The organism is Psychrobacillus insolitus (assembly GCF_003254155.1).
GTDB classification, from domain to species: domain Bacteria; phylum Bacillota; class Bacilli; order Bacillales_A; family Planococcaceae; genus Psychrobacillus; species Psychrobacillus insolitus.
This window is the reverse complement of record NZ_QKZI01000002.1, coordinates 1-115,343: the sequence shown is the minus strand read 5'-3', so window position 1 is coordinate 115,343 and position 115,343 is coordinate 1. Positions and strand designations below refer to the sequence as shown.

At 36.4% G+C, this 115,343-nt stretch carries 113 protein-coding genes, 9 tRNA genes and 2 riboswitches (1 of these 124 running past the window's edge); of the genes, 43 read left to right on the top strand and 79 right to left on the bottom strand.

Annotated elements, in window-relative coordinates:
* From C7437_RS07810 to C7437_RS07780, 7 genes are all read right to left on the bottom strand, one after another.
* Positions 1–1,106, bottom strand: the 5' portion of a protein-coding gene (locus tag C7437_RS07810) for an MBL fold metallo-hydrolase (RefSeq protein ID WP_111439122.1). The gene continues 22 nt to the left of window position 1, outside the view; only the first 1,106 of its 1,128 coding nucleotides appear in the window; the start codon lies at positions 1,104–1,106; the stop codon falls past the left edge of the window.
* 74 nt (positions 1,107–1,180) lie between these two features.
* On the bottom strand, positions 1,181–1,576 hold the full coding sequence (locus tag C7437_RS07805; RefSeq protein WP_111439121.1) for a DsrE/DsrF/DrsH-like family protein: 396 nt from the start codon (positions 1,574–1,576) through the stop codon (positions 1,181–1,183).
* Between the two features lie 42 nt (positions 1,577–1,618).
* A complete protein-coding gene (locus tag C7437_RS07800) occupies positions 1,619–2,161 on the bottom strand; it encodes a sulfurtransferase TusA family protein (protein ID WP_111439400.1) in 543 nt (180 codons plus the stop codon).
* A 70-nt stretch (positions 2,162–2,231) separates the two neighbouring features.
* The gene (locus C7437_RS07795) at positions 2,232–2,528 is read right to left on the bottom strand and encodes a rhodanese-like domain-containing protein (protein ID WP_111439120.1); all 297 of its coding nucleotides are present in this window, start codon (positions 2,526–2,528) and stop codon (positions 2,232–2,234) included.
* A gap of 16 nt (positions 2,529–2,544) precedes the next feature.
* A complete protein-coding gene (locus C7437_RS07790) occupies positions 2,545–2,886 on the bottom strand; it encodes a rhodanese-like domain-containing protein (protein ID WP_111439119.1) in 342 nt (113 codons plus the stop codon).
* A 65-nt stretch (positions 2,887–2,951) separates the two neighbouring features.
* Complete coding sequence (locus C7437_RS07785) at positions 2,952–3,212, bottom strand: metal-sensitive transcriptional regulator (protein WP_111439118.1); 261 nt, start codon at positions 3,210–3,212, stop codon at positions 2,952–2,954.
* Positions 3,213–3,431: 219 nt separating this feature from the next.
* On the bottom strand, positions 3,432–3,665 hold the full coding sequence (locus C7437_RS07780) for a hypothetical protein (RefSeq protein WP_111439117.1): 234 nt from the start codon (positions 3,663–3,665) through the stop codon (positions 3,432–3,434).
* Positions 3,666–3,810: 145 nt separating this feature from the next.
* Here C7437_RS07780 and C7437_RS07775 point away from each other — a divergent pair, with 145 nt between their 5' ends.
* Entirely contained in the window at positions 3,811–4,440 is a 630-nt protein-coding gene (locus C7437_RS07775; RefSeq protein ID WP_111439116.1) for an alpha/beta hydrolase, read from the top strand.
* 79 nt (positions 4,441–4,519) lie between these two features.
* Here C7437_RS07775 and C7437_RS07770 read toward each other — a convergent pair whose 3' ends face one another.
* Complete coding sequence (locus tag C7437_RS07770) at positions 4,520–5,002, bottom strand: MFS transporter (protein WP_425450561.1); 483 nt, start codon at positions 5,000–5,002, stop codon at positions 4,520–4,522.
* A gap of 276 nt (positions 5,003–5,278) precedes the next feature.
* Between C7437_RS07770 and C7437_RS07765 the strand changes: the two genes are divergently transcribed.
* Positions 5,279–6,346 (top strand): YeeE/YedE thiosulfate transporter family protein, encoded by a 1,068-nt coding sequence (locus C7437_RS07765; protein ID WP_111439399.1) that lies wholly within the window; start codon positions 5,279–5,281, stop codon positions 6,344–6,346.
* A gap of 64 nt (positions 6,347–6,410) precedes the next feature.
* Positions 6,411–6,635 carry a sulfurtransferase TusA family protein gene (locus C7437_RS07760; RefSeq protein WP_111439114.1) on the top strand — a complete coding sequence of 75 codons (225 nt, stop codon included), beginning with the start codon at positions 6,411–6,413 and terminating at the stop codon, positions 6,633–6,635.
* A 48-nt stretch (positions 6,636–6,683) separates the two neighbouring features.
* Here the strand turns inward: C7437_RS07760 and C7437_RS07755 are convergent, their stop codons facing one another.
* The 9 genes from C7437_RS07755 to C7437_RS07715 all read right to left on the bottom strand — a co-directional run bounded on the left by C7437_RS07755 (position 6,684) and on the right by C7437_RS07715 (position 16,040).
* Positions 6,684–7,613, bottom strand: a complete 930-nt coding sequence (locus C7437_RS07755) for an AEC family transporter (RefSeq protein ID WP_111439113.1) — start codon at positions 7,611–7,613, stop codon at positions 6,684–6,686.
* A 135-nt stretch (positions 7,614–7,748) separates the two neighbouring features.
* A complete protein-coding gene (locus C7437_RS07750; protein ID WP_111439112.1) occupies positions 7,749–8,090 on the bottom strand; it encodes a zinc ribbon domain-containing protein YjdM in 342 nt (113 codons plus the stop codon).
* A 120-nt stretch (positions 8,091–8,210) separates the two neighbouring features.
* Positions 8,211–9,002: an ABC transporter ATP-binding protein gene (locus tag C7437_RS07745; RefSeq protein ID WP_111439111.1), complete on the bottom strand. Its 792-nt coding sequence runs from the start codon at positions 9,000–9,002 to the stop codon at positions 8,211–8,213.
* A gap of 81 nt (positions 9,003–9,083) precedes the next feature.
* Positions 9,084–10,310 carry an ABC transporter substrate-binding protein gene (locus tag C7437_RS07740; protein WP_425450560.1) on the bottom strand — a complete coding sequence of 409 codons (1,227 nt, stop codon included), beginning with the start codon at positions 10,308–10,310 and terminating at the stop codon, positions 9,084–9,086.
* Positions 10,311–10,364: 54 nt separating this feature from the next.
* Positions 10,365–11,426, bottom strand: coding sequence for a branched-chain amino acid ABC transporter permease (locus C7437_RS07735; protein WP_111439110.1), 1,062 nt, complete (start codon positions 11,424–11,426; stop codon positions 10,365–10,367).
* Between the two features lie 4 nt (positions 11,427–11,430).
* The gene (locus tag C7437_RS07730; RefSeq protein WP_111439109.1) at positions 11,431–12,315 is read right to left on the bottom strand and encodes a branched-chain amino acid ABC transporter permease; all 885 of its coding nucleotides are present in this window, start codon (positions 12,313–12,315) and stop codon (positions 11,431–11,433) included.
* Positions 12,316–12,318: 3 nt separating this feature from the next.
* On the bottom strand, positions 12,319–14,214 hold the full coding sequence (locus C7437_RS07725; RefSeq protein ID WP_111439108.1) for an AMP-dependent synthetase/ligase: 1,896 nt from the start codon (positions 14,212–14,214) through the stop codon (positions 12,319–12,321).
* Between the two features lie 15 nt (positions 14,215–14,229).
* Positions 14,230–14,976: an ABC transporter ATP-binding protein gene (locus C7437_RS07720; RefSeq protein WP_111439397.1), complete on the bottom strand. Its 747-nt coding sequence runs from the start codon at positions 14,974–14,976 to the stop codon at positions 14,230–14,232.
* Between the two features lie 413 nt (positions 14,977–15,389).
* Positions 15,390–16,040 carry an SIMPL domain-containing protein gene (locus tag C7437_RS07715; protein ID WP_111439107.1) on the bottom strand — a complete coding sequence of 217 codons (651 nt, stop codon included), beginning with the start codon at positions 16,038–16,040 and terminating at the stop codon, positions 15,390–15,392.
* Positions 16,041–16,557: 517 nt separating this feature from the next.
* Between C7437_RS07715 and C7437_RS07710 the strand changes: the two genes are divergently transcribed.
* The 9 genes from C7437_RS07710 to C7437_RS07670 all read left to right on the top strand — a co-directional run bounded on the left by C7437_RS07710 (position 16,558) and on the right by C7437_RS07670 (position 25,637).
* Complete coding sequence (locus C7437_RS07710; protein ID WP_111439106.1) at positions 16,558–17,184, top strand: TerD family protein; 627 nt, start codon at positions 16,558–16,560, stop codon at positions 17,182–17,184.
* A 14-nt stretch (positions 17,185–17,198) separates the two neighbouring features.
* On the top strand, positions 17,199–17,774 hold the full coding sequence (locus tag C7437_RS07705) for a TerD family protein (protein ID WP_111439105.1): 576 nt from the start codon (positions 17,199–17,201) through the stop codon (positions 17,772–17,774).
* Positions 17,775–17,940: 166 nt separating this feature from the next.
* A complete protein-coding gene (locus C7437_RS07700) occupies positions 17,941–19,071 on the top strand; it encodes an HpcH/HpaI aldolase/citrate lyase family protein (protein WP_111439104.1) in 1,131 nt (376 codons plus the stop codon).
* Entirely contained in the window at positions 19,028–20,392 is a 1,365-nt protein-coding gene (locus tag C7437_RS07695) for a phosphoribosyltransferase family protein (protein ID WP_111439103.1), read from the top strand. The genes C7437_RS07700 and C7437_RS07695 overlap by 44 nt, the downstream gene beginning before the upstream one ends.
* A complete protein-coding gene (locus C7437_RS07690; protein WP_111439102.1) occupies positions 20,379–21,497 on the top strand; it encodes a cysteine protease StiP family protein in 1,119 nt (372 codons plus the stop codon). Before C7437_RS07695 ends, C7437_RS07690 begins: the two co-directional genes overlap by 14 nt.
* Entirely contained in the window at positions 21,494–22,300 is an 807-nt protein-coding gene (locus C7437_RS07685; protein ID WP_111439101.1) for an HAD family hydrolase, read from the top strand. Before C7437_RS07690 ends, C7437_RS07685 begins: the two co-directional genes overlap by 4 nt.
* 25 nt (positions 22,301–22,325) lie before the next feature.
* Positions 22,326–23,924, top strand: a complete 1,599-nt coding sequence (locus C7437_RS07680) for a YceG family protein (protein WP_111439100.1) — start codon at positions 22,326–22,328, stop codon at positions 23,922–23,924.
* Between the two features lie 17 nt (positions 23,925–23,941).
* On the top strand, positions 23,942–25,015 hold the full coding sequence (locus tag C7437_RS07675; RefSeq protein WP_111439099.1) for a toxic anion resistance protein: 1,074 nt from the start codon (positions 23,942–23,944) through the stop codon (positions 25,013–25,015).
* Between the two features lie 43 nt (positions 25,016–25,058).
* Positions 25,059–25,637 (top strand): TerD family protein, encoded by a 579-nt coding sequence (locus C7437_RS07670; protein ID WP_111439098.1) that lies wholly within the window; start codon positions 25,059–25,061, stop codon positions 25,635–25,637.
* 89 nt (positions 25,638–25,726) lie between these two features.
* Here the strand turns inward: C7437_RS07670 and C7437_RS07665 are convergent, their stop codons facing one another.
* The 8 genes from C7437_RS07665 to cobA form a co-directional block, all read right to left on the bottom strand.
* Positions 25,727–26,611: a hypothetical protein gene (locus tag C7437_RS07665; protein ID WP_111439097.1), complete on the bottom strand. Its 885-nt coding sequence runs from the start codon at positions 26,609–26,611 to the stop codon at positions 25,727–25,729.
* 348 nt (positions 26,612–26,959) lie between these two features.
* On the bottom strand, positions 26,960–28,171 hold the full coding sequence (locus tag C7437_RS07660; RefSeq protein WP_111439096.1) for a NupC/NupG family nucleoside CNT transporter: 1,212 nt from the start codon (positions 28,169–28,171) through the stop codon (positions 26,960–26,962).
* 255 nt (positions 28,172–28,426) lie between these two features.
* Complete coding sequence (locus C7437_RS07655) at positions 28,427–29,038, bottom strand: NAD(P)-binding protein (RefSeq protein WP_111439095.1); 612 nt, start codon at positions 29,036–29,038, stop codon at positions 28,427–28,429.
* A 3-nt stretch (positions 29,039–29,041) separates the two neighbouring features.
* Positions 29,042–30,760, bottom strand: a complete 1,719-nt coding sequence (gene cysI, locus C7437_RS07650) for an assimilatory sulfite reductase (NADPH) hemoprotein subunit (RefSeq protein ID WP_111439094.1) — start codon at positions 30,758–30,760, stop codon at positions 29,042–29,044.
* A 25-nt stretch (positions 30,761–30,785) separates the two neighbouring features.
* A complete protein-coding gene (locus tag C7437_RS07645; RefSeq protein WP_111439093.1) occupies positions 30,786–32,615 on the bottom strand; it encodes an assimilatory sulfite reductase (NADPH) flavoprotein subunit in 1,830 nt (609 codons plus the stop codon).
* Positions 32,616–32,661: 46 nt separating this feature from the next.
* Positions 32,662–32,817: a YezD family protein gene (locus C7437_RS07640; protein ID WP_111439092.1), complete on the bottom strand. Its 156-nt coding sequence runs from the start codon at positions 32,815–32,817 to the stop codon at positions 32,662–32,664.
* Between the two features lie 63 nt (positions 32,818–32,880).
* The gene (locus tag C7437_RS07635; protein ID WP_111439091.1) at positions 32,881–33,612 is read right to left on the bottom strand and encodes a sirohydrochlorin chelatase; all 732 of its coding nucleotides are present in this window, start codon (positions 33,610–33,612) and stop codon (positions 32,881–32,883) included.
* Positions 33,613–33,629: 17 nt separating this feature from the next.
* Entirely contained in the window at positions 33,630–34,418 is a 789-nt protein-coding gene (gene cobA, locus C7437_RS07630) for a uroporphyrinogen-III C-methyltransferase (RefSeq protein ID WP_211309995.1), read from the bottom strand.
* Positions 34,419–34,913: 495 nt separating this feature from the next.
* Here cobA and C7437_RS07625 point away from each other — a divergent pair, with 495 nt between their 5' ends.
* On the top strand, positions 34,914–35,291 hold the full coding sequence (locus tag C7437_RS07625; protein WP_111439089.1) for an SLAP domain-containing protein: 378 nt from the start codon (positions 34,914–34,916) through the stop codon (positions 35,289–35,291).
* Positions 35,292–35,369: 78 nt separating this feature from the next.
* Positions 35,370–35,549, top strand: coding sequence for a hypothetical protein (locus tag C7437_RS07620; protein ID WP_111439088.1), 180 nt, complete (start codon positions 35,370–35,372; stop codon positions 35,547–35,549).
* A gap of 56 nt (positions 35,550–35,605) precedes the next feature.
* Here C7437_RS07620 and C7437_RS07615 read toward each other — a convergent pair whose 3' ends face one another.
* The 3 genes from C7437_RS07615 to C7437_RS07605 form a co-directional block, all read right to left on the bottom strand.
* Positions 35,606–36,352, bottom strand: coding sequence for a LysM peptidoglycan-binding and 3D domain-containing protein (locus C7437_RS07615; protein WP_111439087.1), 747 nt, complete (start codon positions 36,350–36,352; stop codon positions 35,606–35,608).
* Positions 36,353–36,518: 166 nt separating this feature from the next.
* Positions 36,519–37,772: an MFS transporter gene (locus C7437_RS07610; protein ID WP_111439086.1), complete on the bottom strand. Its 1,254-nt coding sequence runs from the start codon at positions 37,770–37,772 to the stop codon at positions 36,519–36,521.
* A gap of 202 nt (positions 37,773–37,974) precedes the next feature.
* Positions 37,975–39,318, bottom strand: a complete 1,344-nt coding sequence (locus C7437_RS07605) for a S1C family serine protease (RefSeq protein ID WP_245909243.1) — start codon at positions 39,316–39,318, stop codon at positions 37,975–37,977.
* A 378-nt stretch (positions 39,319–39,696) separates the two neighbouring features.
* Here C7437_RS07605 and C7437_RS07600 point away from each other — a divergent pair, with 378 nt between their 5' ends.
* The gene (locus C7437_RS07600) at positions 39,697–41,145 is read left to right on the top strand and encodes a tryptophanase (protein ID WP_111439084.1); all 1,449 of its coding nucleotides are present in this window, start codon (positions 39,697–39,699) and stop codon (positions 41,143–41,145) included.
* Positions 41,146–41,469: 324 nt separating this feature from the next.
* The gene (locus C7437_RS07595; RefSeq protein WP_111439083.1) at positions 41,470–42,891 is read left to right on the top strand and encodes an aldehyde dehydrogenase family protein; all 1,422 of its coding nucleotides are present in this window, start codon (positions 41,470–41,472) and stop codon (positions 42,889–42,891) included.
* A gap of 92 nt (positions 42,892–42,983) precedes the next feature.
* Here C7437_RS07595 and C7437_RS07590 read toward each other — a convergent pair whose 3' ends face one another.
* The 4 genes from C7437_RS07590 to C7437_RS07575 all read right to left on the bottom strand — a co-directional run bounded on the left by C7437_RS07590 (position 42,984) and on the right by C7437_RS07575 (position 46,436).
* Entirely contained in the window at positions 42,984–43,607 is a 624-nt protein-coding gene (locus tag C7437_RS07590; RefSeq protein WP_111439082.1) for a DUF2238 domain-containing protein, read from the bottom strand.
* 183 nt (positions 43,608–43,790) lie between these two features.
* Positions 43,791–44,573: a YqhG family protein gene (locus tag C7437_RS07585; RefSeq protein ID WP_111439081.1), complete on the bottom strand. Its 783-nt coding sequence runs from the start codon at positions 44,571–44,573 to the stop codon at positions 43,791–43,793.
* 13 nt (positions 44,574–44,586) lie between these two features.
* On the bottom strand, positions 44,587–46,119 hold the full coding sequence (locus tag C7437_RS07580; protein WP_211309989.1) for a DEAD/DEAH box helicase: 1,533 nt from the start codon (positions 46,117–46,119) through the stop codon (positions 44,587–44,589).
* 98 nt (positions 46,120–46,217) lie between these two features.
* Entirely contained in the window at positions 46,218–46,436 is a 219-nt protein-coding gene (locus C7437_RS07575) for a small, acid-soluble spore protein tlp (RefSeq protein ID WP_111439079.1), read from the bottom strand.
* 132 nt (positions 46,437–46,568) lie between these two features.
* On the opposite strand from C7437_RS07575, the gene C7437_RS07570 reads away from it, so the two are divergent.
* Positions 46,569–46,835: a hypothetical protein gene (locus C7437_RS07570; protein ID WP_111439078.1), complete on the top strand. Its 267-nt coding sequence runs from the start codon at positions 46,569–46,571 to the stop codon at positions 46,833–46,835.
* A 46-nt stretch (positions 46,836–46,881) separates the two neighbouring features.
* Here the strand turns inward: C7437_RS07570 and tlp are convergent, their stop codons facing one another.
* The gene (tlp, locus tag C7437_RS07565; protein ID WP_111439077.1) at positions 46,882–47,124 is read right to left on the bottom strand and encodes a small acid-soluble spore protein Tlp; all 243 of its coding nucleotides are present in this window, start codon (positions 47,122–47,124) and stop codon (positions 46,882–46,884) included.
* Positions 47,125–47,310: 186 nt separating this feature from the next.
* Here tlp and C7437_RS07560 point away from each other — a divergent pair, with 186 nt between their 5' ends.
* From C7437_RS07560 to C7437_RS07535, 6 genes are all read left to right on the top strand, one after another.
* The gene (locus tag C7437_RS07560; RefSeq protein ID WP_111439396.1) at positions 47,311–47,955 is read left to right on the top strand and encodes a hypothetical protein; all 645 of its coding nucleotides are present in this window, start codon (positions 47,311–47,313) and stop codon (positions 47,953–47,955) included.
* A gap of 179 nt (positions 47,956–48,134) precedes the next feature.
* Positions 48,135–49,067 (top strand): cysteine synthase A, encoded by a 933-nt coding sequence (gene cysK, locus C7437_RS07555; RefSeq protein ID WP_111439076.1) that lies wholly within the window; start codon positions 48,135–48,137, stop codon positions 49,065–49,067.
* A gap of 387 nt (positions 49,068–49,454) precedes the next feature.
* A tRNA-Ser gene (locus C7437_RS07550) sits at positions 49,455–49,547 on the top strand.
* A 38-nt stretch (positions 49,548–49,585) separates the two neighbouring features.
* A tRNA-Met gene (locus C7437_RS07545) sits at positions 49,586–49,660 on the top strand.
* Positions 49,661–49,664: 4 nt separating this feature from the next.
* Positions 49,665–49,740, top strand: a tRNA-Asp gene (locus tag C7437_RS07540).
* A gap of 24 nt (positions 49,741–49,764) precedes the next feature.
* Positions 49,765–49,838, top strand: a tRNA-Gly gene (locus tag C7437_RS07535).
* Between the two features lie 1,099 nt (positions 49,839–50,937).
* Here C7437_RS07535 and C7437_RS07530 read toward each other — a convergent pair.
* The 3 genes from C7437_RS07530 to C7437_RS07520 form a co-directional block, all read right to left on the bottom strand.
* The gene (locus tag C7437_RS07530) at positions 50,938–51,138 is read right to left on the bottom strand and encodes a cold-shock protein (RefSeq protein ID WP_111439075.1); all 201 of its coding nucleotides are present in this window, start codon (positions 51,136–51,138) and stop codon (positions 50,938–50,940) included.
* A gap of 705 nt (positions 51,139–51,843) precedes the next feature.
* The gene (locus C7437_RS07525) at positions 51,844–53,031 is read right to left on the bottom strand and encodes an alanine/ornithine racemase family PLP-dependent enzyme (protein ID WP_111439074.1); all 1,188 of its coding nucleotides are present in this window, start codon (positions 53,029–53,031) and stop codon (positions 51,844–51,846) included.
* Entirely contained in the window at positions 53,032–54,117 is a 1,086-nt protein-coding gene (locus C7437_RS07520) for an N-acetyltransferase DgcN family protein (protein ID WP_111439073.1), read from the bottom strand.
* Positions 54,118–54,764: 647 nt separating this feature from the next.
* Here C7437_RS07520 and qoxA point away from each other — a divergent pair.
* The 4 genes from qoxA (at position 54,765) to qoxD (ending at position 58,577) form a co-directional block, all read left to right on the top strand.
* The gene (gene qoxA, locus C7437_RS07515; protein WP_111439072.1) at positions 54,765–55,688 is read left to right on the top strand and encodes a cytochrome aa3 quinol oxidase subunit II; all 924 of its coding nucleotides are present in this window, start codon (positions 54,765–54,767) and stop codon (positions 55,686–55,688) included.
* A gap of 62 nt (positions 55,689–55,750) precedes the next feature.
* Positions 55,751–57,700: a cytochrome aa3 quinol oxidase subunit I gene (gene qoxB, locus C7437_RS07510; protein WP_111439071.1), complete on the top strand. Its 1,950-nt coding sequence runs from the start codon at positions 55,751–55,753 to the stop codon at positions 57,698–57,700.
* Entirely contained in the window at positions 57,697–58,293 is a 597-nt protein-coding gene (gene qoxC / locus C7437_RS07505) for a cytochrome aa3 quinol oxidase subunit III (protein ID WP_111439070.1), read from the top strand. Before qoxB ends, qoxC begins: the two co-directional genes overlap by 4 nt.
* A 2-nt stretch (positions 58,294–58,295) precedes the next feature.
* The gene (gene qoxD / locus C7437_RS07500; protein WP_111439069.1) at positions 58,296–58,577 is read left to right on the top strand and encodes a cytochrome aa3 quinol oxidase subunit IV; all 282 of its coding nucleotides are present in this window, start codon (positions 58,296–58,298) and stop codon (positions 58,575–58,577) included.
* A gap of 26 nt (positions 58,578–58,603) precedes the next feature.
* On the opposite strand, the gene C7437_RS07495 is transcribed toward qoxD, so the two are convergent.
* From C7437_RS07495 to C7437_RS07485, 3 genes are all read right to left on the bottom strand, one after another.
* Positions 58,604–58,840: a hypothetical protein gene (locus C7437_RS07495; RefSeq protein WP_111439068.1), complete on the bottom strand. Its 237-nt coding sequence runs from the start codon at positions 58,838–58,840 to the stop codon at positions 58,604–58,606.
* Between the two features lie 220 nt (positions 58,841–59,060).
* A complete protein-coding gene (locus C7437_RS07490) occupies positions 59,061–59,591 on the bottom strand; it encodes a chromate transporter (protein WP_111439067.1) in 531 nt (176 codons plus the stop codon).
* Positions 59,588–60,187, bottom strand: coding sequence for a chromate transporter (locus C7437_RS07485; protein WP_425450559.1), 600 nt, complete (start codon positions 60,185–60,187; stop codon positions 59,588–59,590). The genes C7437_RS07490 and C7437_RS07485 overlap by 4 nt, the downstream gene beginning before the upstream one ends.
* Before the next feature lie 355 nt (positions 60,188–60,542).
* On the opposite strand from C7437_RS07485, the gene C7437_RS07480 reads away from it, so the two are divergent.
* Entirely contained in the window at positions 60,543–61,973 is a 1,431-nt protein-coding gene (locus C7437_RS07480; protein ID WP_111439066.1) for a carbon starvation CstA family protein, read from the top strand.
* Between the two features lie 385 nt (positions 61,974–62,358).
* Here C7437_RS07480 and C7437_RS17165 read toward each other — a convergent pair whose 3' ends face one another.
* Positions 62,359–62,568, bottom strand: coding sequence for a hypothetical protein (locus tag C7437_RS17165; RefSeq protein WP_111439065.1), 210 nt, complete (start codon positions 62,566–62,568; stop codon positions 62,359–62,361).
* 341 nt (positions 62,569–62,909) lie between these two features.
* Between C7437_RS17165 and C7437_RS17395 the strand changes: the two genes are divergently transcribed.
* Positions 62,910–64,163 carry a sensor histidine kinase gene (locus tag C7437_RS17395; protein ID WP_111439064.1) on the top strand — a complete coding sequence of 418 codons (1,254 nt, stop codon included), beginning with the start codon at positions 62,910–62,912 and terminating at the stop codon, positions 64,161–64,163.
* Between the two features lie 99 nt (positions 64,164–64,262).
* On the opposite strand, the gene C7437_RS07465 is transcribed toward C7437_RS17395, so the two are convergent.
* Both C7437_RS07465 and C7437_RS07460 read right to left on the bottom strand, forming a co-directional pair.
* Positions 64,263–64,928: a vWA domain-containing protein gene (locus C7437_RS07465; protein WP_111439063.1), complete on the bottom strand. Its 666-nt coding sequence runs from the start codon at positions 64,926–64,928 to the stop codon at positions 64,263–64,265.
* Between the two features lie 105 nt (positions 64,929–65,033).
* Entirely contained in the window at positions 65,034–66,059 is a 1,026-nt protein-coding gene (locus tag C7437_RS07460; protein WP_111439062.1) for a macro domain-containing protein, read from the bottom strand.
* A 256-nt stretch (positions 66,060–66,315) separates the two neighbouring features.
* Between C7437_RS07460 and C7437_RS07455 the strand changes: the two genes are divergently transcribed.
* A complete protein-coding gene (locus C7437_RS07455; RefSeq protein ID WP_111439061.1) occupies positions 66,316–67,143 on the top strand; it encodes a purine-nucleoside phosphorylase in 828 nt (275 codons plus the stop codon).
* 27 nt (positions 67,144–67,170) lie between these two features.
* Positions 67,171–67,764: a YdeI/OmpD-associated family protein gene (locus tag C7437_RS07450; protein WP_111439060.1), complete on the top strand. Its 594-nt coding sequence runs from the start codon at positions 67,171–67,173 to the stop codon at positions 67,762–67,764.
* Between the two features lie 290 nt (positions 67,765–68,054).
* Here the strand turns inward: C7437_RS07450 and C7437_RS07445 are convergent, their stop codons facing one another.
* The 10 genes from C7437_RS07445 to C7437_RS07400 form a co-directional block, all read right to left on the bottom strand.
* Positions 68,055–69,179, bottom strand: coding sequence for an NADH-dependent flavin oxidoreductase (locus tag C7437_RS07445; protein WP_111439059.1), 1,125 nt, complete (start codon positions 69,177–69,179; stop codon positions 68,055–68,057).
* Positions 69,180–69,324: 145 nt separating this feature from the next.
* Positions 69,325–69,864 (bottom strand): VUT family protein, encoded by a 540-nt coding sequence (locus C7437_RS07440; RefSeq protein ID WP_111439058.1) that lies wholly within the window; start codon positions 69,862–69,864, stop codon positions 69,325–69,327.
* A 46-nt stretch (positions 69,865–69,910) separates the two neighbouring features.
* Positions 69,911–70,639 carry a 7-carboxy-7-deazaguanine synthase QueE gene (gene queE / locus C7437_RS07435; RefSeq protein ID WP_111439057.1) on the bottom strand — a complete coding sequence of 243 codons (729 nt, stop codon included), beginning with the start codon at positions 70,637–70,639 and terminating at the stop codon, positions 69,911–69,913.
* Positions 70,632–71,105, bottom strand: a complete 474-nt coding sequence (gene queD / locus C7437_RS07430; RefSeq protein ID WP_111439056.1) for a 6-carboxytetrahydropterin synthase QueD — start codon at positions 71,103–71,105, stop codon at positions 70,632–70,634. The genes queE and queD overlap by 8 nt, the downstream gene beginning before the upstream one ends.
* A gap of 3 nt (positions 71,106–71,108) precedes the next feature.
* Positions 71,109–71,768: a 7-cyano-7-deazaguanine synthase QueC gene (gene queC, locus C7437_RS07425; RefSeq protein ID WP_111439055.1), complete on the bottom strand. Its 660-nt coding sequence runs from the start codon at positions 71,766–71,768 to the stop codon at positions 71,109–71,111.
* 215 nt (positions 71,769–71,983) lie between these two features.
* Positions 71,984–72,484, bottom strand: coding sequence for a preQ(1) synthase (gene queF, locus C7437_RS07420; RefSeq protein ID WP_111439054.1), 501 nt, complete (start codon positions 72,482–72,484; stop codon positions 71,984–71,986).
* 129 nt (positions 72,485–72,613) lie between these two features.
* A riboswitch (PreQ1 riboswitch) is annotated at positions 72,614–72,660 on the bottom strand.
* A 609-nt stretch (positions 72,661–73,269) separates the two neighbouring features.
* Positions 73,270–73,893 (bottom strand): hypothetical protein, encoded by a 624-nt coding sequence (locus tag C7437_RS07415; protein WP_111439053.1) that lies wholly within the window; start codon positions 73,891–73,893, stop codon positions 73,270–73,272.
* Positions 73,894–74,099: 206 nt separating this feature from the next.
* Complete coding sequence (locus C7437_RS07410) at positions 74,100–75,128, bottom strand: threonine aldolase family protein (RefSeq protein WP_111439052.1); 1,029 nt, start codon at positions 75,126–75,128, stop codon at positions 74,100–74,102.
* Between the two features lie 619 nt (positions 75,129–75,747).
* The gene (locus C7437_RS07405; protein ID WP_111439051.1) at positions 75,748–76,161 is read right to left on the bottom strand and encodes a universal stress protein; all 414 of its coding nucleotides are present in this window, start codon (positions 76,159–76,161) and stop codon (positions 75,748–75,750) included.
* A 13-nt stretch (positions 76,162–76,174) separates the two neighbouring features.
* Complete coding sequence (locus C7437_RS07400) at positions 76,175–77,584, bottom strand: SulP family inorganic anion transporter (protein WP_111439050.1); 1,410 nt, start codon at positions 77,582–77,584, stop codon at positions 76,175–76,177.
* Positions 77,585–77,704: 120 nt separating this feature from the next.
* Here C7437_RS07400 and C7437_RS07395 point away from each other — a divergent pair, with 120 nt between their 5' ends.
* Complete coding sequence (locus tag C7437_RS07395) at positions 77,705–78,268, top strand: helix-turn-helix domain-containing protein (protein ID WP_111439049.1); 564 nt, start codon at positions 77,705–77,707, stop codon at positions 78,266–78,268.
* A gap of 401 nt (positions 78,269–78,669) precedes the next feature.
* Here the strand turns inward: C7437_RS07395 and C7437_RS07390 are convergent, their stop codons facing one another.
* Genes C7437_RS07390 through C7437_RS07380 form a run of 3 tightly spaced genes read right to left on the bottom strand, consistent with a single transcriptional unit; the run spans position 78,670 to position 81,656 of the window.
* Positions 78,670–79,446 (bottom strand): DUF1295 domain-containing protein, encoded by a 777-nt coding sequence (locus tag C7437_RS07390; RefSeq protein WP_111439048.1) that lies wholly within the window; start codon positions 79,444–79,446, stop codon positions 78,670–78,672.
* Between the two features lie 15 nt (positions 79,447–79,461).
* Positions 79,462–81,249, bottom strand: a complete 1,788-nt coding sequence (locus C7437_RS07385) for a DAK2 domain-containing protein (protein ID WP_170122339.1) — start codon at positions 81,247–81,249, stop codon at positions 79,462–79,464.
* On the bottom strand, positions 81,246–81,656 hold the full coding sequence (locus C7437_RS07380; RefSeq protein ID WP_111439046.1) for a DUF2177 family protein: 411 nt from the start codon (positions 81,654–81,656) through the stop codon (positions 81,246–81,248). Before C7437_RS07380 ends, C7437_RS07385 begins: the two co-directional genes overlap by 4 nt.
* Positions 81,657–82,495: 839 nt before the next feature.
* Between C7437_RS07380 and C7437_RS07375 the strand changes: the two genes are divergently transcribed.
* The gene (locus C7437_RS07375; RefSeq protein ID WP_111439045.1) at positions 82,496–82,732 is read left to right on the top strand and encodes a hypothetical protein; all 237 of its coding nucleotides are present in this window, start codon (positions 82,496–82,498) and stop codon (positions 82,730–82,732) included.
* Positions 82,733–83,175: 443 nt separating this feature from the next.
* On the opposite strand, the gene C7437_RS07370 is transcribed toward C7437_RS07375, so the two are convergent.
* The 3 genes from C7437_RS07370 to C7437_RS07360 form a co-directional block, all read right to left on the bottom strand.
* Complete coding sequence (locus tag C7437_RS07370) at positions 83,176–84,330, bottom strand: M20 metallopeptidase family protein (RefSeq protein WP_111439044.1); 1,155 nt, start codon at positions 84,328–84,330, stop codon at positions 83,176–83,178.
* A 546-nt stretch (positions 84,331–84,876) separates the two neighbouring features.
* A complete protein-coding gene (locus tag C7437_RS07365) occupies positions 84,877–85,551 on the bottom strand; it encodes a hypothetical protein (protein ID WP_111439043.1) in 675 nt (224 codons plus the stop codon).
* A gap of 818 nt (positions 85,552–86,369) precedes the next feature.
* Positions 86,370–86,693, bottom strand: coding sequence for a hypothetical protein (locus C7437_RS07360; RefSeq protein WP_111439042.1), 324 nt, complete (start codon positions 86,691–86,693; stop codon positions 86,370–86,372).
* A 118-nt stretch (positions 86,694–86,811) separates the two neighbouring features.
* On the opposite strand from C7437_RS07360, the gene C7437_RS07355 reads away from it, so the two are divergent.
* Positions 86,812–87,207 (top strand): (deoxy)nucleoside triphosphate pyrophosphohydrolase, encoded by a 396-nt coding sequence (locus tag C7437_RS07355; protein ID WP_111439041.1) that lies wholly within the window; start codon positions 86,812–86,814, stop codon positions 87,205–87,207.
* A 36-nt stretch (positions 87,208–87,243) separates the two neighbouring features.
* Positions 87,244–90,129 carry a DEAD/DEAH box helicase gene (locus tag C7437_RS07350; protein ID WP_111439040.1) on the top strand — a complete coding sequence of 962 codons (2,886 nt, stop codon included), beginning with the start codon at positions 87,244–87,246 and terminating at the stop codon, positions 90,127–90,129.
* Positions 90,130–90,200: 71 nt separating this feature from the next.
* On the opposite strand, the gene C7437_RS07345 is transcribed toward C7437_RS07350, so the two are convergent.
* Entirely contained in the window at positions 90,201–90,464 is a 264-nt protein-coding gene (locus C7437_RS07345; protein WP_111439039.1) for a hypothetical protein, read from the bottom strand.
* A gap of 519 nt (positions 90,465–90,983) precedes the next feature.
* Positions 90,984–91,880 carry an HNH endonuclease gene (locus tag C7437_RS07340; protein ID WP_111439038.1) on the bottom strand — a complete coding sequence of 299 codons (897 nt, stop codon included), beginning with the start codon at positions 91,878–91,880 and terminating at the stop codon, positions 90,984–90,986.
* Between the two features lie 624 nt (positions 91,881–92,504).
* Here C7437_RS07340 and C7437_RS07335 point away from each other — a divergent pair.
* Complete coding sequence (locus tag C7437_RS07335; RefSeq protein ID WP_111439037.1) at positions 92,505–93,740, top strand: mechanosensitive ion channel family protein; 1,236 nt, start codon at positions 92,505–92,507, stop codon at positions 93,738–93,740.
* A 217-nt stretch (positions 93,741–93,957) separates the two neighbouring features.
* Here C7437_RS07335 and C7437_RS07330 read toward each other — a convergent pair whose 3' ends face one another.
* From C7437_RS07330 to tenI, 7 genes are all read right to left on the bottom strand, one after another.
* Positions 93,958–94,164 (bottom strand): helix-turn-helix transcriptional regulator, encoded by a 207-nt coding sequence (locus C7437_RS07330; protein WP_111439036.1) that lies wholly within the window; start codon positions 94,162–94,164, stop codon positions 93,958–93,960.
* A gap of 18 nt (positions 94,165–94,182) precedes the next feature.
* Positions 94,183–94,692: a DUF6773 family protein gene (locus tag C7437_RS07325; protein ID WP_111439035.1), complete on the bottom strand. Its 510-nt coding sequence runs from the start codon at positions 94,690–94,692 to the stop codon at positions 94,183–94,185.
* Between the two features lie 240 nt (positions 94,693–94,932).
* Positions 94,933–95,952, bottom strand: coding sequence for a thiazole biosynthesis adenylyltransferase ThiF (locus C7437_RS07320; protein ID WP_111439034.1), 1,020 nt, complete (start codon positions 95,950–95,952; stop codon positions 94,933–94,935).
* Entirely contained in the window at positions 95,949–96,716 is a 768-nt protein-coding gene (locus C7437_RS07315) for a thiazole synthase (RefSeq protein ID WP_111439033.1), read from the bottom strand. The genes C7437_RS07320 and C7437_RS07315 overlap by 4 nt, the downstream gene beginning before the upstream one ends.
* 2 nt (positions 96,717–96,718) lie before the next feature.
* On the bottom strand, positions 96,719–96,922 hold the full coding sequence (gene thiS / locus C7437_RS07310) for a sulfur carrier protein ThiS (RefSeq protein ID WP_111439032.1): 204 nt from the start codon (positions 96,920–96,922) through the stop codon (positions 96,719–96,721).
* Positions 96,923–96,938: 16 nt separating this feature from the next.
* Positions 96,939–98,063 carry a glycine oxidase ThiO gene (gene thiO / locus C7437_RS07305; protein WP_111439031.1) on the bottom strand — a complete coding sequence of 375 codons (1,125 nt, stop codon included), beginning with the start codon at positions 98,061–98,063 and terminating at the stop codon, positions 96,939–96,941.
* Between the two features lie 31 nt (positions 98,064–98,094).
* Entirely contained in the window at positions 98,095–98,700 is a 606-nt protein-coding gene (gene tenI, locus C7437_RS07300) for a thiazole tautomerase TenI (protein WP_111439030.1), read from the bottom strand.
* A gap of 242 nt (positions 98,701–98,942) precedes the next feature.
* Positions 98,943–99,080, bottom strand: a riboswitch (TPP riboswitch).
* 161 nt (positions 99,081–99,241) lie between these two features.
* Between tenI and C7437_RS07295 the strand changes: the two genes are divergently transcribed.
* Both C7437_RS07295 and C7437_RS07290 read left to right on the top strand, forming a co-directional pair.
* Positions 99,242–99,829, top strand: coding sequence for a biotin transporter BioY (locus C7437_RS07295; protein ID WP_111439029.1), 588 nt, complete (start codon positions 99,242–99,244; stop codon positions 99,827–99,829).
* Between the two features lie 37 nt (positions 99,830–99,866).
* Positions 99,867–100,196: a CHY zinc finger protein gene (locus C7437_RS07290; protein WP_111439028.1), complete on the top strand. Its 330-nt coding sequence runs from the start codon at positions 99,867–99,869 to the stop codon at positions 100,194–100,196.
* 152 nt (positions 100,197–100,348) lie between these two features.
* Here C7437_RS07290 and C7437_RS07285 read toward each other — a convergent pair whose 3' ends face one another.
* The 12 genes from C7437_RS07285 to C7437_RS17150 all read right to left on the bottom strand — a co-directional run bounded on the left by C7437_RS07285 (position 100,349) and on the right by C7437_RS17150 (position 113,294).
* Positions 100,349–101,353, bottom strand: coding sequence for an aliphatic sulfonate ABC transporter substrate-binding protein (locus tag C7437_RS07285; RefSeq protein ID WP_111439027.1), 1,005 nt, complete (start codon positions 101,351–101,353; stop codon positions 100,349–100,351).
* Between the two features lie 39 nt (positions 101,354–101,392).
* Positions 101,393–102,145 carry an ABC transporter permease gene (locus C7437_RS07280; RefSeq protein WP_111439026.1) on the bottom strand — a complete coding sequence of 251 codons (753 nt, stop codon included), beginning with the start codon at positions 102,143–102,145 and terminating at the stop codon, positions 101,393–101,395.
* Complete coding sequence (locus C7437_RS07275) at positions 102,078–102,920, bottom strand: ABC transporter ATP-binding protein (protein ID WP_111439025.1); 843 nt, start codon at positions 102,918–102,920, stop codon at positions 102,078–102,080. The genes C7437_RS07280 and C7437_RS07275 overlap by 68 nt, the downstream gene beginning before the upstream one ends.
* 595 nt (positions 102,921–103,515) lie before the next feature.
* Positions 103,516–103,752, bottom strand: a complete 237-nt coding sequence (locus tag C7437_RS07270) for a DUF2798 domain-containing protein (protein ID WP_111439024.1) — start codon at positions 103,750–103,752, stop codon at positions 103,516–103,518.
* A 104-nt stretch (positions 103,753–103,856) separates the two neighbouring features.
* Positions 103,857–104,477 carry a hypothetical protein gene (locus C7437_RS07265; RefSeq protein ID WP_111439023.1) on the bottom strand — a complete coding sequence of 207 codons (621 nt, stop codon included), beginning with the start codon at positions 104,475–104,477 and terminating at the stop codon, positions 103,857–103,859.
* A gap of 9 nt (positions 104,478–104,486) precedes the next feature.
* Complete coding sequence (locus tag C7437_RS07260; RefSeq protein WP_111439022.1) at positions 104,487–105,707, bottom strand: ParM/StbA family protein; 1,221 nt, start codon at positions 105,705–105,707, stop codon at positions 104,487–104,489.
* Between the two features lie 108 nt (positions 105,708–105,815).
* On the bottom strand, positions 105,816–106,007 hold the full coding sequence (locus C7437_RS07255; protein WP_111439021.1) for a hypothetical protein: 192 nt from the start codon (positions 106,005–106,007) through the stop codon (positions 105,816–105,818).
* Positions 106,000–109,161: a DEAD/DEAH box helicase gene (locus tag C7437_RS07250; RefSeq protein ID WP_111439020.1), complete on the bottom strand. Its 3,162-nt coding sequence runs from the start codon at positions 109,159–109,161 to the stop codon at positions 106,000–106,002. The genes C7437_RS07255 and C7437_RS07250 overlap by 8 nt, the downstream gene beginning before the upstream one ends.
* Before the next feature lie 256 nt (positions 109,162–109,417).
* A complete protein-coding gene (locus tag C7437_RS07245) occupies positions 109,418–111,472 on the bottom strand; it encodes an ATP-binding protein (protein ID WP_111439019.1) in 2,055 nt (684 codons plus the stop codon).
* A gap of 377 nt (positions 111,473–111,849) precedes the next feature.
* A complete protein-coding gene (locus C7437_RS07240; RefSeq protein WP_245909257.1) occupies positions 111,850–112,851 on the bottom strand; it encodes an HD-GYP domain-containing protein in 1,002 nt (333 codons plus the stop codon).
* Between the two features lie 39 nt (positions 112,852–112,890).
* Positions 112,891–113,106 carry a hypothetical protein gene (locus tag C7437_RS17155; RefSeq protein WP_245909240.1) on the bottom strand — a complete coding sequence of 72 codons (216 nt, stop codon included), beginning with the start codon at positions 113,104–113,106 and terminating at the stop codon, positions 112,891–112,893.
* Complete coding sequence (locus tag C7437_RS17150; RefSeq protein ID WP_245909239.1) at positions 113,088–113,294, bottom strand: hypothetical protein; 207 nt, start codon at positions 113,292–113,294, stop codon at positions 113,088–113,090. The genes C7437_RS17155 and C7437_RS17150 overlap by 19 nt, the downstream gene beginning before the upstream one ends.
* Before the next feature lie 1,474 nt (positions 113,295–114,768).
* On the opposite strand from C7437_RS17150, the gene C7437_RS07235 reads away from it, so the two are divergent.
* The 5 genes from C7437_RS07235 (at position 114,769) to C7437_RS07215 (ending at position 115,275) form a co-directional block, all read left to right on the top strand.
* Positions 114,769–114,857: transfer RNA gene (locus C7437_RS07235), tRNA-Leu, on the top strand.
* Between the two features lie 16 nt (positions 114,858–114,873).
* Positions 114,874–114,950, top strand: a tRNA-Arg gene (locus C7437_RS07230).
* 7 nt (positions 114,951–114,957) lie between these two features.
* Positions 114,958–115,034: transfer RNA gene (locus tag C7437_RS07225), tRNA-Pro, on the top strand.
* Between the two features lie 45 nt (positions 115,035–115,079).
* A tRNA-Ser gene (locus tag C7437_RS07220) sits at positions 115,080–115,172 on the top strand.
* A gap of 28 nt (positions 115,173–115,200) precedes the next feature.
* Positions 115,201–115,275, top strand: a tRNA-Met gene (locus C7437_RS07215).
* Positions 115,276–115,343 lie beyond the last annotated feature (68 nt).

Sequence of the window (115,343 nt, the reverse complement as noted above, 5' to 3'; positions counted from 1 at the left end):
GGTCCGATTTCCATTTCCGTTTGTTCCTCACCAGTAGGCGTAATTTTACCCATGTTCACTTGACGAATCTCTTGATACGCATTTGGTTGTGGTGGTAAATTATCTGTGACCATACTACGGAATGTCTCTTCATCTTCAATATTTAAGCCGTGGTTTTCTGCAAATAAATCTCCTAAAGGTTTTGACACAGTCCCATTTGCGTTTAATTCATCAATAATCATAAAATGTGCAGGTAAAACGATTAATTCATTTGAAAGCTCACGGTAACGGTTATATAATGTTTCACGAAGATCTCTCACCCAGTCTTGAGCTAGGCCAGCTAAATCAGGACGACCGATAGAATCGATAAACAAAATATCCCCAGTTAGTAAGTAGTGATTATCTACAATAAAAGATGTCGATCCAATTGTATGACCTGGTGAATAGATCGCTTGAATCGCAATTGTTGTATTGCCGATCTTCACTTCTGTTCCAACCACTAATGGTGCATAGTCAAATACAACTTCTTCTGCGTCTTTTGGTGGTAAATAGTAAGTTGCACCAGTTTGTGCTGCAATTTGACGACCACCTGAAATATGGTCAGCATGTAAATGTGTATCAAATATATGTGTAATTTTTGCTTGTTTACTTGCTGCAAAGTTAATAAATACATCTGTCATACGTGTTGCATCCACAATAGCAGCTTCTCCATTTGAGATAACCATGTAAGAAAGGCACCCTTTACCTAACCGAACGAATTGATAAAGTTCTCCACCATTCGTAAGATTACTTACTTTAATTGGCTCTAAATGTTCACTCCAAGACTTCATGCCGCCTTCCAGGTATCCAGCATCACGTCCAGCTTCTGTAAGCATTTCAGCTATCATGACCGATGAACCCTCTTTTGCACAAACGACTAGCAATGGTTGATCCGTTGGAATGTCTGAAAGAATTTCTTCTACGCCGTCTAATAGTTCAAAATAAGGAATATTTAAATACTCAAATTGATGTCCCTCAATTTTCCAGTCTGCAAAAGCATCTGCATTTCGAACATCTAAAATGAATAATTCTTCGTTATTAATTACTTTCTTCGCCACTTCTGCAGCTGTCCATTTAGTTAAAGTCATCCCAGATTACCCCCATAGGTATTATTTTTTAGAAAATTTTTTGAGGGGAAATATCCCCTCCTAGTTTAATCACATTAGAATGTTAATGTTGGTGCTGCATCTTTAGCGAATTCCAAGAATGTTACCGCTCCACCAACTTCAATTCCATCGACAAAATCTTCCACGGTTAATCCCATTACATCCATCGTCATTTGGCAAGCAATGAATTTTACACCAAGTTCTTGGGACATTGCTGCTAATTCTGGAATGCTCGGTACATTAGCTTTAGCAAATCCTTCTGCAATCGCTTCGCGTCCTTCAGGCATAGGTAGTGCTTGCATTCCTTGTTTGTGAATTAAATTTAATCCTTCAAACGTGAAAAAGATTGTTACCTCTTTATCTGTTGCCGCTGCTGCTGTTGCGATATTGTATACTTTATATGCGTCGAATAATCCACCGTTACTTGCGATAATTGCTACTTTGTTTGTCATTGTTTTTTCCCCCAAATTTTAATTTTTTATAGTTTTTTATTTTTATAATGAAGTTTTAACTTCGCCATTCCACTCTGTCATACCTGGTATGACATTAAACACGCTACCAAATCCACTACTTGCTAACTTTTGAGCAACTAGATCACTACGTCTACCCGTTTGGCAAACCACATAGATTACTTGATCTTTTGGTATTTCTTCCATGCGAGTTTCTAATTCTCCCATTGGAATTGATTTAGCGCCTTCGATATGCCCAAAAGCATACTCAGCTTCTTCGCGAACATCTAAAATAATGCCACCTTCTAAAGCTTTAACTGCAAGCTCATCGAGTTGGACGATTTGGTCATATTGTTTTTCCACAACTGCGTCATTAGAACATTTGCGAATATAATGTTTCATCACATCGCCGTCTTCTGTTGTTCCTATATATTGATGCCCTACAGATTTAGACCATGCAGCAAGATCAGCTTTTGACCCTTTATCAGTTGCTAATACTTCTAAAATTTGTCCCTCCGTCAAGCCATTCATTGCTTTTTTTGTTTTCACAATCGGCATTGGACAAGCTAAACCTTTTGCATCTAACATAACATCCGCTTTTAAACTCAATGTATACACTCCTCTATACCTGTACGGGTATTATTTGTTTTAAATTTTTTTAGCGAGTTTCGCCTTCCCAAGCAAGCATACCACCCATCACATTCGTTACATCATATCCTTGGCTCTCTAAAAATTGTGTAGCTCTTCCGCTTCTTCCACCTGAACGACATACAACATAGTATGGTTCCGACTTCGATAATTCATTCATGCGAAACTCTACTAAGCCAAGCGGAATATGCATAATACCTGGAATTTTTACTTCTGCAACTTCATCCACTTCACGCACATCTAGTATATTAAGTGTTTCACCATTTGTTAATTTTTGCTCTAATTCTTTTGCTGTAATTTCTTTCATCAATTATATCCTCCTTTTAGCTCCACGCACTCATGCCACCACGGACATTTGTTACGCGTTCAAAACCTATTTTTTTTAATTGTTTACAAGCATTACTGCTACGCATTCCACTTTGACAAATAACGACGATTTCTTTATCCTTTGGTAATTTATCAAAAGATGATCCTAGTGGTATATTTTTAAATTGTTTAATATTTCTACCTCTATACTCAGCAGGTGTTCTTACATCGACAAATACTTTATCTTGATCATTTAAGACATTCTTCAATTCCGCAGTCGAAATTGATTTAACACCTTTAGATGGCATCATCTTCCAGACGAAGAAAGCAACTATAACTACAATAAAAATCCATTCCATTTAATACTCACTCCTTCATCGAAATACCAATTGGGGTATTATTTATTTTAAATAGAAAAGCCGTATCATCGGCTCTTTACTACTAAATTCACTGCTTCTTGAATTGCTGAATTCATTTTATCTGCATTACCATCCGCATTTTGTACGCATTCTAGAAGGTTATCACTTACAATCACACCTATTGTACGGTCAACTGCCGATCGAACTGCCAAAAGTTGTGTAATTACTTCTTTACAGTCCTTTTCTTCTTCCATCATTCTTAAAATACCACGCAATTGTCCTTCTATACGTTTTATACGGTTTAATGCTTTTGTATCATACGACATGTAAAGCACCTCCATTTGTACTTCGTTAATAACTAACTTCTTACTTACACCCTTATATTATACCCTACCAGGTATATTGTCAACACATAAACTTGCATTATTTTATCATATTCCCATCCTTTTATGTTGCAGATACACCACTCGGACTTTTCATGTATAAATGTGAATTTGCATTTTAATAGAAGAAAGTCTGTTGTGAAAATGGTAACAAGCCCCGCATTAAGGTCTTTTGGCTTTTTTACTTTTATCTATCCTTTGATATTCAGAAACTTGAATCACTCGAACATCTCGTGTATTCAGCTCGTGATAGATTCCTCTACTATCTGTAAATGATATATACTGATCACGTTCACTTTGAATTAGCTCCTCTGCCGCTTCTTGAGAATCTAAAAGGATAAACCTTCTTATATAATAGTTCTCATCGAAAAAGTAAGTTACTTTGAATTCTTTCATAGCTTTATTCTCCTTATTGGAAATAGTCGTTATTAGGATATCCAATATAGAAGCTTTTAAGCTTATTCATCTTCAATTACAAATAGGTAACACCAATCACTTATGTTAAAATAGATGTACTTAAGTTTGAAGGGAAGAATGTCTAATGAAATCACCTTTTACATATACATATTCTGCACCACAATCGTCGGACATAAAAAAGCCTACGATCTTCCTATTACATGGCATGGGGAGTAATGAATTAGATTTACCACAACTTGTAAAAGAGTTTGAAAACAGTCACCACATTTTCAGTTTGCGCGGGCCAATTGTTTTCAAACCTGGTTATGCTTTTTACACAACAGAAGAAGAAGTTAAGCCTGATCGTCAAATATTCGATCAAGTGCTTACGCATGTCCAATCATTTATATATGAAGCAATCGAGGAATATGAGTTGGACATCGAGCAAGTATACATACTCGGTTTTAGCCAAGGAGCCGTACTAGCACAATCATTAGCATTTAGTATGGGTAAAGCAATTAAAGGCATCGTTGCATTAAGTGGATATTTACCAGATTTCGTGAAAGAGGAGTATAGCAAGCGTCCAGTCGATCATTTGAATATCTTCATTTCACATGGTAATTACGATTATGTAATTCCTTCTCAACTTGGGATAGAAAGCAAAGAATTTTTCGAAGAACAGGGCGCACAAGTAACTTTTAAGACATATGAAGATGGGCACGGAGTAACACCAGAAAACCACCAAGATTTAGTAGCATTTCTTAAAAATAATTAAGAAATTGTATCTGACTAATAAGAAGCCTTGAAATAAGATGAATCTTATTTCAAGGCTTCTCTCTATATTAATAATAAAATTATTCATGACGTTTTATCAAATACTGAAGCAAAAAAGATAGTAGGATTGCAAAGATAAGCAAAGCAGTTATTAAACCTACAACTCCTCCCCACCCAAATACAGACCAGAAAACACCTCCAGCCGTACCCCCTATACTCGATCCAAAATAATAGAAAAATAAATAGAGTGATGAAGCTTGCGCCTTGTCATGCTTCGCTCGCTGGCTTACCCAGCCACTTGCAATCGAATTAGAGCCAAAAAAACCAAACGTAAATACAGTAATACCAATCAGTTGAATAATTAAACTTACATTAAGCGTGATAAGAGCTCCAACAAGCATCAAAACTATTCCAACTAGTAAAATCCTTTGTCGACCATATCGATCAGACAAACTACCAAACCAAGTTGAACTAAACGTCCCTACTAAGTAGACGATGAAAATCCAACCGACAATCGTTCGAAAATTCAGGAAGAATTGGCTGTGTAATATATAAATTAGCAAAGGTGATAAATCCAGCTGCAAACAAAGCCCAATTTGTTTTACGAAAATCCTTCGTTCCTTTTTTAATGTATTCCATCTAATCTCGCCTCTTAACCACTGAAATGTATCCGATTACTGAATATTAATGTTTTCTTTATTATATACGGCTCCATCTTTTCCTGAAACAAAATAAAATATATGGACTTGTAAATATCACTTGAATTGTATAAAAAATCGATGTATACTATTCCTTCAAGTTTAATATGAATTAATAAGGTGGGAATTAAATTGACTCAGATGATTATTACTGGATTGTTATGCGGTGCTCTACTCGGATTTGTTATGCAACGAGGAAGATTCTGTTTAACAGGCGGTTTTCGAGATATGTATTTAAGTAAAGATAATCGTATGTTTTACGCATTATTAGTAGCTATAGCAGTACAAAGTGTTGGTGTATATACATTAATAGAACTTGGCATTATTGAATATAATGCAGGAACATTACCATTATTTGCAATTATTATTGGCTCTTTTATATTTGGTATTGGTATTGTATTTGCTGGTGGTTGTGCGACTGGAACTTGGTATCGTGCAGGTGAAGGTTTAATCGGTAGTTGGATTGCTTTGGCCGGTTATATATTAATGAGCACCATGATGAAAAGTGGAGTATTTGCTCCAATTAATGCGAAATTTCAACAACCTCAGTTGCAAACAAATTCAATGGCAGATACACTAGGGATTAATGTTTGGATTCTAATTGCTATATTAGTAGCAATAGTTGGTTTTATAGTATATAAGGAAGTTACAAAACCAAAAGTTTTTATCCCTACTTTAAAAGCGAAACGAACAGGATTGGCACATATTTTATTCGAAAAACGTTGGCATCCATTTGTAACAGCTCTATTAGTTGGTCTTATTGCGATGATTGCATGGCCTTTAAGTGCAGCAACTGGCCGCGTGTTCGGATTAGGAATTACAACTCCTTCAGCAAATATTCTTCAATATTTAACAACAGGAGACTCAAGCCTTCTTAACTGGGGCGTATTCTTAGTTCTTGGTATTCTAGTAGGATCATTTATCGCCGCAAAAGCAAGTCATGAATTTCGTTTCAGAATGCCAGATGTAAAAACTGGATTAAACAGTTTTGCTGGTGGTAACTTAATGGGATTTGGTGCTAGTTTAGCTGGTGGATGTTCTATTGGGAACGGTTTAGTAATGACTGCAATGATGACTTGGCAAGGCTGGATTGGTCTAGCCTTTATGATTCTCGGTACATGGACAGCTGTATACTTTGTTTTCATAAGAGGTCGTCAAAAAAAGAAAAATACGGTAATAAGCACGAAAACAAGCCCAACTACAGCATAGAGAAAGCGCATTTGCCTGTCGGGGCAAGGCGGCTTACGCTAGACAACAAAGGAGATAGATATTGATGAAAAAAACATTAGAAGTGATGGGAATGGTTTGTCCATTTCCTTTAGTAGAAGCAAAAGAAGCAATCACTGAACTTAGTTCAGGTGATGAACTGGTAATTGAATTTGACTGTACACAAGCTACTGAATCAATTCCACGTTGGGCTGCTGAAGCAGGACATAGCATTACAAATTATGAACAAGTAAGTGATGCCGCTTGGACAATTACTGTTCAAAAGAAATAATCACCTTAAGAACCCATCCTTGAGTTATACTCTCGGATGGGTTTTTCATTATGTAAAAAGTAGCATGGAAATATAAATAACTACCGTCACCGTTAAACAACTAACAATTGTTGAAAACAATACTGTTTGTGCGGCAGTATTAGATTCCACATCATATTCTAAAGCCAAACTTGAACTATTTCGAGACGTCGGAAACGAACTTGCTATAAATAATGATTGGGCAACCACCCCATCTAGGCCGAGCACAAAAATAATGAGTAACGCAACTGCTGGTCCCACCACAAGACGAGTAATACAACTAAGTATAATTATTTTATTGACCAGCGTGCGTACTTCAATTTGCGAAAGTTGCGCACCTAAAGTAATTAAAGCTACAGCTATAAACCCTTCCGTTATATGATCGAGTGGTATACGGAACACCTGCGGAATTTCAACATTCCATACATTCAAAAGGACTCCAGCAATAAGCGCATAAATAATTGGCATCTTCAAGAAATCCTTTAAAATGGATAGCCCTGACTTAGTGGAAGAGATTAAATTATACAAACCATATGTATATGTCGTCATATTTTGGAAGATTACAAGTATGACTTGAATCGCAACACCAATTGGTTGTGTAGCGAACATCATCTGCGCAACTGGAATTCCGTAGTTACCAGAGTTTATTAAGACTACACTATTTTTGAAAACAGCCGCTTCCTGCCTCTCCAATCTAAGCATTTTCGCTATAAAATGACTCAAGATTATCTGGCTTCCAATAAACAGAACAATAAAAATCGTTACTTGACCTAAAACCTCTAAATCCACCTGCGTTTCATATAAATTCACAAATACAGCTGCAGGCATAAAACAATATGTAATCAGTTGAGATAAAGCTTTCAAATTGAATGAGAACTTCTTTTGTAAAATGGCCCCAACAAATAAAAGCACCAAAATGGGAGCGACAATTTGTAAGAAAATCATGGATAAATAAGTCATGAAATAGTCCCTTTCTGGAAAAAACAATATGTATTTATGATAGTGCTATATTTTGGAATCAGCAATGGGTAAAAAAAGCCCCAAAATCGACTTGTCGATTAAGAGACTTATACTATTAACTATATCTAATAAAACTTAGATCTTTTTAACAAACTCAGATTTTAATTTCATTGCGCCAAAACCATCAATTTTACAATCAATATTGTGATCTCCATCTACTAATCGAATGCTTTTTACTTTAGTACCAATCTTTAGTGTAGAAGAACTTCCTTTTACTTTAAGATCTTTAATAATCGATACTGCATCCCCCTCAGTTAAAACAGTTCCATTTGCATCTTTGACAATTTGTTGTTCTTCTGTCTTTTCATTTTCTGTATCTAACGTCCATTCATTAGCACACTCTGGACAGACGAAAAGGTTTCCATCTTCGTACGTATATTCTGAATTACATTTAGGGCAATTTGGTAGAGTTTCCATAATTCTATTCCTCCATTTATTCTTGGTGATTCTATTATACAAGATAAGTGATTAATTATCTTTATACATTTCACTAGTAAGAAAAGCGGAATAGCTATTAGACTACTGACAACTTTTTGATTACCACACCACTCTTTGACGGCGTCTATATCCTTTACTCTCTTTGTAATTCTTTTCGCCTTCTTTTCCGATACCCAAATAATGTTCTCGAACTTCTTCATTTGATAATAAATAATCTGCTTTACCTTGCATGACCACTCGACCATTTTCCATAATATAGCCATAGTCAGCTATAGATAGCGCGACATTTGTATTTTGTTCTACTACTAATATGGAAGTGCCTTCTTCTTTATTTATTTGTTTAATGATTTGAAAAATCTCTTTTACGAGCAACGGCGCAATTCCAAGAGATGGCTCATCGAGTAACAATAGCTTCGGTTTCGCCATGATCCCACGGCCAATCGCAAGCATTTGTTGCTCTCCACCTGACAGAAATCCTGCTTTTCGACCTTGAAGTGCTTTCAGTTTTGGAAAATAAACATATATTTTCTCCATATCTTCTTTGATATTTCTACGATCCTTGCGCGTATACGCCCCTGCCATTAAATTTTCTTCGACCGTTAAATCTTTAAATATGCGTCTACCTTCCATACAAAGAAATATTCCGTTCCGAACAATAATATCAGTAGTAACTTCATTTATTGTTTTTCCTTCAAATTGGATTGTTCCATCGGTGATTTGGCCTTCTTCACCAGAAAGTAATCCTGAAATTGCTTTTAAAGTTGTGGACTTCCCTGCTCCATTACTGCCTAAAAGTGTAACAATTTTTCCCTCTGGTACATGAAGTGATACCCCTTTCAAAGCAAGTATAATTTTCGAATAAACTACTTCAATATTATTAATATGGAGCATATTTTTCTCCTTTCTACTATAAAGAACAAACGAAAGAAGCACTCTATAAGCTTCTTCCGCTGCATAAGTTTCTAATTTTGATTAATCTTTATGGCTAAAGTATTCAGTTAACTGCTCCCATTTCCCGTCTTTTACAATACCAAGACGTGTCTGTTCAGTGCCTGTATGATTTTCTGCACTAAAACTAACTGGAGCACCTAATCCACCAAGGTCTAAATCTTTTAATGACTCAATTCCAATACGTATTTCTTCTCCAGTTAAATCACCTTCCGGATGTTGCTTACCAGCTTCTTCAATTCCAGCGACAAGTATTTTCGCAGTCGTCCATCCTTGAATGAACTTTTGGTCAATATCATTAATTGACTTACCTTCTGAATCTAAATATTCTATTACTTCTACCATACCTGGTAAGTCTTCGTAAGGCATTGCGTGTGAAAGAATTCCCATATATCCTTCCGCAATTTCATCACCCACAATTGAAATGACACCTTCACCAGATGCCCAGTTCAACCCGATAAATTGCGTTTCAATACCAAGTGTTTTCGAATCTCTTAAAATCGTTGCTGTTGCTCCCCACGTTTCTTGAATAATGGCATAGTCAGGATTTTTCTTTTTCATATTTAATAATTGAGATTGTGCTTCTGTAGCTTGAACATCAATAACCTGCTCATCCACTACTTTTATCCCTAATTCAGCGGCATATGCTTTAATATCTTCAATAGGTGAACGTCCGAATGCAGTGTCATTATACAATAATGCTACTGTTGGATTATCTCCTTCATGATTATCTTGAATCCATTTTAATACGGAACGACCTTGATCAGAGTAAGATGCCGCTACTAAAAAGTTATATGGACTTTCTTCAATATTTTTTAAGTTCTCCGAATAAGAAGCTGAGAAGTATGGAAGTTTATCGTTCGCTACTTGTTGACGCAATGCTTCCGTATCACCAGTCCCCCAACCAAGTACAGCAGAAACTTTTTCTTTATCTCGAAGTTCCTGATAAATTTTCTGGGCTTCTGGAATTTCATAGGCATAATCTTTTCCTGTAAGCTCTATATTTAACCCTTCCACTCCACCTTTACTCGTTAGATATTTGAAATATGCTTGCTCACCTTCCGTGTAAGGAGTTCCCACATCACCAGTAGCACCGGTAATATCATAAAGCCCTCCGACTACAACTGTTCGTGCACCCTCTACCACTTCACCATTAACTTCAGCTACATTCTCTTCTGCACACGCACCAAGCATGAATACAGACATACCACCAATCAACATACCTAATAACTTACTATTATTGATTTTCAAAATTTTTCCCCCTCTATTTTTCAATGCAAATGTAACCTTGTCCAACCACGTTAGTTAATAAGAAAACGGCCACAACTTGAAGTACTTCTTAATATTGAGCCAGATATGAGCCAGTCCCCCTGGTTCAAATATTAAAAACAAGATGATAACTGCTCCAAAAACAAAATCCTTTAAAGCAGAAAACAATTGGTACAACTCAGGCATGAAACCAGCCATTACGTCAATAAGTGAACCTAGACTTACAGGCAATAGCGTGATAAATGCTGCCCCTAAAATTGATCCGAATACGCTACCTAATCCTCCGATTAAGATCATTGCTAAATATTCAATAGATACGTGAAAGCTATACAATTCTGGACTTACAATCATTGTGTAATGAGCTAGCAAAGCACCAGCAATGCCAACAAAAAACGAACTAATCGCAAATGCCATCACTTTATATTTAAATAAATTAATCCCCATAATTTGCGCCGCAATATCACGATCGCGGACCGCTAAGAAAGCTCGTCCAGTTCGTGTTCTGATTAAATTAGTTGCATACATGACAGTTAACAACAGAATAATCGTACATAAATAGTAATAACCGGTGTTACTCGATAAAGAATACTCTCCGATAGTAGGACGGCCCAAGACCATACCTGCTGTCCCACCCGTCAGACTGTCCCATCTGCTTATAACAAAAAGAATAATGACTTGAGCGGCTAAGGTTGCAATCGCTAAGTATAATCCTTTCAAACGTAAAGCCGGGATTCCAAATACCCCTCCTATAAGCGCAGTCACAATTCCAGCTATTGGTAATGAAATCCAAAAACTTAACCCATACGTGGATGTTAATATTGCTGAAGTGTATCCACCAACACCTAAAAAAGCTCCTACACCAATCGATATTTGACCTGTGAGACCCGTCAATATATTAAGCCCTATTGCTCCCACAGCTGAAATTGCACATAACGTTAACAAGCCTATCCAATAATTAGTTACATAAAGTGGCACTGAAAGTACGACAATAACAATGAGGAGTGCCTTTATTTTAGCTCCAGTAGTTCCAAACATTTTCATATCATTACTATAAGTAGTTTTATAGTTTCCGGTTTCCCTCACGAATAGGTTTCGCACTTTATCACACCCTTTCAATTGTTCGACTACCAAACAAACCATATGGCTTTAACATCAATATGATCAAGACAACAATAAATGGAATAACATCTTTTAGTCCTCCACCTATAAGTGGGTCCAAATAACCTCCTGCAAGATTTTGTAAAATACCAATGATAAACCCTCCTACAATTGCTCCAAGAACACTATCAAGTCCCCCAAGAATAACAACCGGTAAAACAGTTAGACCTATAGCAGCCATTGTTGGGCTTAGTCCATTAATATTCCCTAGGAGAACTCCACCTATAGCAGCAACTACTGCAGCAATTGTCCAAGTTGCTGCATAAACATATTTCACACTGATTCCCATGGACAAGGCAGCATGTCGATCATCAGCAACCGCCCGCATGGCAATCCCCATCTTTGAAAATTTAAAGAAAATGGAAAACAAAATAAGAATCACTATCACCACAACGAATGACCAAAGATATACGGGAGTAATAATAATTCCCGAAATATTAATGGGCGTCGGCGGAAAAACTTGTGGAAATGTTCTTGTTTGGTGCCCCCAAATCATATGAACCGCGCCACCAAGTAAACTCGACAAACCTATCGTAGCCATGATGACGGATACGACTGGTGCATTTTGTAGAGGTCTAATAACTAGTCTCTCGACAGTAAGACCAAGAATTGCGCTAAAAATAAGTGTAATAAATAAGGCAAAGATAAATGGTATTTTATAAGCTGTCATTAAGATTAAACAAATATATGGCCCAATAATAACGAATTCTCCGTTCGCCAAGTTCAGCGCACCGCTCGCCCTATAGATTAAGACAAAACCTAATGCAACAAGTCCATAAATACTCCCAACTACTATTCCTGTAACAAGCATTTGAAGAAAAAATATCATGATTTATGCAACCTCCTGCTCTGTTTTCAAATGGATAACTTGTAGACTAACCCCTTCAACAGACTCTATTTCTAAACCAGCCATCGTTACTTCTTCTGTATCAGAATACATACCATTAATGAGCATCTGATATTTATCTTCTATGAATTTCCTTCTCACTTTTAAAGTACGTGTTAGTTCGCCATCATCCGCAGTAAACTGTTTGTGTAGAATAGAAAATTTCTTTACTCTCGCATATGGCGGTACCTGATCCATTAGCCCTGTAACTTGCTGTTCAATAAATTTGATGACTTGAGGATTTCTTGCTAAATCCGAGTATTCCGTATAAACAATTCGTTGTTTATCTGCCCAACGGCCTACACTATTTAAATCAATATTTAAAATAGCCGTGACGTATGCTTTATCTTTCCCAAAACACACAGCCTCCTGGATATACGGACTTGCTTTTAAGTTGTTTTCTACTATTCTCGGATAAATATGCTTGTCGTTTCGGTTAGTGATGATATCTTCTAGTCGATCAAGTATATATAGATGCCCGTCTTCACCTATCCGACCACAATCACCTAATGTAATCCAGCCATCATCCATTAATTTTTGATCTTTTTCATTTAAATATTGTGCGAAAATCGCTTTGTTTTTCACGTAAACAGTACCATTTTCACCAATTCTCACTTCTGTATTAGGAAGAGGAACCCCGGAACTGTTGACTTTAATGTCTTCATCACTTTGCACAAATGCGATTCCCGAAAGCTCTGTCCCTCCATATGTCTGTTTTAGATTTACCCCAATACTATGAAAGAAATAAAAGGCTTCTGACTGAAGTGCCGCTCCAGCAACATACGCTCTTTTTGTTCTTGAAAAACCAAAATGGTCACGAATAGCACTGAATACAAGGATATCTCCAATTTGATACATGAACTTGTCCCAAGATGAAATTTGTTGTGTATCAAGCTTTGCTCGCGCCACTTTTTCTCCATACTTCTTAAAAGTTTGAAAGACCCTTTTCTTAAACCAACTCGCTCCCTCCATACGAATAGTAAAATTCGACATGAGCGTTTGGTAAACCCTTGGTGGTGCTAAAAGTGTTTGTGGTCCAATTTCTCGCAAATCACCAATAACGGTATGCGGCTTTTCTGGAAAGTTGATGACGATTCCAGTTGTTAAGGGAATAACGATACTTACCACTTGTTCATGAACCCAAGATAGTGGCAAAAATGAAAAGTAATCATCTTTCTCTTTCATTTTATCGACCTGAAGAAGGTTTTTAGCCGCCTCTATTAAATTGGAATGTGTGAGTATCACACCTTTTGGATTCCCTGTAGTCGCAGCACTATATGCAATAACCGCGTGATCGTCTCCAAACAAATGCTTGGTGTTGTAGAGTAAAAATCCAGATCTATCTTTTAATAAGGAAGCCCCAGTAGCTAATACTTCATCAAATTCAAGTAACTTTGGATGATTATAATGACGCATTCCTTGTTTATTGTAAAAAATGATATATTCTACAAGGGGGATCTGTTGTTCTATTTCTAGTAGTTTATCCACTTGTTCTTGATCTTCAACGACTACAATGCGCGCTTTGCAATCATTTAAATAATAAACAATCTGTTCAGGAAGTGACTCTTGATAAATACCAACAGAAACGCCACCTAAACTCTGGGCTGCCATTTGTGCATAAAGCCATTGCGGTCGATTTTCCCCTATAATCGCTAGCTTTTCTCCTGGAGAAAATTCTAAATTTTCAGATAAATATACAGACAGTTGTTCCACTTTACTAAAATAGTCTTTCCAAGTGATTTCATTCCATATACCAAGGTGTTTTTGTCTTAGTGCAACTTCGTGTCCTACCTTCGCTGCTCGTTCCGCTAAAAGATTAGGTAATGTTTTTTCTGACCCCATCAATTTTCCCCCTGTCTATATAACGGTTTCTTCACCAATATAAGCTTTGATAACATCCTGATTTTTTTGAATATCATCTGGTGTTCCAAATCCGATGCATTTTCCAAAATCCAAAACGGCAATATGATCGGACAAATTCATAACAATACCTAAATCATGTTCGATTAATACTACCGTTGTGTCCATTACTTCATGCATATCCAATATGAAACGGGCCATTAAATCTTTTTCTGAATTATTCATCCCTGCCATTGGTTCATCTAATAATATAAGCTCCGGCCCAAGCGCCAAAGCCCTTCCGACTTCCACTCTTTTTTGTAATCCGTAGGGTAATGTTCCGACAGGTGTATGCCGTATATCTTGTAGTTCTAAGAACTCAATTACCTCTTCTACTTTTCTTCGATGTTTTATTTCTTCCTTGGAGGCTTTTCCGACATACAGTCCTCCACTTAATGGACCTGAATGCATTAATGTATGCCTACCCAACTTTAGGTTATCGAGTACAGACATATGTGCAAACAACGCTATATTTTGAAATGCACGTGCAATTCCTAGTTTTGTCCGATTATAAGGCTTCATATTAACAATTTCTTTCCCTTTGTAACGGATTGAGCCAGTAGTAGGCTGGTATAAACCACTAATACAATTGAGCATACTTGTCTTTCCTGCCCCATTAGGACCGATAAGCGAGAATATTTCCCCTTTGACAATATGAAAGCTGACGTTATCTAATGCTTTTACCCCACCAAATTGTAAAGACATTTTTTCTATTTCTAAAATAGAATTCACTAGTAACCCTCCCCTTTGTAAGCGTTTTACTTGTTGGCTTTGTTTGAATATTACTTTAGCTCCATCATCTTTGTCAACGTAATTAATGAACCTTAAGAACTATTAAATTGTCGAAAATTGCAATATTTTGAGAGTGAACTTTATAAGTCTTTAGTTGTTCATTTTCCTCTTTTCTACTTATTTAATAGGTATTTACACATATAAATGTTAACATTTAATAAAACTCCATTTTTCTCTCTACATAAAAAATCTACTTTCATGACGAATCGTCATAAAAGTAGATACAAAGGTTAGTATACTTTCAACAAAAGTTCCTTCTATTACTTGTCTTTCGTCATTAATATTTTTTCTTTTAAAATGCACTTTACACAAAAATGCATGATTAATCAGTATTGAAACTTAACCCTAACAGCTGCACTAATTGTGATCTTCCCTCTTTCAATCGGGGTAGCTAATGACTGCTCAGCCATGGCGACAGATTTAAATGGGACAGGTTCACCAACACTTTCTTCAACAATCTCGATTGGTTGTGGATGTAAAGTTAGTTTCATCGAATCCGCTATTGTTTTAGCCTTCGTTTGTGCATCTCGAAGAGCTAAACGTAGAGCCTCTTGATAAAAAATATCAGCGTTTTCTACCCCAAACTGTATTCTGGAAATTCGATTTGCTCCATTTTGTACCGCTGTATCGATGACATTCCCAATTTGACCGATATCCTTTACTTTTACAGTGATTGCATTGGTAACCTCATACCCTCTAAAGACTTGTTTCCCTTCAATAAAGTCATAGTTAGGAAATATATTATAAGCTGCAGTTTGTATATCTTCTCTCGGAATATTTAAAGCTAAAATAGACTGTATGACACGATTCATAATCGTAGCGTTTTTTTGTTGAGCGCCACTCACATCTTCCCCTTGCGTACTTACTTCTATTTGAGAGAGTACATAATTCGGTTGAATTGCAACCTTTCCATTCCCACTCACTGTTATGACGCGGTTTATAGGATGCATTAATTCGTAATTATTTGGATAGAACATCAGATCCCCCCTTCCGTATTGATGTCTTCTCTTATTCTATGACTTTGGTTTTCTTTTATGAACTCGTCGGGGCTGCTAGTGAATTAAATCATACGTGGTTCAATATATCTTCTTCCAATTAGGTATTTTCTAAAATTAAATTCCATGTGGAGAAAGAGCAAGACGCCATTTCTCCACATGGACGTTACAGGTTCGCTTTGGACGAAACTTATTGTAGTAGAATAAACGAGAAAAAGAATTAGGAGCTACGTGACTGCGTCACGTAGCTCCTAATTCTTTTCGGTCACCCTATTACGATTGTTTGTCCGTCGCTCCCCTAAAACATCAAAGGAAAAACTGTTCAAACATTTTATTGTGAAAGGGTTAATATTGGTGACATCACAATAGTTCTGATAAAATGATAATATCCGTTGAGTTAGATAAATGGAAAGAAAATATTTCTTCAATTTTTTGAAATCTAACACGCTATATTATAAATAGTATCTATCTATAATACTAAACAAATGGAGGGTTATGAATGGGTATTAATTTAGTAAAAGGACAAAAAATTGATTTAACAAAAGGCAGATCTTCTTTATCCAGCGTTATGGTTGGATTAGGTTGGGATCCAGTAGTAAAAGAAAAGAAAAAAAGCGGTGGATTTTTAAGTGGACTATTAGGTGGCGGTACTGCTGCTGGTGGCGATGAAATAGACTGTGACGCTTCTGTGCTACTTTTAGATGAAAAAGGAAAGTTATTATCAAAGGAAAACTTGGTGTACTTTGGAAACAAATCGAGTAAAGACGGTAGTGTCGTTCATTCAGGCGATAATCGCACCGGCGATGGCGATGGCGATGACGAAGTAATTACTGTGAATTTAAGTGCTATTGCACCATCAGTACATAAACTGGTGTTTGTAGTGAATATTTATCAAGCAAGTCAAAGAAAACAAGATTTTGGATTAATTCAAAACGCCTTCATTCGACTTGTAGATAACAGTAGTAAAGAAGAGTTAATACATTACAACTTAACTGAAAGCTATGCAGGTAAAACTTCTCTTTTCCCCGGAGAATTATATCGTCATGGTTCAGACTGGAAATTCTCTGCAATCGGTGAAGGAACAGCAGATTTAGATATCGGTTCAATTGCAAAAAAATACTTATAAGGAGTTGTTTATTAATGGGCATTAACTTATCAAAAGGACAAAAAGTAGATTTAACAAAATCAAATCCTGGTTTGGTGAACGTAACAGTTGGATTAGGTTGGGATACAAACAAATATGACGGAGGAAAAGACTTCGATTTAGATTCTTCCGTATTCCTTCTAGGTAGTAACAGCAAATGTTCTACAGAAGCAGACTTTATCTTCTACAATAATGCAACAGGTGGTAATGGTTCTGTCGTTCATACAGGAGATAATCGTACTGGAGACGGTGATGGCGATGATGAGCAAGTGAATATTAACTTATCAACAGTTCCTGCCTCAATCGAAAAAATTTCTTTCTGTATTACAATTCACGATGCGGAAGACAGAGGTCAAAACTTTGGCCAAGTAAGTAACTCATATGCACGTATTTTAAATGCAGATACTGGGGAAGAAATTGTACGATATGATCTTGGGGAAGACTTCTCGATCGAGACTGCAGTTGTTGTAGGAGAATTATATCGTCATGGTAATGAATGGAAATTCAATGCTATCGGGAGTGGCTACCAAGGTGGTCTAGGCGCTTTAGTTACAGACTTCGGCTTAAACTAATACACATCCTATCCAAGCACTACAAAAAGTTAACATTTTTATAAATTCCTAAACTACAAAAAAGCAAGGGCTCGCTTCCTTGCTTTTTGTTTTACTATTAGAAAAAATAATGCGGAATTTGGGAAGACCTAACAACGCCTTCTTCATTTTTATAGGAGTGGAAGCCATGAAACAGTTTAGAGGGGTGAATGAAGAAAAAATACTTGATTTTTTCTATTCACCACCTACAGAATTTTCGAGGGAGCTTGAGAAGAAAAAACTAGGAATGGCAATGGGTGCTGCCCTATACATACCTGGTCTGATGCCCAACTTCTCATCGAAATTAACCAATAACAACTTAAAAAATTTAACAAGCGCAATCATTTGTTTAGAAGATTCCGTTTCTGATTTCGAACTTATTGATGCAGAAAATAATATCATAAATGAGCTCCAGTTAATCGAGCAAAATTATGAAAATAAAATAATCGATATAAATAATCTTCCACTTTTGTTTCTTAGAATAAGAAGTGTTCAACATTTCGAAAAAATAGCAACAATTCTAGGAAATACTATGCGACTTTTTACAGGTATTGTTTTCCCAAAATGTACATCCTCCAATGCTAAAAGTTTTTTTCTATGCTTACAAGAGATCAATCATCAATACTCCATTCACTTGTATGCACTACCTATTTTAGAAACAAAAGAAATAATTTATGCAGAATCACGAGCAGAAGAACTCTCCAACCTTTACCGTTTGTTTAAACAATTCGAAGACTTGATATTAACAATTCGTGTAGGTGCTACAGATTTTTCAAGTCTATTTGGCCTGAGACGACCAGCCAACCGAACCATCTATGATTTGAACCTAATTACAAATTGTTTAACTGCAATTTTAAATACATTTAATCGGCAAGTAGATAACTTTATTATTTCCGGTCCTGTCTTCGAATATTTTGAACCGCATCCCCAAACTAAACTACAATTAGGCACAAATAGTATTGAAATGACTTTATGGAACGAAGCTCAACTAGATGCTTTCAATGGATTTAATGGGAAAACCTGTATCCATCCTTCCCAAATTGATATTGTAAATGCTACATATGTTGTGTCAAAAGAATTATATGAAGATGCTTCACTAATCATAGGTAATCACGCTGAATCCAATGGAGTTCTGAGAAGTCCTACTAGGAATAAGATGAATGAGGTTAAACCTCACTACAACTGGGCTTTAAAAACTCTTGCTCAAGCAGAAATATATGGGGTGCTAAAAGAAAATGTTACAACATTCGACTTCCTTCAATGCATTAAAAACATATAACTTACACGGTGATTTAAAACTTACCATCGATATAAAAGACAATCCATATAACTTCTCACCCGAAGCCCTTTTCCAAATGGGTGTCCGAATTAATAAAAAGAGACAATTCCTATTCGTGAGTCGCTTACTTGGCAAACACTTGGCCGTTGATCCTGCTATTTCTCTAGGAACAGGCTCAATATTGGCGTCACTTTTCATGGTAAGTGAAGGAGAAAAAAGTCATCCACAATTAGCTGAAATTGTAGACATGGTCAACTTAGGAGTACCTGATAGAAAGCTAAGTGAAAAATCTTTAAAATACAAATCAAAATTACCAACGAAAACGGTATTTATCGGATTTGCAGAAACGGCAACTGGCCTAGGGCATGCTGTATTTAACCATTTTGAAGATACCATCTATATTCACACAACAAGAGAAGAAATGCTGAATATGGAGCCTTCATTCTTTTTTGAAGAAGAGCATTCACACGCGACATCACACCGTGCCTATGTACCAACAGAAACCCTATCAGATGCGGAGACTTTTGTCTTAGTAGATGATGAAATTACTTCAGGCCTTACCATGTCCAATCTAATTATCGCGTTAAATAATTCATATCCAGGTAAGCGATATAAAATATTGTCTATATTAGACTGGAGAAATGACAAACACCAAAATGATTTTATACATTTAATGGACACCCATGGCATCTCGGCAGAAGTAATCACTATGCTTGCTGGCCAATTTTCACTATTGAACTCCGCAGTAATAGAAGAACAAGAAATAAACTATTTAAATGGTTCTAAAGAATTTGAAGTAATAGCAGACGAAGGGTTTTCTGCTCTCACAACATCTAAACATACGAGTACATTTGCAACATATAGTACGTTTACTGGTAGATTTGGTCTGACAAGTGAACATCATGACAAAATGGACGAATGGATTCAATCGCTAATCGACAAGCTTTCTCACATAGATAGAAATAAGTCTACCCTTGTGATTGGTATGGGCGAAAACATTTATATTCCTCAAAGATTTGCATTAGCACTAGGTGAACAGACAACAGTTCAAACGACAACGAGAAGTCCAATTTTCGCTAAAAATGAAAATAATTATCCGATCAAATATAAGAGTAAATTTACCTTGCCCGATTCTAATGGTATCGACCAATACTTATACAATCTTCAAGATGTTGGATCTGACCAAATTATTGTCATTGCAGAGTCTGTAAATGACCATTCCACTTGGTTTCCATTACTAACTCATCTTGAAACGATTGCACCTGTTACTTGGTTGTCCCTAACACCGCCAAATAAAAGAGGTGAAAATGGTGAAGCTTAATACAACTGAACTTGTAAAATCTAGTTATCCTCCAGAGGATATTACGTTTTTACTTAAAGATTTATCGAATATTCACATTGAATCCTCTATAGAAAAAAGAGAAAAATCATTTCAGCAAGGGAGTCACTATTCCGAATCCTTACCGATTGAATACCTCCCCTCTCCTGAGTACACCGAGGTATATCAACAAGCTTTGAAAGATTCTGCAGACCATGTTGCGCTGTTAGTCGGAGTCTTAACGAGACGCGTCAGAAAATTTGCGAACAAAGATGAGGTCGTACTTATCTCCCTTGCACGAGCAGGGAGTCCAATCGGCATATTGATGAAACGATATGCGAACAACTTTTTGAAACTTAATTGGCCCCACTTCAGTATATCTATACTAAGAGGTAAAGGAATAGATGAAGAAGCGGTCAAAGCTATTAGAAAACTTTACCCAAATAGCCACCTACAATTTGTAGATGGTTGGACTGGTAAAGGAGCAATTCAAAAAGAATTGACAAAATCGGTTCAAAAGCTAAATGATGTATACCAACTTCAGCTAAATGATGACCTTGCAGTTCTATCTGATCCAGGAGAATGTGCAACTCTTTTTGGAACTAGAACTGATTTTCTTATTCCAAATGCCTGCCTTAATTCAACTGTTTCTGGATTAGTTAGCCGAACCATTTTAAATGAGCAATTTATTAAACCAGGCGATTACCATGGGGCTAAATATTATGCTGAATTAGAAAAAGACGATGTCTCTAATGATTTCATCGCTAATATTTCAAAACGCTTTCATGATCAGGAATCACTTATTAATAAGCTAGCAGCTGACTTTCCTATCACGAACGAAAGAACGTGGAGAGGCATGCGAGAAGTTGAATTCATTGCCAAGAAGTTCTATAAAACGGCTGATATAAGTAAGGTAAAACCTAGCGTTGGAGAAACAACAAGGGTATTGTTAAGAAGGAAACCTTTTAAAATTCTACTACGTGATACAAACAAAGAATCAGTTCAACACATCTTACAGTTATGTAGGGAAAAGAATATTCCTATAGAGATAGTACCAGACCTTTTTTATCTAGCTATTGGACTGATAGAATCGGAGGATAGATTATGACAATTCTATTTGCTAGTGATTTGGATAGAACACTTATATATAGTAAAAACTCAAGAGGTACTGAGGTCAATGAACAAGACCTTTCTACTGTTGAATGGGTCGATGACAAGCCAGTTGCCTATATGACGAATAAAGGAATAGAGCTTTTCGACCAACTTCCTTCAGAGATCAGCTTTTTGCCTGTTACAACAAGAACAGCTAGTCAGTATCAACGAATTACTGGATTATTTAATGCGCAGTATCAACCAACGTATGCAATCGTTGCAAATGGAGCAGTCATTTTAGAAAACGGTGAACCTCTTGTTGAATGGTCAGAAAAAATTAAACAGCAGCTAAAGCAAGACTGTACAACGATTGAACATGTACTACCACAACTTCAAGCATATGCTAAAAAAGGTTTCGTCCTTAAAGTTTTACAAGCGGAGTCATGGTTTGTTTACATGATTATAGATGAAAAAATGTTTTCAGTAGAAGAGCTTGAAAACCTTTCCAATATCTTTTATGAGCAAGGATTTACCCTTTCTCATCAAGGACGAAAATTATATATTATGCCAAACTGCATTAATAAATCTATCGCACTTCAGTTCGTTAAAGAACGGATTGGCGCGACTACAGTACTTGCAGCAGGAGATTCATACCTTGATTTAGACATGGTCATGAGTGCCGATCATGGTTTTATCCCATCACACGGCGAGGCTGTTCAGAAAATAGATTCACTCCCCCCTCACATTAGCATCACACAACAAACGGGAGTATTAGCTGGGGAAGAAATTTTAAAAATAGTTAGTAATTATTTATTATAATATGTATGAATAGGAGGAAGAACCCATGGTGAATTTGAATCCAATACGGATGAACTCGTGGGATTCATCCAGCGTTGGTATTTGGTTTAAAGATTCTTTAGGAGATCCTACGCAAGTTACTATTGAAGGGGATCGCTTAACGTATCCTCAATTAGTATGCCAATACGTTGGAGTTTCCTTAGATGATGACGAATATTTCACAATCCTGCATACACAAGTTAATGATTCCAATGGTAAATTAATGATTCTTTCAGATGCTCTTAACAAACATATTCCGGCTGAAAAGCTGAGTGCTATCAATAAGCTCTTTCAAAAAGGTCTATCACCAAATCGAATGGTAGCTTTCCTTGAGGGACATTCCTTATTACCAAGGCTAAATGATCTTAGTTTAAATAGACGCATAAGAACAGTATTAATCGACATATTAAAAACGCTCCAATCTACCTATTCAGAAGGAACACTTCACCACGAATATCGTCGGATTACAACAGATTTGGTGAAATGGATTTTCAATCATGTGGAACCAGCACTAGAAAAAGTGGATTTTGAAACAGGACTTCCTGGATATCTTTGGTACGGCTCTGCTACGCCAAGTGAAAAATGGTTCCTTACATACCTTGCTAACTTTGGATTCCACCTAGTCATTTTCAATCCATGTGATGAAACTTGGCCAACACTAATGTTAGAGATTGATGAAGACCATAGCTATAAGTTTCCAAAAGTAGCAAGTGTCCCAAAATCATTACCCGAGGAAATGCCTAAAATTGCAGGAACTGTCGCATTTAAAGCAACTCAAGAAGTAAACGAGATTATGCACCATGAAAACTCAGGCCTTTATAAGCCATTTCAGTTTAAATCGTATTCTACTAATTCGATCCGATTAAAAACTACTGAGGATGAGGCATTTTTATTGGCAAAAGAAAGAGCAATGGTTCGCCCTCACTTTGATGTGACTAATGGAGTAGTTACAATCCCTGTCGTGTTTGCCAAACTCATGGGTATCGATCGGAATCGAAAGCGCTTTTGGAATAATGTACATTCTTTAACAGAACGAGATGATACACATCTAATTCGTCAGTTTCCATTCACAAAAGAGCAAAAAACTAACCAGCTATTTCACTACCGCGATGCTTTAGGTGCGAATGGATTATTAGATCCTGAAAAAATGAGAAATGCAAATTGGTGGACTTTTGAAAAATTACCTATTGGAACACAAACAGTTATCGGGGAAACCATTGCTAAACATGTAGAAAATCCAATTTTACTTCGTCAAGGACATGAATCCATAGAAGATCTACAATTATATGCATTTGCACAATCCATGATTTTACCGGATTTTATTATTCGTCTATTACAAACGTTTGATTATCCACAATATGTACCTACCATATTCCTATACAATGAAGAAAATGGGCCTGAGTTAAGTAGATCCGATGCCAATGCATTATGCATGATGCACCTTTTAGGAATGGATATCATCCATGTCAATCCAAAAGGACATCAGGATATAGAAAAGTGGATACAAGAAGGCACATTTGACTCGCACTGGATGGATGATCGAAGCTTTGATGAACCATTTAAAGAACCAAGTGTTGTACAAAAAATCTTCAAAAGATTTCTGTAACTTAAGGGGGAAAATAAATGGAATTGCAAAAATTAGAAATTGAACAGCAAGAAAAAATATTAGAAAGCAACGATTTAAAAGCACAATTGAAACGAGATCCACAAGTATTACAACTGGTCGCTAAAATCGATCCCAAAAATCAAGTGGGGCTATTAGAGTTTGGCCGCGAACCTGCAAATGAAATTTCCAATTTTACAGGGAAAATTCTAAACACGATTAAATCAAGTAGCATGGAAGAATCAAGTGAACTTTTAAAGCAACTCGGCAAAATTATGGATAAGTTTGATAAGAAGGACTTCGTCGAAAAGCCTTCCTTTTTCGGTAAAATATTTAAAAAAGGCGAAAAAATTATTGACAAGCTGTTCAATAAATACCAAACAATGGGTAGCGAAATTGATAAAGTATTCGTAGAAATTACAAAATACGAAAAAGAGATGAAAAACTCCACCGTTACATTAGAAGAGCTGTACAACGCAAACTTTAATTACTTTATGGAATTAGAAAAGTATATTTTAGCTGGAGAACTTAAAGTTAATCAGTTAAGACAACAAGTTCCTGCTTTACAACAAAAAGCAGAAGCCGGAGATCAACTTGTTTTAATGGAATTGAACTCACTGCAAAATGCAATTGAACTTCTGGATCAGCGAGTTTACGATTTAGAAATGGCAAAACAAGTATCCTACCAGTCTGCTCCACAAATTAGAATGCTTCAACGCGGGAATACGAAGTTAATTGGTAAGATAAACTCTGCTTTTGTAACAACAATTCCTATATTTAAAACAGGTCTGATCAATGCTATTTCAGCAAAGAGACAAAACCTTGTAGCACAATCGATGAATGAACTAGATCGTCGAACGAATGAAATGCTTTTACGAAATGCCAATGATATTTCTAAACAAAGTGTGGATATTGCGAAAATGTCTGGTCAACCAAGCATAAAAATAGAAACAATTGAGCAAACGTGGGACACTATTATGCGTGGGATGAACGAAACAAAAGCCATTGAAGAAGAAAACCGCAAAATGAGAGAAGAAGGTCGCCTTCGTTTAGAAGAATTACAAAAAAAATACGAAGATGGTCAAAGAAAATAAGTACACGATAATTTGATTATATTATGGATGAGGAGGAAACAGAATGTCAGTTATTAACCTATCAAAAGGGCAAAAAATTGATTTAACAAAAACGAATCCAGGTTTAACAAATGTCATAGTCGGTCTAGGTTGGGACACTAATAGATACAGTGGCGGCGAAGATTTTGACTTAGACTCATCTGCTTTCATAGTAGACGGTAACGGAAAAGCATTTAATGAAAAAAGCTTTATCTTTTATAATAATCTTCAAAGTGAGGAAGGTTCGGTTATACATACTGGCGATAATCGAACTGGGGACGGTGATGGTGATGATGAGCAAATGATCGTTAAATTACCACTTGTTCCTAGCATTGTACAAAAAATTGTTTTCACTGTTACTATTCACGATGCGGATCAACGTAAACAAAACTTTGGGCAAGTTTCTAATGCTTTTATAAGAATTGTAAACGAAGATACAAATGAAGAAATTATTAGATATGATTTAGGAGAAGACTTTTCCATCGAAACTGCACTTGTGGTTGGAGAACTATATCGACATGGTGGCGAATGGAAATTCAACGCTATCGGCAGTGGCTTCCAAGGTGGCTTAGCTTCATTAATTAATGAATTTGGATTGAACTAAACGAGCCTTAGATTTTAATAAATTGGAACTCAATTTAAAAATAACCCATCCAATAAATCTCAATGGATGGGTTATTTTACGTTTCTCTTCTATTGCAACAATTTTTCACTTTCTCCATTCAATATATACCGATATGTTACCTTACTACTTTTCCCACTAGGCGGAGCATATATAACGTCGAACTTCCTGAATAATGGAATACTAGCCATTGCCGAACACACTGATGGATAGCTATTCTTTAAAGTCATTCCATTGTGTATGTCACGTGCACAAATAAGTGCGAAGTCTTGACCAGATTCTTTTTCCGCTTGCAAAATTATTGTAATGTAATTTCGAATATCATCTGTTCGACTTTTTCGGACTTTTAAAACAGGGTTATTTTGGATTTCTATAACATCTCGTGAAATTTCTTTGGTATCAGGTATAAATTCTTTTACCCGCTCTACTGATTCTGAATCCTGGATATTTGTATTCACTTCTTCCCTTTTTCCAAAATACATATCCATCACTTTCATTGGCGTATAATTTAATGCCTCCATTGTAGTTTCTTTAATAAATAAAGAGAATTGGTCAAAAGAGTTTTCAATCACTTTTTTATTGATGTCGTAGAATCCCACTGCCTCTTTAAAGAAACAATCAAAAGTTGGACCTACCCAAAATCCACCAAGTACTATCTTAGATGTCAAAGTATCGTTTAGTTTAACAACGTCACTAATCTGTCCATTCATTTCATCCAAAACTGGTAAATACGCTGCATATGTCTCTTGTAATTTAGTACTTCCAGACAGTAATTGTTCTGCTAGCTTATTCCAATTAGTTAAATATAATGATGCATGATCTACTATTTCATCACTTTTTGCTTCAACGCGACTTTCACGAAAATATGAGTAATAATAATGCTCCCAAGAACGAAATTGATGATTCTCTATTGTAGCTGAATCATTCTGAAACGCATACAAAGTATCTTTAATCACGAATTTACCTCCAATTCCAGCTTTTATTACGTAGTTTTTCTTCTAGTAAAATAGCAAACAATTAATTTCACTCAAATTCTCTGAATAATCAATACTTTAATTATAACCCAGAATACCACTAATATCCATTACTTGTTAATTTACTTATTTTTTCCTAGTTAAAAAAAGCGCTAAAATAGACTTTTTTTATCTAAACTTTTACGGTTTGCTTTGGACTAAATTTATTATAAGAAGAAAATAGAGATAGCCATCTAGAAATAATCGTACGTAATACTATGTTCAAGGGCGAATAAATCTCAAAATTAAAAAAGCACCCATTATCTATAGACAATGGGTGCCAACACTTTATTATATAAACATACCTGCTATTGCAGCGCTTAGTAACGATGCCAACATACCAGCAGCAACTGCTCTCATTCCTAAACGTGCGATATCTGAACGACGCTTAGGTGCCATTGCTCCTAAGCCGCCTAATAATATTGCTAATGAACTGAAGTTTGCAAAACCACATAATGCGAAGCTGACTACAATAACTGTCTTCGGCGATAAGTCTGGAATTACTGGAGCAAAAGCAGAATATGCAACAAATTCATTCAATACAAGCTTTTGACCTATGAACGAACCTGCTTGCACTGCTTCAGCCCAAGGTACACCGATAGCAAAAGCTAATGGTGAAAATACAACTCCAAGGATACCTTCAATTGTAACTCCTTCAAATCCAAATAAACTTCCTAACCCACCAAGTATTCCATTAAGTAGAGCAATTAGCGCAATGAAAGCAAGTAGCATTGCACCAACATTAACTGCAAGTTTCAAACCATCACTAGCTCCACGTGCAGCTGCATCAATTACATTAACAGAAGTATTATCTTTCTCCAGCGTGAAGTTATCTTCGTCGACTTCTTCTGTTTCAGGAATCATCATTTTAGCTAAGATCAATCCTGCAGGGGCAGCCATAAAGCTTGCAGCTATTAAGTATTCTAAAGGCACACCTAATAGCGCATAACCAACTAAAACAGAACCAGAAACTGATGCAAGACCACCTGTCATCACCGCAAAAAGCTCCGACCTTGTCATTTTATCGATAAACGGTCGAATAATAAGTGGAGCTTCCGTTTGTCCAACAAAAATATTAGCTGCTGATGACACAGACTCTGCTTTACTTGTTCCAAGTAATTTAGAAAGCCCTCCACCGATAATTCGAATAAAAAACTGCATAATTCCTAAATAATATAACGCAGCTATTAAAGAAGAGAAGAAAATAATAGCAGTTAAAACTTGAACTGCAAAAACAAATCCAAATTTTTCTGTGTCTGCAATTGGTCCAAATACAAAAACAACACCCTCATTCGCGTAGGATATTAAACTTTGTACACCATTTGAAAAAGCAACTAGCACTTCTCGACCTGTCTCCCATTTCAATACAATAAATGCGAACAACAATTGAATCGTTAATCCTACGAAAATTGTTCTCCAATTAATCGATTTTTTTGCGCTAGAAAATAAAAATGCAATACCTAAGACAACCAAAATACCGCAAATTCCCCATAGTACGTTCAAATAAGACACCTTCTTTTATGTAATTAGTAGTAGATTCTTCATTATTAAACAAAACATTAGAGGTCTGAGGACAGACAACTTAACAATCGTAACAAAAAGAGAACTTGTTGTAAAATGATAGGTAATTCACATTCTTCAACTTTTTCATTGCATGATCGTACCTGTTTCTAAACTAGCTTTTCCGTAAAAATGGAACTTAGTCATCATAAATAAAAGTAGACCGCTTGATGTTTTCACATCAAGCGGTCTACTTTATTAAATTCCTTCTAAAAACTCCAGGAACTCCCGTTGTTTTTCTTCTGACTTTTGAAAACTTTCATTCGTAATTTCTATTAAATAGTGTATTTTCATCGACTCGTCCATGCTCACTTGTTTTAATTTCCCGCGAACAGTCGCCAAAAAATCTAAATAGCCAACATATGAATTATCATACTTTTCTTCCAGTTCACTGCGAATAATGCGTGAGAGCGTTGGACTAGCTCCGCCTGTCGCTACACTAATAGTTAAATCGCCTCTCGTTAGTGTAGCAGGGACATGAAATGTACTCAGTTCGGGTTCATCGACAATATTAACTAATTGATTAACTCCTGCATTCTCAGCGACAGAAAGATTTACCTCTTTACTATTTGTAGCAGCAATAACTATAAAAGCTCCATGTAAATCGTCAGCTTCGAACTTTTTCTGTACCCAATCTACACGGTTTTCGTTCCATAAATCATTCATTTGTTCCTGAATATCAGGGCTAATTACAGTCACCTTGGCACCAGCTTTTAATAAGCCAATCGTTCTGCGACAAGCGATTTTCCCGCCTCCAACAACAACTGCTGGTCTTCCCTTAATATTCAACATCATCGAATAACTTGTCATAGCTTAATTATGAAATTCCATTCCATCTAGCGTAGCTTTCACATGTCCAACTCGAACAACAAAATCGCCGAAATGCTCGCCTTCATTTCTTTCTTTTGCATATTGGAACAATATTGGGCGAAGTACTTGTAAAATTTCTTCTTCTCCGATATTTTCACGATACATTTTATTCAATCTTTCACCTGCAAAACCGGCTCCTAAGTATAGGTTGTATTTACCAGGACCCTTTCCTATGAAACCAATTTCACCTAATGCAGGTCTTGAACAGCTATTCGGGCAACCAGACATACGAATAAGAATCTCTTGATCTCGTAGTCCTGCTTCGTCTACAATAACCTCTAACTTATCTAACAATGATGGTAAATAACGTTCAGCTTCAGCCATTGCTAAACCACATGTAGGGAATGCTACACAAGCCATCGAGCTTCTTCTTAAAGCAGAGTAATGCGAACCATCTGTTAAACCATATTGTTTAATCAATGCTTCTACATTGCTCTTATTCTCATCCGTCACATTACTTATAACCAAGTTTTGGTTCGGAGTTAATCTAAATTCACCTGAATGGATTTTTGCAATTTCTCTTAATCCAGTCATTAGTTGATAATCTTCCAAATCTTTTATACGACCACTTTGGATAAATAGCGTGAAATGCCATTTCCCTTTGCTCCCCTTCACCCATCCGTAGCGATCACCATTATGATCAAAATGATATGCACGAGCAGGTTCTAACTTCCACCCTAGGCGAGTATGTAATTCATCTACAAACCAATCTAACCCACGAGCATCAATTGTATATTTAAAACGAGCATTTTTTCGTTCAGAACGATTCCCGTAATCACGTTGTATCGTAATTGTTTTTTCTGCAACTTCCAAGATTTGATCTGGTGTCACAAAACCAATTACTTTTCCTAGCTGAGGATATGTCTCATTATCGCCATGAGTCATCCCCATACCACCACCAACTGATACGTTAAATCCAACTAATTGATCGTTTTCTAGTACCGCAATATAGCCTAGGTCTTGTGAATATACATCAATATCATTAAGTGGTGGAACTGCAATACCAATTTTAAATTTACGTGGAAGATAAAGTGCACCATACATCGGCTCTTCTTCTTGTTCTTCACTATTAATTACTTTTTCCCCATCAAGCCAAATTTCATGATAGGCAGTTGTTTTTGGTAAAAGATAATCACTTAATTTAGAAGACCAATCAAATACTTCCGCATGAATATCCGATTGTTCTGGATTTGCATTACACATTACATTACGGTTTACATCTCCACAAGCTGCTAACGAATCAAACAATGCATTGTTTATTTCTTGAATGTGCTTTTTCATATTCCATTTTAAAATACCATGCATTTGGAAAGCTTGACGAGTTGTTAACTTCAATGTGCCGTTACCATATTTATTTGCAAGTCTATCCATTTCAAGCCATTGCGCAGCTGTAGAGACACCAGCTGGCGTACGTATACGAATCATAAATTGATAAGCAGGTTCTAGTTTTTGACGTTGACGCTCATTTCTAAGATCTCGGTCATCTTGTAAATAACTACCGTGGAATTTTAGTAAACGGTTATCATCATCTGGAATTCCCGAACTAATCGGGTAGTTCATCGTTTCCACAAGTGATCCACGTAAATAGTTACTTTCATCTTTAATACGCTCTACATCACTACGTTTTCCTGGTTGTGGTGGTAATATTATTTTCTCAGTCATTAGTCAAACTCCTTTTTCGATGTTTTCAGTAGACATCTCGTTGATAACGTTTTTGTTGCTGTAGCTCATTTAAATAAGCGACTGCTTCTTCAGAAGTTTTAGAACCTCGGTCCTCGATAATTGTTAGTAATGTTGCATGAACATCAGTAGCCATGTTCTTTTCGTCTCCACAAATGTAGATTACTGCTCCATCTTCTAACCATTTATAAATCTCTTCTGCTTGCTCTTTTAGACGGTGTTGAACGTATACTTTTTGCTCTGTATCACGTGAAAAAGCGACGTCCATTCTTGTTAATACTCCACCTTTAAGCCATTTTTGCCATTCCGTTTGGTATAGGAAGTCTGTTACAAAATGTTGGTCTCCAAAGAATAACCATGATTTACCTTCAGTACCTAGCTCTTCTCTTTCTTCTAAGAAAGCTCTATACGGTGCAACCCCTGTTCCTGCTCCTATCATAATGATTGGCGTTTCAGGGTTTTGAGGTAACTTAAAGTTAGGATTGTGATGTACATAAACCGGTAATGCAGTTCCAATTTCAACATTTTCTGCACAAGCTCCTGAGAATACACCTTTTCTATCACGACCATGCGCTTCATAGCGAACAGTTCCAATTGTTAAATGAACTTCATCTGGATTCGCTTTTTGGCTACTCGCAATGGAATACAGTCTTGCAGGTATTTTACGTAACACAGAGACAAACTCACTCGCAGATGCTGTCCACGGTTTGAAATCTTGTGCTACATCTAACAAGTCACGACCATGTAAATACTCTCTTAACTGTTGTACATTTTCTTCTTTCAAAAGATCATGCAGCTGAGTATTCGACGTAAATGGGGCTATTTTTTCTAGCAATGGTTTTGAAAGTACTGTAATTTCAAAATAAGAAACAAGCGCTTCTTTTAAAGTTTGTGCTTGATTTTCTTTTGTTGCTATTTGATCACCAGCATTCCAGCCCAGTTCTGCAATCAATGCGTCTACCAACGACTCATCGTTTTTCGGGAAAATCCCTAAACTATCTCCCGGCTCAAACTGTAAATTAGCATCTTCAATTGATAACTCTAAATGTCGTGTTTCCTTATTTGATCCACGTCCATTTAAATTTAAATTTTCAAGTACTTCTGCTTGGAATGGATTTTTACGTGAATAAGTGGACTCTTCACTAGCGTTCCCTACATCTAAGTTGGATATCGCTTGCGTAGATGAACTTCCAGTTAACAACTCATTAAGTTTTCCTTGTACATTTGATATCCACTCATCAGCTGCATCATCATAATCTAAATCGCAGTCAATTCTTGGTGCTAGTCTATTAGCTCCTAATGCTTCCAAGCGCTCATCAAAGTCTTTGCCTGTTTGGCAGAACTTTTCATACGATGTATCACCTAATGATAGGACGGAGTATTGTAATTGATCCAATTTCGGCGCTCTTTTACTACTCAAAAATTCGTGTAATTGAATCGCGTTATCTGGCGGATCTCCCTCTCCTTGTGTGCTCACTACAATTAATAAATTTTGAATTTTCTTCAAAGTATTCGGCTTAAAATCTGACATGGAGACTAGCGTTATTTCAAAGTTGTCTGTTTGAAGATTGTTTGCTAATTTCTTAGCTAAAGCCTGACTATTGCCAGTTTGTGATCCAAATAGAATCGTCGCTTCTTTTGTTACTGTAACAGCAGCCTCACTAATAGTAGGTACATCTCGTTCGATGATTCCTCCTATTGGAAAACCTGCAGCAATCGGAGCACTTAGATATCCGTTTAACCAGATTTTTTGCCCCTCTGACAATTTTGGTAAAATTTGATTGAGTAATTCTACTTGTTCCTCATTAAATGGACTATTGATCACTTGAAGTTGCAAATTTTTCCACCTCACAAAACTAATTTTCTGTACTTTTTTATTTCAACTATTTCAGCCGAAATTTTTCATTCTTTTCTATTTGAACTACATAGTTATCTTGGATAACTAATGTAATAGTTCCATAACTTATTGTTGGTATAATCTCTTTTAAATTTTCAAGGGTTTGTTCATGATTTTGCACTTTTTTATCCACTATTCGCATTCATCCCTTCTCTGAAAATGTAACTTCTGCCAAGCAGGAATTAAGAAATAATATTTGTTAACCCTATTTTGAAATCAGTTCGCCTACTCGTTCCACTAGTACATCTTGTACGTGGTGATCATAGCCAAGACTTTTACATAATATCAATTGTTGTTCATTGTTCGAATATGCAGCAAGCTGTTTCTCGATTCCTTTTAATAGAATTCCAGTAAACAATAAATACGGTATGATAAATACTTGGCTGGTATGCTTTTGTAAATCTTCTAGAGCCGATTCAAAAGACTTTCCTGTTCCGTATAAGAAACAAGTTTCTACTTGTCGGAAGAAATATTTTTCACCTAGAAGACTTGCTATTTCATTTAAGTCTTGCTCAACCGCCTGGTCACTGCTGCCTCTACCGACCAGTAGTACGCGAGAATCTTTTTTGATAGGTTTTCCCTGTTCTATTATGCGATCATACAAGCTATCCACTATTTTAGGATGAACACCAAAAGGGCGACCGTAAGTAATTCCAACTTGTGGATATTTCTTTTTTCCTTCGTTCAGTTCGAGCGGAATATCTTCATTCGCATGATTTGCGGTAAGTAAAAGTATTGGTACAACAGCAATCTTTGTAGCTCCACGCTGCACACATCGATCGATTCCTTCATTAATATTTGGTTCGACTAACTCTAAAAAACAAATTTCTTGAATTGGCACATCAATGCGTGGTTGTGTCCGTTCAATAAAAGAAATAGCTTCGTTAGCTCCTGCTTTTACTCGGCTACCATGCCCTACATATAAAACTGCCTCCATGAGTCACCCTCCTTCCGTTAAACGATCATTTCTTTTGCTTTTACCTCTTCTGAATCAATTAACGTTTTTTCGAACCATTTTATTTTTTCACGTAATCTTACAACTTCTCCTACAATAATCATGCTAGGATTTTGTATTTCAGAGGTTTTGGCTATTTCTACAATAGTAGCGAGTGTACCTGTTATTGTTTGTTGAGCATCTGTCGTTCCCCAGTGTATTAGCGCTACTGGAGTACTTTCTGGTCTCCCGTGCTTAGTAAGTTGCTCACAAATATATGGTAAATTTCCAACTCCCATATAAATCGCTAGTGTATCAATGCCTTTTGCTAGACTTTCCCAATGGATAGAATCATCTTTTCCTTCACGCATATGCCCCGTTACGATTGCAAAACTGGAACCAAGTTCACGATGTGTCACTGGAATGCCTGCATAAGCTGGTGCGGCAATACCGGATGTAATACCTGGTACAACTTCAAACGGGATACCATGATCTACAAGTACCTCAGCCTCTTCAGCACCTCTACCAAATACAAACGGATCTCCACCTTTTAAACGCGTCACAATTTTCCCTTGCTTCGCGTACTTCACCAAAAAGTGATTAATTCTTTCTTGGATCATGGCATGGAAATTTGGTAACTTACCACAAAAAACAAGCTCTGCTTCTGGCTTCGCATATGAAAGAAGCTCCTTATTAACGAGACGATCATATAAAATAACATCTGCCTCTTGAATACATCTCAAGCCTTTTACGGTTATTAAATCTACACTGCCAGGTCCTGCTCCCACTAAATAAACTTTACCCAAAATGACCGCCTCCTTTATTACACATTCTTATGTACGACTATAATTTTCTATATAAAAGATATAAAAAAACGATTTTAATCAGGTTTACAATCAAAATCGCCTCTACTTTTTTATTCAGCTACTATTCTATTCATATTTACTTTCCGTATTGGATCATTTACGTACAAATTGTTTTCATAATGTAAATTCGATTCTGATTTATCAGTCATCAAATCTGTTTATATATTATCTCAATAATGCCGACAAGTCAACTAAGTTTAAAAGGTTTTTAGAAAATTTCTTTTTGCTTTTATTGTAAATAATTGCTTAAGAAATTGAAGCAGTCGCTTTCTTAAGCTATTTTTTTACTTTTAGTAATTATGTACGCTAAAAAATCTATCCAAAGCGATCTAGAAAAAATCGTACATCCTGTGAGCCTTTCCGGATTGTTTGCTATGGAGGAATCACTACTTCTCACCGTATATGTTAAAATGTATTCTACTCGAGGAGGTTTTGACTTTGCAAAAATTAATGTTCGAATCATCATGGGACAAAGCTTTATCCAGCAAAGATCGTAAAGACATTGAAGCAATATTTCTTGAAACAAATGAAAATAATCTTGAAAACATTCGCCTCTCTCCTATCTGGAACGCTGTTAATCATAGAGGAGAATTATTAATCACGGTACTTGTCCATAACTTCACGCAAAAAACGCTTACTTTTAATGAAAAAAGACTCGTGTACATAGAAAATGATGAAATCGTTGCAGAAAGTTCTTTTACACTGACAACACTAGTTATTCCCTCAAAAGTCACCATGCCATGGACGTTTATATTCCCAGTGGAATGTTTGAAAAAACCTGCGGAATTTGAAAAGGGTCATTTGGAAATCAAATAATTTTTCATATTTCATACATGTTTTTTTACTTTTCAACCATATTAATAATGCATCAAAAAAGTCGAGAGGGGTTTTCTTATGAAAAATGGTACTCATCAAGGAGCTAGTAATAATAGAGGTTCTTTTGCTAAAAATCCAAGTAGTAAGAAAGAGGAAATTTCTCTTGAATTGGCTGAGTTAGGTAATTTAAAACCTAAGCATGGTTCAATGTCTCCAAATCGACGAGATGTGAGTGAGAGGGAAAGATCTTACGAATAGAAAAGAGAAAAATGGGACACAACGCTTAGTTGTGCCCCATTTTCCTTATATTTAAGTTAGTTTAAGACTTTAATCGTTACTGTTTTACTTCCCCAGTTTAGTGCATCTTGTGTTGATGGAATGAAAACATCTATCTTATTCCCTTTAATTGCTCCACCAATATCACCTGCTATTGCTTCACCGTAACCCTCTACCCAAACACGTGAACCTAATGGGATGACTGTTGGATCTACAGCTATGACTTTTTGATTTGGATTTGAAATTAAGTCGATACCCGTTGATGTTACTCCTGAACACCCTTCACAGTAAGCTGTATACGCTGTCGCTGTAACAGTCATCTCTTGAGTTGTAGATTCAGTAGTAGCTGGTGTACTTGCTGTATTAGATACCTTGCTAGAAGCTGGTGAAGTTGTGCTTACTCCAGCTACAGCCACTTTTGTTCCTTCTAGAACCAATTCATCTCCTGGATGGATTAAATCACTTGTCAACTGATTACTATTCATCAAGCCGTCCACAGAAAGGTTATACTTTTGTGCAATACTGAAAAGTGTATCTCCTGAAACTACGATATGTGTTTTAGAAGTTGATACTTCTTCCACCTTTAGCGCTTGAGAAGGATATATAACTGATGAATCTAGATTGTTCCATGCTTGTAATTCTTGTATACTTACGTTCTCTTGTTGTGAAATTGACCAAAGTGTTTCACCTTTTTCTACCGTATGAATGCTTGATGCGAATGCTTGACCCACCATTCCTACTGATAGTGCTGCAAATGCTGTTAGAGTAACAATATATTTTTTCATAAAAATGAAATTCCTCCTTTTCACTAACGAAGCTTAGCTTAACATGTAGAGATGTCAGCACGATTGCAGTTAGATGTGTTGGAGTTAACAAGTTTATGACAAGGTTTTAGAATAAGATATATTTGTAATATATCTTTTAGTAGGTATTCTCAGGAAAAACTATTTATTAAATTAATAATCCCGTTTTTTGTTTCTTAATCAAAATAACAAACAGACTGGCCAATACACAAAATACTCCAGCAAGGAAAAATGCCCATGTGTATGAATCGAATATGTTATACATAAAGCCTCCACCATACGCCGCTACCGCTGCGCCAGCTTGGTGGGATGCAAATATCCAACCGTATATAATCCCACTTTTTTTAACCCCAAAAATCTGCCTTGAAATACTAATTGTTGGAGGTACAGTTGCAATCCAATCTAACCCGTAAAACACGGAGAAAATAACTAGAAACGTAATAGAGCCTTCTTGAAGTGCAAAAGGTAGAAAGACCAAAGAAGCTCCTCTTAACAAGTAATACCAAAACAGCAACCACCGATTATCATAGCGATCTGATAGCCATCCGGATATTGTCGTACCGACTAGATCAAAAACCCCCATAAATGAAAGCATTGAAGCTGCAGCAACTACCGGAATTCCATAACTAATGCAGTAAGAAATAAAATGCGTGCCAATTAGGCCACTTGTAGAAAGCCCGCATATAAAAAAGCTTGCTGCTAATAGCCAAAATTCCTTTACTCTTACAGCTTCTCGTAATGATCCAAAAGCCATTGTAATCGGATTTTTCTTTTGCACTGTAAGCGATTCTTTCGGTTCCTCAACTAGCCCATACGGAAGAATGCCAATTTCCTTTGGGGTATTTTTCATGAATAATATAATAACGATAAGCATAATAAAACTAAGTATTAGTATCATCCCAATTGCCCAGCGCCAGGAATAATTCTCTACTAGAATTGCTAGCACAGGAAGCAATATTAGCTGGCCCGTTGCCGTTGCAGCTGTTAATATCCCTACTGCAAGACCCCTTCTTTTCTCAAACCAGCGATTCGCTACATAGGTACTTAACACGGTTAAAAATACACCTGACCCAAGTCCAATAACGACTCCCCAAATTAGTATTAGTTGCCAAGCTTGGTCCATAAAAATTGTAAGTACAAGGCCCACCATCAAAGTAGTCATTGCATAAATCATCATCTTTTTTAATCCAACTACTTCAATTAATGCCGCCATAAATGGACCTGATAATCCGTATAAGAAAAGACCAATTGCAAAAGCTAGAGAAATGACGGTCCGATCCCATCCAAACTCATTTTCAAAAGGGACTATAAATACTCCTGAGGATGACCTCACAATTCCCGCTACAATAATAGAGAAAAAGGCAATTATTAAAACAAACCAACTATAATGAATACGCTTCAAGCCAACACCTACATTCTCTTTCATCTGATAAATTATTTAGATTTATTAGAATTCTATCAATTCGATATATTGTACGCTAAAAATAGTAGTGAGCACAATAGGTTATTTATATGAAGAGCTTATATGTCCAATACATAGAGAAATAACCAATCGAAGGAGTTAACTCAATCGATTGGTTATTTGTTAACGAATAATATTTTACTTATTCATAAATGAAAATATCAGTTATTTGATAATTACCTTCACTATCTATCATCACCGTGTATTCTTTATCTCGATTATAACTCTCATATTCACCAGCTGCGTTTGTAAAATCAAACTCTTCATTTGTAGAAACAAGTGCATAATCATCAAAAATTTCTACCGCTGTTACAGTATTGGAAGTAAAGTCAAAGATCACCCCTTGACCAGAAACGTCATATACATATTTCTCTAAATCTATATAAGCTATACTTCCAGGCCCTAGCATATCCTCTATCCAGGAAAAATCTTCATCAGCCAATGCCATTTCATAGTATCCTCTAAACGATATAATAAAATTAGATAAAGACTCCTCTTCAAATGAATTATCATTCCAGTCATCTTCTACACTCTCTTCTTCATAAGAAGCAATTTCATCACTATTTGCATCTTCCTCGTCAGAAGTATCTTCCGGAATACTTTCCTCACTGTACGCATCTTCTTCATAATAAGTGTCTTCTGATACATTTTCATCACTATACGTATAATCCTCGTAAACTCCAAATAGAGAAGTAACCTGTTTTTCATTCATAGGACTTGAAATCCAGTTGTCTAAAATTGAAGTCACAGTATTCATAGGGATGGAAAAACCGAACACATCATTTTCTTTGAACAATAGGGAATTAATGCCGATTACTTTACCTGTTTTTGCATCAATCAAAGGACCTCCACTGCTTCCTTCATCAATTTGCGCATCAATCTGATACAAATGTTCATAGAGAAATCCAAATTCTATATCCCGATTAACACCAGTCAAATATCCAATCGATGCAGAGTTTTCAAAACCTTGAGGGCTTCCAAGTGCAATCACTTCGGTACCAACAATTGATTCTTCTAATTCTGTTTCTAACGGATTGACTTTTGCGTATTCAGCAGAAATAAGTAATGCAACATCCGATTCATCTGATATTCCAATAACTTTTGCACTCGAGTCTTTCCCGGCAGAATTACGAACAATTACATCGGTATATCCTGCAACTACATGTGCATTCGTTACAATGTATCCACCTTGTTCATAGAGGAATCCAGACCCTTGCCCTACTTCAGTTAATATTGTAAATACTTTAGGCATCGTTTCTTGTATTACTTTTGTTTTGTCTTTTTGCTGAATAGCAACTTTTTTTGTCTCTATTTCTGCAACTGGTGCTTGTTTATTCAACGTTTTTAATTCTTCTATGACAGGAATGGCTTCATCCTTTGCAAAAAAAGACTCTTTAAAACCGTAACCAATGCCACCTAGCGTGAATAAACAGACTAAAACCCCCGTAATCAGAAAATTTTTCGAGCTATTTTTAGAAGCACTCAAAACTTCTCCACAGCCCGAACAAAAATTTGCCCCTATTTCATTTTTCACACCACATGACGGACAATACAATTTCTCACCCCATTTATTTTATAGCCAAATTCCAGCTTAATGATTCTATAAAATCAGAATAATCATTTTAATTAAATTATACTTTAATTCACAGATAATATCCATTCATTGTAAAAAATACATACCAGAACCAGTTGATACACTCAGTAATATGATTCATAAAGCAATAGAAGAATTTTCGTAATTAAGATCTAGATAAACAGACTTCCAAAAAATTGTCTAATCATGTATGATAATATAAACATTTAATACACCAACGCGTTGAAGCGATAAAGCGCACAAATACATAGATCACAGGAGTGAATGAACATGTCTACTATTAAATTTTATTCGGGTGAAAAAATTCCATTGGAAATGCACAAAGTTCGTATTATACAAAAACTGAATTTACCTCCAGTTGAGCAACGCCTAGAAGCAATGAAAGAAGCGGGATATAATACATTTTTATTGAAAAACCAAGATGTCTTCATGGATATGCTGACAGATAGTGGCGTGAATGCGATGAGTGATCGTCAACAAGCTTCCATGCTTGAAGCAGATGATAGCTATGCAGGTTCTGCTACATTTACAAAACTAGAAGAAAAACTAACAGAAATTTTCGGCACTAAATACTTTTTACCGACTCACCAAGGCCGTGCTTGCGAGAATATTATTTCTCAAGCATATGTGACGGAAGGGTCTATTGTTCCGATGAACTACCATTTCACAACTACTAAAGCACATATCGTGTTAAACGGAGGAATTGTGGAAGAAGTATTCATAGATGAAGCTTTAAATTTAACAAGTACTTGTCCATTCAAAGGAAATATAGACATTGAAAAACTTTCTAATCTAATCGAAACAAATGGAGCAGATAAAATTGCCTTTGTTCGTATGGAAGCAGGAACGAACTTAATTGGCGGACAACCATTTGCATTAGAAAATATGCGTGAAGTTCGTAAAGTTTGTGACGCGCATAATCTATTGCTTGTTTTAGATGCTAGCTTACTGGCAGATAATCTTTACTTCATTAAACAACGTGAAGAAGAATATAAAGACAAGTCTATTCGTGAAATTACTCGTGAATTTGCAGACCTTGCGGATATTACTTACTTTTCAGCGCGTAAACTCAGTTTTGCTCGTGGTGGCGGTATTATTACTAATAGCGAAGAAGCATACTTAAAAATGCGTGAATATATTACACTTTACGAAGGTTTCTTAACTTACGGAGGAATGTCTGTTCGTGAGATGGAAGCGATGGTAGTTGGTCTGGATGAAACAATGGATGAACAAATGATCAACCAAGGACCACAATTTATCTCTTATATGACAGATGAATTAATCAAAAATGGTGTTCCTGTTATTACTCCAGCTGGCGGACTTGGATGTCATGTCAATGCAATGGACTTTATTAGTCATATTCCGCAAGAACAATATCCAGCCGCTGCCCTTGCAGCTGCAATTTATATTGCAGGTGGTGTTCGTGGAATGGAACGCGGTACAATGTCCGAACAACGCGATGCAAATGGCGTTGAACCCTTAGCACATATGGAACTTGTAAGACTAGCAATGCCTAGACGTGTATTTACACTGTCACAAGTAAAATACGCAGTGGATCGCATCGTATGGTTGTATGAAAACCGTGAGTTAATAGGTGGACTTCAATTCGTAGAAGAACCGACAACAATGCGCTTCTTCTTTGGTAAATTAGGTGCTCAAACTGACTGGCCAGATAAATTAGCAGCTAAATTTAGAGAAGACTTTGGCGATAGTTTGTAATAAGAAAAGCGTAAGCGCCTATTACTGCCCCGACAGGCAAATGGGGAATCGCGAGGAGGCAGCTCTTCAGCCACCGCAGTGATTACCCATTTGACCCCGAGGGGCAAGGCGCTGGAGCTAGACAGACTATGCAGAAATTTTATATACTTTCTTATTGCTTTAGTAATAAACCCACTCCAAGTTAGTAACTTGGAGTGGGTTTTTGTTTACTACAATCTTTATTAATAACTTATTTTGCTGTAGATTCAAAATGGAAATCAAGGGTATTTAATTGGAGAAGTCGGTATACTTGAATTAGGAAACTTAATATTGGAGGATGATTGGATGAAAAAGCAATTTTACGTAAATGGTGAATGGAAGACTGCTGAAAAATTTGCAGAACTCCGCTCCCCTCACACAAAAGAAGTCATTGCGCAAATTCCACAAGCGACTCGGGAAGAAGTGGAACAAGCAATTGATGTTGCACATGATACAAGAGCTCAAATGGCAGAACTGACCGCTTATGAACGTGCTGCAATTTTAGAACATCTTACACAATTATTTATCGATAACCGTGAAAAAGCAGCAAAAATTATATCTTCGGAAGCAGGAAAACCTATAAAATATGCTTTAGGAGAAATCGATCGCACAATCGAAACATATAAATTTGCAGCTGAAGAAGCAAAACGTTTAACAGGCGAAATGATTCCAATGGATGCAGCCAAAAACGGAGCGAACCGTTTTGGCTATACTATCGAACAACCAATTGGAGTTATCGCCGCCATCACTCCATTTAACTTTCCGCAAAACTTAGTGGCACATAAAGTAGGACCTGCAATCGCAGCTGGTAACACCATCGTTCTAAAGCCAGCGTCACAAACTCCGCTTTCTGCACTATTTTTAGCTGAGTTAATCGACCAAACTGCTTTACCAAAAGGTGCTTTTAACGTTGTTACAGGTAGTGGGAAAACAGTTGGGGATGCTTTAGTTGAACATGACAAAGTTAAAATGATTACTTTTACAGGTAGCCCAGCTGTAGGTATTGGCATTCAAAAGAAAGCTGGATTAAAAAAAGTCGCATTAGAATTAGGCTCAAACTCCGGCTTAATCATTGATCGAAACGTGGACCTCTCACAAATTGTACCAAAATGTGTCATGGGGGCATTTTCAAATCAAGGACAAATATGTATTTCCTTACAACGCACGTATGTAATGGATGAGTTATTTGAAGAATTTATCGAACAATTTGCTTCACTGACAAAGAAACTTGTCATTGGAAATCCACTTGAAGATACGACAGATATTTCTGCCATGATTAATCCAAAAGAACAAGAGCGAGCAATGAGTTGGGTACAAGAAGCTGTTCAAAACGGCGCTGAAATTATTACTGGAGGAACAATCGAAAATGGTGTGTTTATGCCAACAATCTTATCGAATGTAGCCCCAAATTTAAAGGTATCCTGTCAGGAAGTATTTGCACCAATCGTCGTTGTAAACCGCATCTCTTCTATTGAAGAAGGCATAGATGCGATTAATGACTCGAATTATGGTCTACAAGCAGGAATATTCACGAATGATATCCAAACCGCGTTTAAAGCTTCTAAAAAATTAGAAGTTGGAGGTGTCATGATTAACGACATCCCAACATATCGTATTGATCAAATGCCATACGGTGGCGTTAAAGAAAGTGGTACAGGTAAAGAAGGATTAAAATATGCCATTCATGAAATGACAGAAACTAAACTTGTCGTATGGAATAACCAGTAAATTCTAGTAACACTAACATTACAAAGAGAGACCAGTCTATTTAGTTTAATAACATGAACAAATAGCCCAGCTGAGTTGAGAACTCAGTTGGGCTATTTTCCACTCTCTCTTAACAACTTATCATGTAATTTTGAAAAAAGGAGTAAGGCTAATATGGAACCTATTAAAGCTAATGTCATATCCCATTGTGCATCCCACTGATCACCTTGCATACCTAAAAAGTCTTTTGTTGCTTCTTCCCCGCCGTTTATTTTAGTACTAGCCCATTCTATAATTTCATACAGTGCTGCAACTGCCAGTACTATACTAACAGTGATACCGAATAACCACGCACCTCTAGTTAATTGCGTTTTTCGTAATAATAATTCCCTTATCAAAATGGCAGATAATCCTTTTAAGAAATGTCCGAATCGATCGTAGTTATTTCGCTGCAAATCAAACTCATCTTGTATCCAATTAAAAAAAGGAACTTCTGAATATGTATAGTGACCACCAATAAACGTCAGAATGGATAAAATAGCGATGATGAAATAAGACAGTGTAGTGAAACGAAATTTGTTATACGTTGCAATTACAATGATTAATATGACGACTCCAGGACTAACTTCAGCTAACCAATCCAAATACGATACAGGCTTAATAACTGACCATATAAAAATAATCGTAACTACTAATAGTAAAGCAATATGCACCTTAGAAATTTTCTCTAATTCCATAGCAACACCCTACCCACTCTGCGTTAATAAACTCTTTTATTATTTGCATCATGTCCGTTTTCTCTATAAACAATACTCACTCATCAAAAACGGTTTATTGAAAGGAGGAATACAAGATATGGAGAAGATAAGTGACCGCAATCACGTATCTCCTCACTTGGTTTCTAGGTAATGGTGTATTACTTATTTCATGTAAAACAATCCACCATTTAAAACCTCAATTTTGATCCTTGCCTCGTACTGTTCTTCCATCGCTTTTCTTTCCATATCGTAGCATTCCGGCTTTTTTTCTATCCCCGTGTAAAAATATTCCAATACCTCTTGATCTTTCTGCCATCTCTCTTTCGCTTCTTCTGCCCACGTATGATCATCTTGTTGTACGATATTGTCAATCACCAAATCTAATCGCTCTAGAGCACGGATGGGCTTTATAATATAAGGTAAATGAAAAACCCCCTCTGTCATAATTGGATCTAAATCTACTTCCCTTAATGATTCTTGAAATTCCTCTATTAGATTCCCTGTCATTAAGTTAATTCCTAGCGAATAAAGCATCTCTTTCGTTTGATCACTGTAATATGATATTTTATAATTCACACCTAACCAAGGAGTTAAAATAATATTTTTTTCAAACTTGTTTACCTTCTCATACATTTGCACAAATGCACCTAACTCTTTAGTTGTTTGAAATAGTTGGCTTAGTCGAGGAGAACCGAAATGCACCACTTCCCCTTTTATGCCGCCTTCCATAAGATTATTTTGATCCGTGATTAAGGTTAATTGGGCTGGGTTTGGCTCACCATTTATACTTTCCAAGTATTTCCAGTAATAAGGGCGATTCATAATTTTTTTATCCATATCAATCGTTAATTGAACATTAATGTAATGGCCATCATTATTTAAAATACGGCACTCATTTTCTTCAAAAAACTTTACTAAATAATCGTGAACTTGCTGGGGGTACATATAGACACTCCTCTCAAATAGTCTTTTTAAATGCGGTTAAAATATCATCTAGCTCCCCAACTACTTTTTCAAAAACACCGATTTTAGTATAAAGCAGCTCCAAAATAGAATCTTCGATCGTATTACGGATAGCAATATTGTAAATATGAACGTCATGTTCTTGCCCTAACCGATGGACGCGCCCAATTCGTTGCTCTAACTTCATCGGATTCCAAGGCAAATCATAGTTGATTACATGGTGACAAAATTGCAAGTTAATCCCTTCACTTCCAGACTCAGTGGCGATTAAAACCTGTGCTTTTTCTTTAAACAGTTGCTTCATCCACTCTCGTTTACTTTTGCTGAACTTCCCATTAAAAAGGACGCTTGTGATTCCTTTTGAATATAAATAATCCTGTAGGTATGCTTGACTAGCTCGATATTCGGTAAAGATAATAACCTTATCATTTGCCTGAGAAATAATTTCATAAGCCTTTTCTGCTTTTGAATTCATTTCCAAAGCCATTAATTTTTGCATAACTGATTCCATATACTCTATCTCTTTTAGCTCTACGCATTTTTCACGCATTTTACTTAACGTCAATTGCGTAGCTTCTTTGCTGCTGCACATTTCCCTTTGTAGAGTAATCATGGAGAAAGTATCCGAAAAAACAGGGCACATATTTTTTAGTTCTGAAATCATTTCGTAGACTTCTTTTTCCTCTTTCGTAAAATCGATTGGTATTATTTGAACACGACGATTGGTCCATTCAATTCCAGTATCCTGTCGTCTATTTCTTACCATCACTTGGTTTACCAATTCCCTTAAATAATCGTCGTGCTCTAAACTGTGTTTACTTGCGGAAAAGGATGATTGAAAGGCTTCGTAATTCCCTAGATGTCCTGGTTTTAGTAAAGAAATTAAATAAAATAGTTCAAACACATTGTTTTGTATTGGCGTGGCAGTTAATAACAAACAAAACTTTTTCTTTAAACCTTGCACAAACTCATAAATTTTCGTTTTATGATTTTTTAACTTATGAGCTTCATCAATGATTATCATGTCATAATCTTGCGCGTAGATTAATTCTTTGTGAGGACTTTTTTTCGCTGTATCCATACTCATTACTACTACATCGTAATATTCTATTGGGGTATTTTTTTTATAAGGAATGGCAGGAATATAAAATTTATAGTTTAACTCTTCGACCCACTGATTGATCAGGGAAGCAGGAGTCAAAATTAACGCTTTTTTTACAAGGCCCCGAACGAGGTATTCTTTTAATATCAAACCTGCTTCAATCGTTTTACCGAGTCCAACTTCATCTGCAAGAATTGCTTTTCCATTCATTCTTTCAATGACCGTTTCAGCCACTTTCAATTGATGATTCAGGGGAGTTAGATTTGGTAGGTATTTAGGAGATTGAAGACCATAAAAATCCGTAATCAAGTTCGCTTTCACAATTTCGTAATTCATATTGTATAGTGTCCAGTTTTGCCATGGTTCCAGATTTTCTAATCTATTTGTAAAGCCTTCTTTCCACTCAGACGACCTCTCGATTATCATACACATCACCTTTTACTTTTTAGTCTGTCCAAAATAAATGTAAATATGATAAAAATACTAGGATAGGATGTAATCCCTAACCTAGTACATATAATTTTTTAGTATCCTCTTATACGGGATTCATCTTCTGCTTTTATTTCACTTTGTAAGTCTTCAATGTTCTCTTGCCGTCTTGCATTTTTTTCCTTAATCGAAGCACGTTCTTTTCCTTCTGCAAATTCTAGTGCTTCTTCAGCTGCTTCCATATTACTAATGGTTTTCTTTAGTCTTTCTTTATTATCCGCTGAATCATTTGGTCCTGGTTTGTGTATAGTCACTTTACTTCCTCCTTATTATTTTTAACATCTTTCAAAAGCTATTATTCCCAAGTACGTAAAAACTATTTAATGAATATTCATCGTGTGAAAATGCCATAGTAAGGCATATTGATTATGAAGGAGGACTTTGTTATGGATGATCACACACAAATGAGTTGGAAAGAAGATACCGTCATTGGTCAATTGCATAATTCTGTCGATAATGTCACGTTTGCTGTTGGAGAAGCATTTACAAACCCAACAGAACGGGCAATTCAGAACGCACGGAATATGATTGAACGCGCAGAACGTTCGGTCACTATGGCCCTCGAAAGTAGAGGGGAATTGGAACCTATCAGTACACTTCAGGAGCAATTGAACCAAGATAAAGAGAAATTAAATAAATTGAATGTACAATAAAAAGTTCCGGCGAAAAACATTTTGTTTTTCGCCGGAACTTTTTCATTTATTGATCTTGTGAATAACCTTTTTTGCGTGCTGTAGCTTCATCTAATATTTCTTTTCTAAAACCGTCAATACTTTTTTCTCGACGTGCATTTTTCTCTCTGATCGCCTCTAGTTCTTCGCCGTCAGCAAAAGCCATTGTTTCTTCAGCAGCTTCCATATTATCCCGTGTATTTTCCACCATATCTTTAAGCTTTTCCACGTTATCTGTTCGATCATCCGGCTTAGGTTTGTTTTTTGTCATTTATATTCCTCCTTTTTTCTGCACCAAAATAGCTTTTCCATTCTCAAATAAATTATGCATCATTCATTTACGACTTTGTATGTACGGTAACTGAATAAAAGTGGAAATGGATATATATGGAGTGAAATAAACAGAACAAAGTTGGAGATGATAAAAGAAGAAAAAAGAAAAAGAGGCGATAATGACATGTCAATGGAATGGTTTAACAGAGTAACTGGTGAGCTACAGGATCATTTGAATTCAATTTGTGAGAAATATGAAAAAATCGGTCATGTGAATATTAATCAAGGATCAAAACATCCACGAATTGAATTTTTCATTGAAACAGAAACGGACGAAAGAGATTACTTTTGTACCCTCTTCTTTGACCCATACAATGAAGAATTTTACACAGAAAGCTTTGACTTGTCTCTCCAACAACCGACAAGAATTATTCTAGATGACATAACAGATATAGTGGAAGCAGTTCATGAAAGCTTCCATGAATTCATGGATGTTGATAGTGAATATGAAGAGGATGACGAAACGGATGAACTTTATCTCGGTGAAGTCCTGGATCAGGAAATTACTCTAGAAGAAATTGACGTGGAATGGGAAACACCTGAAGTCACGGCTTTTCAGATTGAGAATACCGTTGAAGTAACCTATCAATTTGGCTTAGACACCACAAACGGGGATGGCGTTCTCCGAAGAGTCAATCGATTATGGACGGAAGATGAAGAAATTATAGAGGATGAAAGTACCTTCACCTTTTCCAAAGAAGAAGCAAGTACGATTATTGCTATGATAGCGAGCCATATGGAATCCATGACTAGTTATGATGAGATTTAAAACTAGTAAAACAAATATATTAGGCTATTTTTGAATAAAATTAACCCATCCGAGCAGTTTTCTAATAGGATGGGTTTTTAATTCCTTGTAAATTAGTACGAATAATAGTATTGTTTGATTATCTTAACATGTATTATGTATCATTTTTCATTTAATTATTAAACAAGGAGGTTCTTTACATGCCAAATAAAATAGTCAATCATATATACGAACTGATCGGTGACACACCTGTCGTTCGATTAAATCGTCTCGTTGATGAAACATGTGCTGAAGTACTAGTAAAACTAGAATATTTCAATCCAAGTGGAAGTGTAAAAGATCGAGCGGCCTTTTCTTTAATCGATGCAGCCGAACGTCAAGGGAAAATTCAAAAAGGTTCTACTATTATTGAACCAACAAGTGGAAACACCGGCATCGGATTAGCTATGAATGCTGCGGCCAAAGGATATAAATCAATTTTTGTTATGCCTGATAATATGACACAAGAACGAATTTCGATATTAAAAGCATATGGTGCGCAAGTCTTCTTGACTCCTGCAGCAGAAAAGATGCCAGGTGCCATTAAAAAAGCACTCGAATTACATGAAAAAATCGAAAATAGCTTCATTCCACAGCAATTTGAAAACCCAGCGAACGCCGCTATCCATAGGATAACAACTGCTCCAGAAATTATTGAGCAAACAGGTGGCAAACTGGACGCCTTTATCGCTACAGCGGGAACGGGTGGTACGATAACTGGAACAGGTGAAGCTCTTAAAAAAAAACTTCCGAATATAGAAATTATTGTCGTAGAGCCTAAGGGATCTCCAGTACTTTCAGGAGGACAACCCGGACCTCATAAACTAGTCGGAACGAGCCCTGGATTCATTCCATCGATCTTAAATACAGATATTTATAATGAAATTGTTCAAGTTTCAGACGAAGATGCTTTGAATACCACTCGAGACTTGGCAAGATTAGAAGGAATTCTTGTTGGCCCATCTTCCGGTGCAGCTGTTTGGACAGCGATTAATGTTGCCAGAAGACTAGGTCCTGGAAAACGAGTTCTTTGCATAGCACCAGATAACGGCGAACGTTATTTGAGTATGCCAGGTCTGTTTTCGGAGGAATAAGGATTTACTAGCGAACAAGCCTTTTTCCAAATAAACATTGTCGGTTCGCCTTGAACGAAAATTATTATGATAGAATAGCTAAACACTGAAAAAGTAGAGGATCCAAGTGACAAAGTCACTTGGATCCTCTACTTTTTTCAGCCACCCTATTAACTATTATTTGTCCATTGCTCCCCTAAAACATGCAAAGAAAAAAGCCAAATGCTTTGCAAAATAATAGGAGCCTAGTTACTGTCCAAAGCAATCTAGAAAAAATCGTAAAAACCGCATTTAAAGTCGATAAAACCCTTTTACTTTGTTATCTGCAAAAAAAGTTTGCCTTTATTAAGAAAATGCTTTATACTAAGTAATGTCGCAAATAAGTAAATTATTGCTTCATAACATTTCGGAGGAATACCCAAGTTCGGCTGAAGGGATCGGTCTTGAAAACCGACAGGCGGGTAAGACCGCGCGGGGGTTCGAATCCCTCTTCCTCCTCCATTTTTAATAATTTGTTAGTAGAATAAGTATATTATTGTCGCGGGGTGGAGCAGTGGTAGCTCGTCGGGCTCATAACCCGAAGGTCACAGGTTCAAATCCTGTCCCCGCAACCAAAACGGTCCCGTGGTGTAGCGGTTAACATGTCTGCCTGTCACGCAGAAGATCGCCGGTTCGATCCCGGTCGGGACCGCCATTTATTTTTTTACCTGTATATAATGCGGGTGTAGTTTAGTGGTAAAACCTCAGCCTTCCAAGCTGATGATGAGAGTTCGATTCTCTTCACCCGCTCCAATAATTTAAATACATATACGCATATACAAATACCCCATCTGAGTCCTTAACTCATAGATGGGGTATTTTTTGATTCTTTGTCAAATGACGGTAGTGAAGAATTTTAGTCGGCTATAATTGATTTATTTAGTTATCACAGGACTGTTCAGAAAGTCAGTAAACCTGATTTTTTTTGAAAAGATAAGAAAATAGAATTTCTGCATAATATGTCTAGCGTAAACTCCTGCGCGAAGCAGGTCATGTCTGGCGTTAACAACAGACCTACCCCATCCCCATTTGCCACCTTACGCAGTAATAGGCGATTGCGCTTTTCTTACTTGGAACAAAGTTTGTACAATTACTTCTAGTCGCTTCGGATAGTGTTATTGCTTACACTTTTACTTAAAAGAAAATCAACGGCTCAAGAAGAGAGGTACCACACACTTACCTAAAGAGGACGCCAAAGATGCAATTTTGACTGTCATTTCCCTTCTTACTTGGATAAATGCTACCCCATTCTTTTGAGTCACTTCAAAACAGAGCCATATTTCTTTCTAGTATCTTATGTAGAAAAGGTTATTTCCCTTAAAAATAAGCAAGAATTATATTGTAGAAAAGTGGATCCTCTTTTCTTCCCAAAAGCATTCACCCTTTTCCCTTCGATGTTTTAGGGGGGCCGACGGACAAGCAATCGTAATAGGATGACCGAAAACGATCGAGGAGCTAGGTGACGTACGTAGTCGCCTAGCTCCTCGATTTCTTTCTCGTTTATTCTGTAACCATAAGTTTTGTCCAAAGCGAACCAGAAAGCCCGCATAGAAAAAGGGCGCTTTAGCGGTTTTCGCGACAAGGAGGCTCACCGCACGCCCCAGGCAGCGCGTCCGCTCGTAACGAAATCAGCGTAGATCAGGGGTTTTTCCATTTCAGAGATATCGATAAAAAAATGACATTAGTGAAATTCCATCCCTTTCTCCTGTTTGATCAAGAAAGGGATTTTATTTCACCAACGCCATATATTGTACAACCTGAAATCATTATACATCTATATTTTAAATAAAAAAAAGACACTCAATTAAGAGTGTCTCTAATTTAAGACTAGCATTAACCTAATTCCTAAGAATTAAAGTTTTGTAATGTTAGTAGCTTGTGGTCCACGGTTACCTTCTTCAACTTCAAATTCAACTTTTTGACCTTCGTCAAGTGATTTGAAACCGTCGCCTTGGATTGCTGAGAAATGAGCGAATACGTCATTTCCACCTTCAACCTCGATAAAACCAAAACCTTTTTCTGCATTAAACCATTTTACTGTACCTTGTGTCATTAAAAAAACCTCCATAAATTTAAATTAAATAATATAAAATTCTCCATAAGTTAAAAAAATTCACATATTACAAAAAGTACCGAACAATCGCGATTACTCTTTGTAATATGCGAATTCATCATTTCTCGTAAAGCAATTTAATTATTAAACTTAGTATACAACAGATTTTTTAGTTTGTCCACTAATATAAAAAAATATTATATTTCTTAGTGAAATCCATTCTTATCTCTCTTCTTAAAGAGCAGACTTTTATATGAGAAAAGCCGAAGCGCCTATGTCTAGGCCCTCGGGGTCAACGTTCTTCTGCGACGAGCTTTGCGCAGGAGCACGGGCGACTTACGCTAGACATATGCTGCAGAAATTCTATATACTTTATTATTTTTTAAGAAAATAAACAGAGTACCCTCTTTCTATATAGACGCTGCTGGTTCGCTTTGGATAAAATTTATGGTAACAAGATAAACGTGAAAAACAGTAAATGAGCAAAACTGACATACGACATAATTTAAAATAAGTGAAATATATAAGAAAAGCGGCTTTTTGCACTTAATTACAAATATGTCGTATATTGATTTTGTTCTTTTTTAAAAATTGAGAAAAACCGCTAAAGCTCCATTTTTTAGACGGGCTTTTACGGTTCGCTTTGAATAAAACTTATGGTAGTAAAATAAACGATGAAATAAGTAGTTGGAATTTATTATACTTTCATTTTCTATTTAATATCAAGGCATTTTGAACAGGTTCTAATAAAGCATTTTTAGATTGGATTGAGGTAAGGAAATTTTTAAGAGTCGGTGAATCAGAATGATCTTCTACTGATTCTCGCATCTGAGATATACATATCTTATTAATAGAAGGAGAAGTCATTGCTGTAAGTAAAGCACCGTAGCTAAGGGAGAATGCAACTTCATTCCCTACTTTTAAATGGACTTTTTTTGCATCTAAAATAATATGATCACTACTAGAACCAAGAATTTCAAGTGGCAAAATTGGAGTTAATCCAGATACCAGTACATCCTGGCGGCCAACCCCAACGATCGCTCTTCTAATAATTCCTCGATCTTGAAAGGATAATACTTCGCCAAATGCATTTTTACCACGTTGTCCGTATGGAACAGATGGTTTTAATTTGGATTCTATTACTTCAGCAATAAAGCAAAAGGCATCAGAAAATAGTTTTGGAATTGTTTTTCCATTTACAGTCTCGCAGCCTAAAAAAATAGCCTCACCAAGTCGAATATTATTAACTTCTCCTACATCAGCGGTATTCATAAACCAATTGTAGTTCGCTGAATTTCCTCCTGAAATATACGTGAGAGGTAAACCAAATTGTCTTTTTATGTTTTTAACAAAGGTGGAAAACACATCCATGTTTTTTTCTGTAGGGATGACTCCCCCATAGCAAGTGAGATTTGTACCGATACCGGAAACTTTAATACATGGTAGTGTTAACACTTCACGAATAATAGCAGGAACATCTTTCAACAAAGTTCCTTCTCTTAAATCTCCCATTTCTACCATTAGTATAATCTCGTGTGTTTTCTTTTGTTTCACCGCTTCGGCTGACAAAGCTCTAATTACTTCGATTTCTGTATTCATGCTAATGTCTGCAAACTCTACAACCTTTTGAATTTCACTCATTGCGGGTGTCCGCAATAATATAAAGATTGCTTTTAGATTAGCTTTTTTCATTTTTTCTATATTAGATATTTTTGAATCTGCTAGACTTTCAATACCACTTTCAATTAATACCTTCGCAACTTTGTGGTTGGCAAATACCCCTTTGACAACTCCCGTAATTTTTATCCCCTTTTTCCCATACAACCCTTTTAAAACCTTTACATTATGTCTTATTTTATCAAGATTAATTTCAATCCTCGGATTAATACCCACTTAGGAAATAGCAACCATTTCCTTGTTTTTTAAGGTCGGGAAGAATTCAATTATAGGGTCAATTATTTTATCGTAACCTGTTTTCAAAACATCCGTTACCGGAAGACTGAATGTGCTTTCGTATTCGCGTATTGTGTTTTCTATTTCTAGATCAGTCATTTCTTCATGGTTCAGTGTTATACCAATTACTTTCGTCTCGCTGAAATTCTCAATTAGATTTATTTCACTTTGTACACTTGGCATTTTCACAAAAGGAAAATCTCCTAAAACTTTTCTCTTTGGAGGATGCTGTAAAATAACTGCTTTAGCTCTAGATCCTCTTAAAATTCCACATGAACTTGCATAGGCTGGATGACTTAATGCACCCTGTCCTTCTACAATAATAATATCCGGCTGTTCCGTTTCATTCGCTCTAACTATTTCACTCTCTAGCTCACCAATCACATATTGTAGTGGAAAGGCATCCATTGCAAGTCCATAGGAAGCTCCTTGAATCAAGCCAGTTTGTCCAGTTGCAATAAAAGCCGTTTTATATCCTCTTTCCTTCAGACCCTTTTCAATAATCATCGCAGTTGTTCGTTTTCCACAAGCACCATCTGTACCTAGTACTGTAATAATCGGAGTAGTTATTTTTAGAATTTCCCCAGTAAATAACTTCCATTCATTTTTAGGTTTAGGTTTACGAATATCATGGATTTCTATTCCATACTGCGTTGCATAGCCTATCATTTCTTCATCTTCAGTAAGAAATTCCTGAAGAGGATTAATAATATCTAGTCCTGCTTTCATCGCTTTTATCATGACTGCTCTTTCATGTTCTTTTAAAAAGGCATCAGATGGAGCGATACCAAAGATAAAGTACTTCGGTTTTTGAATGGAGCATTCGATTGCTTCTTCAAGGCTTCCACATAATGGAATACCATTCTTTATATTATCCAGATACTCTCCAGAATCCTGACCTTTTTTTGTACTATCTATTACTGCAGTTATCGAATAACTTCCAGGTTCACGTATTAATCCGTTTGCGGTCTTGCCATCCATAGAACTAAATTGACTTTCACAATAAACAATTGCACTTTTCCTCATCAATCTTTCCTCCAGGTGAATCTATTTTCACTATAAAAAAAGAACATCTTTAGTACTCCCAGAGTAGGGAAAATAGATGTTCGTTGAAAATAGATTTTTATTTTATCGCTTTTCAAAATTCTAAATATTTAGAATTTAGTCCGTGCGTTAAATTGTACACCTAAATTCTAAAAAAGTAAACTTTTACCACTTCCCACTTATAAATAGTAACTGTAGCCGACATACGGTCACCGGATGACAACAGAAATCCCATCTCCAGCTTCATCTCTCTTCCTATATAACTTACTAAAAGAAATCGTAAATCTTGCGTTCAAAATTAAAAAAATTCTTATTCTTAAATAAAATGTAGCTCGCATAATGGCTTTTAGGGTAGTATAGCCACTTCCAATCTACCACTTCTTACATGGAGCATTTTATTTGCCTTTTTTATATTTGACCGATTTATGGTGCTTTTATCTCATAAATGTTCACATATCACATATCTTTGTTCAAATCTAAATGAACTTTTTGTGAATGCTACTCCTTTACGATTGTTTTTTTATTCTAAAATACTAAGATAGAGTCATCGGATTGAAAGTTACTTACTCTAAATCTGCCATACAAGACAAGTTTATAAAACTTCAAATAACCTTGAAAGGGGTACAACAATGAAATTGAATATAAAATGGGCCTTACTCACAATGATTATCACTATTAGCACAGTGCTAACAGCTTGTGAACCATTATTAGTTTTAGATCCGAAAGGACCTCAGGCAAAAACGCAGGCGGATGACATCATGCTTTCTATATGGCTTATGTCAGCTATCGTAATTGTCGTACTTGCTATTTTAGTATTCGTGTTAATTAAATATCGTGCTTCTAAACAAAGTGATGATTATGAACCTCCTCATATTGAGGGAAGTCTACTTGTAGAAGCAATCTGTATTGGTATTCCTGTTATTATCGTCATTTTCCTCTCCGTAATTTCTATTGATAGTAATTTCAAGGTAGAGTCAACTCCCGAGGGTTATGAAGATCAAGAGCCGTTAATTGTTTATGCTTCCTCTTCAAACTGGAAGTGGCATTTTAGCTATCCAGAAGAGAATATCGAGACAGTTAACTACTTATATATTCCAGCAGGGCGTGCAATTGAATTTAAGCTCTATTCATATGGACCAATTACGAGTTTTTGGATTCCACAACTAGGCGGTCAAAAATACGCAATGGCAGACATGGTCACAACTTTACACTTAGCTGCAGATGCACCAGGTGAATTTATGGGTAGAAATGCAAACTTCAGTGGTGCAGGTTTTGCTAAAAATATATTTGACGTTACCGCAATGACTCAAACTGAATTTGATGAGTGGGTAACTGAGGTTCACGAAACTGCAGATCCTATAACAGAGGACAAGTTTGAGGAGTTATTGGAACCAGGACATCTTGGCCGTTCAACATATACAGGAACACATTTAGAATTTTCTCCAGCTCCAGAACATAACCATGGTTCAACTGATTCTGAAGTAGAAGAATCAGAACACGAAAATCATGATCCTACTTCTGCAGTTGAGGAAATGGAACACACAAATCATTAATACTAAGTAATAAGTTTACGTTAGTTACTAGTAATATATTCTCGAAAGGAGTTACAAAAGTAATGGAGTTCTTTAAACAATTTGCCGTACCACATCCAAGCTTTTTAATATATGGTGCTATGGTTTCCATTGGTTTAGCAATGCTTGCCATAGTTGTAGGGATTACCTATTTTAAGAAATGGGGTTACCTATGGCGCGAATGGATAACGACTGTTGACCATAAACGAATTGGTATTATGTATTTACTAACTGCTTTACTAATGCTATTCCGCGGTGGAGTAGATGCAATAATGATGCGTTATCAGCTTTCAATGCCTGAAAACACATTTCTAGATTCACAACATTATAATGAAGTTTTCACAACACACGGGATCGTTATGATCCTATTTATGGCAATGCCGTTCATCACGTTTTTCTTTAACTACCTTATTCCGTTACAAATCGGAGCTCGTGATGTAGCATTCCCTCGTTTAAATGCATTAAGTTTTTGGTTATTCTTTATGGGTATGGGACTATTCAACTTATCATTCATTATAGGTGGATCACCTGATGCAGGTTGGACTTCTTATTTCCCACTCGCAAACAATGAGTTTAGTCCTACTGTAGGGACGAATTATTATATGATTGCTATTCAAATAGCTGGTATTGGTACATTAATATCTGGTATTAACTTCATTACGACCATTCTTAAAATGAGAGCACCTGGTATGAGTTTAATGAAAATGCCAATGTTCACATGGTCTGCATTTATTGCAAACGTAATTGTTGTTTTTGCTTTCCCAGTATTAACAGTACTTCTTGCTATGGGGACAATGGATCGATTATTTGGGACAAACTTCTTTACAACCGATAATGGTGGTATGGATATGCTTTGGGCTAACTTGTTCTGGGTTTGGGGACATCCTGAGGTGTATATCTTAATCTTACCGGCGTTCGGTCTGTATAGTGAAATAATCTCTACCTTTGCGCGTCGTAACCTTTATGGTTATAAGTCAATGGTTGCCTCTATGGTAGTCATTTCAGTATTTTCATTTATCGTATGGACTCACCATTTCTTTACAATGGGTCAAGGCGCATTAACAAATAGTATTTTCTCTATCACAACAATGGCAATAGCTATTCCGACCGGGGTTAAAATATTTAACTGGCTATTCACGCTTTGGAAAGGGAAAATTGTATTTACAACCCCAATGTTATATTCCGTACTCTTCATTCCATTGTTTACATTAGGTGGAGTTACTGGAGTTATGCTTGCGATGTCAGCTGCTGATTATCAATATCATAATACGATGTTCTTAGTTGCTCACTTCCATAACGTAATTATTCCTGGAGTAGTTTACGCTATGATTGCCGGTCTTACTTTCTATTGGCCAAAAATGTTTGGTTTCATGTTAAATGAGAGAATTGGTAAATGGACAGCATGGATTATGTCAATTGGGTTCCTTTTATCCTTTATGCCGATGTATATCACTGGATTAGATGGTCAAGCACGTCGTATGTCCACATACTCTGAAGCTGCTGGTTTCAGTATGTTGAATATGGTTTCATTTGTCGGTGCAGGAATTATGGCGATCAGTTTTGTTTTACTTGTCTACAATATTTACTATAGTATTCGTTATGCTTCAAGAGACATTGGTAGTGACCCATGGGATGCACGTTCACTTGAATGGGCTACTCATACTCCAGTACCAGAATACAACTTTGCAGTTATTCCAGAAGTCGCTTCAACACAAGCGTTTTGGGATACTAAGAAAAATGGTCATGAATTATTTAAAGGTAAAATTGAAAAAATTCATATGCCAAACAATAGTGGATGGCCGTTCATCATGGCTTGTTTCTTCTTTGTCTTTGGATTTGCGATGGTCTTTAGCATATGGCCAGTTGTGATTGTTACTTTAATTGGTATTTTGGTTTGTATGGCTTATCGTTCGTTTGAGAAGGATCATGGACGATATATCTCTGTTAAGGAAATTGAAGAAACTGAAGCAAAATTGCGAGGTGCTAAAAAATGAAGGTAGATAACTCGCTTCCGCTTGAATATAGTACGGAAGAAAATAGCTTAAAAATCTTAGGTTTTTGGATCTTTCTAGGTGCTGAAATAATGCTTTTCGCAACACTGTTCGCAGTGTATTTCACTTTAGAAAATCGTATTGGCAATGGACCTTCAGGTGCAGAAATTTTTGAAATTACACCAGTATTATTTGAAACCTTTTTACTTTTAACAAGTAGTTTTGTTATCGGTCTTGGGATTCATGCTATGCGTTTAGGCAACAAAAAGGCAACGATGGTCTTCTTTTCAATCACCTTACTACTTGGTGCTGGATTCTTAGGCTTCGAAATATATGAATTCGTTCACTATATTCATATAGGTGCAACACTACAAACTAGTGCATTTACTGCTGCTCTGTTAACTACACTTGGAACACATGGATTGCACGTAATACTTGGTTTGTTTTGGGGATTATTTATCCTTATTCAAATTAAAAAACGTGGATTGACACCTGAAACAGCCAATAAATCATTTATTTTCTCTCTTTATTGGCATTTCCTAGATATAGTCTGGATATTCATCTTTAGCTTCATCTACTTGAAAGGAATGATGTAATTATGAAAGAATTATTCCCTCTTAAACAAGTAATGGGCTTTGTATTTTCATTAGTTCTCACTGCAGTGGCACTGCTAGTTCACTTTATGGATATGTCATTTGCAATTGGTTTAACTGTTCTTCTCATAACTGCATTTATGCAAGCTGGCCTTCAGCTAATTGTATTCATGCATGCTGGTGAGACTGGAGACAAAAAAACGATCTATACAAATGTATTTTACGGTTTACTCATTGCGCTTATGACTATTTTTGGTACGCTATTAATACTTGTATGGGATATGTAAATAATAATTCACAAGAGAGCATCTTTTTAGATGCTCTCTTTTTTACATTCCCTAGAATTTAAGATCATTTCTTCCGAAGCTACTAAAAACATACCTATTAAGAAAATAAAAACTGCTCCCATTACTGTTCCAATACCAACGCCTACCATATTATGATTAAAACTGATCATTACAGCTCCATATAAACAAATTGCAATTCCTATTGTTAACAATGCGCCGCCTACATATCTTGTCGCGTTCAACATTTTTTCGTATGACTCCATTTAAAACACCCTCTCTTTTAGTATATTATTCACCAAGTTCACATATTTGTCAAAACTTATTTTATATTTTTCGTTTTTCTATTGACAAATCGAAAGACAAACAAAAAAGCCCACAGAGATTTCTCTCTATGAGCAATTCATGACCTACTACTTATTAACAGTACCCTTTTTCTTGTGCTTTCACTACAAGTGAGAAATCTCTAAATTAACACTGAATTTGTTAACTTAAAAAAATCGCACCAAAAGCCAGTCCACCTGCAATAACGAAGGCAGGATGTACTTTCCACTTTTCTAAAAGCAATAAGCTTATGATAACAATAAAGAAAGTTTCCCAAAGCCCGTTTGATAAATAAGATGTTTGAAAAAAGTCATATGCAAGTTTCCCCATTAAAATTGCAATAGCTGGAAGAATAATCTTTGATAACATCTTAACTTTCGGTGAATCTTTGAAACGGTAAATCATTCTCAAAAGAACGATCATTAACAATAAAGAAGGTCCAACTGTGGCAAAAATGGCAACAGCCGCTCCCAGGATACCCCCTACTTCAAATCCAATATAACCTGCCATTTTAGTAGTTATCGGTCCCGGAAGAGCATTTCCAAGCGCGAGTACTTCACTGAATTCACTCGTTGTCATCCAACCGTATCGATTGACAACTTCATTCTCAACTAACGGAATAGAAGCAGGTCCTCCTCCATAACCAACAATCCCTGGTATAAAAAAAGCTAAAAATAGTTGTATATATATCATAAAACCGCACTTTCCTCATCTTTTAATTTGCTTCCCTTTTTCTTTCTTGGTGTTAATAACGCCACAGCCAATAAAAGCCCGATGACAATTCCGGGATGCATGTTAAGCACTTCCATTAAGATAAAACTCACTATAAGAATGAGCGCTCCTATTTTCCACCCTAATCCATCTTTTGCATTTTTCATAAACTGCCAAGTTAAAACAGCTAACATTACCCCAACTATAGGGATGACAGCATTCGTCATCCCTTGGATCTTCCCATTGTCTTTAAACTGATTAAACGAAGTTAGTAATATCAACATAAGAATGAAGCTTGGTATGACTGTAGCGATAAGAGCTGTAACCATCCCCCATAACCCAGCTACCCTATATCCAATATAGCCCGCCATTTTTGTAATAATAGGTCCCGGTAAAGCATTTCCCAAAGCTAAAACATCACTAAATTCTTGATCATTCATCCATTTATACGTATCCACAACTTCTTTATATACAAGCGGAATCACAGCTGGACCACCTCCAAAACCTAGCATTCCAGACCTAAAAAAAGCGATAAAAATATTTAACTGAATTCGCATGATATCCCTACCTTTCTTCATGATTTGTTAAGTTCTCTTTGTTATTTAAGTTAACCCCCAAGCGCAAACTCAAGAATAGATTGTTTCTTGTCACGGAAGGATTATATAGGATATTTCCCCTTAAAACCCTTTTCTATCATACATTTTTTCTTACTAACTCTCCATTCGAAATAACTTTGTTAGTACCTTTCACTAATATGTTAACTCTTCTTATTAACATGTTATTCTCCTAATCTGACATGTTATACAGTAAAACTTACACGTTATGCCAGAAAACTCATTTATTTAGAGACTTTGTTATAAACTGTTCATAAGAGTTTCCAAATAAGTTACAAGGCATGGTAGATTCAACAATAACAGAAATAGGGGTGTTCAAATGATTACGTTTTTTGCTTCAATACTACTGTTAATAATCTCATACTTTACGTATGGGAAATTCATTGAAAAGGTTTTTGATCCTAATGATGGTAGAAAAACACCTGCTTATTCACACGCTGATGGTGTAGACTACGTGCCAATGAACAAACATAAAAATGCATTAATTCAATTACTTAATATAGCAGGAACAGGTCCAATCTTCGGACCAATTATGGGTGCTCTATTTGGTCCAGTAGCATTTTTATGGATTGTTTTGGGATCGATTTTCGCCGGAGCTGTGCATGATTATTTAACAGGCATGATTTCCATTCGGAATAAAGGCGCACATATTCCAGAATTAGCTGGAAAGTTCTTAGGTTCATTTTCTAAACATATTGTAAATATTTTCGCGTTATTGCTTCTTCTATTAGTAGGAACAGTATTTGTTACAACACCGGCATCATTATTAAATTTATTATTAGATGGTAAAGTAGCTTTATGGATATTAATTACCATTATTTTTATTTATTACTTCTTATCTACCGTTCTTCCGATTGATAAAATTATTGGTCGACTGTACCCGTATTTCGGTGCAGTGCTATTGATTGGTACAGTAGGGGTTGGAGTAGCTCTACTATTCTCGGATTATAAGATTCCAGAATTGACGCTAGCTAACTTGCATCCAAATAATATTCCAATTTTCCCAATCTTATTCTTTACTATTACTTGTGGTGCTCTATCTGGTTTCCACGCAACACAATCACCAATTATTTCTAGAACAGTAGAAAAAGAATCACAAGGGCGTTATGTATTTTATGGCATGATGATTGCTGAAGCAATTATCGCAATGATCTGGGCTGCTGCAGCAATGAGTATGTTCGATGGGCAAACATTGAGTGAATTTATCGCTTCTGGTACTCCTTCTGCTGTTGTTAACGAAGTTTCGATGACTTTATTAGGGGCTGTTGGTGGAACGATCGCAGTATTGGGTGCGATTGTACTTCCTATTACTTCAGGAGACACAGCATTCCGTGCAGCGCGTTCGATTATTGCTGATTATTTGAAAATTGATCAACAAAAAATGGTAAAACGTTTAATGATTGCTGTACCTTTGTTTGTTATATCTGCAATGTTGACACAAATTGATTTTAACTTGTTGTGGAGATACTTCTCTTGGGCAAACCAAGCAACTGCGGCTATAGCGTTATGGATCGCAACGATGTATCTATTTATTAAAGGGAAGAACTATTTCTTGTCGTTAATACCAGCAATGTTTATCACATACATGGTATTTGTCTATATCCTAAACCAGAAGATTGGGTTTAATTTAGATTTACAACTATCATTTATCGTTGGAATAGTGTTAACAGTTATTTTAACAGTAATGTTCTTTGTTAAAGCTAAGAATAATAAAGCAAATAAAATAGAAACAGATGTCGTTGTTGAATGATGACAAATTAGTTAGACTCTCACGCTGTGTATATACACACAACGTGAGAGTCTCTTTTTATTTTTGAAACCTTACCAGTTGTATGTGTACAAGTTGTGGGTAAGTATTTTGGAAAGAAGATATCCACAGTCTATCAACAATTCAAATCCACTATTTTTAAAGATTTCGGTCTTTAATATATTTGATGTGCAGCAATTATAGTTTTTTCCTTTGTAAAATGCAGGGTATGGTATTACTAAGTAAATATAGCGTAAAAAATATACTTCTTCCTTCAAAATTGAAGTGAACAAGTATATTTTTAAGAGTACTTTTCGCTTAAAAGTAAGTCCGCCCTAATCCTCTACAACAGGTAACCAATCTTTTTCGGAGCTGAAGTAAATGAGTTTTATAGGATTGTAACTGCACTTAAATATAAATCTAATGAAGATTCAACTTCTGTCGCCACTAATTGAACGAAATCTGTGTAATCTTCTATCGCATTCGTATTATAAGTCCATTCCAAAAACAATTTCTCACGTAAGCTTTCCGCGGTGTATTCAGGTAGTGGGCTTTTCCTATCTAAAAGTTGCTTTTTTTGATCAATTGTTTCGAACATGATTTTACCCACCCTTACATAATACTGAGTTTCATTTACTCCATTTTACATTTATTCATACTAACTTTACAATTTTGTATTTTAAGTTCCCTGCGCTAGAAACAAACATGAATGTTTCTAGTACGGGGGCATAAAAAGTAAACTCGTATATATATAAGATTCATTCCCATTTCCATCTATTTTTTGTATAATAATGAATAATTGGGTATTTTAAAGGGGAGATAACATAATCATGATCTTATATAAGACAATAACCACAATGAAGGATGAACTTTATCCTATAAATGAACAATTGTCATTAAATTCATCTGAAGGTTTTGAGTTTTTTCAGGTGCTGCGTCATGATTGATATTCCACAACTGTTAAATCAAGTTTTACTAGTCCTTTTCCCCATACTGATTTACCAATTGTTCTTTAATGAGAGCGGTTTGAAACGCAGAAAACCGTACTCAAAGTTGTGCCTGTTACTTCTAATCATGTTATGCCTGACGATGTCGTTTCCCACGGAAATAGAAATGGGTTATCGCTATGATTTCAGGATCATACCTATCATTATTTCTTTTATTTATGCGGGAGCAATCCCTGGTTTGATAATCACGATTGCCTCCTTTATTTACAGAATGTTTCTCGGTTTGGATGGAGTATATAATAATTTATTCGATTTTACAATAGTACTTACGCTTGTCACTACTCTCTTGGTTCTTCTCACGCAGAAGTATAGATTATTCACATTGAGAAATAAAGCCTTGGTTGTTAGCTTTATTTTTTCGGTACCAGTCATACATAAAATCTTATATTTGTATATGAACCACCAGATGGAACAATTACCTTTCATGATTATCTTTTTTATATGTGCCTGGATCAGTTTGCTGATGGTGGTTTTTATCATAGATTACGTAGACGAGCATCAACAAATCCAACAGGAACTCCAGAGGGCTGACAAATTGAATGTAATAAGTCAATTGGCAGCTTCCGTAGCCCACGAGATAAGAAACCCTCTGACCACCGTCCAAGGGTTTCTACAACTGATGAGCATCGAACCTCAAGTGCATAGCAACCATAAAAAATATATCGATATATCACTTAAAGAATTAAACGATGCCCAATCCATCATTAATGATTACTTATCGTTAGCAAAACCCCAGACAGAAGAGCTCAGCTCCATTAATCTTTCAGCTGAGGTAAAGAATGCCGTTAGTCTCATCAATTCATACTCCAATATAAAGGGGATACGCATTGAATCTTCCATCCAAGATCAGTTACATATGAACGGAAATAGGGCCGAACTGAAGCAGATTTTGGTAAATATCATGAAGAATGGAATAGAGGCAATGAAAGACAACGGACTACTGACTGTTCGTTTATATTCAAATCTTGGAGAAATCTTCATAGAAATAATTGACACAGGAATGGGAATGACAAAAGAACAGATCCATATGGTGGGTATACCATTTTACTCGACAAAGGACAAAGGGACGGGAGTTGGACTAACAATCTCGTATCAGCTAGTCCATTCGATGAAAGGAAAAGTAGAAATTGAAAGTGAACCTGGGAAAGGAACTAAGTTTACCATTTGCTTCCCTTGTTATAGTTGATTAATAACCAAACATTTTAAGCACTCACAATATAATATATTTTTGTAAGTTCCCTGCGTTAGAAACAAACATGAATGTTTCTAGCACAGGGGCAAAACATTAGTCCCGTGACCGACGTGATTGCTGACGATTTTCAAAGTCTTTCTCGATATCTTTTTTCCAAGTTCGATTGATTTTTTCACCTTGACGAAACGAAGTAACAGCCTCATTAAGTGCTTGATAATTTAACTGTGTGCCTTCCTTGTCTGCGTGATACTCTACGGCGAAGTCCTCATTGATGCCGAATTTGGCAGCAGTAGAGATGGCATCAATATTGGCACCCAAGAATATAAACTCCCAACCGTACATTTCTTTTTGGTGTGCGATCATCGCTTTTATCTTGTCGTAGCCAAATTGGCGACTTGCATTTTCCATTCCATCAGTAGTGATGACGAATAGTACTTTTCCTGCACGTACTTCTTCACTCGTTCTTTTTTGCACATTACCGATTTTCTGAATCGTAGAACCAATGGCATCCAGTAATGCTGTCGTGCCACCAACCTCATATTCCTTTTCCGTAATGGGTGCAATCCCTCTTACATTAATACGGTCGTGCAATAATTCGAATTCATGATTGAATAAAACAGTTGTGACAGTTGCTTCGCCTTCTGCGTTTTTTTGTTTGGCAAGCATCGCATTATACCCACCAATCGTGTCTGCCTCAAGTCCAGCCATTGAACCACTTTTATCTAAGATAAAGACTAACTCAGTTATATTCTTTTTCATATTCGTCATCCTCCTTTTGCTAGGTACCGGTTCGTTCCACCGGTTTTCTTTACAAACTAAGGATAACAATTTACTCAAATGAATAGGTCGCTTCAAAAGCGACAATTACGCCCCTAATAACACTTGATCGAAAGTAAACAACGCTTCGTTAATTTCATGAATGTTAAAGTTCTTTTCTTCAATGAAGTATTCAATAATGACATCAAATTTACTACTATGCGACAATGTATAGCCAGCTTTTGATAACAAATCTACTGTTTCATCTAAATTTAATTCAAGTGCAATTGCAAAAGCGATTACCGTTTTTTTGAGTGGTGTATAATGGACCGAATTGCGGATTTTAGAAAAGAGACGACGGTCAATATTCGCTCTTTTATACGTCTCAACGTCCGTCTTTTCTTTTTCATCAATTAAACGTAGAAGCCTCTCGGAAAATGATTCATCCAATTGATTTAATACATCTTCCAAACTTCTTTTTTTCTGATTTTCTACTACTATTTCTTGAGAAAAAATAAGAGTTTCTAAGATTTCCTCCTCAATTACTTGAGGCAATTCTTCATCGAAAAGCTGTCGATTACGCAGGAAGCGTACGTCATTTCCTTCTACATAGTGCTCATCTATATATGCATGAATGGATGTGAACAGCTTCTCACTGAGCCCAAATGCCTGCTTGTCATAAACAACAATATACACATGCATATCATGGTCCAATAAAAATGAACTAATCGTAGAAATCGCGATTTGTAATGCTTGCTCCTTCGGATATCCATAAATGCCAGAAGAAATGAGTGGAAAGGCAATGGAATCAAATCCATGTGCTGCTGCAAGTGTTAATGAATTTTTATAGCACTCTGTAAGAAGCGTTTCTTCATTAGCAGCTCCCCCTTGCCAAATAGGCCCAACCGTATGGATAATGTGCTTCGCATGTAATTGAAACCCATCTGTCACGACTGCATGACCTACAGCACATGCACCAATTTCATTGCACGCTGCTTGCAACTGCTCCCTACCTGCAGCACTAAAAATAGCACCGCATACCCCACCACCCTTTTGTAGTGAGCTATTCGCCGCGTTTACAATAACATCCACCTGCATTTTGGTAATATCATTTCTTACGATTTCTAACGGCATAACTTTCAGTCTCCCTTTCCCCAACAATCTTTACGTTTTCTATTTATACTCATGATAGCTAATGGAGATTCAAAAGAAGTGAATTCACCACTCAACCATAGTAGAACAAGGTTATTTATCTGTTTTCTTTACAATATTTCTTCCCTCCATTAATATTTTATTGTTAACATGTTTATTTGTATAGCGGTTGTAGAGTACATTTATATCGTTTTATTAGTAATATACTTTAACGAAACATTTCAAGGAGGAATTATAGATGCATAATATCCAAGATATTTTAGAAGCTAGAGATTTCATTATGAGTAAGACAGACCATCGTCCTGTGATTGGAATGATTCTAGGATCAGGCTTGGGAACGCTTGCTGATGAAATTGAGAACCCGGTCAAAATTCCTTATAGTGAAATTCCTCACTTTGCAAAGTCTGGAGCAATTGGTCATGCAAACGAACTTGTCATAGGTGAATTAAATGGAAAGATTGTAGCAGCTATGAAAGGACGATTTCATTACTATGAAGGGTTTACTTTGGATGAAGTAACTTTTCCAGTGCGTGTAATGAAAGCACTTGGTATAGTGAATGTAATTATTACAAACGCTTGTGGTGCCGTGAATACAAACTTTAACCCAGGAGATTTGATGTTAATTACGGATCATATTAATTTAGTCGGAATCAATCCGTTAATTGGACCAAATAATGATGAATTGGGTACTCGTTTCCCAGATTTATCACAAGTATACGACAAGGAGCTTCGTACTATTGCCTCCAAAGTAGCGAACGAACTAAATATACCTTTGCAACATGGTGTTTATGCTTGGTGGAGCGGACCTACCTACGAAACACCTGCTGAAATCCGTATGATGCGCACATTAGGAGCTGACGCTGCAGGTATGTCAACGGTACCGGAAGCTATTGTAGCCACACACGGAAATATGAAAGTACTTGGTATATCTTGCTTAACCAATATGGCATGTGGAATATTAGATCAACCATTAAATCACGACGAAGTAATTGAAGTTGCAGGTAAAGTTAGAGTTAAATTTGTTGCATTAATTAAAGGTATTTTAGAAGAAATGGAAATAGGATGACTAACTCTCTAAGTGAGGTGTTACTTGATGACTAAGAATAAAATGAATCCTAAGGTTGATGAATATTTAAGTAAAGCCAAAAAGTGGAAGGAAGAATCTGAGAAGTTGAGAAATATTGTTCTTGAGTGTGAGCTGACCGAAGAATTTAAGTGGATGCATCCTTGTTACGCGTTTGAGAATAAAAACATAGTTTTAATACATGGGTTTAAAGAATATTGTGCGCTTCTGTTTCACAAAGGTGCCCTGTTAAAGGATCCCCAGGGGATTCTAATCCAACAAACGGAGAATGTACAGGCGGCGCGCCAGATTCGTTTCACCAATGTTCAAGAAATAGTTGAAATGGAAACCATCTTGAAAGCATATATTTATGAAGCCATTGAAGTAGAAAAAGCCGGTTTGGAAGTGAAAATTAAAAGGAGTACAGAATTCATAATTCCTGAAGAGTTTCAAAAAAAATTAGATGAAACCCCTTCTTTGAAAACTGCTTTTGATGCATTGACTCCTGGACGGAAAAGAGCATACATTCTTTATTTTTCTGCACCCAAACAATCCAAAACTAAAGAGTCAAGGGTTGAAAAATGTATGCAGCAAATTCTCAATGGAAAGGGATTAAATGATTAGTACATTTTATATTGAAATGTCCATTTACAACATAAGCTGCTTTAATTGCTAAACATTATCGTAAGATAGGCGGTCAGCCAAAATATGCCCTGCCATCTATTATCATATAATGTTTAGTTATAAACTTATAAATTACTACCCATCATAAGCATTCTCTGCGTTATTTAAATAGAACCAAAAATTAAAGAACCCAAATTTAATTGGCTCTTTAATTTTTGGTTCTTATTAACATTTATTTAAAGCAAATGGGTTATAGAAAGTACCAAATGTCCCTTACCACTAGACTCTCCTTAATCCACCACGGGTAACCAACCTTTTACGTTAATCAGACGCTGCCATAATGGGTCAGGAATGACTAGTTCTTGCTGGTCTTTTTTAGATAGAGTTGTGCGGATTTGTTCTTCCTCATCAGCTTGAATTTTTTCAATCCAATTTGGTTCCATGAGCAATTCACGACCTAATGCAATTAACGGAACTCCTGTTTCTAATGCTTCTACTACCTCATCTGGCGTATGTAGTGAACCTACACCAACAACTGGAACTCTGCTGCCAACTTTTTCATGAATTTTAATAATCCTAGATTGCGATCCACTTTTCTCTCGGAAAGAACCATTCCAAAAATGATTGACCGACACATGTAAATAATCGAGCGCTTGATCTGCTAACTTTTCAACAAATTGTAACGTATCATTCAACGAAATACCTGGGTTACTTCCTTCTTCAGGTGATATACGATACCCAACAATAAATGGCGTTTTTGCATACTCAGCAACGGCATTTTTCACTGAATCTACAACTGCTAACGGGAACTTCATCCGTTTTTCAAGTGATCCACCCCACTCGTCCATTCTTCTATTAGAATGTGGAGAGAAAAATTGCTGTAATAGATATGAATTAGCCCCATGTATTTCAACACCGTCAAATCCTGCTTCAATTGCGCGTCGAGTTGCCTCTCCAAAAGCGTTAATTGTATTATTGATTTCTATTTCTGTCATCTCACGAGGTACTGCCGCGCCTACTTGTTCAGCTGCAATACCACTAGCGGAAATAGACTGTTTAGCTGGCAATAGCTCTGGAGGTGATTGTCGTCCACCATGATAAATTTGCAGAATAGCTTTTGTTCCATTCGATTGAATGGCTTCAGCTAATTTCTTCAGTCCAGGAATAGTATTGTCATCCGCGATGCTAAATTGTCCTGGAAACCCTTTTCCATCGATATTGACATATCCACATGCTGTTATGAATGCTCCAACACCGCCAGAACGCTCCTTGTAATAAGCTAGCTCTTGTTCAGACACTTCCCCATTTTCTTGCGACGAAAAATGCGTCATCGGTGCAATCATAATGCGATTCTTTACATCTACTCCTGAAGGAAAGGTAAAGGATTGAAAGATAGTTTCATACTTTTTTTTCATGGTAAGTCTCCTTTATTTATAGTTTTCACACTGTATTCGATGCAATTATTGAATTACTCTCCACACAGGAAAAACAAATTTACAATAAAGATACCATAGCATTTTTCGTTACTTTATACTCTTTTGAAGTGCCTGTCACTCTAAATTACTCAGAAATAAGGCGTCTTTCTTTAATCACATATACTTGATTCAAAATCAGTGCACCAATCATTTGAATGACAGTCTTCACAATAATTTGCCCTACAATAGCAGCTGGTACCGCTTCCCACGGAAGGAAATTGGCTCCAAGCGGACTTAACCCAACTACTACAAAAATAACAGAATCCAAAAATCCTCCAACAATCCCACTATAGAACACACGCCAAGCCATTGGCAGTTTCAACCTTGTATAAATCTCGGTATCAGCTGTTTCAGCGACAATAAATGAAATCGCGGATGCTGCGACTATCAACAAGGTATCTCCTAATATAAATGAAGCCAATGCAGAAAATGCCAAAGCTACAAAAATGAATATGTATGTCTGTGCTCTGCCATATTTGTTTTGTACAAGATCTCGAAAAATGAAGGTCGCTCCAATTAATAGCGTTCCCATAGGTACGATAAACACGCCGAACTGTAATGGCGCAAATGCCGCCGTTACTACGTTAGCAGTCACTATTGATATTAAATAAAATAAGATTCTCATGATGTTACTCCTCCAGTAAAATTAAATACTTTCTTTCTTCTGACCACTACACGCCTCTTTTATTTCCCCAAACAAGGGCGTGCAGCTGTGGCAGTACTTTGACATCTCTTAATTCTTCATCCTCAATCACCCAGTCGATCAGCTCTTGGTATTTCCCTAATAAACGGCTGATTAGCTGTGGGTTGTCGGTCGTCGTGATATCATCATTACCAGTCTGGAGATAAAAAGGGATCGTCGGGTATCGAAGGTGAACTTGTTTGGCATAATCATAATCTACTTGATTGAAAACGACTATTTTGAGGGATGTATGCTGCTCGTTATTTTGATTATTAAGCTTTTCGAAGATATCCGAGAGCACAGAAAAGTCCGTGGTCATTCCGGAACTGGGAGGCTTTGGTGAAATCGTCAGTTCATCGATATCATACAGCCATTCCTGCCATCTGCTTCCCTGTGTCTCCACTCCTATTTTTATGTTGTTTTCCTTTAAAATAGCAATAAGTGCATCCAAATTTCGAAGGAGTGCCGGATTCCCACCCGAAATCGTGACAAATGAAAAACCACTGCCTCCAAGACGTTTCAACTCAGACCAAATCTCTTCTGCAGTCATTTGGACAATAAGATGCTTACCGCTACCATCCCATGTAAACGATGAATCACACCAGGAACAGGAATAGTCACAGCCTGCAGTCCGCACAAACATCGTCTTCTGGCCAACTACCATTCCCTCGCCTTGAATCGTCGGTCCAAAAATCTCCATAACGGGTACCTTACTCAACTTCCATCCACTCCCGTCTTGCTTCAGCATAGCTTGTCGGAGTTTCATACAATCTGATAAATTCAACACGCGCCCCATTATATCGTTGCTCATCAAGCAGGTGTTCAGCCAACTTTTCATAAACCCAGACAACGATATTCTCTGCCGTCGTATTCATGGCGGGAAGTGTTTCATTCAAATAATGATGATCCAAATATATCTCTATCTTTTGTTTCCATATTTCTTTTATATCGCCAAAATCAATCATCAAACCGCGTTCATCCGTGTATCCACTCAATCCTAATACAGCACGATACGTATGTCCGTGCAAATTTTTACATTTCCCCTCGTAATTATGTAAATGGTGAGCAGCATCGAAGGTAAATTCCTTGCTGACGAGAACACGCTTTGAATGATACTTTAATTGACTACTTTGAATATCTTCATCTATTTTTTGAAGCTTATCGACAATTCTAAAACCCGTCATGCCTTAGGACCCCTTCTTGAAGCTTAAATACTCATCAAGCCCTCTTTTTCTCAGCTTGCACGCTGGACATTCACCACAGCCATCCGCTATTACCCCGTTATAACAGGTCAACGTTCTCTCTCGAACAAACTCCAGCACTCCAAGCTGATCAGCAAGCTCCCATGTTTGAGCCTTGTTCAACCACATAAGCGGTGTATCAATCACAAAAGATGTATCCATCGATAGATTTAACGTTACATTTAACGATTTAACAAAAATATCTCGGCAATCCGGATAACCACTAAAATCAGTTTCACACACTCCAGTAACGATATGTCGCGCTCCTACTTGGCTCGCTAAAACTCCAGCAAATGAAAGAAAGAGCAGATTACGACCAGGTACAAAAGTTGACGGTAACTCACCTTCTCCTCCATCCTCAACCACTATGTCATCACGCGTCAATGCATTTGGCGCAAGCTGATTTAGGAGAGACATATCTAGTATGTGATGCTTTATACCAAGCTCCTTAGCTATCTCCTTGGCACATTCGATTTCGAGACTATGTCTTTGACCATAATCGAAAGTAACTGCCTCAATCTCTTTAAAACGTTCTTTTGCCCAAAATAGACAAGTCGTGCTATCCTGACCACCACTAAACACAATGATCGCTTTTTCCTGCTTCATTATTCAAAACTCCCTTATATCGAAAAAACAGCATCCTAAGAAAGAATGCTGTTATCTTCTTAGTTTTTTTAAGAGGGTAGCTAAAACCTCTTCCTTCAAAAAGGATTATTCATTTATCCCACACTAACGGGCAGTAAGACTTCCACTTCAACGCTTTGCCAAGCGCATAAACGTAAGTGGGGATTGAAGAACCCACCACTTATTGAAGTTTCACTTTATCGGTTATCAATTTTTTCTGGATAAAGATCATGGTTCATTAAACGGAAATCCGCCATCTCTACATATTTAGTATCGGGTCTTCCATAATTACACCACGGATCAATTGAAATACCTCCACGTGGAGTGAATTTTCCCCACACCTCAATATACCTAGGATCTAGCAATTCAATTAAATCGTTCATGATGATATTCACACAGTCCTCATGGAAATCACCATGATTTCTAAAGCTGAACAAATACAATTTTAACGATTTACTCTCTACAATTTTTTTATCCGGAATATACGAGATATACATCGTCGCAAAATCCGGCTGACCTGTAATTGGACATAAACTTGTAAATTCTGGGCAATTAAATTTAACAAAATAATCCCGAGTAGAATGAAGATTATCTACCGACTCCAGTATTTCAGGAGCATAATCAAATGAATATTTTGTACCTTGGTTACCTAACAATGTTAAATCTTTTAAACCTTCATCTTGACTTCTGCCAGACATAATAAAAAACCTCCAAAAAAGTTGTCTCCCAATACTTTCAAAAGAGGTACATCCAACCAATCTATCTAAATCCATAGGATAAAAACAAAAAAGCCACGTCCAATTAAAATGGACATGGCGAAAAGTCATGTATCCATAGTTTTTTATAGAGGGTATCAGCTATGAACCTCTCCCGATCAAGTTCGGGTATATCACTATAATATAGAATCGATAAGAAAACGTCAAATAGCTGGTTTAAGTCTCTTTTTAAGAGATTCATAAATTTTTTTACTAGTTTTATGTATAAATTCGAAATAGATTGCCTATATTGATAATAGAATACAAGAAAAAAAGGAGGAATAGACATGAAAAATCCATTAAGTTTGCCAGAGCAATTACCAGAAACAACAGAAGAGTTATTGAAATTGTTATTACATAAAATCTTAGCATGAGGGGATTAACTTGTTTTTCCCTGTGTTAAAACAAACATAGGGTCAATGAATTAAATTACAAAAAGAGCGATCCCTAGGGACCACTCTTTTTGTGCTGTCATAGCTGCTCGGAGGGGAAGAAAGGAAGTTTCAAGTCCTACGGCACCTGTTACCCGAGATTTTATAGAATGTTTATCGCTGAATATTGAACGTTAGGATATAAGAGAGTTGAATGTTAATTTTTCAGCTTTAAAGGTTGAACTTTAAGCTTTATGGCATTCGCAAAAGTTCATTGTGAGAGCAGGGATTAACCCAGACCCTGCAAGCGGGGAAACTTTCTTCTTTTTCACTATAACAGCAAGTTTCCAAACTTATTTATTGGTTAATAGAGATTAACGTGCGTGCATTAATTTCACTTAGTGCTACATCCACGTCATCTTCAAAAGACTCAATATCTAGTGCCATTTTTGTCGCAATTTCTTTTATACTGATTGGGTCAATTAATTTCGTTTCTTCCGATTCCCAAAACAACTTTTTATAGCCTTCAACCGCAGTTAAGTCTGTTTTACCATCTTTAGAAATCATGTTATTTAGCTGTGTGTCTAGTCTATCTTGGGCAAGTTCGTTATTAACTTCTACCCTTTCTTGAGATTGAGCATAATCACTGTTCATTTTACGAAGGAGTGTTTTTTCGATTTCAATAAAGTTTTTTCGCTCGATTGCGTCAGCCACCGTCATTTTGACTCCTGAAACTTCGACCAAAGTTGTGGCGTTAGATTCTACAATCGATTTTTTGATTTGTTTTCTACGGTTCATCAAATCCTTTATTGATTGTATACTTTCTTTCGCTTCCTTTTCGAACTCATCAACTGTCTTAAAACCACGAATATTCTCTTTTGGTTTTTTTGACGCTGCGAAGGTTGTTTCGTTAATCTTCTTTACAATGCGTGCATCCAATGTTTTTAACTCGCGTAAAGCTTTTGTAATAGAAATTTCCATCGGCATATCACTCCTCAGTTGTCTCTTTATCATAATTAGTAGTCTACTTTAGATTATTACGCTATTCAAGTAATCACTTGAACCTTAACTTCTCTGATATCAAAACAATTATGTTTATTTTGCACAGTTGGAGATAATATGAAAATGGAAATATTCACTATTATTTGAATTAACTTGTTTGTGTCGGAAACAGGCCCAAAAGTTAATTACTTCCCTACTCTGTTAATCTCTTCAACGAAAGCTCGGACCTCTTCCTCTTTTGTTGCCCATGAGGTAACTAATCGAACCGCAGAATTCGTAGCGTCGATCTGTTCCCATACATAAAACGAATAACTTTTTTGTAGCTCTGCAATAAGAGTATCTGGGAATATCGGAAATAGTTGATTTGATGGTGAATCGATCAAGAATGAAAAACCGGCATTTCTACACCCTTCACTAAGGATATTCGCCATCTTATTGGCATGCTTAGCCAAATCAAGAAACAAATCATCCCGGAACAATTCATAAAATTGAATACCCAACAGTCTCCCTTTCGCCAAAAGAGCTCCTTTTTGCTTCAGATGAAAACGAAAATCTTCTTTTAATGAATTTCTTGTAATGACTAATGCCTCTCCTAAAAGTGCGCCATTCTTAGTTCCGCCAATATAGAAAGCATCTACAAGAGCAGGAATGTCACTAAGCTGCAAGTCGTTATCAACAGAACACAAAGCAGATCCAAGTCTTGCTCCATCCATATATAAAAATAGATTATATTCCTCACAAAAAGCTTTCAGGTCCGTCAGTTCACGCTTATTATAGATAGAACCTATTTCCGTCGTATTTGATATGTACACTAACTTTGGTTTCACCATATGCTCATCCGTATGGGAATTCAATACTTCTATAATTTTGGCGGGGTTCAGTTTACCATCTTCCGTTTCTACCGAAATGACTTTATGACCCGTAGCTTCAATGGCACCAGTTTCATGCGTAAAAACATGACCCGCAGTAGTAGCTATTACCGCTTCATGTGGGCGTAAAAAAGCGGAAATTGCTGTTAAATTTGTTTGCGTCCCGCCCGATACTAAATGAATATCAACATTAGGATTCGCCATTTTCTCTTTTAAGAGACTAATCGCTTTTAGTGTGAAGCGATCCCTTCCGTACCCTTCTTCTTGATCAAAGTTCGACTCTATTAATGCTTGTAAAATCCTCGGATGAGCCCCTTCCGTGTAATCATTTTTAAAACTATACATATAAATTCCTCCAGTTGAAAATCATCACTTATGCTTATTAATATATTATCATAATACTATTTTCTGTCCCCTTGAATTAGTGTCAATATTTCTAATTAACAAAAGCGCACGTTTCTATTACTGCCCCAAATGTGGAGGAGACTCTCAAGTTTCACACAAACCCTCTACAGTTACACAATCCCTCTCTATAAAAACAAAAAAGCCGCGAAGTAATTCCTTCGCAGCGTTTAACTATATATTATTCCCCTAAATCAGAAACAAACGTAAATATTTCTAAGTCAGTAGTTTAAAAACAACTCTTTTACAGTTTCATAAGACTTTTTCGTTCTTTCCACAGTCTCTACCTGGTCCCAATTATCCCAGGTAAAAGCTTCTAATGGCTTTAATTTTCCTTGATAATAGTTGGGAATGAGTCAGTAACAAAAAACTCGTGTTTTAATTTCGAAATCAGTTGAAGTTTTTCTAATTTTGCGTATTGCAGATTATCTTTCGCTGTTTTGAGCGCTTAAGACGGTCTGGTAATAACCTTTGGGCCGCACCACAGATAAATCTGAACAAGCTCTTATTACTCAATTTCTCACCAGTCATCATGTTGTATAGTATTGGGAATGAAAGTTCTTTATTTAACAATCGTAATTGGACAGTTGACATGATTTAATACTTTTTGACTGACGCTACCGAGTACCATTTGTTGAAAAGTATTTAAGCCGCGACTTCCGATGACAAGTTGGTCAATTTCTTCTGAATTCACATAATTTATTATTTCTTGACTCGGATTACCTTTTAACATGGTAATCTTCGTCTTCACTCCGACGTCTTTTGCTAGTTCTATAATAGGATGCACTTTTTGCTCTCGTTTTAGTGTTAAGCTATCTAGACTTTGTGATAACAGCCTCTCATCTTTCGCCTTATTATAATCCGATACATAAATAACCTCTAAATATGCCTCAGGTAAGTATTGAGCGAGCGTAATAGCATGTTTTGCTGCACGTAAAGCATTTTCTGACCCATCAATTGCTACAGTAATCTTCATGTAGATTCCTCCCTTAGGTTAATCGTTTGTATAATTGTTCACTTGAAGAATTTAACCCTTGAATCTGTACCTTTACACCTTTTTTCTCAAACTTCTGTTTCACTTTATATATTGCAGCTACTGCAGATTCATCCCACAGCTGACTATTTTCAAAATTAATGACGATTTCATTTTCTGAAACGTTATCGAATGACTGAATAAATTTTGTAGTTGATGCAAAAAACAAAGGACCTTTTACCTGATATTCATCCTTTTCATGTGTGACTGTCACGCGAGAAATTTTTCCAACAAAAAATAACGTACTTAATATAACGCCAATAACAACACCAATCGCTAAATTATGTGTATATAAAATAATCGCAATTGTAATGAGCATAACAAGTGATTCCGATTTAGGTGCTTGTTTCAGAAACTTAAACGAACCCCAATTAAATGTTGTAGCACTAATCATTATCATCACCCCGACTAGAACGGGCATCGGAATTTTGATAACAACATCACCTAAAATGATAATTAAAAACATTAGAAATACACCCGCGGTCAATGTCGATAAGCGTCCTCGTCCACCTGATTTAATATTGATGATTGATTGACCAATCAAAGCACAACCTGCCATCCCACCGAAAAAACCAGTGATAAAATTGGCAATCCCTTGTCCACGTGCTTCTTTATTTTTATTACTCGACGTATCAGTCATATCATCCAATACTTGGGATGTAAGTAATGATTCCAATAAACCGACAATTGATAAAGCCAAAGAATAAGGTAAAATAATTATTAACGTTTCCAAGTTAAATGGAATATCTGGAAGGAAAAAAACTGGTAATGAATTTGGCATCGTCCCCAGATCACCTATAGTCTGTAATTTCACACCACTTATAAGTGCAATACTTGTCATCACGACAATCGCAATAAGAGGTGCAGGAATAGCTGTGAAAAATCGCGGAATCGCATATACTAAAATTAATGTAACAATCGCAAATATGTAGGTCATAATGCTTTCCCCAAGTAAGTAAGGCATTTGCGTCATAAAAATCATAATTCCTAGTGCATTCACAAATCCAAGCATGACGGAGTTTGGAATGAATCGCATTAAATTCGCAACACCAAATCCTCCGAGTATGACTTGAATAATTCCTGTTAAAATTGTGGCTGCAAGTACATATTGTAGGCCATGATTCGCCATTAAGCTGACGAGCACTAAAGCCATCGCACCTGTCGCAGCTGAAATTAAACCAGTTCGGCCACCTACAAACGAAATAACGACCGCAATTGTAAACGAAGCATATAACGCGACACGTGGATCTACACCCAAAATGAACGCAAAAGCCAATGCTTCAGGAATGAGTGCCAGTCCTACAACAATACCTGCTAAAATATCAGCACGCACATTCCCAAACCACTGTTGTTTTAGTGTATTCATATCTGTTCCCCTCTCATGATGTTTAAAATAACGAAAAAGTTTGTACCAATGTTTGAATATTAATATCATATCACTTTAAGTCCCATAAGTTATAAGTTTTGGGAGGTTAGGAGCAAAAAAATGAAATACGGATATATCCGTCCGATTGTCTTGGATCAACAATGTACCCATCAATTAAATGAACTTTTTATTGATACATTAATTAAAGAGACTCATGGACTTGCCAGGAAAAGAACAGAACTTGAACAATTATTAATGACTGTCCAAAAATATGACGAACTGTTCGTCCAAAATATTGTAGTATTAGCTGATTCCCTGCAGCAGTTTTTAGATATTTTACGACTAGCAGAACGAGACCAAATCACCATTCACTTCGTCGATGAACAATTAACCAATCAAACGATACAAAAAGCAACACTTCTTCAAAGTGCTACTTTTTTTGTAAATTTACAATTTAAATTTCTAAGCCATTCTTCTACATTTACGCTACAAGATGCTAAACAGCAGGGCAAATCAATTGGTCGGCCACGAAAAGCAGATGCCAAATTAGAGCTGGCTTTTGCAATGTATGACAGTAAGACTTATACGCTATATGACATAAAAGAAGCGACTGGAATTAGTAAATCTACTTTATATCGTTATTTGGATGATCGCTCTACATTATTATCCGATGAAAAAGGGTAGTAGATGTATTAAAGTTTACTTAAAAAACTTCCGAATTTAACACAATCTAAATATGTTAGATTCGGAAAAGTGGTTGAAACCTTGAAATTACAAGGTTTCAACCACTTTTTCTCTTGGTCTTCTTTTTTTCGTTTTCTACATCCTTAAATTAACCAATTAGTAGCAAATACTTTAACTGTAAGCCTTCAACGTTTGTGGAGAAAAGCCCTCTATTCGCTTATCCGCTAACAGCTTTCTCTATTTGTGTGTAAATTCTAGTTTTGCGATAAGTAACAGTAACCGTTAGCATTCGTCTCCTCTCTTTTTTACAAAGGTATTCACGCCATTATTTTAAAAAACCACTTGATATGTACGCATCAAGTGGTCAAATATTTAAAATTATGTTCCTGACACAGGCTACTTTATGCTTGTTTTGGTGGCATCGGTATGAATTTACTAGTCGTTTTTTCATATTCCGGCCATTCGGGATGCTTTTTGTATTTTTTCTCGAGCAATGGAACGCCTGATACAAATAGTAATAGCAATGTAATGATTAGTGGACTATAAAAGCCTGTCCAGCCGTTTGGAACGGATAGCGAGATAATGAAAATCCCCCACCACATAGTTGCTTCCCCAAAGTAATTTGGGTGGCGCGTGTATTTCCACAATCCGTATTTCATCAATCTTCCTTTATTCTCCGGTTTGCTAATAAACGCTTTAAGCTGGCTGTCTCCTACTACCTCGAAAATGTATCCAATGATCCATACCGCTATACCAATATAATCTAACCATCCTAATCCCATTTCCGAGGATTTATTTACCGTTATAATCGGCTGCGCAATGATGAACAGGAGGGTAAGCTGAAGAAGATATACATTTAAGAATATCTTCACGTATTTCGATTTAGTCGTACCCCAACGTTTACGCATATTCACGTATCTGTAATCTTCAGCCTTACTCCAGTTTCTACGGAATAAGTAATACCCGAGACGAAGCCCCCATAAGGCCACTAAAATTGTAATAACTGCCGCACGTTCTGTTTGAAATTCACTTGCAAAGAAGCTATAAACCGCAACAATAACAAAACCTAAACCCCATGCAATATCTACTAAACCATTATTCTTTTTGGCTTGCCCAATTAAAAATACGACAAAGAAAAATGCCAATAATACAAGTAATATTTCAATATATATGGTCATATTTATAAGCACCCCTTAATCTGTTGTTACAGCTATTGCCACACACCCAACACCCGCATTCATTGCAACAATGGATGAAATACTAGTAATGTACGTTGGCTCTCTTCCAATTAATGACGTAAATACCTTTGCATATTGACTTGCTTGTTCTTCTGCGTCGGCATGCACGATTGAGTATTCCGTTATATTTTTTGTTTGCGCTATTTCTTTTACAAGTGCTTGCATTTTCTTTTCGCTAGAACTATCACTTAATGCTTTTCCAATAATGATGCCTTGTCCCTCTTCATCAATGGAAACGACTGGTTTCAGATTCATCAATTTACCTACTAAACCAGTTATCTTACTGATACGACCAGATCTAACCATGTATTTTAACGTTTTGACATGAACAAATATTTTCGTGTTTCGTACTACTTTTTCTGTTTGGTTCACAACTTCTTCAAAAGACTTGCCCGCTTCAATGAATTCCGCTGCTTTTAATACGACTAATCCTTGTCCAGCCGAATTGGACTTAGAGTCAATAATCGCAATTTTCTTCCCAGCTTTTTGTAGCTTTTCTGCAGCTTTCGTAATCGTTTCAAATGTCCCACTCATTTGCTTGGAGACTGTTACGACAATAATAGAATCATAGTTGGTAGATACAAAGTTTAAGAAATCACCCGCCGCCTCCCGTGTTGGCTGGGACGAAGTTGGATAGTGATCCGCGTTATCCATTAGCTCATATAAATATGATGGGGTGATTGTTAATTTATCTAAGTAATTGCTCTCATTTACGATAAGATTCAAAGGAATCATATGAATTTGATGCTTGTCCATCAAATCTTTTGGAAGGTCTGCTATAGAATCCGTCACGAGGGCTATTTTATGCTTTCTCGCATGACCTGCTTCATATTGTCTTTGCATATCATCTGCTTTTTGTTGGATAATATGTCCAAAGTATTTTAAACGACGAAACAAGTCTGCCGGTGTATTTGTATGAATATGAATGCGCATTTTATTTTCATTACCAGCTACTATAAGAGAATCTCCTAGGTCATTTAGAGTCATTCTAACCCTATCCAAGTCTAGACTTTCTCCTTTTACAAGTGCTTCTGTGCAATACCTGTGGCTTAAATCATGGGTATCATGTGTATGAATTTGTGTAAACTCTATAATGTTTTTCTCCACTTCTACTGGAGATTTACTAGTTTTACCAGTTCGGATGAAGCTTCCAAACCCTTCTAGGAAATGTACAAATCCCTTTGCCCCAGAATCTACGACGGAAGCATCTTTTAACACCTTTAATTTCTTTGGCGTATCCTTTAATGATTGAATTGCAATAATCATCGATTTAGAAAATACTTCTATAAAGTCTGTTGCTATATCCTTTAAATCGTCTAATGAGTTGGCCCAATCACGCATAACGGTAATCATCGTTCCTTCTACAGGATTGGAAATAGCTTTATGTGCATACGTTACTGCATTTGTTACAGAGCGGGAAAATCCTTTGACAGAAATATCCTCCTTATCGTCTAACCCCATATATAAACCGTTGATAAATTGAGCAAAGATAATACCAGAATTCCCTCTAGCACCGACCAAAGCAGCTTCTGCAATGGTTTCCATCGTTTTTTTAGCAGAGTCTTCTAATCTCGCTTCTTCAATGATGGCATGCATAGTAAATGCTAGATTGGTGCCGGTATCTCCATCAGCTACTGGAAACACATTGATTTTATTTAGTTCGTTTTTTTGTTTAATAACTTCACGCGCTCCAGCTAAAAAAGCAGCATATAGCTTTTCGCTATTTATAATTTGAACAGTCATTCTTTCGCACCTCCGAAATGGCTCATAGCGAAGAATGTAATCATCGAAGTTAAGCCACATAGTATAGTTCCCCAAATAATATCTATAACTGTTATTAGAATTGGCCAATCCTTTAAGGTTGCTAGATTCGTCATGTCGTATGTTGCATAAGTAATTATTCCAAAAAATCCGCCGACTAGAAGAGCGTACTTCCAGCTATCTCGTGCAAGTGCTGGATTGATCACGAAGAATATTAATCCCGCTATGAACAATAGATAGAAAAGACCTGCTACGACCCAATTCACGTCGACTTTCATCAAATGTCCAACCTTTTCTTGATATAAGTTTTTAGATATAAAAGCTAGCCATATGATGTCTATTATGAAAAAGACAATGAACGTTGTGACATAGGTCTTCAATAAGTACACTCTCTTCGCCTCCTAATAAGTTGTTGTTTTCAAACTATTTGTTACATTAAAAATAACATCGTCCAATCCATTTGTCAATCGTTTGTATAACCTTTAATCACTAATGTTATACGATAATTATTTTATAAGTTCCCTCTGATAGGCTCAAATATTTCTCCAATTTGTGGCTAACAGCTGGGTGCGACTACCAAAAGATTGGGAGCACCATGGAGTAATTCCATGATTCTCATACTTAGCCCGATAACTTGAAATAACATCTGAGAACAAAAAAAGACCACATGATGCGTGAACATCAAGTGGGCAAATTATAATAGCGGTTCCTTTAGGGGATTGGCTGACAGATAGGATTAACCCATCTGAATAGTAATTCAAATAGTTTCCAACACAATACCGTGAATTTTTACTACTTTATAGAAATTGGGGACAGTTTGTGTATAAGTCTATAAAATCTTTGAAAATACTGTTAAAGCACCATCTTTTTAGAGAAAATAGTGATTATATGGAGACCAGCAAAACGAAATCCTATCAAAATTTTAGTGCCAAAAAGATTTTGGGGATATCATGTTAATAAGTATGTTTTATGAAGAGAATTAAAATTGTGGCCCTGTATCAGAAGTTTTAAACAGCTATTATTGTTCATATTGAGCCACAAGGTTTGTATCCATCCCATTTCAACCAAGAAATGTTCCAGTATTACAGTTTGTTATATAATAAACTTAAAAAACTGATTTTGCCGATTGCTGTATTTTCATACAATAAAATAGGAATACGAAAGACGAATTTACGATGGCTTTTTCAAATACTACTTAAAACTTGAGGAAAAAGAGGAGGAAGAACTAGTGAAACAAATCAATCAATTTGACAACGCCGAAGAATTTTTTGAACTGCCGAACTCTTGGAGAGATAAAGGTCGAAAAGAAGGACGAGAAGAAGGATTAGAACAAGGGAGACTAGCGGAAAAAGAGGAAATTGTTCGTAAATCTTTGGAGGAGAATTTAGATGTAGACTTTATTTCAAAGATAACGGGGTTACCCGTAAAGCGTATCCTTGAAATAAAAGAGGAATCTGACTTGTAGAGAGGAAAGTTGTATCCCTACTTACGTGATACAACAAGATATATATCTAATGGTCAAGGATAATTAAGGGCTTGGCTGCCTAATAGGATTAACCCATCTGAGCTCTAACTCAAGGATGGGTTATTTTTATGGGTAAATGAAATAATTGAAACGATTAATACTGCAAAAGTTACCACGATTATTCATGTATCAAATACTCCCCCTGTCACCTTCTAAAATTGGGGACAGTTTGTGTATAAGTCTATATAATCTACGAAAATACCTTGAAAACACCATCTTTTTAAATCAAATCATGGTTTTTGGAGGCCATCAAAAACGAAATCCTATCAAAATTTTAGTGCCAAAAGGATTTTGGGGATAGAATGTTAATAAGTATGTTATATAGAGCACCAGAATTGCCAACCTGCTCCAGAAACAAACTTAACACAGGGTCAAAAATCGCATCATTTGTAATTTTTAATGATTTCTATAAATAACTTAATCGCATCCGGAAGAACATCCTCATCGAGATCAAATTTTGGATGGTGATGAGGATACATACTCTTTTCTCCACCCATCCCTACAAAAATAAACGCTCCTGGCTTTTGAAGTAAATAATAGGAAAAGTCTTCTGCTCCCATAACCGGATCAACTAATTCGAATACATCGTCCTCAAATGATTGCCGAATGACAGATTCGACAAATTGAGATTCCTTCAGATCATTGACAAGTGGTGGTGTCCCTACGATAAAATCAATTTTTCCCTTAGCATCAAATGCCTTGCAAAGTCCTTCTGTTAATTGAACCATTTGGTTTTGAATCGTATCGACAACTTCCACCGACAACGCCCTAATCGTACCAATTAGTTTTGCAGAATCAGGAATAATATTATAAGTGTTTCCTGCTTCAATTTTTCCAATTGAAATTACTCCTGGATGAATCGGATTCAACTTTCTACTAATGATACCTTGAAAAGCTTGGATCAAATGGGTAGCTACATAAATAGGATCAACCGTTTCATGTGGCATGGATCCATGACCCCCTGACCCTTGAATCGTAATTTCAAAGTCATCGACCGAAGCCATCATCGGTCCATGCGCAAGACCGATTTTACCCTTTTCTAGCCCTTGCCAGAGATGAATACCGAAGATTGCATCCACGTTTTCTAAGACTCCTTGCTTCACAAGCTGATTAGCCCCACTTGGCGTAATTTCCTCTGCTGATTGGAAAATAAGAACGATATTCGGCTCCACTTCATTTCCTTCCCTTGATAACCAGTCAGCCACTGCTAACAATACCGCCGTGTGACCGTCATGTCCGCACATATGTGCTACCCCAGGAGTTTTTGATATATAAGATTTTTCCCCTTCTTCGGTAATTGGCAGCGCATCCATATCCGCTCTTAAAGCGATTGTTTTATTCCCTTTTGACCCTTTCACAAAACCAACTACACTAGGTGCTTGAAAATCCAATAGGTCGATATTTAATGCTTCTAGTCGGTTTCGAATATATTTACTTGTTTCAAATTCTTCTCCCGATAATTCTGGATGTTGATGAAGATAACGTCGATCTTCTATCACTTGTTTTATTAAACGCTCGCTTACATCCACTTTTTTCATCTAAAAACCTCCCTGTTATATCAAATATATGGCATCTGAACCTCCCTGAATTATATACATGTTTTGCAATCATCTCACTACTTATAAAAACGGAAAAAATTGTGTCCGTGCGTCAGAAATAAATCCATCTGAATAGTAATTCAAATAGTTTCCAACACATTACCGTTAATTTTTAATACTTTATAGAAATTGGGGATAGTTTGTGTATAAGTCTATAAAATCTTTGGAAATACTTTGAAAGAACCATCTTTTTAGAGAAAATCATGGTTTTATGGAGACCATCAAAAATGAAGTCCCATAAAATTTTTATACCAAAAGGATTTTGGGTATAACTTGTTAATAAGTTTATTATGTAGAGCATTATAGCACCACTGCGTTAGAAACAATCACGATTGTTTGAATTAACGTGTTTGTTTTTAACACAGGGTCAAAAAAATATAAAGAATAAACCCATCCTTTAACAAGACCAACAACCTAAAATATTATAATAGTCCTTATAGCCGAAATCCTCCAAAGGCTCCATGATTCCGCACTTCGGACATCTAGCTAGTTCCACATAGGAGAACATGCTATCAGGATTATCCGTAAAAACAGGAGCAAAAAAGCCTTACTTACTTCATATAAATGCTCAATATCAGGATGAATTCCATCTTCTATATATGACCAATTATTTTCATTAAAGTAGAGTATATTTTGAGATTCACTCACCCCGTCTAGCTCCTGATTATATAAAATCGTCGGTTGATCGTCAAAACGATCTAATTGCTTCTGTAATAGCACTTGTAATTCTATTGCAACTTCCTGCGATGTCTCCATACAGATGGATTCCCAACCGATATAAAATCCATAATCAATGAGGAGCTGCTCTTTTTTCAAAAAACAAGATTCTACCTTTTCCTGAAGCCCCAAAAATTTATCGAACAACTCTCGTAACGCCTTTTTATAAAAAGACCCTTCCAGGTCACCAAAATTGTATTCCTCTAGTTGAATAATAAATGGGTTGATTTCTTTCAATATCTCTTGTTGATCAAAATAAGACTTCATGGGAAGTTGACTTTCTAAGTCCTGATAAGACTCAGTTAACCCTACATAATTCAAAGCATACGGCTTGTCCAATACCCCTTCTGGTAAACAAGCAACAGAACAGAACTCTTCCTCTCCACCATGCCAACCAAACGCTTCCCATTCAAATTCTTCCTTGCACGTTACACATATTTTCATAATCAATAACCTCCTTCTTTCCAATATACATAGGCATATGAAAAACTGTTACAGGTGTTTTCAAAGCCTATGTAAAAGAGTAAGGCAGGAGTATTTGGAAATGTACAACTCAGATTTAATATCAAAAAGACCACTTAACACCGAGACGAATTTTTTCCAACATAAGGTCATAGAAGTTACAAAACAAGCTCCCTGAACAAAACCAAGCGAGACGAACCGCGCAGCTTCCCTGTGTTAGACTCAAATATTTCTCCAATTTGTGGCTAACACAGGGTAGCTTTACAAAAACACGCCAAACAAACACACTAAGCGTCCAGCTGTTAGACTCAAATGCTTCTTCAATTTGTGGCTAACAGCTGAACGCGACTCCCAAAAGACACTGAACACCATGGAGTAAATCCCATGACTCCCATACTTAGCCCGATAACTTGAAAAAACACGAATTTAAACGTATACTAGAAATAACATCTGAGTACAATAAAAAAGACCACTTGATGCGATAACATCAAGTAGTCAAGTATAATAGCGGTTCCCTCAAGGGGATTGGCTGACAAATAGGATTAACCCATCTGAGCGCTAACTCAAGGATGGGTTATTTTTTATGGTTAATGGAAAAATATAAGGTATTTAGAATATTGAATACATTAGGAACTAAATTCAAACTATATTTTCACTTGGTAATTAATTTTTCTCTCTGGAAAAAAAGAAAAATGGCTCTTGTAAAGAAAATAAAAAAAGATACGAGAAATTTAAGATTACATATTAAAGTAGAAGCCACGTTAATACTACAAATAAAGATAGTGGGGCTTATATATAAATTAATACCAATTCGTCCAATAACTGTCCCCCTCACCATCCGAATACAACTTTTCAAACTCCTCCGCTGAAACATGCTGATGCAGACATTCCTTCGAACAATAAAATTCGCATGATTCAATTACATAGCCTTCACGCGTTAATTTACTACACTCGTCACAAACACGGTACAACTCCATCTCATCAGCTGATTTCAAATTCTCAATTAGTCGACTCAACAAAACTTTCACTCTCGGAGACTCTACTTTTGCCAATTCACTTTGCATTTCAATCAATGCATCAAGCGTTTCCAAACTTACCTCTACTGTTGTATTTCTGTTTAGCATTTTTGAACTCCTTTTAATTAATTTTCTTTTAATTTACCACAATTAGTAAATTTAGAATGCCAATTTCCATGGAAATCCTTTATGATAGAATTATCAAATACTTTTTAGGGTGAATAAAATGAAAAAATCAGTCCACGTCGTTGGAGCAATAATTGAAAACGAAAATAAAGAAATCTTTTGTGCATTAAGAGGTCCAGAAATGACATTAGCAAACTATTGGGAATTCCCTGGTGGAAAAATTGAAGGTGATGAAACACCAGAACAAGCACTAAAACGTGAAATAACAGAGGAATTTGATTGTTCCATTGAAGTTGGGGAAAAAGTCGAGGATACCACTTATGAATATGAGAAGGTTATTGTCAGACTTGAAACATATAAAGCAAAACTATTACAAGGTACACCTATCGCATTAGAACATGCTGAAATGAAATGGGTAACTCGCGAAAATCTATCACAACTCGATTTTGCACCTGCAGACATTCCAGCTGTTGAAAAAATAGCAAATGAAAAGTAACAGTTTGATAAATATGAATGAAATGGCGTGAATTAAATGGAACAACTTATTCGGAAGATGGAAAACTCTTTATATAAAGGTTTTATTGATCAAAGTAAGCCAGTATCCGGACAATTTAAACCTAAGCTATTATCGAATAGATCACATGAAAATGTATTAACGACACTTCTTCAAGAAATGAAAACATGTAAAACATTTACTTTTTCAGTTGCTTTCATTACAGAAGGCGGCTTGGCTACTTTAAAAACGATGCTTTATGACCTTCAGTTAAAAGGCATCAAAGGTCGTATTTTAACATCTACCTTCTTAAACTTTAATCAACCTAAAATGTTTAAAGAGTTATTAAAACTTGAAAATGTGGAAATCCGCTTAACTGGTATTAAAGGATTTCACTCAAAAGGCTACATATTTGAACATGAAAACTATTATTCATTAATAGTGGGTAGCTCCAATTTAACGGATAGTGCTTTAAAAGCCAATTACGAATGGAATGTCTTTCTAACTTCATTAGAAGATGGTGAAATCATTCATCACTTTAAAAACCAATTTGAAGAGGCATGGGACGAGGCTATTGTTTTAACAGAGGAATGGATTAACAACTACAATCTAAACTATGTGCAACAACCATTTGTTAAGCAAATCACATCCAACGTACTACAAGTTAACGAAGAATATTTAACAAATCCTTTAGCTGATAGCCTGTCCATTCAACCTAACAAAATGCAAATAGCTGCTATCGAACAATTAAAATCACTTCGAGCAACAGGAGCAAAAAAAGGGTTGATTATTTCAGCTACTGGTACAGGAAAAACATACTTGTCAGCATTTGACGTGAGGAATTTCGCTCCTAAAAAAATGCTCTTTGTCGTACACAGAGAACAAATTCTAAAGAAAGCACTTCAAGATTACCGAAAAATATTGGGTGGACATGAAGATGACTTTGGCATACTCTCTGGAAACTCAAAGGATGTCCATGCGAAATATTTGTTTGCAACGGTACAAACCTTATCTTCAAATCGACATTTACAACAATTTGCAAAAGATGAATTTGACTATATTTTAATAGATGAAGTCCATCGTGCTGGTGCAGAATCCTATTTGGCAATTATTAATTATTTTGAACCTGAATTTTTACTTGGTATGACAGCTACTCCAGAACGTACAGATAGTTTTAATATTTTTGAGCTGTTCGATTACCATATCGCCTACGAAATTCGTCTGCAAGCTGCTCTTGAAGAAGAGATGCTTTGCCCTTTCCATTATTTTGGTGTGACCGATTATGAAAAAGATGGTGAAATAATTGATGACGCATCTACCCTGCAGCATCTCGTATCAAACGAACGTATTCATCATATTCTGGAAAAAATTAATTACTATGGCTATTCTGGAAAACAAGTTCGAGGACTAATTTTCTGTCGTTCAAAAGAGGAAACACATGCACTTTCTGCTGCTTTAAACGAGCAAGGATTGAAAACTATTGCTCTTACAGGGGATAACTCTCAACCTGAGCGAGAAGATGCCATTACTAAATTAGAACGTTATGAAATCGAGTATATTTTAACCGTGGATATTTTTAATGAAGGAATAGATATTCCATTTTTAAATCAAATTATCATGCTACGTCAAACACAGTCTAGCATTATATTTATCCAGCAACTTGGCCGTGGTTTACGAAAACACGATACGAAAGACTATGTGACGATTATTGATTTCATTGGAAATTATAAAAATAACTACTTAATTCCAATTGCCCTTTCTGGTGATCAGTCCATGAATAAGGACAATGTACGTCGAAAAACAGTAAATACAAATTACATTCAAGGTGTTTCAACAATTAACTTTGAAGAAATTGCGAAAAAACGTATTTTTGATGCGATTGATAACACTAATTTATCCACTTTAAAAACATTAAAAGACTCTTACTCTGAAGTGAAAAATCGCCTCGGCAGAATACCGACTATGCATGATTTCATTAAACAAAACTCGTTGGATCCTGAAGTTATTATTGGTTATTCAAACAATTACTACGACTTTCTTTTGAAAATGAGAGAAGAAATTCCGTCACTCACTGAATACGAACTAGCAGTTATTACGATGCTTTCAAAAGAAATATTGAACGGCAAACGAATCCATGAGGTTCTATTAGTAGAGGCTTTATTGAAAAATGATTCGATTAGTAAAATAGATTTTATTGCTTCATTAAAAGAATTTGGAACATATTACGATGATGAAACAATTAAATCCGTCGAGAATATGTTTTCACTAAATTTCCACATAACTAACGATAAGAATAAATATGGTTTAAAGCCCATTATCGAGTTAATAGATGAACAGTATCAGTTTAACAATGAACTTAAATCTAGTTTAAATGATTCATTCTACAAAGCGTATTTTACAGATATCGTTTCTTGCGCAAATATTAAAAATCAGCAATATGATCCAAAACGGCCATTAACACTTTATAAAAAGTACTCCAGAAGAGATTCTTGTCGCCTACTTAACTGGGCGAAAGACGATTCTTCAACGATTTATGGATATCGTGTAAAGCATGGCACTTGTCCAGTTTTCGTAACTTATCATAAAAAAGACGAAGTGGACTCAAGTGTAAATTACGGTGATGAATTTCTTTCCGCAGATGTATTTCGTTGGTTCTCAAGAAGTAAATTAACGCTAGAATCTAAAGAAGTAAAAGCAATACTTGCAGCTGAGCAAACAGGTCTTGATATTCACTTATTTACGAAAAAAGACGACGGTGAAGGGTTTGACTTTTACTACATGGGTACAACTTCTATTGCCGAAAACAGTCCTAAAGAAGAAGAGATGTTCGATAAAAACGGCAAGAAAATCCCCGTAGTGACCATGAACATGGTACTCGAACAACCAGTACAATACGATATCTATCATTACTTGGTAGAAGAATAACAAACTTTAAATAAGAAGGGGTATCCTCAAAAGCTATATAGCCTACAGACACCCCCTTCTTATTTTCATCCCTATAAAAAAGCAGGTTGTTCAAGTGGCCCTTTTAAAACCTCATCATTTTTCAACCAAACTTCATATGGATTTGGTCCCACATAATACAAGTGACAAACTTCGTAATAATTATTTTTTCCATCTCTATATCCAAATGGTTCTGCCATAACTGGTTCTGCTAATACTTCCAATACATATTCAGGAATAGTCTCTCCTTGAATTTCATCACGAATAAACCCTACATAACCTTCTCCAATATCGTCCACATCTATCGCTATACCCAATAATTTATAAACCCCTTCTTGTAGACGAAATTACACCAATTCATCCTCTTCGATCTTGCCCACCACACCTTCTATACGTAATTCATCTATAACACAAACATTGTTTGTATTATAACGATCAGCTGAGGTTAAAATTTTATACGCATCTATTAAAATAGAGAAAACATAAAAGTGTATAAAACGACATACGACATATTTATAAATAAGTGCAATTTCAGGAATATAGTCCTTATTTCGTACTTATTTGCAGTTAAGTCGTATATCCATTTTTGTGCTTTTGGGAAATGTGGAATTTTCATGCTGGTCTTTTTTTAATGACCCTGTTTTAATGAACCTGTGTTAGAAACAAACAGGAAAGTTTCTAACACAGGGACAAAAAAAGACGACTCAAATTCGATTTCTGAATTTTGACGGCGTCTTTTTTGAAACTTTTTCTATTCTGAATGTTGTCATGCTATACAGCACATTCTTCCGTGTCTAGGTGGCGCAACAGTGTTTTAATATGGCTTTCATCCACACTTATCTATTCTCACTCCCACCGCCCCAAATCTCGCGCCCTCCGGTATGGCCAGTATTATGATGCGTTTCTTCTTCGACTAATTGAAGAACTCCCGGTTGTTCATTGTGATGCCATACATACCCTTCCGGAGTAACACCATTTTCTAATGCTTGGACATCCAATGAAGACATGCCTAAATCATTTGCCATGGCTGGATTATTTTCGATAGATTGATAGAGTGTTTGATTCGCTATTTGAAAATGAGTTTGATCACTTTCCAAATATACTTCTTCCACTAATACCACACTAAATGCAGAATCAAATACTGGATATGTTCCATTTATTAAGTCACCATTAGGCAGTTCTATTGTCTTTTCTGCAAAGTTCACCCCAGTTTCAGCGTGCTCCAAACCGTTTAAATGATCATTACGCGTCTCGATCATTTCAGCTTGTGCTGCGTCTGATCCATCTACAATATCTAGCACGCCTACAGCCAATGCAGAGACCGCAACCACTTTCCCTAAGTTTTGCAATCCTTGAAAAAGCTGCTCCCGATCATTTCGTCGTAATCCATTAACAGTTATTCCAGCACTCTTCACTGTATATTTCATACCACCATACATTCCTTTTGCCGTTCGTCCAGTAGAGTCCTTAATATCATCCCATCCATGTTTTTTGTGATAAGAATCTTTTTTTACAACTCCATATACCCCTTGTAACGTTCCATCTGTAAACTGCGCAACAGAATCTACCGTTTGTTTAGAAGCTTCTATGATCGTATCCCCTAGCTCTCCGATATACGCGCCTACCTTTTCATTCTTTTTTGCTATCCCTTTACTTACTAACTTAACGCTCCCTTTCGCAGCTCCACCAACTACTGTATTCGTTGCTTTACCTATTCCACGGAAAAAACCCATTCTAGCCACCACCAACTCTTTAATTTTCACAAAATATTCTGAACTAAAACTATGTAATTTTACCCTACTCCGCACATATCTAAAGTTATAATTTCGCTATTATATATATACCTTTACTCTAACAAAATAACCAATCCCTGTAAATTGGAGATTACAGTATTCGACAATTTTCTACTTACCCTGTGTTAGAAAAAAACATGAAAATTTAAACATTCACGTTTTTTTGAATCAACGCGAATGTTTCTAACACAGGGTCACTAAGATTAGTAGCTACTATTTTTCCGCTTGGAGCTACTTGTACTAGGACATCAAAATCATCCCCCGCCTTCACACTTGCTTCGATTACCGAGCTACCTTTTTGAAAGGAGTGAAGGTTTACTTGATCAATCTAAAATAAGCCTTATCTTTTTAAAGCGGGAACGTCGCACAACTTTATTATTTTTGTTTCATTCATCGAAAAATTAATCTTGTAGTCCTTTCTCGATTGCTTTTGTTTACTTGCGAAGTGTCGAAATAAGTGAAGACCAATTTTTTCTGATACAATGTTTATTACCTCATTACTTGTTACAAACATGAGTTGCACACTATGATACCAACAATAATACATACAATGAGGTGAAATAGATGAATTACATTCGTAACCAACTTTTAAAATTTGATATAGATATTACCTTAGTCGGGTATCTTTCCCTTATTATTATGTTTCTTTTAATAATGCTTATCTGTATTGTAGCTAATTTTATTACTAAAAAGTTAGTAATCAGGATAATCTCTAAGGTCGTGAAAAAAACTAAATTCCGATGGGATGATATGCTTTTGGAAAGGAAGGTTTTTCATAAGCTATCACATATTGTTCCAGCGATTATTATTTACTTCTTTGCTTCTGCATTACCAGAATCCTTTCAACATTTCATCGAAAAGGGTGTAATGGCGTATTTAATTATTATGGGGTTAGTAATTATCAATAGCTCTTTAAATGTAATGAATGATATTTATCTAACCTATGAGATATCTAAGATCAAGCCTGTTAAAGGTTATATTCAAGTAGTTAAAATTATTGTTATAACGTTAGGGGTCATCTTGGTGATCGCGAATTTAATCGGGAAAAGCCCACTTATTCTTCTAAGTGGAATTGGTGCTCTCTCCGCCGTCTTCATGTTGGTTTTTAGAGATTCATTATTAGGCCTTGTTGCAGGGATTCAGTTGTCGACCAATGATATGGTTCAAGTTGGCGACTGGATTGAAATGCCTAAATATGGGGCAGACGGAGACATTATTGATATTTCCTTAAATACTGTAAAGGTACAAAACTTTGATAAAACTATCACGATGATACCAAGCTATGCCCTAATATCCGATTCTTTTATAAATTGGCGAGGGATGCAAAACTCTGGAGGACGACGGATCAAGCGTTCATTATTTATTGATACAAACAGTATTTCATTTTGTACTGAGGAGATGATCAATAACTATAAAAATATTCACTATCTTTCGGACTATGTAATCCATAGGGAACGGGAAATTGCAGAATACAATAAGAGAAATAAAATAGATCAGAGCAATCCTGTGAATGGAAGGGCTCTGACGAATATCGGTGTATTTAGAGCGTATATAAGCACCTACCTTCAACATCATCCTGGAATCAATCAGGAAATGACCTTGATGGTTAGACAGTTAGCACCAACCGAACACGGGTTACCAATAGAAATATATGCATTTACAAATGATATAAAATGGGCCGTTTATGAAACGGTTCAAGCAGATATCTTTGACCATCTTTTCGCCGTAGCACCGGAGTTTGGAATTCAATTATTCCAGAATCCAACCGGGAATGATTATAAAAAAATCGCAGATATATGAAGCACTGGAGGGTCAAATAAGCACCTAAATTGAAGCAGTTTTAGAAAAACACTTTCTAAAACTGTTTTTTGTATACTTTTTTAGATTTATGACCCTTTGTTGTTTAAACATTCATGTTTGTTTAAATTAACGTGAATTTTTTTAACACAAGGTCGCTGAACGAGAGTAACAAATATTCTCTACAATAAAAGGGATACCCAAATGAATGGATATCCCTCTAATTATTTATTTCTGCATCCCAAAATAAATCGTTTAATGTGCGAGATAATGCTATACAAATATTAATGCACAAACTTAGGGAAGGGTTATACTTTCCAGATTCAATCAATCCAATTGTTTGTCTGGATACACCGACAATCTTGGCTAGGTCTTCTTGTGACAAATCTTTCTCGACCCTTGCAAGCTTTAGTTTCATATTTTTCAAAGGAAGCACCTACATCTTTTATGATTTTCTTGAAGTCATACTAATTTTCTTCGCTAACATGTATATTCCACCAAAAAGGATTAATAAAATAGGCAAATAGATCATAAGCGAGACAAATAGTACTTGTATAAAATACCAAAAACCTTGAGAGGTACTATCTGCATAGGATACTGCACTATTTATACCCATTGTTATGGCTATAAGAAGAGCTAAACCAACACTTCTAAATATAGTTTTCTTACTCATCGGTGTTTTACTAGTACGATCATGTATCTCTACTTCATCCCAGAATACCCCTAAGAAAATAGAACGAGCTAAAAAATAGACTCCACCTACGATAAGAATAACTAATTCTAGTATTGCCTCTTCCATTAGCGCACTCTCGCCTATACCAAACTTATACATTTTAAAGAATATACTTATTAAACAAATAGTCATCACAACATAATACATTTCTTTGAATATTTTATTTCTAATATTTTCGATTCGTTCATCCGTGTTCTTTTTTGTTCTCTTAAATACATCCATATGGATCTGCCTCCTATATAATTTTATCACTTACCCCTATTGTATGCTTTACTTTACTTTTTGCAACATATATATTACATTTTGAACAATATAAATTACGTATCGATAGAAACAAAAAAGTATATTTAAAAGAAAACCCATAATATAATGAAAAAAGCATCGGTAATTAACCAGATGCTTTTTTGAAATATATTTATTACCCTGTGTTTTTTAAACAGGGTCATTGAACAATACCCTATATCATCCCAAGTACCGTTGATACAAAACCTTAGCTTCAGCAATATCTTTTGTTCCGTGAACCAATACCCTACCATCTTTAAAAATAACAAGACGATGATCACCGATTAAAAAAGAAAGTAAGTATGGATTATGTGAGATCTTCCCTCCTTGTTTTGAAAGGGTGTTAGCCAAACTTTCTAAATTTCTATCCACTGGTTTAGATGGTCGGATTTGAACGGTATTTCTCCCACATAATATGGCTGTTTTTGTTTGGTTTGAAAAGGTTAAATACGGATAAGTAGGACTTATACCACAAGATAAACAACTTTCTTTCTTAACTTTGTCAACATTAATAGCCGCATATTTATTTTCCCATAAATCAAAAGATACGAGTTTTTTTCTTAATGCATGATAGTCTTCAACCAAAATTTTTAATGCTTCTGAAGTTTGATAAGAAACTACCATTTGAACAGCAGGACTAATAATTCCCACGGTATCACAAGTTACCCCGGACATTGGCGTAGTTTCTAGCAGACAATTTAAACAAGGGGTCTCTCCTGGAAGGATAGTGTAGCTAATTCCATAGCTTCCAACACATGCACCGTATATCCAGGGAATCTGATATTTCTGAGAAACATCATTGATAAGCATCCGGATATCAAAACTATCGGTTGCATCCATGATTAAATCTACATCCTTAACAAGCTGCTCCAGTTCCTCTACAGAGACATCCATCAAAAGGGACTCAATCTCTACCTCCGAATTTATGAGCGTTAAGCGATCTTTCGCTGCTACTGCTTTAGGAATTTGCTGATTTGCATCTTTTTCGGTATAAAGATTTTGACGTTGGAGATTACTCCAATCCACATAATCACGATCCACTATCGTCAACTTACCTACTCCTGCACGAACAAGCACTTCAGCACTCCCGGTTCCAAGTGCTCCTGCACCGATTACTAATACATGCTTTTTTTTCAATTTCGATTGCCCTAGTGGACCTATTGGTGCGAATAATTCTTGTCGTGAATAACGCTCATTCAACTAAAGATCATCCCTTCCAATGGACTACTTGCTGTAGCATATCTCTTTTTCGGAATACGACCCGCTTCAAATCCTAGTCTCCCTGCTTCAATCGCAAGTTTCATGGCCAACGCCATTTTCACTGGGTCACTCGCACCAGAAACCGCCGTATTTAGTAAGACACCATCTGCACCTAATTCCATTGCAATAGCTGCGTCAGATGGCGTACCGATTCCAGCATCAATTATTACGGGCACATTTGCCTGTTCAATAATAAAGCTAAGGTTTAATGGATTAATAATTCCTTGGCCAGATCCAATAGGTGATGCACCAGGCATAATGGCGTGACAACCCAACTCTTCTAGTCTTCTAGCTAGTAGAACATCGTCTGAAGTATAGGGTAATACGGTGAACCCTTCTTTTAACAATTCTTCTGATGCCTTTAATGTTTCTATAGGATCAGGCAATAGCGTTTTTTGGCATCCAATTACTTCAACTTTAATCATGTTACAAAGACCAGAAGCATTAGCTAATTTAGCAATTCGAACCGCTTCTTGCGCTGTCTTTGCACCGGCTGTATTTGGTAGTAAAGTGTACTTTTTTAGATCTAACTTTTCTAAAAAATTTGGTTGACTTGGGTCAAATATATTCATTCTACGAACAGAGAACGTTAAAATCTCTGTTCCTGAAACATTTACCGCTTCTTTTTGAATATCAAAATTAGGATATTTCCCAGTGCCCAATAATAACCTTGACTTGAATTCATATGATCCAATCTTTAACATAGTCATCCTCCTCCTACAAAATGTACTAATTCAATTTTGTCTCCATTAGAAAGCATCGTTTCTTGATAAAATGCTTTTTCTAATATCGTTTCATTCCATTCAACGATTACTACCTTTTGTTCTAAATCGAAGTGTTGCAACAGATTGTCTACTGTTTCCACTCTATTCGGGACTTCTACTTTATCCCCGTTAATAACTAGATTCATTTGCTTCATACCTTTCTTATGTTAATTGCCTAACCAAACGATCTACTCGAAAAGGTTCCAAATTTTCCGATGTTGGTTTTCCTTCGATCAAGTCGGCGATGACCACACCAGTTATAGGTGAAAGTAATATTCCATTTCTAAAATGCCCTGTTGCAATATATAAACCCTTGTATGCAGGATGTTCCCCTAAGTACGGTAGCCCATCAATGGTTTGTGGTCGAATACCAGCCCATGCCCGCTCCCATTCAGCTTCCACAATGGACGGCATCAGATTTTTTGCCTGTTCCAGTAGTATGGATATCCCATTAAGCGAAACTTTTTGGTTAAATGTTCTTGGCATAACAGTAGCACCAACAACGATTCTTCCACCTTTCTTAGGAACAAGGTAGTAACCATGGGAAAATATCGTTGTCGATAGCATTTGACGATGTGTGACAACCGAAAAACATTCACCTTTCACAGGATAGGTATCTAGTTGTAACCCTGTTTCTAAAAGTAACTTTTGACTCCATGCCCCACCTGCCACAATGACATTTTCACTAGTAAAGATTCCTTGATTCGTTACCACCCCCTCAACTTTTCCTTTTGATAACTGAAAGTCATATACTTCCACGTATTCCTTTATTACTACACCACTTGCTGCTGCGGATTTCAAAAAACCCAAAGTTAACTGATCTGCTTCTACTTGACCATCTTTTTCAATATACATTGCCCCTTTAATCGCATCAGACAATGCTGGTTCTTTCCTTCTTAGCTCCTCTCCTGTAAACCAATCTGCTTGCTCCCCACTTTGGTTTTGGATAGCCATGATTCGCTTATATTCCTGCTGTTCCTGCTCGGTTAAGGCAACTTTTAACATGCCTTTATTTATCAGTCCAATATCTATTCCACTGTTCTCTTTTATTTCTTCAGCTATCTTTGGAAACATTGCTCTGCTTTTTCTAGCTAATTGAAAAAGTGGTCCATCTCCATCCATTTCTGATTGTGCACCCAGCATTCCAGCTGCTGCTCCAGAGGATTTACTAGCAAGTCGATCCTTTTCTAACAAAAGGACCTTTCCCCCTCTTTTAGCAAGGTTATAAGCAATGGCTCCTCCAATAACTCCTCCTCCTACCACGATTGCATCATATGTATTACTCATCAAATCCCCTTCTTTCTTAAAATTTTATTCATTAAATAGATAACTTTCGATAATATTCCTTTACGGTCTCTAATGGATTCTCTGCTTCTAAGACCCCTGACATCACAGCAATTCCCTGTGCCCCTGTTTCGATGACTTCTCTAACGTTTGTAGGTTTTATACCACCTATCGCCAATACTGGAATAGAACCATGATGAGCTACGAGTTCTAATTGCTTTAAACCCTTCGGAACTAACCCCTGCTTTGATTGTGTTGGAAAAACATGCCCGAAAATAACATAATCTGCTCCTAATTCTTGTGCAGTTTGGACCTCGTCAAGTGAATGCACCGAACACCCAACTTTCAAGCTAGTAAACTGTTTCTTTACAATATCAACAGGCAAAGAATGATAAGCCAGATGAACTCCCCCTACCTTTGATACACAAGCAACATCTAATCGATCATTGATAATTATTTTAGAAAGGGGAACATTCTGGTCTGTTAATAAATTAACCATTTCGTAAATCTCTTTGGCGGTTTTAGCCTTTTCACGAATATGAATGGCATCAATATATGGATGAATTTGACCTGCAATTTCCGCTAATTTCTCTGGTTTCTGTTTCCCAGTTGAAATGATATGGAGTAGTCTTTTTTTCATACGTAAGCTCTCCTTTTGATTTTTTGTAGTGAATAGTATTTTTCCATGCAAATTTGAAAACAACTAAAAACTGGATCATGTTCAAAGGGACAGAATTTTCCAACACCTCAATCTGTAAAAAAGCCTCCTCATAACAATATTTATATCGAATAACATCTATTCCCCTAATTTTTGGCATATAAAAAACCACTTTCTTAGTCAACAAAAGAAAGTGGTTGTATTGGAAAAAGAGATAAAAGTCCTGCTCCGCAACTCCACTTTCCTACGCTGGTATAAACCAGATCAGGTTCTAAGGGTCTTAAAGCTTAACTTTAATCTCAACCTTTAATGGTAAGTAAACAACTTTCATTTACTTATCGAAGGTACCCCTAGTGGAAGATATTACTATTTAGTTATATACGAACATCTTAACATGAAATGGTTATTTTTCAATCAAAAAAAATTTAAAAACAAATTTTGAGTTAACCAAACTATATAAAGTGTTGACTCATAAGTAATATTTAAATATACTATTTATAATATTGAATTTTGGAGGAATATAATGACTACCACTACAACAGCAAGATCAACAAATCATTCACGCACACTACAACTAATTCAAATTGCAATGTTTGCCGCATTGATGACGATCGGTGCCAACATATCCTCCTTTCTGGTTGTCGGTGGTGTACCAATCACACTTCAGACTTTTTTTGCGATACTAGCTGGAATTTTATTAGGTAGTCGCACTGGGGCTACCGCTATGCTAGTTTATGCGTTAATCGGACTAGCTGGATTACCGGTCTTCGCCAAATTTTCAGGTGGCATGGATACACTCGTTTCGCCTACTTTTGGTTTTATACTTTCATATATTTTGGTTGCCTACATTGTCGGAGAAATCGTTCGGAAATTTCCAACGAGAAAAGGTTTTGTATTAGCTGCATTGGTCGGAACCGCAATCAACTATACTATAGGGACAAATTGGATGTATGCAGCATACAAACTATGGTTTGATGCACCAGCAGGTTTTACTTATCAAATGGCTTGGACTTGGATGTTGGTGCCATTACCAAAAGATATAATTCTAGCCGTTTTTGCAGGAATGTTCGGCTATCGACTAAAACCGATTATACAAAAATATAAAAAATGATGTGAATCATAGGTGTATGAAACAAGGAGAGAATAAAATGCTTATTCATGACCACGAAGTAAAAGGAAATGGCCTCGACAAAGAAACGCGCTGTCTGCATTACCACTCAGAAATCGACCGAATTGCCATTAAATTTTACTGTTGCGATAGCTATTACCCTTGCTTCTCCTGTCATGAAGAAGAAGGATGCAACTCTCCGCAGGTTTGGCCTAGGCATCAATTCCACCAAAAAGCGGTGCTATGCGGGTCCTGCGGAAATGAACTTACCATCCATGAATATCTGGCTTGCAACTCTTCATGTCCATCCTGTAAGAGTTCATTTAATCCTGGCTGTAGCACTCATAAGCATTTGTATTTTGAAGTGTAGATCGATTGCATTTATGACCCCGCGTTAAAAACAAACACGAAAGTTTAAACATTCACGATTGTTTGAATAAACGTGAATGTTTCTAACACAGGGTCATTGAAAAAAAGAACATCAACCTAGATTACACAGGTTGATGTCCTTTTTACCATTACTTACTTCTCTGTTTCAATAGCTTTCAACTGATCCAATTGAAGAAGTCCTTCAATGTCATTGCTTTTCGCATAGTCTGCTTCCACGCTAATATCAATCATTTCTTGAAGAACTTCTCCATTTACAGAAGTTGTAACTTCCATTCTGCTAAAAGCAACTTCAATTTCTTCTTTGTCAATTTCTTTTCCAGTAAGGTCTTTAATATGTTTGATTACAAGCGCTTGGCTCTCTTCAGGATTACTTTTGATAAACTCAACCGATTTTACATGAGCACGTAAATAGGCATTCACAAAGTCTTCATTTTCCATAAAACGATCACTTGCTGTAACCACTGTATTTGTTGATTCTTTCCCCCAAGCGAATGATTCCCAGTCAAGTAGCAACTTCCCTTTCGCTTGCGTTTCTAAAATATAACCCCATGGTTCTTGTGTTGCCGCAGCATCGATCGACTCTTGCACGAAAAGTGTTGCTGTGTCCGCTGGTGCAGCTGCAAAGAACTCAACTGTTCCGCCATTTGTTGTAGCAGCTAAGTTAACATCTTTCAATGCTTTACGTAACATAACGTCTTGCGTACTTCCGATGACTGGAATTGCCACTTTCTTCCCATCCAAATCCGCTAACTCGTTAATATTGCTATGTTCGCTCGATACAAGTACCGCTCCCCCGTTTACAGCACCAGAAATGATGTGGTACTTAGGGTTTTTCACGTAAAAGTTTAATACCGGACCCGGTCCAACTGTACCTACATCAATAGCTTTTGTAGACATAGCTTCCATGAATAAACCACCGTTACTAAATGTTTTCGTCGTAACTTCTATGTCTTCGCCAAACTCTTCAGCGAAGTAATTTTTTTCCAATGCTACAATCGTCGCCATATGCGTTAAGTTCGGAAAATACCCGATACTCACTTCTTTTCCTTCAGCTGCACTGTCATCATTTCCACATGCCGCTACAATACTCAATACCAATAAACTTATAATTGCCAGTACCAGTGAATTACGTTTCATTCTATTCTCCCCTTATTTCTATTTAATTTTGGAACTAATTTAACTAAGTCCCCATTTCTTCTGCACTTTAGATTCTAAGCGTAAGAAAACAAAATTGTCCATAACCGTACCGATGATACCGATAATAATCATGACGGAGATAACTAAATCCATTTGTCCAAGCGATCTACCTGCTTCCAGTAGCTGTCCAAGCCCACCACCTGCGCCGAGCAACTCACCTGCCATTAATGCACGCCAAGCGAATGCCCATGCAATTCGTAAGCCCGAAATAAGTTGTGGAACAGAAGATGGAAAAATTACCGTACGTAGAAAGTGAGTACCACTCGATCCTAATGTCTTAGCAACATTCTGATAAAGTCGAGGTACATTTTTAAAACCACTTGTCGCACTAACTGTTATCGTCCATGTAGCCCCAATTGTCACAATGAAAAGAATCGCCATATTATTCATTCCAAACCAGATAATTGCCAGTGGAAACCAAACGATACTTGGGATCGACTGCAACGCTGTAATAAGGAAGCCAAGTGTATCTTCAACTAATTTGTATCTCCAAATTAAATAACCTAAGAACAGACCCAATACTGATGCAATTGTAAATCCAATGAGTAAGCGACTTAAACTTGCGCCAATAGCTGTTAATATTTGCCCGCTTATAATTCCTGAAATAAGCGTCTTCATAACTTCTAAGAAACTTGGAAACATAAAATCTGGTAAACTTGATAATCTAGATGTGACTTCCCAGATTGTCGCTAGAATCGCGATGAAGATTATCCGTCTTAAAATTGTAGTCATCACCCATTTCCTCCTTTAACACTTTCTCTATTTCTTCTTGTAGCACTTCCAAAATTTGTTTCTCTAAGAACAGCGTTGAATCATTCGGCGTAAAGCCATCTTTCATCCTTGTAGAAGTAAAAGTTGCTTTTATTTTTCCAGGACGCGTTGCAAATACAATAATCTTTTCAGATAATAGCACTGCTTCTCGAATGTTATGTGTGATGAAGAAAATCGTCACCTTCGTTTTCTTCCAAATCTCAATTAGTTCTTTATGTAAAACCATCCGCGTTTGTTCATCTAGTGCTGCAAATGGCTCATCCATTAATAAAACCTCTGGCTCCATCACAAGTGCACGCGCAATGGCCACACGCTGCTTCATTCCTCCAGATAGTTGATGCGGATAAGAATCGATATAGTTTCCTAAATGCATCATTTTCAACATTTCTCTTGCCTTCAATTCAGCTTCTTTTTTAGGTATCTTTTTCAACAGTAAGCCATACGTTACGTTGTCCATTACAGTCAACCATGGGAACAAGCCATCATCTTGAAAGACCACGACCCGATCAGGACCAGCACTCGTCACTTTTTTACCTTCTATATGAATTTCGCCTTTATCCGCATGTTCAAGACCCGCAATAAGATATAGTAATGTCGATTTTCCACAACCGGATGGACCCACAATGGAAACAAACTGACCTTTTTCGACTTCTAAATTAATATTGTCTAGTACTTTTATTTGACCTTTTTCTTGGTGAGAAAAGCTTTTCTCTATTCCCTCAATGGTTAAATACATTAGTATATCCACCTTTCATTAAATACCCATTAAACTTATATGCTTTATTGTATATTTACAATATTCCTTCATTATTGTTTGAATGTCAATAGTTATTTTAGGTAATGCGCAATCTTCTATTAAGAACAAAACCAGTTTGAATTACTTTAGATGTGTTTTGATCAGACATTTACTACATCATCATTACCGTGTGATTTCCCTCTATTATGAGCCAGCGTTGATAATGAACGTGAATATTTCTAGCACAGGGGTCGCTGAAAGATTTTTTAACATTAGTATGCATGTACTAATTAGTTAGTTTAGTTATTCAATTTCGAAAAGCATGTCAAATTTTTTTACTTCAATAAATACGAGAGATCTAAGGGAAACCACACAGTAGTTTCCCTTAGATCTCTCGTATTTACATGTAGAAAAGAATACAATTGTGTACCATTCAAAAATGAAGAGATTGTTGTAGAAGTAAGAAGTTTTCAATTCCGTATAGGTCTACTAATATTAGAATGTCTTTTAAAAACAACCCGTCTACCAGTTTTATAGGGAGAAATAGTTGAAGGTTAGTGCATAATCATCCAATAGTTTGTCTAAAACTTCATTATTAATTGTTCTCTGTAAACTTAATCTTATTCATAATTTTGTTTATTTGAACCGGGAAGAAATAGGCCCCCAAGAATGCACAGACAAAAGCCTGAGACCAAATTTTAAACCAATTATTAAAGAAACTACCGTTATAACCAAAATTAATAGAAACTAGTACAAATGAAACAAAAAAAGACATGGCTAGTGCCATGAAAAAAGCAAAAATAAGTCTTTGATATCTGATACTTATTTTCATTGAATCGTCCTTTCAAATAAATAATGCATATATATATTTATATGACCCTGTATGAGAAACATTCACGTTTCTCATACAGGGTCACTAAATAATTTTGTTCCTAGTTATTTATTCATTTTCGATAGGAAGCCACCAAGTAAATCATCTAAGCTTTCTATCTCGACACTTTCCTCCGAGTTCCCTTCAAAAGAGCCATGTTCTTGTTTGGCCTTGTCCCAATCAAAGTTCATCAAATCATCTTCCAATTCATCAGGAAGATATTCCCCTTGATCTTCTTCAAATTCACTCGAAATATTAGTCTGCGTACTTTCATTTTTCAAAGCTTGTTCTATATTTCCAGTAGGCTCAGCCTGTAAATACAGAGCCTGGTCAATATCTAAAGCATTGCTGTTAAGAGAGGCTAGAATAGACATTGCTCGAACAGGATCCGTCAATAAATGATAAACAATATTCCCAAGCATCGCTTCTGAATGTGCGTGTTTGAGCCAATTACGCTGTTCCTTACTTAATTTCTTCGGCATTGGAATCGTTACTGTTTCTTTATCCTTGGATAGTGAGTTGCTCACCCCGTCCAAAACAAACTCTGCTATTTTACTAGAAAAGTTTCTTTTCTCCGTTTCCTTTAACTTTTGCATTTGCCTTACGATGTGATCTGGAGTATCAGCAGGAAGACGAAATGTAATTGCTTGTCCTCTCTGAATTCCAGTCATCCCCACCTTTTCCATGGAATCACCTTATTTTTCTACTTTTTGTTTCATGTGTTCATTATTTTTTATTGGTTGATTACTTTTTATTGGTTCATTACTTTTTATTTCTTTACTATTCTTCCTAACAAAATCAGAAATTAATTTACGATAAGCATTTGCCATCATCCAAATACTTTCTTTTTCGTCTTCAAAGAATTCAATGTTGTAGCCATTTAAGTTATTATTTATCGTTTTGATATATTCTTTTAGTACGATTGCTCCACCGCCTACAAAATAGCAAATTTCTGTTTGGGAATTTTTTTGCCAAACGTTACGTAAATGGCGATATTCCTTCTTCGCTAAGTCCAGTAGAATTCTATCCGTGATATCATGGACGCTTGTGCGACTTCCTTTTACCATAATATGATTGCGGTCATTTTTTCTTGTAATAATATCAACAACATCTCTACGACTATCTAATTCCACACCATGTTTCAATCTAATTTCTTCTCTAATAGACTCTAAGGCTTCAGATACACCTAGATTAAACCCTTGCGCTTTATCGTCGTCAACATTACGATTTTTAATGACTGCGATATCCGTTGATAGTCCGCCAATATCTTGAATCAATATACTTTTGTCTATTAAATCTCTATTAATAACGTTTAAATTATTATCCATTACTAAGTTTATATAAGCTGCAAATCCTTCTGGATAAATCTTCACTTCGTCAAATTTAATATTTACCTTTATCCCCTGGTATTTTGGAGTTACTAAAAATTCAACTTGATGAACTGAACTTAGTAATTGCGAACGGTAGCCAACATCTTTCCCTTCTTTCACTTCACGAAGGGGCAATCCCGTACCTAGAGTGTAAGTTGCATCAATTACATTATTATTCTTTTTAAAAATCCCAGAGTTTTCTTCTCTTGCTGCATCTAACGCTAATGACGCAAAAAGCATAACCAATGTCTGGTCTTCCTCTGATTTGTTACTACCTGGATCTAGTTCACTTGCATTGTCACTTTTTGTAGCTAAATTACCAACACGATAAACTGCATTGTTCTCTTTTAGAGCAGGTGAGTGGATTTTAATATGGATTCCCTCTACCGGATCCTTTTCATTTAAGTCCTCTATCCCTATAACTGGTCTATCTTCTGTTGAGCTTGCAATCACATTCGGAATATATAGCTCAAAATCTAACTTTCCAAATAAAGCCTTTACTGAATCGTTTCCTACATCTACTGCACAAATTCTAGAAGTGTTCATCAAATCATCCCTTTCAATTATATGTTTCTACATCAATAACTACTAAATATTACCTTATGTTAATGTCTAAGTCAATCCACCAAAAGTTGTTTTCATAAAGTAAACATTTCATCTACCGCCGTATACTTGTAAACAAATACGTACACATCCATATAAAACAACATGTGTACGTAGGTGTGTACAAGCATACTCTTTTGTATTCTTTTTGTTTACAAGTTTGTACACATGAATACAAACTTGTAAACGTGCGTACGTTTTTGTAAACATTCGTTTGGTAAGTGCAAATGTTCTCTCACTCAATCAACAATATCTCTTTTATATCCTCTTCTGTCATGCTCGTTAAGGAATCTTGACCTGATTGAATCACTTCATCAATGAGGCTTTTCTTTTTGTGTTGGAGTTCGTTTATCTTTTCTTCGATGGTACCCTTGGCTATTAAGCGAATGATATGTACTTCATTCTCCTGTCCCATACGGTGTGCACGGTCTGCAGCTTGCTGTTCAACGGCTGGATTCCACCAAAGATCGTAGAGGATAACCGTATCTGCTCCAGTCAAATTTAAGCCGGTTCCCCCTGCTTTTAGCGATATGAGAAATAGATCTCCCTCCCCATCATTAAAGCGATCACATAACGCTACCCTGTCGGAAGGAATGGTTTGGCCATCTAAGTAAAAGTAAGGAATACCTTTCCTCACCAATTGCCCTCTTATAATGCCTAACATTTGCGTAAACTGTGAAAAAACAAGCACTCTTCTACCTGATATGCGGCATTCCTCTAATACTTCCATCAATTGCTCAAACTTGGCCGAACTTCCCGTGTATCCCTCCACAAAGAGGCCTGGATGACAGCAAAGTTGTCGAAGCCTTGTAAGGCCAGCTAATATTCTTATCCGATTTTTTTGAAGAGTTTTGTTCTTTAAATGCTTCAATGCATCTTGTTTTAGTTCCGCCAAATAAGCTGCGTATAACTTTTTCTGCTCCTCATGTAAATCAGAGAACAGCACTGTTTCAATCTTGTCTGGCAGCTCTTTTAGAACATCTTTTTTCATGCGTCGTAATATGAATGGTCGCACTCGTTTCGCTATATTTTCTCTACTTAATTCACTAAAGGCTCTTCTACCTGGCAATAAACCGGGAAACACAACATGAAAAATAGACCATAGCTCGTCTAACGAGTTCTCAATCGGCGTTCCTGTCAGTGCAAATCGGTATTCCGCTTGGACCACCTTCACTGCTTTTGCGGTCTTGGTCATTGGATTTTTAAAAGCTTGAGCTTCATCAACAAACATCGTATGAAAAAGTCGATTCTGGTATAGTTCTGTATCCATTCGTAGCGTTGGGTACGAGGTAATTATTACTTCAGTATTTAACGATGTTTTCCATAACGTACTTCTTTTTAATTTATTACCATCTATGATTACCGCTTTAATATGAGGTGTAAATTTTTCCAACTCGTTCTTCCAATTGTAAAGCAGTGCAGCTGGACATACGATCAGTACCGGTAATTGTCTCGCTCGCACATCTGGAAGGACTGATTCGATGAATGCAATACTTTGCAACGTTTTACCGAGCCCCATATCATCCGCGAGAATTCCTCCGAATTTATATTTGGCAAGTAGCTGAAACCATCTGAATCCTGCTTTTTGATAGTCTCGAAGTACTTCTGTTAAAGGGATAGGCCCATCCAATTCTAAGTTACTTGGGTCGTTTAAGTTGTTCAGGAGCCTTGCAAAGTTTTCACCCGGATCTACTAGGTCGCCTTGTCCCAAGGAATCGACTAACTGCATTCCCTTTATTAATGGCACGCGAATTTCTTCACCGATCGTGTCACTCGTTATTCCCATATCAATGATGAAGTTGGATAGCGCTAAAAATTCTGGTGTTTCCAAGGAAACTAAATTACCGTTTGGAATTCGGTAAAATTTAAGTTTTTCTTTAATTGAAGTCATGAGTTGTTGGATTTCCTTTTCTGAAATTCCTTTTAAATCGAAGCGAAACTCTAACCAATCTGTACGTTCTTTTACTTCGACTTTTATCCTCGGGCCGATATATCCCTTCTGTACACGCATTTTCACAGCTGTCGATGCATAAATTTGAATCCGTTTCTCCATGCCAGCAAGGACATGGTACAAAAAGTGATATTCTGCTTCCTCATCGAATAAGTAAAATCCACCAGGTGTTTGGGTAAATCCATTAACTATTAGTAAATCGATAATTTGCTGCTCCTTATCGAGGTTTCGTCTAATCCCAGGGTAATGCATGACTGCTTGCTCTATTTCTTCACAAGGATTGATGACGAGATGTCCATAGTGGAACTCCAATCCTGCTAGAATTCGGTGCTTGACTCGGTCTAAAAACAGCTTGACCCGTAGTGGCGTTTCTCCCATTCTTTTCGAAATGGAATCTGATATATGTACATGACCAAGCTTCATTAACCCTGGTATGACCTTCTCCATAAAATGATCGATTTGGTTCTCGGAAATGACAATTTCGTACTTCCCTGACTGCTCGAGCATTTCCTTCAACTCTGCCAGTCGGTTGCATTCTTCTGGTGGAAGCTTGTACAATTTACCTTCTGAAAATGTATAGCCGTATGCTTTGAAAACTAGTATTCGCGTAAGTCCTTTGACATTCAATTGATAGTTTGCCTTATTGGCCTCATCAAATTCAAAGCTTAGCACCAGCTCTGACCCGAACTGAACTCCCTCATACAATATTTCATCTTGCATAAACCTGACTGCTGATACTTTTGTTAATAAAGACAGTAGCTGCTCCCAATCGGAAGCAGCTATTAACAATATATCTTCTTGTAATACATATTCGTTTGTTACACGCTGACTCTTCATTAATAATTGAAGGACTTCATCAGTTTCACTTGGAAAACTATAAAGTTCCTGTGCATAGATCAGCCCTGGAGCATACTCGAACGGTTCTTGTTGCCCTATTTCAGTCAGAAATCCTTTTATATTTTGGATACTATGCAATTCATTTGGTCCAACGCGCATCTGGATTCCAAATACATACTCCCCGTCCCCAAGAAAGAATGGTCGACATGTGAATTCCACAAGCAGCGTCTGTCTCTCGTCAAAATGTAATTGCTTTCCAGTAGGATGCACAGATCTATTTTCAAACAAATCCATCATTCTCATAGCCAATCGCTCTTCTATTCGCTCGTTCGCTTCGATCGCCAGTAAAACTGCCGCGATGTGCTGGCAATACGTTTGTACAAAACCGATCGGCGGGCAAGTACAAGTAGCCGTAACGTTTCCATTTGGGCTTACTTCCACTGTGACATCAAAATCATCCCCAGCTTTCACACTGGCTTTGATTACTACATCGTCTTGTTGAAAGGCTTGCAAATGTACTTTTCCTGCCTGGTAATAGGATTTACCCCGTTTATAAGCAGTAACACCACATAACTTCTTTATTATTTTTTCATTCATCGAAAAATTCATTGTCCAATCCTTTCTCGACCTTTATCGGAAATCTCTTGTATCCTTTTATTTGGTTATATCTTAGCATGTTTGAACAGTCAATACGGATTCGCAGGTATAATTCAACGTAAAGTTAGAACTGTACAGTGAATTTAAGCACTAAAGAAACGAGATAAAACTATTTAATGTAGTTTTATCTCGTCGCACTTTTCTATATTTGGATAGGTTCCACTTAGCTACTTTAAGGTTCAGTTTGACTAAGTGAGGTTTTTAAACATTAGCTTAATAGTTTAAATTTTACAAAAAAAATAGTGCCTTCCGATCCTGTTTGAATTTCAATTTTTGCATTATGACGGGCAGCAATGGCATAACATATCCCTAAACCTAAACCAGTGCCATTATCTTTAGTTGTGTAAAATGGAGTACCCAATTTCTCTAACACTTCAGGCCTTATTCCTTCCCCCTGATCCCGCACTGCAAGAACCACATAATTTTCATCTTCCTTGTAGGTACTGATGGTTAGGACTTCCCCTGTGCTCATCGCTTCTAGGCCGTTACGGTATAGGTTTATTATTAATTGCCGTATCTCATTACGATTTAAAAGTAATTCTGGAATGTCTTGAGTATTAAATTCAATAAATTTATTTTGATTAATTGTATCAATCTTTATTAAAGGAGCAATATCATGGATAATTGAATTTAAATCTAACATCTGTAAATCGGATGATTTTGTATTACCCATCGAGAGAAATTCAGTAATAATAGAATTGGCACGGTCAAGTTCTTCAATCATTATATGAAAGTAATCATTATATTCCTCAAATTTATCTTCTTTTTTTAATAACTGCAAAAATCCTCGTACCGTTGTCATAGGATTTCTAATCTCATGGCTGATACCTGCTGCCATTTGCCCGATTAAATCTAAGTTAGATAATCTTCTAAATTCCTTCTCATATTTCTTTTTTTCCGTTATGTTTTTAAAAAGACAAAAGATACCCTCGTCATATGGATAAGCAAATACCTCCTCCCAATAATTACCAGATGCTGAAGAAATTTCGAAATGTACTGGAATTCGCTCAGACATTGTACGATGAAGTTCTTTATAGAAGACCGTATCCACACTTTTTGGGAATACCTCCCATATATTTTCACCTAATACGTCTTTTATTGTTTTTCTTCGTGGTAAATATTGGTGTTTATTTACGTAAATAAATTCCCATTCTTTATTCAAGGCAAAGAATCCATCTGTAATACCTTCAATTACACTTGTAACTTTTTCATCAGCAACAGCTAGTTCCCTTGTTCGCTCTTCCACCCTGTTTTCAAGTTGATCCATATATAACAAGTTTGAAAACGTAGGGGCTAAAGCATTAACTATAGATTGTGCCAGTTGAATTTGGGATTCATCGTAATTGTGAGTTTTTCCTTCTAAATTAACAACCACTATTACTCCTAGGACTTCCCCCATTGAAACCAATGGAATCATAAGTAGCCCCAATGTATCTTCACTTAGGATGTGAATAACACTTTTTGTTTTAATAACCTCTTGAATTATGTCATCATAGCTTTGGTCCATTCTTATGTTACGAAGGATTTCAATCCATTCTACTTCTGCCCAATCACATTCTTTACTTAACTTCATTAATCTAATTGTTTTTATATCAAAGGAATCTTGAAGGTGGGCAGCAATGTTTTTACTTTCTAATACCTTTTCTAAATGAAAAAAACATTTATCAAGACTTTCCTGTATCGAGGAACACATCGAAAAATCACGTGTAACATTAAGTAATAACTGCTTTTCTTCAACAAATTTTTCCTTTTGTGTTAAAATTTTTGCGTTTCGAATTGCGACTGCAGCCATATTCACATAAGCTTCAACAGATTGAATTTCTGACTCTGTTAAATTCATTGGAGTCCCATAATCAAATAAAAAAACTAAACCATATAAATTCTGCTCGAATGAAATAGGCAGTGCTAATAAGGACTTAATTTTAAAGGCTTCAACTGATCTCGGATCCGACCGATTATCTTTTGAGGTATCAGGGATGTAGACCGTTTTTTGGGTTTCAATAACTTCTCTTGCCAGTAAATCTATCTCTGGATCAATTACCTGCATATCGAGTGTTTCGTTATTCATAATCTCTGGTTTCCCTACAAATCCTTTGAATGTTCCATCTTTCTGCGGCAAATAAATACCAACAGAATTACATTGAGCAATCTCTTCGGATATCGCCGTTGTTACATGCTGTAATACTACGCGTAGTTCTAACTTTGTATTTATTATTTTTGTTATATTTGCAAGCCTAGAATATCTCGTCTGTTTCCTTAACATTCACATTGTCTCCTATTATCATAAGCATAATAAAATTAACGTAAAAAACCCAATTAATAATTATTGCCTACTTACAATTTCAATTTTATTCAAATATCCTTTTATCTCCTATTTGACACAGGTATCAATAAATTTAATATAAATACTGAAATACAGACTTTATAGTAACCGTGGACACAAATTACTTTCGTTAATTTTCAGACCGAATATAAGCTCTTGTTCCAATAGTTTCAAATATATATCCCCCTTGGACCATTGCATATATTTTTATTGAACTTATAATAATCAAAAATTTTTCATGAAAAAACACACCCGAGCATACGTGCAAGAGTGTATTTTCAAATCTTTTAAGTAGGGACGAACAGTTTTATAAACTTCTAAATTGTAGAAACTAATACACCCGTTGTATTGCTATTAATGGCATTAGAAGGGTATTGATAAACAGATGGATTTCGATCACAAAGGGATATCCATGCATTAACACATTTTGGATCAAAATGTTTCCCTCTTTCTTTCATTAATAAATTCATTGCATTGCTATGGGACCATGCCTTACGGTAAGATCTCTCTGAAGTAAGTGCATCATAAACGTCTGCAACTGCCACGATTCTAGCTAACAAATCAATTTCTTCACCCTTAAGCTTGTCCGGGTACCCGCTTCCATCCCATTTCTCATGATGAGACCTAATAATACTTAGTTCCTCTTTCATAAATCCAAGGTCTCTACACATTTCGTAACCACTTAAGGGATGCTGTTCTATTATTTCTCTTTCCTCGTTTGAAAGTTTTCCTGGTTTATTTAAAATGGAATCTGGAATACTAATTTTCCCGACATCATGCACTAATCCACCTTGTGCTATTGCATGAAGCTGCTCTGGTTTTAGCTGGAGCTCTTCTGCTAGTTGCAATGCATACATCGTCACTCGAAACGTATGGCCTACAGTATATTTGTCTTTCTTCTCTGTTGCAATAACTAAAGTTTTCACACTTGGAGAAATACTGTTCGTAATTCTTTCAAAAGGATCATTCGTAAATAAAGCACGCATGGCAGAAATGAACGTTCCTTGTGTAGCATACTGCTTTATTAAACCAATAAGCATTACAATCATCGATGCAAGTAACAAGTAATGATATATCCACCAGCTAAATCTCCAAATCTCTCCCGTAACCATAATAATTTGGGATAACATAAACCATCCTGCAGTATAGACTATTGATAGTTGAAGAGGAAACCGAGAAAATCTATACGTTTGATAATAACGAAACATGGTATTGAAATTTAATAATAGAGTAAACAACACGATTGCCCCGTTAATAGGTTGCACATCTAAATGCACAATTTCAGTAATTTGAGGAAAAAGCATACTAACGATCACCACAACACTCAATAATGCAATCCACCCCGGAAGTAGTACTACTTACCACTGTGATAGAAATGCAATTAACTTATTATCTGAAGGCAATGAGGAAAGCCACAACCAAATCGTAGCTAAAAACATACTCAATTGCGCAGCAACTCCAGTTAAATGCGTTATATGTAACAATAAGTGAGGCATCGATAAACCATGTAATAGAAACATTAACGCAAGAGAAATAAAAGACAAAGCCAAGAAGCTTACTTTAATATTTTGCAATCTTTTCCCGCAATTCCAACTGCAATAGCAATAATCGCAGACAAAAATGCAACAACACTTACAATATAAAAATGTCCTTCTGGATCCATAAAACGCGGATCTGCAATAAACCCGAATCTTAAACAAAGAAATAAGACAAGGGGTAAAACCATTGCGACTAAAGGTCCAATAAAGCTATATTTTTTCATTTAATGCCCCCAAAACTCGAAAATTATGTAAATAACGAGAGTATCTAACTCTAGTATAACAAGTTTATTTTTATTTCGACAATAAAGTGAATCAATTCATAAATATGCAGATATGTTCACTCTATAAACAAGAAAACAGCTGACAAAATGTCAGCTTTAGCAGCTTACGTTCTATCTAAAGTAAGTGTCTATTCTTCTATTATCCAAACCAACGACACTATGAGAGATATGATTTTCACTTACTTTGCGTCCTCGTGAACTTGACTATTTTAGCTTAAGATAAGCACGTCGCTCAGCATATACAGTACACTCTAAGCAAAGTTTTACTTTCTTTCCTTTAGGGTCTTTATAGAGACGATAAAGACTAGATTTGCGTTTACAGATCGCACACTTCGAACTAAAAATACGAAACATAATGACACCTCTCCCTTAAATACATATTATTTCCCTGGAAATATAACCAGTTTGGTTTTTCACGAAATATTCTGTCCTAAAAACATGCACTTCTACCCTATTTCAATTCTTGCTTTACTTTAACAAAACAACCAATCGATATATATAGAGCGCGCAGAGTCTCTCATTCTTCCTTCCTCTAAAGGAAAAATATTTGAATACGAAGAGGACATTTTATTAGTAGAGGACCGTCTCTCTGGTAAGGATATACAAGCAATACATAATCTATTGCTAGAACTTGCTACAGCCAACCCATTCGCTCCAAAAATGACTTCAATCTTGCAAAATATTGCTCATGCTCTAGATTCACAAGGTACCTATATTCCAAATGTTCAACCGGATATTGCGACCATATCTTTAAGCTCTGCATTCATTTTGCGTAAGAAAACACAATCGTAACTAAAAAAAGACCTTCTTTGATATTTCTTACATCATGTTTAAAGACACGATTACATTACAAGAACACTTCGGATCTAATCCCACTCAGACAGTATCCTGCAGATCGTTTAGAACCGATAAAGTCTGTGTACTTACCACATGTGATTCGAGAAGGCTCTTCACAAAATGCATATAACGAAGTAGAAGCAGCTATTACAACAATCTTGAAACAGCCCTAGAAAGCCTATGGAAAAAGATTGATGAAATGGGCATTCGACCTTATGTGGAGTGGCGTGAGGAATCTAGTGATGTTGCAATAGGATACACGAGAGAGCAATCAAGGGGCATTGTTACGTATCCCCTCTCTTCTTAACCAAAGCTTTCACTCGATGATTTCGATGGTTCTGGGGAGCAGCGGAGAAAATGGCGGAGACACTTTCTCCGCCATTCTATTTCTTTTAGGTAAAAGTGTAAGCGGAAATACTGTCCAATCGATTCAATAAATATCGTACATACTGGGTTCTGAATTGATGAAATTCTTATACTTTCTTATTCTTTTTAAATAAACATTGCTTTTCATGTGGATAATACCTTATACTATATAATGTTGCAAATTACTAATAGTAGTTCAGTCTTATAACATGCCGGGGTGGCGGAACTGGCAGACGCACAGGACTTAAAATCCTGCGGTAGGTGACTACCGTACCGGTTCGATTCCGGTCCTCGGCACCATTTTTAAAAAAGATATGCGCTCGTAGCTCAATTGGATAGAGCACTTGACTACGAATCAAGAGGTTGCAGGTTCAAGTCCTGCCGAGCGCACCATATATGACGGGAAGTAGCTCAGCTTGGTAGAGCACTTGGTTTGGGACCAAGGGGTCGCAGGTTCGAATCCTGTCTTCCCGACCATTTATTATTATCTTTTGTTCAGCTGCGAAAGCATCTGCCATACACGGAGGAATACCCAAGTTCGGCTGAAGGGATCGGTCTTGAAAACCGACAGGCGGGTAAGACCGCGCGGGGGTTCGAATCCCTCTTCCTCCTCCATTTTTTATCATTGTAAGTATATTATTGTCGCGGGGTGGAGCAGTGGTAGCTCGTCGGGCTCATAATCCGAAGGTCGCAGGTTCAAATCCTGTCCCCGCAACCAAAATGGTCCCGTGGTGTAGCGGTTAACATGTCTGCCTGTCACGCAGAAGATCGCCGGTTCGATCCCGG

Coding starts and splice junctions, on each gene's coding strand:
- C7437_RS07805 (WP_111439121.1), bottom strand. CDS start 1,576: ATGACAAACAAAGTAGCAATTATCGCAAGTAACGGTGGATTATTCGAC.
- C7437_RS07800 (WP_111439400.1), bottom strand. CDS start 2,161: ATGTTAGATGCAAAAGGTTTAGCTTGTCCAATGCCGATTGTGAAAACA.
- C7437_RS07795 (WP_111439120.1), bottom strand. CDS start 2,528: ATGAAAGAAATTACAGCAAAAGAATTAGAGCAAAAATTAACAAATGGT.
- C7437_RS07790 (WP_111439119.1), bottom strand. CDS start 2,886: ATGGAATGGATTTTTATTGTAGTTATAGTTGCTTTCTTCGTCTGGAAG.
- C7437_RS07785 (WP_111439118.1), bottom strand. CDS start 3,212: ATGTCGTATGATACAAAAGCATTAAACCGTATAAAACGTATAGAAGGA.
- C7437_RS07780 (WP_111439117.1), bottom strand. CDS start 3,665: ATGAAAGAATTCAAAGTAACTTACTTTTTCGATGAGAACTATTATATA.
- C7437_RS07775 (WP_111439116.1), top strand. CDS start 3,811: ATGAAATCACCTTTTACATATACATATTCTGCACCACAATCGTCGGAC.
- C7437_RS07765 (WP_111439399.1), top strand. CDS start 5,279: ATGATTATTACTGGATTGTTATGCGGTGCTCTACTCGGATTTGTTATG.
- C7437_RS07760 (WP_111439114.1), top strand. CDS start 6,411: ATGAAAAAAACATTAGAAGTGATGGGAATGGTTTGTCCATTTCCTTTA.
- C7437_RS07755 (WP_111439113.1), bottom strand. CDS start 7,613: ATGACTTATTTATCCATGATTTTCTTACAAATTGTCGCTCCCATTTTG.
- C7437_RS07750 (WP_111439112.1), bottom strand. CDS start 8,090: ATGGAAACTCTACCAAATTGCCCTAAATGTAATTCAGAATATACGTAC.
- C7437_RS07745 (WP_111439111.1), bottom strand. CDS start 9,002: ATGCTCCATATTAATAATATTGAAGTAGTTTATTCGAAAATTATACTT.
- C7437_RS07730 (WP_111439109.1), bottom strand. CDS start 12,315: ATGATATTTTTTCTTCAAATGCTTGTTACAGGAATAGTAGTTGGGAGT.
- C7437_RS07725 (WP_111439108.1), bottom strand. CDS start 14,214: ATGGGGTCAGAAAAAACATTACCTAATCTTTTAGCGGAACGAGCAGCG.
- C7437_RS07720 (WP_111439397.1), bottom strand. CDS start 14,976: ATGTCTTTACAATTTGGTGGGGTAAAAGCATTAGATAACGTCAGCTTT.
- C7437_RS07715 (WP_111439107.1), bottom strand. CDS start 16,040: ATGTTCTATCCAAATAATTACGAATTAATGCATCCTATAAACCGCGTC.
- C7437_RS07710 (WP_111439106.1), top strand. CDS start 16,558: ATGGGTATTAATTTAGTAAAAGGACAAAAAATTGATTTAACAAAAGGC.
- C7437_RS07705 (WP_111439105.1), top strand. CDS start 17,199: ATGGGCATTAACTTATCAAAAGGACAAAAAGTAGATTTAACAAAATCA.
- C7437_RS07700 (WP_111439104.1), top strand. CDS start 17,941: ATGAAACAGTTTAGAGGGGTGAATGAAGAAAAAATACTTGATTTTTTC.
- C7437_RS07695 (WP_111439103.1), top strand. CDS start 19,028: ATGTTACAACATTCGACTTCCTTCAATGCATTAAAAACATATAACTTA.
- C7437_RS07690 (WP_111439102.1), top strand. CDS start 20,379: ATGGTGAAGCTTAATACAACTGAACTTGTAAAATCTAGTTATCCTCCA.
- C7437_RS07685 (WP_111439101.1), top strand. CDS start 21,494: ATGACAATTCTATTTGCTAGTGATTTGGATAGAACACTTATATATAGT.
- C7437_RS07680 (WP_111439100.1), top strand. CDS start 22,326: ATGGTGAATTTGAATCCAATACGGATGAACTCGTGGGATTCATCCAGC.
- C7437_RS07675 (WP_111439099.1), top strand. CDS start 23,942: ATGGAATTGCAAAAATTAGAAATTGAACAGCAAGAAAAAATATTAGAA.
- C7437_RS07670 (WP_111439098.1), top strand. CDS start 25,059: ATGTCAGTTATTAACCTATCAAAAGGGCAAAAAATTGATTTAACAAAA.
- C7437_RS07655 (WP_111439095.1), bottom strand. CDS start 29,038: ATGACAAGTTATTCGATGATGTTGAATATTAAGGGAAGACCAGCAGTT.
- cysI (WP_111439094.1), bottom strand. CDS start 30,760: ATGACTGAGAAAATAATATTACCACCACAACCAGGAAAACGTAGTGAT.
- C7437_RS07640 (WP_111439092.1), bottom strand. CDS start 32,817: ATGCGAATAGTGGATAAAAAAGTGCAAAATCATGAACAAACCCTTGAA.
- C7437_RS07635 (WP_111439091.1), bottom strand. CDS start 33,612: ATGGAGGCAGTTTTATATGTAGGGCATGGTAGCCGAGTAAAAGCAGGA.
- C7437_RS07620 (WP_111439088.1), top strand. CDS start 35,370: ATGAAAAATGGTACTCATCAAGGAGCTAGTAATAATAGAGGTTCTTTT.
- C7437_RS07615 (WP_111439087.1), bottom strand. CDS start 36,352: ATGAAAAAATATATTGTTACTCTAACAGCATTTGCAGCACTATCAGTA.
- C7437_RS07600 (WP_111439084.1), top strand. CDS start 39,697: ATGTCTACTATTAAATTTTATTCGGGTGAAAAAATTCCATTGGAAATG.
- C7437_RS07595 (WP_111439083.1), top strand. CDS start 41,470: ATGAAAAAGCAATTTTACGTAAATGGTGAATGGAAGACTGCTGAAAAA.
- C7437_RS07590 (WP_111439082.1), bottom strand. CDS start 43,607: ATGGAATTAGAGAAAATTTCTAAGGTGCATATTGCTTTACTATTAGTA.
- C7437_RS07585 (WP_111439081.1), bottom strand. CDS start 44,573: ATGTACCCCCAGCAAGTTCACGATTATTTAGTAAAGTTTTTTGAAGAA.
- C7437_RS07580 (WP_211309989.1), bottom strand. CDS start 46,119: ATGATAATCGAGAGGTCGTCTGAGTGGAAAGAAGGCTTTACAAATAGA.
- C7437_RS07570 (WP_111439078.1), top strand. CDS start 46,569: ATGGATGATCACACACAAATGAGTTGGAAAGAAGATACCGTCATTGGT.
- tlp (WP_111439077.1), bottom strand. CDS start 47,124: ATGACAAAAAACAAACCTAAGCCGGATGATCGAACAGATAACGTGGAA.
- C7437_RS07560 (WP_111439396.1), top strand. CDS start 47,311: ATGTCAATGGAATGGTTTAACAGAGTAACTGGTGAGCTACAGGATCAT.
- cysK (WP_111439076.1), top strand. CDS start 48,135: ATGCCAAATAAAATAGTCAATCATATATACGAACTGATCGGTGACACA.
- C7437_RS07530 (WP_111439075.1), bottom strand. CDS start 51,138: ATGACACAAGGTACAGTAAAATGGTTTAATGCAGAAAAAGGTTTTGGT.
- C7437_RS07520 (WP_111439073.1), bottom strand. CDS start 54,117: ATGAGGAAAAGTGCAATTGTTTATTGTGAAAGTCAATTTAGTTCTATG.
- qoxA (WP_111439072.1), top strand. CDS start 54,765: ATGAAATTGAATATAAAATGGGCCTTACTCACAATGATTATCACTATT.
- qoxB (WP_111439071.1), top strand. CDS start 55,751: ATGGAGTTCTTTAAACAATTTGCCGTACCACATCCAAGCTTTTTAATA.
- qoxC (WP_111439070.1), top strand. CDS start 57,697: ATGAAGGTAGATAACTCGCTTCCGCTTGAATATAGTACGGAAGAAAAT.
- qoxD (WP_111439069.1), top strand. CDS start 58,296: ATGAAAGAATTATTCCCTCTTAAACAAGTAATGGGCTTTGTATTTTCA.
- C7437_RS07495 (WP_111439068.1), bottom strand. CDS start 58,840: ATGGAGTCATACGAAAAAATGTTGAACGCGACAAGATATGTAGGCGGC.
- C7437_RS07490 (WP_111439067.1), bottom strand. CDS start 59,591: ATGATATATATACAACTATTTTTAGCTTTTTTTATACCAGGGATTGTT.
- C7437_RS07485 (WP_425450559.1), bottom strand. CDS start 60,187: ATGAAGAAAGGTAGGGATATCATGCGAATTCAGTTAAATATTTTTATC.
- C7437_RS07480 (WP_111439066.1), top strand. CDS start 60,543: ATGATTACGTTTTTTGCTTCAATACTACTGTTAATAATCTCATACTTT.
- C7437_RS17165 (WP_111439065.1), bottom strand. CDS start 62,568: ATGTTCGAAACAATTGATCAAAAAAAGCAACTTTTAGATAGGAAAAGC.
- C7437_RS17395 (WP_111439064.1), top strand. CDS start 62,910: ATGATTGATATTCCACAACTGTTAAATCAAGTTTTACTAGTCCTTTTC.
- C7437_RS07465 (WP_111439063.1), bottom strand. CDS start 64,928: ATGAAAAAGAATATAACTGAGTTAGTCTTTATCTTAGATAAAAGTGGT.
- C7437_RS07460 (WP_111439062.1), bottom strand. CDS start 66,059: ATGCCGTTAGAAATCGTAAGAAATGATATTACCAAAATGCAGGTGGAT.
- C7437_RS07455 (WP_111439061.1), top strand. CDS start 66,316: ATGCATAATATCCAAGATATTTTAGAAGCTAGAGATTTCATTATGAGT.
- C7437_RS07450 (WP_111439060.1), top strand. CDS start 67,171: ATGACTAAGAATAAAATGAATCCTAAGGTTGATGAATATTTAAGTAAA.
- C7437_RS07445 (WP_111439059.1), bottom strand. CDS start 69,179: ATGAAAAAAAAGTATGAAACTATCTTTCAATCCTTTACCTTTCCTTCA.
- C7437_RS07440 (WP_111439058.1), bottom strand. CDS start 69,864: ATGAGAATCTTATTTTATTTAATATCAATAGTGACTGCTAACGTAGTA.
- queD (WP_111439056.1), bottom strand. CDS start 71,105: ATGACGGGTTTTAGAATTGTCGATAAGCTTCAAAAAATAGATGAAGAT.
- queC (WP_111439055.1), bottom strand. CDS start 71,768: ATGAAGCAGGAAAAAGCGATCATTGTGTTTAGTGGTGGTCAGGATAGC.
- queF (WP_111439054.1), bottom strand. CDS start 72,484: ATGTCTGGCAGAAGTCAAGATGAAGGTTTAAAAGATTTAACATTGTTA.
- C7437_RS07415 (WP_111439053.1), bottom strand. CDS start 73,893: ATGGAAATTTCTATTACAAAAGCTTTACGCGAGTTAAAAACATTGGAT.
- C7437_RS07410 (WP_111439052.1), bottom strand. CDS start 75,128: ATGTATAGTTTTAAAAATGATTACACGGAAGGGGCTCATCCGAGGATT.
- C7437_RS07405 (WP_111439051.1), bottom strand. CDS start 76,161: ATGAAGATTACTGTAGCAATTGATGGGTCAGAAAATGCTTTACGTGCA.
- C7437_RS07400 (WP_111439050.1), bottom strand. CDS start 77,584: ATGAATACACTAAAACAACAGTGGTTTGGGAATGTGCGTGCTGATATT.
- C7437_RS07395 (WP_111439049.1), top strand. CDS start 77,705: ATGAAATACGGATATATCCGTCCGATTGTCTTGGATCAACAATGTACC.
- C7437_RS07390 (WP_111439048.1), bottom strand. CDS start 79,446: ATGACCATATATATTGAAATATTACTTGTATTATTGGCATTTTTCTTT.
- C7437_RS07385 (WP_170122339.1), bottom strand. CDS start 81,249: ATGACTGTTCAAATTATAAATAGCGAAAAGCTATATGCTGCTTTTTTA.
- C7437_RS07370 (WP_111439044.1), bottom strand. CDS start 84,330: ATGAAAAAAGTGGATGTAAGCGAGCGTTTAATAAAACAAGTGATAGAA.
- C7437_RS07365 (WP_111439043.1), bottom strand. CDS start 85,551: ATGAAAATATGTGTAACGTGCAAGGAAGAATTTGAATGGGAAGCGTTT.
- C7437_RS07360 (WP_111439042.1), bottom strand. CDS start 86,693: ATGCTAAACAGAAATACAACAGTAGAGGTAAGTTTGGAAACGCTTGAT.
- C7437_RS07355 (WP_111439041.1), top strand. CDS start 86,812: ATGAAAAAATCAGTCCACGTCGTTGGAGCAATAATTGAAAACGAAAAT.
- C7437_RS07350 (WP_111439040.1), top strand. CDS start 87,244: ATGGAACAACTTATTCGGAAGATGGAAAACTCTTTATATAAAGGTTTT.
- C7437_RS07340 (WP_111439038.1), bottom strand. CDS start 91,880: ATGGGTTTTTTCCGTGGAATAGGTAAAGCAACGAATACAGTAGTTGGT.
- C7437_RS07335 (WP_111439037.1), top strand. CDS start 92,505: ATGAATTACATTCGTAACCAACTTTTAAAATTTGATATAGATATTACC.
- C7437_RS07325 (WP_111439035.1), bottom strand. CDS start 94,692: ATGGATGTATTTAAGAGAACAAAAAAGAACACGGATGAACGAATCGAA.
- C7437_RS07315 (WP_111439033.1), bottom strand. CDS start 96,716: ATGTTAAAGATTGGATCATATGAATTCAAGTCAAGGTTATTATTGGGC.
- thiS (WP_111439032.1), bottom strand. CDS start 96,922: ATGAATCTAGTTATTAACGGGGATAAAGTAGAAGTCCCGAATAGAGTG.
- thiO (WP_111439031.1), bottom strand. CDS start 98,063: ATGAGTAATACATATGATGCAATCGTGGTAGGAGGAGGAGTTATTGGA.
- tenI (WP_111439030.1), bottom strand. CDS start 98,700: ATGAAAAAAAGACTACTCCATATCATTTCAACTGGGAAACAGAAACCA.
- C7437_RS07295 (WP_111439029.1), top strand. CDS start 99,242: ATGACTACCACTACAACAGCAAGATCAACAAATCATTCACGCACACTA.
- C7437_RS07290 (WP_111439028.1), top strand. CDS start 99,867: ATGCTTATTCATGACCACGAAGTAAAAGGAAATGGCCTCGACAAAGAA.
- C7437_RS07285 (WP_111439027.1), bottom strand. CDS start 101,353: ATGAAACGTAATTCACTGGTACTGGCAATTATAAGTTTATTGGTATTG.
- C7437_RS07280 (WP_111439026.1), bottom strand. CDS start 102,145: ATGACTACAATTTTAAGACGGATAATCTTCATCGCGATTCTAGCGACA.
- C7437_RS07275 (WP_111439025.1), bottom strand. CDS start 102,920: ATGTATTTAACCATTGAGGGAATAGAGAAAAGCTTTTCTCACCAAGAA.
- C7437_RS07270 (WP_111439024.1), bottom strand. CDS start 103,752: ATGAAAATAAGTATCAGATATCAAAGACTTATTTTTGCTTTTTTCATG.
- C7437_RS07265 (WP_111439023.1), bottom strand. CDS start 104,477: ATGGAAAAGGTGGGGATGACTGGAATTCAGAGAGGACAAGCAATTACA.
- C7437_RS07260 (WP_111439022.1), bottom strand. CDS start 105,707: ATGAACACTTCTAGAATTTGTGCAGTAGATGTAGGAAACGATTCAGTA.
- C7437_RS07250 (WP_111439020.1), bottom strand. CDS start 109,161: ATGAATTTTTCGATGAATGAAAAAATAATAAAGAAGTTATGTGGTGTT.
- C7437_RS07245 (WP_111439019.1), bottom strand. CDS start 111,472: ATGTTAAGGAAACAGACGAGATATTCTAGGCTTGCAAATATAACAAAA.
- C7437_RS17150 (WP_245909239.1), bottom strand. CDS start 113,294: ATGAAAAAATATAGCTTTATTGGACCTTTAGTCGCAATGGTTTTACCC.